This window comes from Pseudomonas abyssi (assembly GCF_002307495.1).
GTDB classification, from domain to species: domain Bacteria; phylum Pseudomonadota; class Gammaproteobacteria; order Pseudomonadales; family Pseudomonadaceae; genus Halopseudomonas; species Halopseudomonas abyssi.
Genome location: NZ_NTMR01000003.1, coordinates 392176 through 473601 on the forward strand (window position 1 = coordinate 392176; position 81426 = coordinate 473601).

Genomic DNA, 81426 nt, shown 5'->3' on the forward strand with positions numbered 1-81426 from the left:
AACAGGCCGGTCGCCAGCAGAATCAGGCCGATAGCGCTGTTGCTGACCGCAACATAGTCGGTGCGCTTGTTGCCGCCGGCCATGTCCAGTACATAGGTCTTGCGGCCCACGCGCACGCCGGCGTGGGCAATCCCCAATACAAAGAAGGCCACCGGGAACAGCCATGCATGCAGGTTGTCGGGCAGTGGCGCCCAGCGGTCAATGGCGATGACCACCGGCCCCAGCAGGCTGGCCAAAAGCGCAGCGCGGATCAGCACCTGACGGCTCGATGCATCCGACATGCGGCCCCAAACGCCCGCACTCAGGCTGCTGGCCAGCCCGTTGGCGACCAGAAAGGCGCCGAGCATGCCGAAGCTGGTTTCCACTTCTTGGGCCATGACCACGTAGTAGGGCGCCGACAGGGCTGAGCACAGCAGCAGTGCGCGGGTCACCACAAAACGACGAAACGGCGCGTCGTCGCGGAGCAGGCTGATGCGGCCAAGAGCGTGGGTCAAAGCGTTGCCGCCGCCCTCGGTGGCGCCGGGCGCCTCGTCGATGCCGCGATACACCAGTGCTGCCGCCACCCATAGCATCGCTGCGCCAATCAGCAGGGCAGCGTAGAACAGCATGTCGTCATCGCTGGGCGGGTAAATCAGGCAATACACCCCGAAGGCCAGTGCCAGCCAGCCCGAGAGGCTGGTCGCCACCCCGTTCAGCCGCCCGCGCCGGGTCTTGGGCACGGTCTTGCCGATCACATCCTTGCTGGCCACCGAGCACAGGCCGCGCGCCAGACTGAAGACAATCAAACAGGCAATGATCAACGCGCCGGCCAGCGTGCCCTCAAAGCACCAGGCCACCGCGCCCATGGCCAGCAGCGCGGCGGCCTGCAACAGGCTGCCGACCATCCACACGCCGCGCCGGTAGGGCATGCGACGAATCCAGGCGGCGATCAGCAGCTGCGGGAGCATGGAGCCGGATTCGCGAATCGGCACCAGCCAGGCAATCAGCGCCACCGGCGCGCCGACCACGCCCATCAGCCAGGCCAGGGTGGTTTTCGGGTTGGTCAGGGTATCGCCGAGGCTGGTCAGCGTATTGGCCAGCACCTGACGGAAGAAGTTCTGCGGTACATCCGAGCACGCGGCGTCGGGAATGTCTTTGCAGACGCGCGCGTCCTCTTCGTTCATCAGCTTGCTGTAAAGGTCGTGTAGGCGTGGTGTCTGGGGCATGGTCGGTTTCCTGCTGAACCTGTGCTGCGGCGCTGGCAAGTGTGCCGCAAGCCAGGGTTTCAGACCAGTCTCACAGGTATTTGCCGGCAACCCTTCTCATACAGGCACCGTCCGGGTAACAATGCGGGTTTGGCCTCAGGCAGCAAGGACAACGCCCCTTTCATGCGACTCAAATGCATCAAGCTGGCCGGCTTCAAATCCTTCGTGGACCCGACTACCGTCTACTTCCCGACCAACATGGGAGCGGTGGTGGGGCCGAACGGCTGTGGCAAGTCCAATATCATCGATGCGGTGCGTTGGGTCATGGGCGAAAGTTCGGCCAAGAACCTGCGCGGCGAGTCGATGACCGATGTCATTTTCAACGGCTCCAACTCGCGCAAGCCCGTGGGCCAGGCGTCCATCGAGCTGGTATTCGACAACAGCGATGGCACCCTGCAGGGCGAATACGCCGGCTACAACGAGATATCCATTCGCCGTAAGGTGACCCGCGAAGCGCAGAATCAGTACTTCCTTAACGGCACCAAGTGCCGTCGTCGTGACATTACCGACATTTTCATGGGCACGGGTCTTGGGCCGCGCAGCTATTCCATCATCGAGCAGGGCATGATTTCGCGCCTGATCGAAGCCAAGCCCGAAGAACTGCGCCTGTTCATTGAAGAAGCCGCCGGTATTTCCCGTTACAAGGACCGCCGCCGCGAAACCGAAAACCGTATTCGTCGCACCCAGGAAAACCTCTCTCGCCTGACCGATCTGCGCGAGGAACTGGAGCGTCAGCTGGCGCACCTGCATCGCCAGGCCCAGGCGGCGGAGAAGTACAAGGAGTTCAAGGCTGAGGAACGTCAGCTCAGGGCTCAGTTGCAGGCGCTGCGCTGGCAGACCCTGAATGAGCAGGCCGGCCAGCGTGAACACCGCGTGCGCGACCTTGAGGTCGCGCTGGAGGCCTTGATTGCCGAGCAGCGCAACGCCGACAGCGAGATTGAAAAGCAGCGCGACCAGCACAGCGACCTTAACGAGTCCTTTAACCGGGTGCAGGCGCAGTACTACAGCCTGGGCGCGGACATCAGCCGCATCGAGCAGATTCTGCAGTTCAACCGTGACCGCCAGCGGCAGCTGCATAGCGACATTGAAGAGACCGAGCTGGCCTGGCAGGAGGCGCAGAGCCATCTGACCCAGGACGAGGCGCTGCTGGCCGATTTGCAGACCGAGCTGGACGGTATCGAGCCCGAACTGGAGATGGCCGGCGCCGCCGAGGAAGACACTGCCATGGCGCTGCAGAGCGCTGAAGACGCCATGCAGACCTGGCAGGGCGCCTGGGACCAGTTCAACCAGCGCGCCGCCGAGCCACGCCAGCAGGCCGAGGTAGAGCAGTCGCGCATCCGTCATATGGAGCAATCGGTCGAGCGTCTGGGCGAGCGCATTCAGCGCTTGGAAGACGAGCGCGCCGGGCTCAGCGCCGGCAGCCTGGACGAGGAACTGGCGGAGCTGTCCGAACAACTGGCCGAGCTTGAACTGCGCAGCGAGAGCGAGCAGCTGCAGCTGGCCGAGGTGGGAGAGTGTCTGCAGCAAGATCGTGACACGTTGTCTGCGCTACAGCAGGAACAGGACATTCTTCGCGGCGAGTTGCAACGCGGTAACGGTCGACTGGCGTCGCTGGAGGCGCTGCAACAGGCGGCTCTGGCGCAAGGCAGCGATGTCGGCGACTGGCTCAGTGGCCAGGGCTTGCAAGGCCGTGGCCTGCTGGCCGAGCAACTGCAGGTCGAAGCCGGCTGGGAAGCGGCTGTTGAGGCGGTGCTGGCTGATGACCTGCAGGCCATTGCGCTGGATGACCTTGGCGCGCTGGAGGCCACCCTGGCCCAGTTCGAGCAGGGCAGTCTGCGATTGCTGCAGCGCGGCGCGCCCGGGCAGGGCAGTCCCGGCAGCTTGCTGGATAAAGTCGATAGCCCGCTCGACCTGCGCCCCTGGCTGGCGGCTATTCGCCCGGTCGACTCGGTTGCCGAGGCGCTGGCGTCGCGCGACAGCCTGGCCCCCCACGAATCGCTGATCACCCGCGAAGGTCACTGGGTTGGCCCCAACTGGCTGCGCTTTCGCCGTGGCGAGGCCAGCGAAGGCGGGGTGCTCGCCAGACAGCAGGAAATGGAGCAACTGCAGGCCAGCCTGGACGAGCAGCAGTCCGCGCTGGACCGTGGCCAGGAACGTATTGATCAACTGCGTGAAGGTATCCGCGCGCTGGAGCTGCAGCGCGATGGCCTGCAGCAGACGCTGGCTGCCAGCGGCCGTCAGCAGGGCGAAATCAAGGCCCAGTGGTCCGCGCGGCAGGTACGGCTTGAGCAAGTTAACGCGCGCCGTCAGCGCATTGGCGAAGATCTGGAAGAACTCAAGCGTCAGCGCGGTGAGGAACTTGAGCAGATTGGCGAGGCACGTCTGATCCTGCAGGACGCATTGGACAGCATGGCGGCCGACACCGGCCAGCGCGAAGAGCTGCTGCGCCAGCGCGATCTGGCGCGCGAAACCCTGGATCTGGCCCGCCAGCAGGCGCGCCAGCACAAGGATCGCGCCCACCAGCTGGCATTGCGCGTCCAGTCGCTGAATGCGCAGCTGAAAAGCACGCGCCAGGGGCTGGAACGTCAGCAGAGCCAGGCCGAACGGCTGTCCGAGCGGCGTGAACAGCTGCGCATGACCCTGGAAGAAAGCCAGGCGCCGGAAGACGACCAACGTATCGAGCTGGAAAGCCTGCTCGAACAGCGGGTTGAGGTGGAGCAGTCGCTCAGTGCCGCCCGCCAGGCACTCGAAGGCGTCGACCAGCAAATGCGTGCGCAGGAGACCCGTCGGGTGCAGGCCGAGCAGCAGGCTCAGGTACTGCGCACCCAGCTCGACGAGCAGCGGCTTGACGCCCGCGACCTGCAGACCCGCCGTCAGGGCTTGCAGGAACAGCTGACCGAGGCCGGTTACGATCTGCATGGTGTGCTGGCCACCTTGCCGCAGGACGCCAACGAGAGCGATTGGGAGCAGCAGCTGGCGCAGCTGGATGCGCGGATTCAGCGCCTGGGCGCGATTAACCTCGCGGCGATTGAAGAATACGAGCAGCAGTCGGAGCGCAAGCGCTATCTGGATGCGCAGAACAGTGATCTGGAAGAAGCCCTGAGCACCCTGGAACAGGTGATTCGCAAGATCGACCGGGAAACACGTGCGCGCTTCAAGGAAACCTTCGACAAGGTTAACCACGGCCTGCAGTCGCTGTTCCCCAAGGTCTTTGGTGGCGGTCACGCCTACCTGGAGCTGACCGGCGATGACCTGCTGGATACCGGCGTGGCCATCATGGCGCGTCCGCCGGGCAAGAAGAACAGCACCATTCACCTGCTGTCCGGTGGTGAAAAGGCGCTGACGGCGATTGCCCTGGTGTTCTCGATCTTCCAGCTCAACCCCGCGCCGTTCTGCATGCTGGATGAGGTGGATGCGCCGCTGGATGACGCCAACGTGGGCCGTTATGCCCGCATGGTGAAAGAGATGTCGGCGCGGGTGCAGTTCATTTATATCACCCACAACAAGATCGCCATGGAAATGGCCGATCAGTTGCTGGGTGTGACCATGCATGAACCTGGCTGTTCGAGGCTGGTCACAGTAGACGTAGAAGAGGCGGCTGCGTTGGCGGCAGTGTAGTTTTGATGGCGGGCATGCTAGCATCCGGCCAGACGAGAGGCGGGTTGCCAGCCGCCCGAACAGCATAGTGAAAACAGGAACGGGTATTCATGGATTTCGGTTTGCGTGAGTGGCTTTTCATCTTCGGCCTGCTGGTCATCGCAGGCATCTTGTTTGATGGCTGGCGGCGCATGGGCGGGCGGTCAAAAATCCGCTTCAAACTCGAACGCAATCTCTCCGATCTGCCCGAGGAGGGCGGTAGCGACGAACTGCTTGGCCCGCCGCGTGTGGTCAACCGCAACGAGCGCGCCGAGCCGTCCTTTGGTGGCGACGCGGCAGACACTCTGGCGGGTGACGATCAGTGGCATGAGCCGGAGCAGGTAGGTCTGGATCTGGACGAGCCGCCAGTGCTGGTAGACCCTGTCGCCGCCGAGCCGCGCAGCAAAAAGTCCGCTGCCGACAAGCCCGCGCGCAAAGCCGACGTCGAGCCCAAGCCCGAACAGCAGTCGCTGCCAGTGGAGCTGGTGCTGGTAATCAACGTGGTTTCGCGTGACGAGCAGGGTTTCTCCGGCTCGGCCCTGCACCAAAGTATTCTGGAAAGCGGCCTGCGCTTTGGCGACATGAACATCTTCCACCGCCATGAGAGCATGAGTGGCAACGGTGACGTGCTGTTCTCCATGGCCAACGCCCTCAAGCCGGGGGTCTTTGATCTGGACGAGCTGGATCAAAGCCACGTGCGTGCCGTCAGTTTCTTCATGGGCCTGCCTGGCCCGCGTCACCCCAAGCAGGCGCTGGACCTGATGATTGCCGCCGCCCGCAAACTCTCCCACGAGTTGGGTGGTGACCTGAAAGACGAACAACGCAGCGTCCTCACCGCCCAGACCATCGAGCACTACCGTCAGCGTATTGCCGAGTACGAGCGGCTGAACTACAGCCAGCGGCGCTAAGCGCGGCGCCCGTAGGGCGCTTCGCTAGCTGCACGCTACAAGCCTCAAGCTGCAAGCTAAGACCAAAAGCGGCCCGTGCCTGAGTTTGCTTGCCGCTTGAGGCTTGCAGCTTGAAGCTTCTGCGGGCGCATCGGTTAGAATAGCCCTCTGACTTCCCTGACCCCGCGGTTCCCCATGCCCCAGCACGTCACCCCTGCCGAGCGCGCCCTTGCCCTGCGTGAAGAAATTGCGCAGCACAATTACCGTTATTACGTGCTCGATGAGCCGGCGGTGCCGGATGCCGAGTACGATCGGCTGTTCAATGAACTCAAGGCCATTGAGGCGGAGCACCCTGACCTGATTACCCCGGATTCACCGACCCAGCGTGTGGGCGGCGCGCCGGCGTCCGGGTTTGGCGAGGTAAAGCACGAAGTGCCGATGCTGAGTCTCGGCAATGCCTTCGCTGAGCAGGACATGCTCGACTTTGATCGGCGTGTGCGCGAGGGATTGGACCTGCCAGTTGGCGACCTGTTTGGCGGCGGCGCTGAGGTGGAATATTGCTGTGAGCCCAAGCTGGATGGCTTGGCGGTCAGTCTGCTGTACGAAAATGGCGTGCTGGTGCGCGGTGCCACCCGGGGGGACGGCGCCACCGGTGAAGATATCTCCACCAATGTACGCACCATTCGCAATATTCCGCTGAAGCTTCGTGGTGAAGGCTGGCCGGCAGTGCTGGAAGTGCGTGGTGAAGTGTTCATGAGTAAGGCCGGCTTTGAGGCGCTGAACGAACGCGCACGTGAAGCCGGTAGCAAGACCTTCGCCAATCCCCGCAACGCCGCCGCCGGTAGCCTGCGCCAGCTTGATCCGACCATTACTGCCAGCCGTCCGCTGGAATTCTGCTGCTATGGCTTCGGCCGTGTCGACGGCGAGCTGCCTGATAATCAGTACGCCATTCTGCAGGCATTCAAGGGCTGGGGTATGCCGATCAGCCGTGAATTGAAACTGATGAAAGGCGTCGACGGCACGCTGGCCTACTACCGCGATATCGGCGAGCGCCGCGCCGCGCTGGAATACGAGATCGACGGCGTAGTGTTCAAGGTCAACCAGCTGAGCTACCAGCGTGAGCTGGGTTTCCGTGCTCGCGAGCCGCGCTGGGCGATTGCCCACAAGTTTCCGGCCATGGAGGAGCTGACCGAGCTGCTGGACGTCGAGTTTCAGGTGGGTCGCACCGGTGCGGTGACGCCAGTGGCACGGCTCAAGCCGGTCCAGGTCGCAGGCGTGACGGTATCCAATGCCACCTTGCACAACATGGACGAAGTCGCGCGGCTGGGCGTGATGATCGGCGATACCGTGATTATCCGCCGCGCCGGGGATGTGATCCCGCAGGTGATGCAGGTGGTTACCGAACGCCGCCCGGCGGATGCGCGGCCGGTGGAGGTGCCGAGCAATTGCCCGGTATGCGGCTCGGCGGTGGAGCGCACGCAACTGGTCAAGCGCGGCAAGTCGGGCTCGACCACCAGCGAAGGCTCGGTCTACCGCTGTGTCGGCCGTCTGACCTGTCAGGCGCAGCTTAAACAGTCGATCATTCACTTCGTCTCGCGTCGGGCCATGGATATTGATGGCCTGGGCGAAAAGAGCGTCGAGCAACTGGTTGATACCGGCCTGGTGGCCTCCCCGGCGGACCTGTATCGCCTGACCTATGAGCAGGTGCTGGCGCTGGACGGCTTTGCCGAGCTGTCGACCAAGAATCTGCTGACGGCCATTCAGGCCAGTAGGTCGCCGACCTTGGCGCGTTTCATCTACGCCTTGGGCATTCCCGATGTGGGAGAGGAAACCGCCAAGCTGCTGGCGCGCGCGCTGGGCACGCTGGAGCGCATCGAGCGTGCCTTGCCCGAGGTGCTGGTGTATCTGCCGGATGTGGGGCTGGAAGTCGCCCACGAGATTCATTCCTTCTTCGCCGACGCGCACAACCGACAGGTCATCGACCAGTTGCTGGAGCGCGGTGTCACCCCCGAGGAGCCGGGCGAGCTGGCGGCTGAATTTGCCGCCTGTGTCTCGCTGGCCGATTTTTTGGCGCGCTTGAATATTACCGGCATTGCCAGCACCGGCGCCGAGCGCCTGGCCAGCACGTTTGGCAGTCTGGATAAAATCCTCAGCGCCGACTGGCTGGACCTGAAGCAGGTTGAGCGTCTGAATGACAAGGCGATCAAGGCGCTGCGCGAGTTCGCCGAGAATCCAGGGCAGCGCGCCCACGCCGAGGCGGTTGAGCAGCAGTTGCGGGATTTCGGCATGCACTGGGACAGCCCCCGTGCAGAAGCCGCTGGTGGCCTGTCACTGGCCGGGCAGACCTGGGTACTGACCGGCACCCTGGAAGCCATGTCCCGTGATGTTGCAAAAGGGTATCTGGAAAGCCTGGGTGCCAAGGTGGCAGGTAGTGTGTCGGCCAAAACTCACTGCGTGGTGGCAGGCCCGGGTGCGGGCAGCAAGCTGGCCAAGGCCGAGCAACTGGGCGTAACCGTCTGGACCGAGCAGCAGCTGCTCGACATGCTGGCGGAGCAGGGCATCAGTGCATGAGCAGCCCTGAGCGTGTGAGCAGCCCTGAGCGCATCAGCGGCCCGGTCGTGCTGGCCCCCATGGAGGGGCTGGCCGACGCGCCCATGCGCGACGTGCTGACCCGCATCGGCGGTATCGACTGGTGTGTCAGCGAGTTTATCCGCGTGACCGAGGGCCTGCTCAACGTCGCCACCATTCGCCGCAGCGTGCCGGAAAGTGAACATAGCTGGCGGACCCGCGCCGGTGTGCCGGTGCGCCCGCAGCTGCTCGGCTCCGACGTGCGCTGGATGGGCGAGAACGCGGCGCTGCTGGCGTCGATGGATGCGCCGGCAATTGATATCAACTTCGGCTGCCCGGCCAAGACGGTCAACCGTCATCGCGGCGGCGCGGCGCTGCTGACCGAACCGGAGCTGTTGCGCGAGATTGTCGCCAGCGTCCGTGCGGCGACGCCTTTACAGATTCCGGTGACCGCCAAGATGCGCTTGGGGCTGACCGATACCAGCCAGACGCTGGAATGCGCGCAGGCGCTGGCCGACGGCGGCGCCTGCGAGATTACCGTGCATGCCCGCACCAAGGTCGAAGGCTACAAGCCGCCGGCCCATTGGGAGTGGCTGGCGCGTATTCGCGAGGCGGTAGCGGTGCCGGTGATCGCCAACGGCGAGGTGTGGACCACAGAGGATTATCGTCGTATTCGTGAGGTCAGTGGCTGTGATGCGGTGATGATCGGTCGCGGCCTGGTGCGCTGCCCGGATCTGGGGCTGCGCATTCTGCAGGATAGCGATGAGGCCGTGCTTGGCTGGGATGAGCTGTGGCCCTGGCTCGGTGACTTCTTCCGTCAGACCCGGTTGCGGGTGGTAGATCGTCACTCGCCGGGGCGGTTAAAGCAGTGGTTGGCCATGCTCGGTCAGCATTACCCGCAGGCGCGGGAGCTGTTTGACAACCTGCGCCGGGAAACCAGTGCGGACGCTGTGACCCGTCGGTTGGAAGGGCCGTTTGAGTCGGCTGCCTGATTTTGGTGTTTCGGTGTTCTGGCTTAACGCTGGCTCGTGTGCGGCGCGGGTTATGGTGGATACGCTGCGCTTAATCCACCCTGCGGTCGGGCATGAACTTCCGTAGGGTGGTGAATGCCGCAGGCCTCACCACCACCGGCCTATTGCTCCGGCTTATACCCCAACCGTAGTCCGCCCCAGTGCTCGCCGTTTACCATGATCGGCACCGACAAATCATGCATCACTTCACCGGTATCGCGTTTGTAGGTTTGCAGCAGCAGGGTTTGTTCGTGGCTGCCGCAGCGCCGTCCGGTGGGGTCGTCGAACAAGCGCTTGCTGCGGCAATGCAGGGTGTCGTGCTGCACATCGCCGGTGGGCTGCTTGCTGAACCGCTGGTTGTGGGTCGGCACATAGCCTGAGGGAATGGCGGCAATCGCGTACACCAGCTCCGGGTGCTGCTGCAGCAGGGGCTCCTGCAGGGCCGGCAGCACCTGATCGGTATAGCTGTCAAAGGCGCTGTGATAGCGCGCCGGGTTGCTGCCGGTGATCGGCGTAAGGTTGCGGTCGAACAGCGCCGAGCGCTGAATCTTGCCGCTGGCCAAGTCTGCCTCGAAGCGCGCTGCGATGGCGGCGGCGGTTTGCTGGGCGGCGTCGAAGAAGCGCTGGTGATATTCATCCAGCGCCACGTCGGCCAGCATTTCGCTGACCTGTTCGGCCAGTGACACCAGATTGACGGCTTCGCCGCCCAAGCGCTGGGTCTGCTCGTCACTCTGTTCAATATCGCTGCGTACCTGCTCCAGAGCGGTACTCAGGCTGGACAGTTGATCGCGGTTGGTCAGGCAGCTGTCGGCAATCTGCTCGGTGACGGTTTTCACTTCGCCGCCCTGGGCGCTGATCTCTTCCAGCTGGCCGGCGGCATCCTCAATCAGACAGACACCGCCGCGCACCTGCTCTACCAGTGTGGCGAAATCGGCGTTCACCCGCTGGCTTTGCTGATGCATGCGCTCGATGATCTCGCCCACCTCGGAGGTCGAGGTCGCCGTACGACCGGCCAGGGCACGCACCTCGTCAGCCACCACGGCAAAGCCTCGTCCCATCTCGCCGGCACGGGCCGCTTCGATGGCCGCATTGAGGGCCAGCAGGTTGGTCTGACTGGCGATGGCTTCGATCACACCCGTGACCTGCACGATCTTTTCAGTCTGCGCGTTCAGCTCGGCCAATACCGCATTGGACTCATCCGCCTGAGCGGCTAGCCGATGCATGACCCGCGTGGCTTCCTCCAGCGCTTGCCGCCCTTCCTGACTACGACTGCGTGCCTGCTCAGCGGCGTTGTCTGCGCGCTCGGCGTAGCGGGTGGTGGCGTCCACTTCGAGCGCAATCTGTTGCGCGCTGTCGGTTACCTGACGAATGGCCTGCAACTGCGACTGCTGGCGTTGGCGCAGTTGGTCTACCGAATGCGCCACCTCGGCCGCTGCAATGGCGTTCTGGCTGGTGGCGCGTGACAGACGGGCACTGAGGTCGGCGTTATCGGTCGTGCTGGCGGTTTCTTGCGCCGGGCGAGGGTGGTCGGCAGGAGGGTAGAACCAGGGTAGTCCGAGCCAGGGTAACAGGCAGAGAATGAGCGCAGGGCCGAGTGCCTCGACGCCCGCGGCGTGGTAAAGCCAGCCGAGAGTCGCCAACTGCAGCAGGAGCAGAATTGTCTTGCCGAGAAATCCGGTGCGCATACGGGTGTCCATTCCGGGCTCGCAGGCCTCTTTGTTTTAATTTGCCTACTATTTAGCCACCTGTATCAACGCTAGACAATCGATCTTTGGTCGGGGGTCGAAAGACTAGCTCACCTGCAGGCTGCGCATGAAGCCGGAGTCGAGATGGTCCTTGAGTCGTCGTGCTGCTCGACTGCGCAGCGCGAGGGGGCCGTAGCAGGCCAGCGCCTGGGCATCGGCGGTGGCCAGCAGAGCGAGCGCCCGGGGCTGTGGCTGGAAGTGATGGAGCGCCGGGCTGCCGGTCAACAGGGCGCGCAGGTTATGCCCCAGTACTGCGCCCTGGCGTACGGCGTAGACACCTGAGTGTGGACAGCCGGCGAGTGTCGCGCAGTCGCCGCTGGCCAGGATGTGCGGATGAGACTGGCTTTGCAGGGTGTCCGTGATACGGATAAAACCGGCCCCATCGGTTGCCAGGGCGCTGGCCTCTTGCCAAGGTGCCGCCGCCGTGCCGGTCGCCAGAACCACTGCGTCGGTGCGCACCGCGCGACCGTCGCCGGTAAGCAGGGAGCCTCCTTGGATCCGATTGATCTCATGCTGCTCATACAAGGGGATGCCCCGTTTGGTCAGCAGGGTTCTGGTGATGCGTGCTGCGCGGTGCGGCTGGGCGCCGAGTAACTGTCCTGCGCAGATCAGCGTGAGCTGGCAGCTGGGCAGGGCTCGCTGCAACGCCAGCACCAGCTCCACGGCAGCCGGGCCGCCGCCCAGCACGGCGATGCGTGCCGGCGTGGCGGCGTGACGCCATTGCCGCCAGCGGCGGTATAGCGTCCCGAAAGGCTTCGCGCCGATCAGCTCTACGCTGCCGTCGCTGTTTGCAGGGGCTGGATTGCCGGCGCCGCAATCCAAGGAAATCACCTGACCCGTGAGCTGGGCTCCGCTGGCCAGTTGCAGCGTGCTGCGCTCGGCATCCAGTGTGCTCAGACGATCAAGCTGCAACGAGATACCGGCGGCCCGGCACAGCGGTGCCAGCGCGGCGCGGCATTGCTCGGCCTGCCAGCGGCCGGCCAGCAGCCCGGGCATCATGCCTGAGTACCAGGCGTCAGGCTCCGGCGTGACCAGCAGACTGCCGGCGGGGGCGCGGTAGCCCTGCTTTATCCAGTCGCGCAAGGTGACCAGATGCGCATGGCCGGCACCGACCATAATCAGTGGCGCGGCCATCATTCAGGCCTTCTGGCTGGCGGGTTGTGGAAAGAGGTTGAGCGGTTCATAGCCCTCGGTGATAGGTACGCATTGAAGTGACTGATCAGTTTATTTCGAAATCGACTTTCGCTGTGCGAACCTGATAGTCTCAAACAGCTGATAATTTTAACTACAAAAAATGGAGCATAGCGTGGACGAGAATAATAGCTATCCGTCGCCCAAGCGGGCTTGGCTGACTGTCGGTATTCTGCTGATTGCCTATGTTCTGTCTTTTGTCGACAGACAGATTCTGAACCTGCTGGTGGAGCCGATTCGCCGCGACCTGCAGATCAGTGACACCGAGATGAGCCTGTTGATGGGGTTGTCGTTCGCGATCTTTTACACCGTCGCCGGGATTCCGCTGGGCCGGATCGCCGACTCCAAGAGCCGTCGCGGCCTGATTGCCGGGGGCGTTGCGGTATGGAGTCTGATGACCGCTTTCTGCGGCCTGGCGCAGCAGTACTGGCATTTTATTATCGGCCGCATTGGTGTGGGTGCCGGTGAGGCGGCACTGTCGCCGGCGGCCTATTCATTGATCGCAGACAGCTTTGCACCCAACCGTCGGGCCACCGCGATCAGCGTGTACGCGATGGGCATTTATCTGGGGGCCGGTGCCGCGTTTCTGCTGGGCGGTATCGTTGTTACCTGGGCAAATGCGCGTGGTGCCATGGTGTTGCCGGTCTTTGGTGAGGTGCGCCCCTGGCAGTTGATCTTCCTGGTGCTGGGCGCGGCTGGCCTGATGTTCTGCCTGGTGCTGCTGGCGATCAAGGAGCCGACGCGCAAAGGTATTGGTGCAGGTGTTGCCGTGCCGCTCAAAGATGTCGCGAAATACCTGGTGGGCATCCGCAAGGCGGTGCTGTGTCACAACTTCGGCTTTGCCTGCCTGTCGTTTGCGTCTTATGGGGCGTCGGCGTGGATTCCGACCTTCTTCATCCGCAACCACGGGCTGACAGCGGGTGAAGTGGGCATTTATTACGGCTCGCTGGTGATGGTGGCCGGCTCGCTGGGGATCGTATTTGGCGGGCGCCTGGCGGATTATCTGGCGCATCGTGGCTGTCTGGATGCCAACATGCGGGTCGGCCTGCTGTCGGCTATCCTGACCCTGCTGTGCAACGTGGTGTACCTGGTCGACAACATGCCGCTGCTGTGGACCATCATGTTCTTTAACGTCTTTACCGTGGCAATGCCCTTTGGCGTTGCTCCGGCGGCCATTCAGGAGATCATGCCCAACGCCATGCGCGGACAGGCATCGGCGATCTACCTGTTCACCATCACCCTGATTGGCCTGGGTATCGGCCCGACCGCCGTTGCCCTGTTTACCGACTATGTGTTCCAGGACGACATGGCGGTGCGGTATTCCATATTCATCGTTGCCAGCGTGATAACCGTGGGCTCTATCATCCTTCTCGCCATGGGCCTCAAACCCTACCGAGAGGCACGGGACACGCTGACACGCTGGGGTGAACAGCAGGGCCAGCCGGGCTGAGGACAACCTTGGCTGCAGGCTGATGACTTGAATTACAACAGGAGCAAAACACATGACAGACGCAGTTATCGTATCTACGGCCCGTACCGGCCTGGGTAAATCCTATCGCGGCGCACTGAACAACACCCACAGTGTTGACATGGCCGGCTTCGTCATCGAAGAAGCGGTCAAGCGCGCAGGTATCGACCCGGCGCTGGTTGAAGACGTGATCCTCGGCGCAACCTTCCACGAAGGTGCCCAGGGCAAGAACATGGCGCGTCTGGCTGCTATCCGTGGCGGTCTGCCGGTTACCACCGCGGGCATGTCGCTGAACCGTTTCTGCAGCTCCGGCCTGCAGTCCATCGCCATCGCTGCTCAGCGCGTTGTTAGCGAAAAGATTCCGGCTATCGTTGCCGGTGGCGTTGAGTCCATCAGCCTGTGCCAGAACGACAAGATCAACATGTTCCACGGCACCAACGAGTGGATCATGAAGAACAAGCCGGAGCTGTACCTGTCCATGATCGAAACCGCCGACATCGTAGCCCAGCGCTACAACGTCAGCCGTGAAGCGCAGGACGAGTACTCCCTGCTGAGCCAGCAGCGCGTTGCTGCCGGTCAGCAGAGCGGCAAGTTCGCCGACGAAATCGTTCCGTTCAAGACCATCATGAAGGTCCAGAACAAGGAAACCGGCGAAGTATCCGATCAGGAAGTGGTGCTGGATCGCGACGAGTGCAACCGTCCGAGCACCACTCTGGAAGCACTGTCCGCCCTGCAGGCGGTGCGTGGTCCGGGTAACTTCGTGACCGCGGGCAACGCCAGTCAGCTGTCTGACGGCGCATCCGTTTGCACCGTGATGAACAGCAAGGTGGCCGAGCAGCTGAACGTTGAGCCGATGGGTATCTTCCGTGGCTTTGCCGTTGCCGGTTGCGAGCCCGACGAAATGGGCATCGGTCCGGTCTTCGCCATCCCGCGTCTGCTGGAGCGTAACGGCCTGAAGATGGACGACATCGGCCTGTGGGAACTGAACGAAGCCTTTGCTTCCCAGGTTGTCTACTGCCGTGACAAGCTGGGCATCCCGGCCGAGAACCTGAACGTCAACGGCGGCTCCATCGCCATCGGCCACCCCTACGGTGTAACCGGTTCCCGTCTGACTGGTCACGCGCTGATCGAAGGCAAGCGCCGCGGCGTCAAGTACGTGGTTGTCACCATGTGCATCGGCGGTGGCCAGGGCGCAGCCGGTCTGTTCGAGATCGTCTGATCCCTGCCGCAAGCTGCAAGCCGTAAGCTGCAAGCAAACCCGGGCCATGCTCGGGTTTCGCTTTTCGGGCTTGGCTTGTTGCTTGAGGCTTGGCGCTTGTAGCTAGAAATTCCAGAGGAATTTTCCGTGTCCCAAAAAATCATCAATACCGACGATCTCGCGTTTCTGCTCTATGAAATGCTGGATATCGAGCGTTTTACCCAATTTCCGCGTTACGAAGACCACAGCCGCGATACCTTTGACGCTGCCATCGAGCTGGCGCTGAAGGTCGCGAGCGAAACCTTCGCACCGCACAACCGCCTGTGCGATGAAGACGAGCCGCGCTTCGAGAACGGCAAGGTCGTGATTCGTCCGGAAGTCTCCGAGGCGCTGGCCGTGCTGCGTGATACCGGCCTGATGGCTGCCTCGCAGGATTACGAGCGTGGCGGCATGCAGCTGCCGGCAGCCGTTGCCCAGACCTGTATCGGCCTGATCAAGGGCGCCAACGTCAGCACCCAGGCCTACGCCGGTCTGACCATCGCCGCCTGCAACCTGATCATGGCCCACGGCACCGACGAGCAGAAACAGCGTTACGCCGAGCCGATGATGGCCGGCCGCTTCTTCGGCACCATGTGCCTGACCGAGCCGCACGCCGGCTCCTCGCTGGGCGACATCAAGTCCCGCGCGATTCCGCAGGACGACGGCACCTACCGCATCAGTGGCAACAAGATCTTTATCTCCGCCGGTGACCACGAGCTGAGCGAGAACATCGTGCACCTGGTGCTGGCCAAGCTGCCCGATGCACCGCCCGGCGCCAAGGGCATCTCGCTGTTTATCGTGCCCAAGTTCCTGGTCAACGACGACGGCAGCCTCGGCGAGCGCAACGACGTTCAGCTGGCGGGTCTGATTCACAAGATGGGTTACCGCGGCACTACCTCCACCATGCTCAACTTCGGTGAGAAGGGCGGGGCGGTCGGCTATCTGGTCGGCGAGCCGCACAATGGTCTGGCCGGTATGTTCCACATGATGAACGAGGCGCGCATCGGCGTGGGTCTGGGTTCGGTCATGCTGGGTTACACCGGTTACCTGCACGCGCTGGAATACGCCCGCGAGCGTACTCAGGGTCGTGGTCTGGCCGAGCGTGATCCGGCAACCCCGATGATTCCGCTGGTTCAGCACGCCGACATTCGTCGCCTGCTGCTGGCGCAGAAAGCCTTCGTTGAGGGTGGTCTGTCGCTGTGCCTGTTCTCCTCGACCCTGGTTGACGAGAAGAAGCACGCACCGGATGCGGCCGCGCGCGAAGAAGCTGCTGGTTTGCTCGACCTGCTCACACCGATCGTCAAATCCTGGCCGTCGCAATTCTGCCTGGAAGCCAACAGCCTGGCGATTCAGGTGCACGGTGGCTACGGCTACACCCGCGAATACCCGGTCGAGCAGTTCTACCGCGACAATCGCCTGAACCCGATCCACGAAGGTACCCACGGTATTCAGGGGCAGGATCTGCTGGGCCGCAAGGTGAGTATGGCCGGTGGTCGTTTCTACCAAAGCCTGCTGACCCGCATCCGCGCCACGCTGGCCGAGTGCGCCAACGTCGCCGAGCTGAAAGCCAACGCCGAGCTGCTGAGCACCGCGCTCAACACCGTCGAAGGCATCACCGATGCGCTGCAGGCGATGAAGAAGAGCGACCCGGATCGCGCCCTCGCCAACGCCTACCTGTACATGGAGTGCTTCGGTCATCTGGTTGTCGGCTGGCTCTGGCTGCGCCAGGCCCAGGCTGCCCTGCGTGGCCTGCAGAACGGCGGCGAGCGCCCGGCGAGCTTCTACCAGGGCAAGCTCAACGCCTGCGACTACTTCCTGCGCTACGAACTGCCCAAGCCGCTGGCGCTGGCAGAGGTGCTGCGCAGTGCTGATCGCACCACGCTGGACATGCCGCTGGATTGTTTCTGATCCCGCAGGTGTGACGAAAAGCCGGGCCTGGTGCCCGGTTTTTTTGTGGGCGCAGGAGCACCTTTCCAGTTTAAGTCAGCATTAAAGTGCTGATTTTAGTGGTTTTACGCATTTTATAAGACTTATATTGCTGGTTTTCTGGTTATGGCATAGTCTTTCAGCATCTTATTTCCGATTGTGGTTGCCGTAATGTACCCAGCCCTGACGATACAAACCCATGCCAACGGCCAATGGCACGATGCCTTGGAATTGAGCCTGTCTAATCCGGGTTCTGTTGCGGATGCACGCATGACCGCCTCCTACAAAACTACCTATTTGGGAGAATTTGTTGAGACGATCGATAGCATCTTTGAATATGCCGTTAGCGTTAACTTGCCTGTCAGCTGGAGTCCGGTGGACAGCAAAGGCTTCCCTGCGTTTGTTTACGACATCATTCCGGCTGGCCACGCTAGAAGGTCTTTGCTCAAGCGTTTTCATGATGAAAAGCCCGACGGCGTCGATACTGATTGGTTTCTACTTGGTCGGTGTACGCCCTCGGCTATCGGAAACCTGAGGGTAAAGGAGTCTGCTGAGGCATTGGAGGATACGGGCGCTGAGGCCTTTGCTCGTCAGCATATTGTTGAGCGTACCAACGACTTTCTCGAGTATGCCTACGAAGCGGGCGCAGCGTTGGGCGGGGCGACCGGAGCGCAGGGTGAAGCGCCCAAGTTATTGCTGGCAGAGAGCCGTGACGGCCAGTTTTACGCCGACGCGATGCTGGATGACAGACTCGTGCAGGCACATTGGCTGGTCAAGTTTGCGCGCAACAATGTGACAGAGAACGACAAGAATATTCTTCGCGCCGAATACCATTACTACAAAGCCCTAGCAGATCTGGGTTTGAACACCGTCCCTACGGCCGGTCTTAGCTTGGAAGAGGCGGACAAGCCGAGCCTCTGGATGCCGCGTTTTGACCGCGTTGTGCAGGGTGAGGGCGTAGAGCGCATCGCGGTGGAATCGGTCTACTCGTTGTTGGGCAACACCGAACCGGGTTCCAGACTAAAGCACGAGGCTGTGCTGGCGCGGCTGATTGAGCTTTGGTGTATCAGTGGGCAAGAGGCTGAGGTGCCGGATCTGATCTTTGAGTACATCCGCCGTGACTTGCTTAACCGGATATTGGGCAACAGCGACAACCACGGTCGCAATATCGCGGTATTTCGTCACAGCGAAAGATTTGAGCTGGCTCCCATCTATGACCTGGCGCCAATGATCCTGGACGCAGAGGGCGTAACCCGGGCGACAAAATGGGAGGCCGAAAGCAAAGGCGCTCCTGACTGGCGTAAAAGCTGCGCCTGCTTCCAGCAATGGTATGCCCCCGAGGACCTTTATCAGCGTGTACGTGACGCAGCTAAGGAGTTCAAAGCGCTACCTGACTTACTCGTAAACATGCCGCTGGATATCCGCCAGAACGCAGCGTTGCCAGTGAATGATCTGGACAAGCATCTGCGGCAATGGGAGCTGATATGAATACCTCGACGGGAGAGCAGCGCAAGCAACTGATTGAAGAAATCATGCAGCAGCACGCTGATGGCGTCATTACCCTTGGGGTAGCGATCCGCAGGCTGCGCCTGGAGATTACAGGTTTTGATCAGGAAACTTTCGCCAAGATGTGCGGCATGTCTACTCGAGCCTTGTACCAGTTGGAAACAGATAAGGGTAATCCGACCCTCGGCACCCTAGACTCTGTCCTGCGCAAATTTGGTCTGCGTTTGGGCCTGATGAAAGCGGCAGCGCCCGGACAGACCAGCATGGCATTGATGCGGCAACCGCATCTGGCAGAGCCACCCCCCAACCACAAAGCAAGCGACAAAGCTTCTGGGGTTGTCACCCGGGGTAGCAAACCCAATCGAGCGACGCGCGGCAAGCCATCAACAGGCAGGGGGCGGTAGGGCAGAGCAAGCAGCAGGCCTGTCCACGCCAGTTGTGCATGCATGTTTGTTGCCAGGCACTGACTAGGCTGCTGCTGCCGGGTTATTCTTGCGCGATGTACAGCCTTGCCCATGCCGTCACCAGTTCGCTGGAAATCCGCAAAAGCCGTTTCCTTGCCTGCGTTGAGCCCATCGCCGACCGTGCTGCAGCGCAGGCGCGGGTAGATGCCCTGCGTGCCGAACACCCCGGCTGCGCGCATGTGTGCTGGGCGCTATTGGCGGGTGGTCATAGCGCCGCAGTGGACGACGGCGAGCCGTCAGGAACGGCCGGGCGCCCCATGCTGGACGTATTGCGCCATCAGCAGCTCGACGGCGTGCTGGCAACGGTGGTGCGCTACTTCGGCGGCGTAAAGCTTGGCGCCGGCGGGCTGGTGCGCGCCTACACCGATGCTGTCGCCCAGGCGCTGCTGCAAGCCGAGAAGATTGAACACATCCCCAGCCAGACGCTGAACTGCGAACTGGCCTACGCCCACGAAGGCGTCGCCCGTAAGCTGATCGCCGAGATGGGAGGCGAGTTATTGGCGGTTACGCATGGTCAAACTGTGAAACTGGAGGTACGCCTGCCCTTGACTGCCGTCGAGAGTTTGCAGGAACAGCTGTTATCTATCACCCGAGGCGAGTTGGATTGGGCGGTAGTTGCTCCATCTGGTGGTTGATCCATCATCAGAAAGATTATGTCGTTCAGGCCGACTGGGAGTGCGTAGCCTTTGCGGCTAAGGCTATCGTTAATCAGGCCTGACCCGGTGCGTAGAGTGTGTGAGGGGGCTGTGTGTGTCAGCCCCGTTTTCGGTCTGAATCATCCGGCCTTAGCCAGACGCGCTGTTGAGACGATCTGCTCTGCCAAGTATTCGGCATCTCTTGCTATGCCGCTGAAGCGTCCAGACCCCCAAGTGTGCAGCCAGGGTAGGCCGAGGAAATACAGGCCGGGCTGGGCGGTGACGCCGCGGTGGTGTACCGGGTGGCCATGGCCGTCGAATACGCTGGCCTCCACGTAGCGAAAATCAGGCGCGAAGCCGATGCACCAGATAATGCTGGTGATACCTGCGGTTCTCAGGTCCAGCTGCTCCCGCTCTGCCTCTGGCTTCCAGACCGGCTGGTAGTGCTTGCCGGAGGGCGCGTCGATTGCATTTTCCTCGATGTAGTTGTCGATGCTGCGATTGATGCGTTCGTACACCGCATCGGCCGCTTCCAGTTTGCTGGCCAAGTCGGGCGCGAACTGCAGGTTGCTGCCCTCCAGCCCAGTCAGCAAACCAAACAGCTCCATGCCTTCGGTAGCGAAACGGCGCAGGTCGATATCGCGCCCGCCGTCGCGACCTGTCAGGTAATGGTTGGTGTTGTCGCGTACACCCTCACGCAGCGGATGCTTGTCTACGCTGATGTCGTAGTACTTCATTTCGTCTAGCCAATCGACCACATCTCTGCCCCGGTAGAAGCGGGCGCAGCGCGGCGCATCGCCGACGGCCAGGAACACCTTGCGACCGGCAAGGTGCAGGTCTTCAGCTATTTGTGCACCTGATTGCCCCGACCCCACCACCAGCACGTTGCCTTCGGGTAGCAGATCCGCGTTGCGGTACTGTTCGGAGTGGATCTGTTTAATCTCCGTCGGCACGCGCTCGGCCAGACGCGGGATGATCGGTACCTGATAGCCACCCGAAGCAACGATCACCTGATCGGCTGTGAACTCGCCATCGCTGGTCCTCACCAGATAACCACCCTGGGCGCGTGGCTTGACCTGTTGCACGGTGACCCCGGTTCGGCAGGGCGCGTTGACCATCTCGATAAAACCATCAAGGTAGGCAATGATTTCGTCTTTTTTCATAAAGCCGTGCGGGTCGTCGCCTGCGTACGGATAGCCAGGCAGCTGGCATTGCCAGTTGGGAGTCACCAGGCAGAAAGCATCCCAGCGTTGGGTCCGCCAGGCGTTGGTGAGGGCGCTCTTTTCCAGCAGCAGATGGTCAACACCCTGTTGCTGCAGGTAGTAGCTGGCCGACAGGCCAGCCTGACCGCCACCAATGATGATGACGCTGTGGTGTGGGGTTTTGTTTGCTGAAGTCATGTTGGGATCCTGTGAATTGGGGTTTGGCTCAGAGCGTTTGCGTGAAGCAGACGTGCACTTCACCTTGGCTGAATGATCTGGACGCGTGGCGCAGCTGGCTGAGCGTGTCCATCGCCGCGCTGCAATAGAAGCCCTTGAGCTCGCGCACGCGCTCGGATGCCGCATCCAGCGCAGTTTCGGCTCGTTGCAGGAACTCCTCCATTGGGTAGTAGGTGTTGTGCTCAAGGTGCTGATGAATCACCGTTGAAGGTGAGTAGGCAACGGTCTCCTGGCCATCAGGCCAGCGAACTGTGAAGGTGACGGCGGGCATATCAGGGCTCCTGTGTTGGATAGGTAAAACCGGTAAAAGGTGTGCTGGCCAGATCCCAGAAGGTCGAAACATGATCGGCCTGGCATACATCCAGTCGGGCGCTGGCATTGATGCTGCCGATGCGCGCACAGCTAATACCCTCTGCGGTAAAAGCGACCTGTACCGAGTCCCAGTCTTCGGCGTTCAGACTGAGCAGAAAGCCGAAGCTGGGAAACGCCTGCAGCCAGCGCAGCAGGTCGCCGTCAGCCGGACGGGGTAGCTGATCAAGATCGATCTCTGCGCCGCAGCCGGTTGGTTCCAGGAGCATCAGCAGCGTACCGAGCAGGCCAGCATTGCTGATGTCCTTGGCCGCTTGCAGCAGGCCCGCTTCAGCCAGTGTTGGTAGCACCTCCAGCTTGCGGCGCAGGAGTTCGGCAGGCACCTGCTCGAAGGCTTTCCAGTAGGGCGTATCGGCATGCCATTGGCCATTCAGGTCGACCGCCAGTGCCAGAACCTGTCCGGGTGCTACATGCAATGTGGATAACAGGTGGGTAGCCATGCCGGTAATGGCTACGGCCAGCGCGGCTGGGTTGCCGGTTGCCTGGCTGGTATGACCGCCGGCCAGTATCAGGCCGTAAGCCCGGCAGGCATCGCGAATACCAGCAAGGACCTGGTCTGCGCAGGCGGGGTCGTGATGCCAGTAAGCGTTGACCACGGCGGTGGCGCGTCCGCCCATGGCGGCGATATCGCTGACATTGGCCATCACCGCCGACCAGCCAGCGAACCAGGGGGCCTGCTCGACAAAGCGCGGAATCATTCCTTCAATTGCCAGCAACTGGTAGTGGTCGCCGCAGCGGATGGCGGCGGTATCATCCCCCGGCAGGGCGTAGAGAGTATCCCGATCCTGTTGCCGGGATTGTCTCAGCGCCGTGGCCGGCCCCTGAATGGAAGCCTTCGAGTGCATGGCCGGGGTGTCGCGCAGTGCATCGAGCAGGGCATCCAGGCTGTGCTTGGCGGGGATCAGCAGCGGCTTACCCATGGCGGCGCGCTCGCAGAGGCAGTAGCGAGATTTCTCGCGGCATGAAAGGGTAGTGCTGCAATTCAACCTGCATTACCGCATGCGGTTGGCCATGCAGTTCGATGTGCTCAAGCGTGCGCCAATGCAGGCGCTGAAAATAGTCTTCATTGGACTGCTGAACGGTGGCTAGGAAGCGCTCACAGCCGATGTCCCGGGCGCGCGATACCGCCTCGTTGATCAAGGCTGTGCCAATCATGCTGTGGCGTCGGTAGTCAGCGGCGACAGAGAGCCGGCCGCCATACCAGAGACCCGGTTGTGACTGGTAGATGCGCACGGCGCCGACTACGGCGTTGGGCATGCCGCACTGGCAAGCCAATGCGACGATGGGGATGGCCTGAAAGTCGTGCTCGTCCTTGTCCTGATGCAGTAATTGCTGCTCCTCGGAAAACACGCGGCGGCGCAGCGCAAAGTATTCGGCTTTTTCCCAAGCCTCACTGGCAGGCTTGACCAGTACATCGTCGGCGCGAAAATCCGGGAAGCTGTCGTCGGTCAATGCAAAGAGATGCTCGGCCATGCGCGAATCCTCACTCGTGTCGTTTCAGTGCCGAGCACGCGCCACACTTGGCGCAGCCGGCCTTGGTGTCATCTGAATGCAAGCCGTGACGCTGCAGGCTTGCGCCAATCTGCGGGTATAAGCGCTGCATCATGGCGTTGTCGGGTTTCGGATGGCTGGCCAGGGGCGTGCCGTCAATCGGTACGAACGGCACCACGAAGGGATACACGCCCATGGCCGCGAGTAACTCGCTCATCTCGACGATGGCCTCTTCCGAATCACCTAGCCCGGCTAGGATGTAGGTGCTCACCTGGCCACGGCCAAACACCTCGACGGCAGCCTTGAAGGCAGAGAAGTAGCGCGTGAGCGGAACCTCGGCCTTGCCCGGCATGATTCGTGCGCGCACCGGGTCGCTTACCGCTTCCAGGTGCATTCCCAGCGATACCACGCCGCTGTCCTTCAGGCGCTGGAACCAGCGGTCGTCATCCGGCGGCTCGCATTGGGCCTGAATCGGCAGGTCGACCGCTGCGGTCACGGCGGCCGCCGACTCACAGAGGATGGCTGCGCCGCGATCGGAGGTTTGCGGGGTGCCGGTGGTCATCACCATATGTTTGACCCCGTCCAGCTCAACGGCGGCTTTGGCGACTTCAGCCAGTTGCGCCGGGCGTTTTCGGGCGATGGTTCTGTCGTTTTTTAGCGACTGGTTGATGGCGCAGAACTGGCAGGCGCTGGCGGCGTCGTTCATGCGGATGCAGTGCTGCAAGATGGTGGTCGCCAGTACATCCTTGCTGTGCAGGGTGGCGATCTTCCAGTACGGCGTGCCATCGGCAGTGGACAGCGCATAGAAGTTGGGCACACCGGGGATGCTGACCTGGCCGACCACGCGGCCATCGCGCAGGATCTCTGCCTCGCCGCCGTTGGCTGATGGCCGGGCCAGATAGGGGGAATCCAGCGAAGCTCGATTGAGAATCGGGATCATCGAGGTGTGTTCGCCGACGCTCAGCGCCTTGTGATCCGACGGCCCGGCACCACCTTGACGCGACAGCCCGGTGGCGTCCTGCCAGCGCACGCCGTGGCACTGCAGCTCACTGAGCAGATCGGTCACGATCAGCTGATTGGAGGCAAGTTCAGAGGCTTGCATAGTCAGCCTCCTCAGTCATGATCGAGCTGCTGTTCTGGGTGTCGGCATCGCGCTCGTGCAGGTGTGGGGCGGGCCGCCGGTCGATCAGCAGGCTGAGCAACTCAGGACGGCTGTAGTGCCCAACCGAATCCATCATGCGTTTGCGCTTGTCGATCAGTGTCAGGTCCAGATCAGCGATAATGGCACCTTCTCCGCTGCGCAGCGGCTCACCGAGCAATTTGCCTTCGGGACTAACAATGGCGCTGAAGCAGCCATGACTGATCTGCGCAACATCACAGCTGGTGTCGGCAACGATCTGTTGCTGCTGCTCTGGGTCCAGCCAGGCAGTGGCGTTGACCACAAAACAGCCGGATTCCAGCGCGTGGTGGCGTATCGTCACTTCCATCTGCTCGGCGAAAATGGGGCCGACCAGCGAGCCGGGAAACATCGCGGCATGAATCTGTTCGCCATCGGCCATCAGGGCATAACGCGCCAGTGGGTTGTAATGCTCCCAGCAGGCCAGTGAGCCGATACGACCAACCTGGCTGTCTACTGCCCGCAGCCCTGAGCCGTCGCCTTGGCCCCAGATCATCCGCTCATGGTAGGTAGGGGTTATCTTGCGCCGATGTTGCAGCAGGGTGCCGTCGGCATCGAACAGCAATTGGGTGTTATAGATGGTGCCGCCGTCACGTTCATTGACGCCGATACTCACCACCATGCCTGCGCGGCGGCAGGCTTCACCGATCGCTGCCGTGGTTGCCGAAGGCACCACGACGGATTCGTCAAGCAGCTTTAGGTGCTCCTTGCCCATCTTGAAGGGCGGCTGCACATAGGAAAAATAGGGGTAGTAGGGCACTACTGTCTCGGGAAAGACCGCAAACTGAACCCCTTGTTGGCCCAGCTCGGCGATGGTCCGGCAGACCTTGTCCACGGTGCCGTCACGGCTGTAGAGCACAGGGCTGAGCTGGACGGCAGCGGCTTTGATGATTGTCATACCGGATCCTCCAGTGGAAAACGGAAACAATGAAGCTCCCTCCCGATGGCGGGAGGGATTGGGTTCAGGCGGTCCAGGTATCGATGATCAATGCGCCTTCGCGACGCATCAGCAGGCGCAGGTCCATAACGTCCAATGGGTTGATCGGACGGATACCTTCGATCAGGGCTTTTTCGGTCTGGCCATACAGGGCTTGCAAGGCAAAGCGGCAGGCATAGACTTCGCCGCCTTCCTCCATGAATGCCTTGATCTGGCTATTAACCGCCAGATGCCCCGGGAAGGCCTCGGCACCCAGAGTCGGGAAGCCGCGTTGCACACCCAGCTGCACGCCAGGGCCATACAAAAGGACTTTGGTTTCGAAGCCTTTGCGCAACAAGCGCTTGGCCTGCAGCATATTGACCAGGCCGATGGAGCCTTCAAAGGCAATGGTGTGGAAGGTCAACAAGGCTTTTTCGCCGGGCTCGGCTTTGACGTCCTCAAAAACTTTTTCTTCGTAATTGACGAGAAAGTCACCGTCTTTGTAGTGGGGCGTTTCGACTGTAGGCATTCTGATTCTCCAGTTGGGTTAACGACGCAGTGAATGACTGCGGTTAATCTGACTAGAGCAACGGCTGTGCCAGAGCTGCATATTGTTTTGCAAGTCTTTGACTTAAAAGGAGTTATTGATCTGACACTGTTTTTAATGGCGAAACTGAGCCTGTTGCTGGCCTACGACATGTCGTATAACTACGAAATCGCGTAGCAATAACCACGAAAGGTCGTAGCCATGAGTTTGGAAGATGTCGATTATTTATCCGGCTGGTCTGGCATGGCCTATCCGTCGCGGCATCTGGTGTTTGAGCATTGCAATGCAGGCATCGTGCAGTTTGATCCTGTAGGTAACTGCTTTGTCGACATCAATATTGCCGCCTGCAAGTTGCTGGGCTATCCACGACATGAAATTCTCGAGCTAACCGTTACCAAGCTGTTTGGCCATGCACTGCCAGAGCTTATTGTCTTCACCCAAGCAGTACTGGAAGAAGGCACGGGCTGGACCGACTCCCTTACCTGCGCGCGTCGCGACGGTGAGCGGATTGAGCTTGAGATGTCGGCCTCAACACTCAAGCTCAAGGGCGTGGTCTACCTGATACTGGTTCTGCGCGAGCGGGATGAAGAACGTTACCGCCAGAACCAGGCCAATGTTGAACGTACTATGCGCGGCGGGCTGATCGAGTGGCAGAACATATTGTCGCTGTTTGAGGAGAGCGAACGAGAGAACCAGCTATTGCTGAGCGCGGTGGGTGACGGTATTTACAGTATCGACAGTGAAGGCTTGGCAACCTACGTAAACCCGGCAGCGGCCCGAATGCTTGGTTGGGAAGTCGATCAAATGATCGGCAAGAACATCCATCGAATTCATCACCACAGTCATGCCGATGGCAGCCATTACCCGGTGGAGGATTGCCCCATCTACAAGGCGGTGCATGACGGCCTGGTACATGAAGGGCAGCAGGAAGTGTTCTGGCGCCGTGATGGGAGCATGTTTCCGGTGGAGTTCACCAGTACGCCGGTGATTTCGGGTGGCTCCATCATCGGGTCGGTGGTGGTGTTCCGTGACATTACCGAAAGACAAATGACCCAGCAGCGCCTGCAGAGCGCCATGGACGAGTTGCGTGAACTGAAACAGAGGCTCGAACAACAGAATGCCTACCTGCAGGAAGAGATTCTGATCGAGCATCATTACCGCGAGATCGTCGGGCAAAGCGACCCGATACTGACCATCGTCAAACAGATTGATGTGGTCGGCCCCACCGATGCCAGTGTGCTGATCCACGGCGAATCGGGTACCGGAAAGGAGTTGATCGCTCGCGCCATCCATCAGTCCAGCCGCCGCAGTGACAACCCGCTGATCCGGGTCAACTGTGCTGCCATCCCTGCCGAGTTGTTTGAAAGCGAATTCTTTGGGCACGTCAAAGGTGCGTTTACTGGCGCTATGCGCGACCGTGTTGGCCGCTTTGAGCTGGCCGATGGCGGCACCTTGTTTCTCGACGAAATCGGGGAGATTCCCCTTGAGTTGCAAAGCAAGTTGCTGCGGGTGCTCCAGGAGGGGCAGTTCGAGCGGGTTGGTGAAGAGCGTACACGTAGGGTGGATGTGCGGATCATCACCGCCACCAATCGCGACCTACTGGCCGAGGTGAAGGCCAAGCGCTTCCGCGAAGATCTGTACTTTCGACTCAATGTCTTTCCGATCCTGTCACCCGCATTGCGCGAGCGTCCGGAAGATATCCCGCTGCTGGCCAGTCACTTCGTTAAACAGATCTGCTCGCGCCTTGGCCGACCGCCGGCACGGTTACGCAAGGCCGACGTCGAACGCATGCAAAGCTACAGTTGGCCGGGCAATATCCGCGAGCTGCAGAACATCATCGAGCGCGCATTGATCACCAGCAAGGGGCCGGATTTGCTGATCGATATGCCGGTTGGCCAGTCTGACGCCGTGCGGCCCGCGGAAGCAGGTTCGCCGCAGGTCAGTGGCATTCTTACCGAGGAGCAACTGCGCGCGCTGGAAAAAGACAACCTCAACGCCGCATTGGCGGCCTGTGGGGGCAAGATCTTTGGTGCGGATGGCACTGCAGCGCTGCTGGGCATCAAGCCAACCACCCTAGCATCGCGGCTGAAGCGCTTTGGTATCGCCACCTAGAGAGCTGGGCGGCACCTCGGCGTCAGCAGTCCATCTTGAACAAGACGCTCTCAGTGCAAGCCCGGTATGGCATGTAATGCTGTTCACTTAAGCTGAGAAATCCAAGGCCATCGGATTACCCGCTACCGCGCGCTGTAGCAGGGACCTTGCGGACACGGCATGCCGTGTCCCTACTACGGAGCTGTGGTTATGGCATTCGTAGGGACGCGACACGTCGCGTCCGCGAGGCTCCGGGAGATGCAACATGCCCAAGCCTTTCCCTGCAGCGGTAGTGTTCGCACGAGCACGACATGCCGTATCCGTCCAGCAGAACGCCTCCCTCAAGGCCGGTACAGCTCATGAAAAAGTCTAACTGAACAGCATTACGGTATGGCATGGGCTTTTTTATTCGCGCCTTGGGTTCTCTTGATGGCCCGTTCCGGCCGATTCTGTTGAAAAAGTCCCGTGGAAATTTTCGGTCAAGAAACATGGCGCTCTACGTTGAAATCTGTCCAACTTTTACGTCGTAGCAGTTCTGGATTTTGCGTAGCGGCGCCGAAATTGGTTGCGTTTTGAGCAATCTAGATCGGTCGCTATTGTAGGCCGACTTTTTCAACAGGATCGGCCGAATGCAGGCATTCAGTACTCAATTAACTAGCCCTTCAGCGCACTTTCCTGAACGTAAGGTTGTACCTCATCAGGCCTGTTGCTGGATGACTGGCCTTTTTACCCAGCGGCGCAACGCCGTGGAAAAACAGCCGACTTATTCCTCCCCAGACCACCACATCGCCGTGCTCGAGCAGCCAACGGCTGGTTGGGTCGCTGCGGTTGGGGCCGCCAAACAGAAAGGTGATGGGCGCGCCGAGGGAGATGGAGACGATGGGCGCGCTGAGGTCCTGCTCGTCCTTGTCCTGATGCAGGCCCATGCGCGCGCCGGTGGTGTAGCGGTTGATCAGGCAGGCTTCCGGCTCAAAATGGGCAAAGCCTGCGCTGCGGGCAGCGCGTTCGGCCAGCTCGCTAAACAGTGTGGGCATGGCGGGCCAGGGCAGGTTGCTTTGTGGGTCTTGCGGGCTGTAGCGGTAGCCGTGCCGATCCGTGACCCAGCCGTAGGCGCCGCAGCTGCTCATGGCCGCGGACATGGTGTAGCCGCCCGGGGTGACCTGATGGCGAAAGGGCGCTTGCGTCGCGATCTGCTCGATGGCGGCGAGCAGGGCGTCGGCATCTCTCAGAGCAAAGCCTTTCAGCAGCCAGGCATCAGACCCGATCTGCTCCGGTGTCTGCGCGTCAGGCGCGCCCAGGTCAAGCAGGCCTTGCATCGCTGGCTTTCGAGTTGTGTTGGTGTTCCAGCTGCAGTAACTGCTTTTTGCGCTCTACGCCCCAGCGATAACCGGAGATGCCGCCATCGCTGCGCAGCACGCGGTGGCAGGGGACGGCCATAGCTAACGGGTTGGCGGCGCAGGCGCTGGCAACGGCGCGAACGGCACGGGGTTTGTCGAGGCGTTTGGCCAGTTCGCTGTAGGTGATGGTGTCGCCGCTGCGGACCTTGCTTAGCGCCTGCCAGACGCTGCGCTGAAAAGCGGTGCCGTGGGGGGCGGCCGTTTTTCTCAGCGGGAACTCGCCCTTGGGTTGGTCAACCCAATCGAGCATCGCCTGCAGACGCTGTTTCTGGCCCTCGTCTGCCCTGACCAGCTTGGCGTCGGGGAAGCGTTGTTGCAGGTCATCGCGCATGGCGTCGTCGTTGTCGCCAAGCAAGATGGCCTGGGTGTGATCGGCGGTTTCGGCCAGCAGCAGGCCGCCAAGGGCGCAGTGGCCGGTGCAGTAGCTGAGGGTGTCTGGGAGTGAAGACATAGCTGGCTCCTGGAGGCTGATTGGCCATGATGCGACAGGAGTTGGGCCGGCTCAAGGGGCTTTCAGTAGCGCCGGATCGCCTGTTATCAGACTAAGGCCGTCACGGGCGGGAGCGGCGCAGGGGGCTGCGCCGTAGCACTGGGCAACGTCCTGGAGGCCTGGTGAAAAGTACAGCACCAGGCGGCAATGCAGCTCACCGGACTCCAGCCGTTGCAATACGGCTTCACCGCAAGGCACTGCGGGCAATGTCGCCCGCAGTGCATCCAGCGTCGGGTCGGCCAGCATTGGATCTCCGACCACCCAACGCGACCAGCCGCTCATCAGAACTTCATGCCCGGCAGGTTGAGCGAGGCGGTGTTGCCGCCGTCTACTGCCAGGGCTTGTCCTGTGACGTAGCTGGCGTCGTCGCTGGCGAGGAAGGCGATGGCGCCGGCGATTTCCTCCGGGCGGCCGTAGCGGCGCAACTCGCAGCGGGTGCCGAGCTTCTCTTCCTTGTTGTTCTCGCGGGCGTATTTGAATACCGGGGCGGTCATGCCGGTTTCGATCAGGCCGGGGCACACGGCGTTGACGCGAATATTGAACTGGCCGAGGTCGCAGGCGGCGGTCATGGTGAAGTTGATCACGCCAGCCTTGGAGGCGCTGTAGGCGTTGCCGCCGGCACCGGAGCGAATGCCGGCAACCGAGGCGGTGTTGACGATGGCGCCGCCGTTCTGCTCGCGCATCTGACGCGAGGCGTACTTGGTAAACAGCATCACGCCAAACAGATTGACGTTGATGATCTTCTGCCAGGTTTCCAGACTCTGATCGGTGGCGATGCTGTAGTCACCACCGGCGATACCGGCGTTGTTGCAGAGCACGTCCAGGCGGCCGTAATGGGCCACGGTGTCGGCGACGCACTGTTCAACGGCGGCTTCATCGCTGACGTCCAGCGCACGGTGCAGCACCTCGGCACCAGCGGGCAGTTCGCTGAGGGTCTGCTCCAGACCCTCGGCGTTGCGGTCAACCAGCATCAGGCGAGCGCCTTCAGCGGCCAGACGCTTGGCAGTGGCACGGCCAATGCCGCTGCCGGCACCGGTGATCAGGGCGGTTCTGTTCTCGAAGCGTTGCATTTCAAACTCCTTTGGGGCGAAAGCGGCAAGCCACAAGCGGCAAGCTGCAAGCAAAGCTGGCGCGGTGTTGACCTGCGCGGGTTGTCTCAAAGTCCAACAGGCGCGTTATAGGCGGTGAAAACAATTGACTGGCCTGTCGCACAGCGCACCCTGTTGCAGCTTGCAGGGGGCGGCCATCCGCCTTGCAGCTGGGTTAATGACTAATACTCGGATCATCCGCTACAGCGGTGTTGTCGCCGTTCTGATCGATACCCAGCTGGTCGGCCATATTGCCGGTGTCGACTTGCCAGCTGCTGGCGATGTCGCGTTCGAAGCGCACCGGGGACAGGGCGATCAGGCCGTCGCGCAGGGCGCCGACGTCGGTCTGGCGGCCGGTGATGCGGTCGGTCTGGCGCTGGAAACCGAGCCAGTAGTAGGGCACGCCGCGGGTGTCTTCCCGGCGTTCGATGTTCACGCCGCCAATGCTGCCGCGTTGCGGGCGGCAGATGGCGATGCCGCGCACATCTTCCGGCGGGCGGGCCGGGAAGTTGATGTTCATCGCGCAGTCTTCCGGCCAGCCGGCGTCCAGCAGTTGGTGAACCAGCTTGGCGCCGTACTGGCGGGAGGTGTCCCAATGCACGTCGTTGCCGGGGATATAGGCCTGGCTCAGGGCGATGGACGGGATGCCCAGCAGGGTGCCGGTCAGCGCGCCGCCGATGGTGCCGGAGTAGGCGACCGAGTCGCTGATGTTGGCGCCGTTGTTGACGCCGGACAGCACCAGATCGGGTTTGACCGGCAGCAGTTCGGCCACGCCGAGCAGGACGCAGTCACTGGGAGTGCCACTGACGCTGAACCGGCGTTCTTCAAACTGGTGAACGCGTAGCGGGTGGTGGACGGAGATGGACATGGACACGCCGCTTTGGTCCAGATCGGGCGAGACGATCCACACTTCCTCGGCGATCTCGTTGGCAATCTCTTCGAGCACTTGCAGGCCCGGGCCGCGCCAGCCGTCGTCGTTGGTCAGCAGTACGCGCTTGACGGGTTTGCTCATTGGCAATCCTCATTGTTGGAAACGGGTGGGGCTTGAATGTGCAACGGGGCAGCTGACGCTGCCCCGCTTGGCCTTACTTCTGGGCAATTTCCCAGCCGCGCTCAGCCAGCAGGCTGGCGCGTTTGCCGACTTCCAGGGCGTCGGCGTTGCTGGCGTTGCCTTGCAGTGCGCGGTGGTAAACACCTTGCACAATGGCGGCCAGACGGAACAGCGAGAAGGCGATGTAGTAGTTCCAGTTCGGCACACCGCTGCGGCCGGTGTATTCACAGTACCAGTCCAGCAGTTGCTGCTCTTCCGGCAGGCCGAGGGATTTCAGGTCGGCGCCGACCATGCCCTTGGCGCCGTCGACGTTGACCGGCATGTGGTACGGCAGACAGCAGTAGGCCAGATCCGACAGCGGGTGGCCGAGGGTTGCCAGCTCCCAGTCGAGGATCGACACGACCTTGGACTCGGTCGGGTGCAGCATCAGGTTGCCGATGCGGAAGTCGCCGTGGGCGATGGTAGTGCTTTCGTCGGCCGGGATGTTCTCCGGCAGCCACTTCATCAGGGCGTCCATCGCCGGCATGTCGTGGGTGCGGCTGGCTTCGAACTGGCCGCCCCAGCGTTTGACCTGACGGGCGATGTAGTTGTCGGGCTTGCCATAGCCTTCCAGGCCGATGGCCTTCCAGTCGGCGTTGTGCATCTTGGCCATGGTTTCGATCATCGACTGGTAGATCGGCATGCGCTCTTCCTGCGCTACCTCGCTCAGCAGCGGCTGGGAGTAGACGCGGCCTTCGACGTAATCCATGACGTAGAACGCGGTGCCGATGATCTCGGGGTCTTCACACAGCAGGCGTGCGGTCGGTACCGGCACGTCGGTCTTGCCCAGGGCGTTGATGACCTGGAACTCGCGCTCGACCATGTGGGCCGAGGGCAGCAGTTTTCCCGGCGGCTTCTTGCGCAGTACGTAACGCTTGCCGGCGATTTCCAGCAGGAATGTCGGGTTGGACTGGCCACCCTGGAACTGCTGAACCTTGATGCCCTGGTTGGCTCCCGGAAGGTAGTCCTGCAGGTAGTTGGCGAGCTTTGCCTCGTCGAACTTGTGGGCAGGCAATACGTCAATCAGGGTCGCTCCGCTCATCTTTGAAGATCCTGTTGTTGATGGGTCAAGTCGGCAAAAATAACACGCCAGGGCGAGCCCTGGCGCGTTGAACAGCGAGGTGAATCAGACGTTATCAGGCAATGGTATCGCCGCCATCGGCGACGATGGTCTGCCCGGTAACGTACGCCGAGGCGCTGGAGGCCAGAAACAGCGCGACCCCGGCGATATCCACCGGCTCGCCTACGCGGCGCAGCGGCAGCTTCTCTTCCACCTTGCGCAGGCGGTCCGGATCTTCCAGCAGGGCCTGGGCAAAATCGGTACGGATCAGGCCAGGGGCGATGCTGTTGACGCGGATACCCTGCGGGCCCCACTCCAGCGACAGGTTGCGGGCCAGGCCTGCTTCCGCCGCCTTGGACATGCCGTAGACGCCGATATTGGCGCTGGCACGCAGCCCCGCAATGCTCGACAGCAGGACGATGGAACCGCCGCCTTGCTCGACCATGTGCGGGATGACCATGTTGCACAGCCAGAAGGTGCCTTTGACGTTGGTGCCCATGATCTTGTCGAAGGCCTCGTCACTGACTGTGTGGGTCGGGCCATAGACCGGGTTGGTGGCCGCGTTGCAGACCAGTACGTCGATGCGGCCAAAGGCCTCCAGGGTGCGATCAACCAGATTCTGCAGCTGGGCCTTGTCGCCCACATGACAGGCAACCGGCAGAGCGTCGAAGCCCTGACTGCGGAGCTCGTCTGCCACCTGCTGACAGGCGTCAGCCTTGCGGCTGGAAATCACCACCTTGGCGCCGGCCTTGGCGTATTCCTCGGCAATCGACTTACCGATGCCCTTGGTCGAACCGGTGATGATGGCGACTTTACCGGTTAGGTCGAACAATGTGCTCATAAAACCTCGCTTCGCTCGAGCCACAAGCTTCAAGCCTCAAGATAAAACCAGTGCACGGTCAGCTTGAGGCTTGCAGCTTGCGGCCTGACGCTGCCCTTACAGATATTGGCTCATCTCCATCTTCGCAATGGCATTCAGATGCACTTCGTCCGGGCCGTCGGCCAGGCGCAGGGTGCGGGCTTTGGCGTAGGCGGAGGCGAGGAAGGTGTCCTGGCACACGCCCTTGGCGCCGAAGATCTGAATGGCGCGGTCGATCACGTTGCAGGCCATGGTCGGGGCAACGGCCTTGATCATGGCGATCTGCTGACGGGCGACCTTGTTGCCGAATTTGTCCATGCTGCGTGCGGCGTGCAGGGTCAGCAGGCGGGCCTGGTCGATCTCGCAACGGGAGCGGGCGATCATTTCCGGCACGCTGCCCAGCTTGTACATCGGCTTGCCGAAGGCAACGCGCTCGCTGGCGCGGCGGCACATGGCTTCCAGTGCGCGTTCGGCGATGCCGATGCTGCGCATGCAGTGGTGAATGCGGCCCGGGCCAAGGCGACCCTGAGCGATTTCGAAGCCGCGACCTTCACCCAGCAGGATGTTGGAAACCGGGACGCGCACGTTTTTGTATTCGATTTCGGCGTGGCCGTGCGGGGCGTGGTCGTAGCCGAATACGTGCAGGTCGCGAACGATCTTCACACCGGGGGTGTCCAGCGGCACCAGAATCATGCTCTGTTGCAGGTGCCTCGGCGCGTTCGGGTCGGTCTTGCCCATGACGATGGCGATCTTGCAGTGCTCGTTCATCGCTCCGGAGGACCACCACTTGGTGCCGTTGATGACGTACTCGTCACCTTCGCGGCGGATTTCGCACTCGATATTGGTGGCATCGGAGGAGGCGACGTCAGGCTCGGTCATGGAGAAGCAGGAGCGGATCTCGCCCGCCAGCAGCGGCTTGAGCCATTGCTCTTTCTGCTCTTCATTGCCGTAGCGCTCGATGGTTTCCATGTTGCCGGTATCTGGCGCGTTGCAGTTGAAGACTTCACCGGCGAAGGAAACGCGGCCCATGATTTCACACAGATGGGCGTACTCTTCGTTGGTCAGGCCAGCGCCACGCTCGGATTCGGGCAGGAACAGGTTCCACAGACCCTGGTTGCGGGCTTCTGCTTTCAGTTCTTCCAGGATTGCCGGATGGCCCCATTTGTTCTGTTTTACTTGCTCGTAGAACAGAGCTTCATTGGGGTAAATGTGCTCATCCATAAAGCCTTCGAGCTTGTTTTTAAGGTCTTCTACGCGCGGGCTGAGGTCAAACATGGCTAATCCTTCGATTGGTTGCGGACTGCGGCGGGCGGCGCCTTGTGAGCACTTCGCCGGATAGCGGTGACCATATAGTCATGCCGGGTAAAGGAGAACAATGTGCTACTGCCGGCAATAAGCCTGCATAAGTCGGGTTGATTCTGGTGGGTGGGTATTATTCGTCAGCGCGAGACGCGGCCGGTGCGCAAGGCGCGGGCCAGAGCTGGTGGCAGGCGCGGCAGGTCGGCTGGCTCATCCAGATCCCAGAGCGGCTCACCCTCCCACAGGCTGAGCCCGGCGCGGTGCAGACGCTGGCGGGTGTCGGCCATGACCTTGGCGTGGCTCCACTGCATCTGCTCAAAGGGCGCAGGGTGTGGCTGGCGCTGGCCAATCAGTACGTAACCGCCGTCGTCGCTGGGGATAATGGCGGTGTCGTGGCTTTGCAGGGCAGCAGCGGCCCGGGCGATGGCTTGAGTGTCTAATGCCGGGCAGTCGCTGCCGATCAGCAGTGCACCACCGGGAAAGTCTGCCATGGCGCTCATCATGCGCTCACCCAGGTCACCCTCTACTTGCCGGCGCACCGGCAAGCCGTGTTCGGCGGCCAATGCTCTCAGCTCGGGGTGAGCGGGCTGATCCACATACAAAAATCGCTCTGACGGCCAGTCAGCCGTCTGCTGCAGGCAGTGCTCCAGCAGCCGCTGATATAACGAACACGCGCCCTCTGCACCCAGCGCCGGAATCAACCGAGTCTTCACCTTGCCGGGCACCGGGGCTTTGGCAAAGATCAGAAGAGGGCGTCGGCTGGGCATAGGGTCACTGGCAATCATGGGCTCTAGTGGGTTGTTTACAAGAAGCTAGAAGCTGGAAGCTTAAAGTAGTGTGGCGGGGCGCAGGTATACGAAATGCTACTGTGGTCAGTTGCCTTGCGCCGATGCCTGCTCCATTGCACCATGCTTGGCTTCCAGCTTCCAGCTTCCAGCTTCCAGCTTCCAGCTTCCAGCTTCCAGCTTCCAGCTTCCAGCTAGTAGCGCCGCGCGAGTTCCTCCACCGGCGCGCCGCGCCAGTAGCGCCAGCGCAGCCACCACATGAGCCCGATGGTGCGCAGGGTGCCGTTCTGCTGCCAGCGCCTGCTGGAGGTGGTCAGCCGCTCGTGCAGGCACAGCGGTCTGCCGTGGCGTCTTAGGCGCTTGCTCAGTTCGATGTCTTCCATCAGCGGTATTGGCGCGTAGCCACCGACTTGCTCGAACAGTGCGCGGCGCACAAAGATCGCCTGGTCCCCGGTGCATACACCGGTCAGACGCGAGCGCCAGTTCATCATCCAGGCGACTACGCGCAACATGGGCGATGAGGGAGACAGGCGCACGTCGAATCGCCCCCATTGGCTTGCTGCGTCCGCCGCTGGCAGCAGCTCAAGAAAGTTGGTTGGCAGTTGCGTGTCGGCATGCAGAAACAGCAGCCATTCGCCCTGCGCAATGGCGGCTCCTGCATTCATCTGGGTGGCCCGGCCCGGCGCAGACTGGATCAGTTGATCCACCAGCGGCGCAGCGAGGGCGACGGTATCGTCGCTGCTGCCGCCATCGACCAGAATGAGTTCCAGCTCGCCGCGCAGCGGTTGCAGCGGCGTAAGGGCATCGACGATGCCGGCAGCTTCGTTGCGCACCGGCATGATGATCGACAGCTTCAACCGCGCCTCCAGGCGTGAAAGCGGGCGACCCACTGCAGCAGGCGTTCCGGCTGATGGGCACGTTTCCATTGGCCGGCGGCGTACTTGTTGGCTTCGCTCAGGGTCGGGTAGCTGTGCACGGTGCCGAGGATCTTGTTCAGGCCGAGGTTGTGCTTCATCGCCAGCACGTATTCGGCGATCAGCTCACCGGCGTGGGCGCCGACGATGGTGACGCCGAGAATGCGGTCGCGGCCGGGCTCGGTCAGCACCTTGACGAAGCCTTCGGCGGCTTCGTCGGCGATGGCGCGATCCAGGTCGTCGATGCCGTAGCGGGTCACCTCGTATTCCACCCCTTGCGCCTGCGCTTCGGTTTCCGACAGCCCCACGCGGGCGACCTCCGGGTCGGTAAAGGTGCAGTGCGGCAGTACTCGGTAATCCACTTTGAAGCGGCGGAAGCTGCCGAACAGCGCGTTGACGGCGGCGTACCAGGCCTGATGCGATGCTGCGTGGGTAAACTGGTACGGGCCGGTGACATCCCCCACGGCAAAAACGTTGGGGAAGCGGGTGGCGAGATACTCGTTGGTATCCAGGGTGCCGTTGTCGCGCACCGCGAGGTTCAGCGTTTCGATGCCGTAGCCGCTGGTGTTGGCGACCCGGCCGAGGGCGACCAGCACGCAGTCAAACTCGATTTCTACTGACTGGTCGCTGTCCTGCGAGCGGCAGAGAACGGTCGGTGTGCCGTTGCGCAGTTCAAAGCGCTCGGCCTGATGGTTCAGGCGCAGATCGACCCCTGCGCTGCCGAGACTGACCGTCACCAGTTCGCTGGCGTCGGCGTCTTCACGGGGCAGCAGGCGGTTGCCGCGCTCAATCTGGATGACCTGTGAGCCGAGCTGCTGGAAGGCCAGTGCCAGCTCGCAGCCGATCGGGCCGCCGCCGAGTACCAGCAGTCGGCGCGGTTGCTCGCGCAGGTTCCAGACGGTGTCCGAGGTGACCATCGGTACGCTGTCGAGCCCCGGCAGGTCCGGTACGAGGGGACGTGCACCGGCCGCGATGATGATATTGCGCGTGCTGATGCTGCGCCCGTTTACCTCGACGTGCCAGGGTGAGGCGATGCGCGCCTCACCGGTGATCACGTCGACGCCGAGGTCGGTATAGCGCTCGACCGAGTCGTGCGGCTCGATCTGCTTGATTACCCGCTGGACGCGTTCCATCACCGCGGCAAAGTCGACGGTTGCCTCGGCGTGGCTGTAGCCCAGCGCGGGCGCCTTGCGGACTTCTGCGGCCAGTTTGGCCGAGCGAATCAACGCCTTGGACGGCACGCAGCCGGTGTTGAGGCAATCGCCGCCCATGGCGTGTTTCTCGATCAGGCTGACGTCGGCCTTGACCGCTGCGGCAATGTAGGCGCTGACCAGTCCGCCGCTGCCAGCACCAATTACCACCAGATTGCGGTCGAACTGTTTGGGCTTTTGCCAGCCTTTGTAGACCCGGCGCGCCTTGATCACGTCCAGCAGGCGTCGGGCGATCAACGGGAACAGGCCCAGCAGCACGAAGGCGCCGAGCAGCCCCGGCGAGAGGATGCCGGCCAGTGAGTCCAGCTGGCCCAGTTCTCGGCCGGCGTTCACGTAAACCAGGGTGCCGGGCAACATGCCGAGCTGGCTGACCCACCAGAAGGTGCGGGCGGGCAGGCGGGTGAGGCCCATCGCCAGATTGATCAGAAAGAACGGAAACGCTGGCACCAGCCGCAGGGCAAACAGGTAGAACGCGCCTTCGCGGTCGATGCCCTGATTGATGCGTTCCAGTCGTGAGCCAAAGCGCTGCTGAACCCAATCCTGCAGCAGAAAGCGGCTGATCAGCATCGCCAATGTTGCGCCGGCGGTGGAAGCAAAGGACACCAGCAGCAGACCCCAGCCAAGGCCAAACAGGGCGCCGCCGATCAGGGACAGCAGCGCGGCGCCGGGCAGCGACAGCGCCGTCACCAGCACATAGAGCCCTACATACAGGGCGCTGGCGAGAATTGGCTGGTTGGTTACCTGCTGGTCAAGGACCTGCTGCTGTGCTTTCAGCGCGTCCAGACTCAGGTGCTGCTGCAGACCCGAGGCAAAGAAGCCTGCGACCAGCGCCGCGACCACGGCGAGCAGCAACAGACGACGCAGGTTCATGACAGCATCTCCAGCGCACAGAGCGTGTTGGCGAGGGTAAAGCCCTTGATGCAGGCCTGTTCGGGCGTCATGTCGGTTCCTTGGTTGATGCGCTGCCAATACGACAGCGCTGCGGGTGAGTCGTCAGGCCACTGGCGTTTGAACTCAGCGGCAAAGGCGTGCTGGTCATAGGTGACGGGCAACGCTTCGATGATCAACGGGCCGACTTGCGCGCGGTAGATTGCGGCGGCGGAAGCAGTGCGCGCGATGCGGGTGATCAGCCCATAGCGGCCGTTGTTGAAGTTGGGCATGCCAGCGGCACCGTTGTTGATCACCGCCCACTCGCCGTTGCTCAGCGCGGCCGGGCTGCAGGTGTGGCTGCAGGCCAGCACACGGATGCGGTTTTCTGCGAACCATTGGTCCAGTTGCTGCTGGCGTTCGGGGCTTTGCAGTCGGGCATGATCGCACTGCCAGCCGGCCAGTGACTGCTCATCGCCGTGGGTGATGGCGATGCGCTCGCCGGCGACCTCGACAACTAGCGAGGCTGGACGGCGACCGAGTTGCTCGGCCATGCCGGGCAGGCCGCCTACGGTCTGTTGCAGCTGCTGGTGAATGCGGTTGGAACGCTCGACCGTGACGGCGTCGGTCTGCTCCGGATAGGCGCAGCCGCAACCAAAGTCGTCGCCCGCGCGGGCCAGTTCGGTTTCTACATTGCCGCGCAGCGGGTAGTGACGTTGCAGGCGTTGCTCGATGTTGCTGAACACCGCCGGGTCGCGGTCGAACCAGTGGGCGTCACCGTTGAACACGGCTGTTGCGCCGGGTTCGCCAGCGACGCGCCGCTCGATGGCGTCCAGCGCCTGACGGTTGCCGTACAGTCCGCCGACGATATACAGCACATCACACTGCAGGGTGGCAGGCGTGCTGAAGGCGTCAGCAGGCAGGCGATAGTCTGCCGGGCAACTGCGGCCCTTGCTCATGCGGCTCTCCGGGTCAGCATGCCGGGCAACAGGTAGCCGGCGGTACACAGAATCAGCCCGTACAGGTTGGTGCCGAGCAGCAGCGCGTAGCGACCGTCACCAATAGCCCAGCTCTGCGGAATCCAGCCGAGGGTGAGGGCAACGCCCAGCCCGATGCCGGTCCAGAAACTCAGGTGAAAGCCGAGACGGGTGGGCCGCACGAAGCCGTGCAACAGGAACACCGGGGCCAACCCGATGACCATGGTGCCGCTGATGGTGGTGGCCTTGAGAATGTCGGTGCCAGCGAGCATCGGCAGATTGCCGAGCAGGGCGAACACCAGCATGGTCGCCATGCCGACACCAATCGCCTTCTGGCCCAGATCCCGCTGCAGCAGGGCGGGCAACTCGCGGCCGCTGAGGCGGGCGAGGCTGGAGAAGGTCGAGTCCAGGGTGGAGCCGGCGGCGGAAATCATTACCAGCGTCATCACGATCAGCGCGCCAACGCCGAGACTTTTCGCCAACGCCGCGGGTACGTTGCCGCCAGCCTCGATACCGCCGAGGGTAGCGTGCACGCCGATCAGGCTGAAGGCCAGAATGGCAACGAAGCCCAGCACGCCAGCCAGGGTGAAGGCGCGCAGCATGGATTTCTCTTCACTGATGAAGCCGCGGTCGGTCAGCACCGGGTCGTGAAAGGGGTAGCTTAGCAGCTGCAGGCAGGCGACCAGAAACAGATCCACACCGGCGTTGAGCGCCCAGTGGCTGGTGCTGGTCAGTTCGGCGGTGCTGTGATTCGGTAATACCAACCCCAGCACCCAAACCAGTGCGATGACGAAGATCGCGGCTTGCGCCGCGTCGGTCAGGATTGAGCTGCGCAGCCCGCCGCGCAGGCTGTAGGCCAGCGTCACAGCGGTAAACAGCAGTGCTGCGCCGATAAACGCCGGGCTGCCGCTGTCGCCGTAGTAGCCGCCGACTACGGCGGTGTTGCTCCAGACCTCGTTGAACAGGCGAATCAGAATCGCCGCCGAGAACGCCAGCGCGGCGCCGCGGCCGTAGTTGCTGGTCAGAAAGCTGACCAGGCTGGTTGCCTGAAAACGTCGGCGCAGGCGGTAGATCACCAGCCCGCAGAGCGGGATAGACAGCCAGTAGGTGGCGTAGGCCAGGCCGCCGACCAGACCAAACTCGGCACCGAGATTGGCGGCATTGGTGACCGACTTGGCGAAGATCCAACTGATGAAGATGCTGGTGGTCAGCAGCAGTGGCGAGGCCTGGCGACCCTGGCTGTCTTCGCCATTGAAAAAGCCGCCAATGGTTACAGTGCGCGGCGAGAGCCAGTACATCAGCGCGCCGTAGGCCAGCAGGAAACCCCAAAAAAAGACGCCGGTCATCATGGTGTGTATGGTCCTTCCCTGTTCAGTTAAGCGTACCGCCGCAGCTGGAGCCTTGGCCTGCAGTGCAGGCGAAGCAATGATCCCGCGTGGCAATAGGGTGTTGGTTCAGCGGCTGCTCGAGCAGCTCGCGCAGGTGCGGGCGGTCGGACGCGAGGATGGGCATGGGCAGGTCGAGCATCTGGTTGAAGTCGCAGTCGTAAAGGTAGCCGCGCCAGTCGACGCTGACGGTGCCCCGGCACATCACGCCGGCGAGGTTGTCTGCACTGAAGTTGTCGCGCAGCAGCTGCATGTAGTTGTCAAACTGCCCACGGCTGACCAGGGTGCTGCCAAAACGCGCAATCGGCTGATTGGTGATGGTGTGCAGGTGGTTGAACTGGATGCCGAAGTCTTCCTGCAGGTGCTGCTTATAGTCCGCTTCCAGCGCCTGCTGCGGTGGCGGCAGGCTCGGGCCCTGAGGGTTGTAGACCAGATTCAGCTCAAGGTTGCTGTCAGGCTGCCCGTAGCCCAGCGCATTAAGTTTGCGCAGGCCTTCGATGCTGCGCTCGAAGACGCCGTCGCCGCGCTGGCTGTCGACATTGTCGCGCGAATAGCAGGGCAGGGAGGCTGATACGGCTACCTGCTCGGCGGCGAGAAAGTTCGCCAGGTCCTCATGGCGCGGCTCGGAGAGAATGGTCAGGTTGCAGCGGTCGATGACCTTGAGACCTGCTGCTCTGGCGCGCCTGACCAGCGTGCGGAATTGCGGGTGCATTTCCGGTGCGCCGCCGGTCAGGTCCAGCGTGTCGACCGGGTGGGCGTCAATGACGTCGCACAGCAGCTCGACCAGTTCGGGCGACATGCTCTCGGTGCGGGTTGGGCCGGCGTTGACATGACAATGCAGGCAACGTTGGTTGCAGCGGTAGGTGAGGTTGACCTGCAACGTGTCCAGCGCGCCACGGCGTAGCGGCGGAAAGTCCAGGGTGTTGAGCAGGGGCAGGGTGTCGCGCACGGTATCTCCTCGTTTGTCGTGTAACAGACCCCGGTAAAGCGCATCTGTTACATAACTGAACCAAGCCAGCTGATTTCAGTCTGGTAGTTTCAGGACTAGAACGCACGCCTTCATAGAGAGAAAACCATGCGAAAACTAGCTTATGCCCTGCTGCTCTGCGCGGCTACCGTTCAGGCGCAAGAGCCCGCAGCGGTTACCCCGCCCCAGCTCGACGAGGCTCAGGTGGCCGCTATTCGCGCCGCCGTGGGCAACAGCGGTCGCACCATCACCAATGTCACCCGCGACGCTTACCGCAATCCCGAGCAGACGCTGACCTTCTTTGGCGTGACGCCCGAGCAGACGGTGGTGGAAGTCTGGCCAGGCGGTGGCTGGTATACCGAGGTGCTGGCGCCGCTGTTGCGCGACCAGGGCACACTGATTGCCGCGCACTTTGATCCGGATAGCGAGGTCGGCTTTTTCAAGCGCTCGCGCGCGCAGTTTGAGGAAAAGCTGGCAGAGCACCCGGAGCGTTACGATCAGGTGCAACTGACGACGCTCAACTATGACGTCGACACACCGATCACCGAGCCTGGTACGGCCGACCGGGTGCTGACCTTCCGCAATGTGCACAACTGGCTGGCGGCGGGTGACGGCAAGGCTGAGGTGATGTTCGACAAGTTTTATGCAGCGCTCAAGCCGGGCGGCATGCTAGGCGTGGTCGAGCACCGGGCCAAGGCGGGCACCTCGCTGGAGCAGATGATCGACTCGGGGTATGTCACGGAGGAGAAGGTGCGCGAGCTGGCCAGCAACGCCGGCTTTGAATTGCTATCGGTCAGCCCGGCCAACCAGAATCCGCGCGACACCACCGAGCATCCGGAGGGCGTCTGGACGCTGCCACCCACGCTGCGTCTGGGTGATGAGCAACGTGCGCACTATCTGGCCATTGGTGAAAGTGACCGGATGACGCTGTTGTTTATCAAGCCAGAGCAGCAGTAAGTCTGCTAACGATCTGAAGGAGGCCTCTGTCTTCTTCAGATCGCTCGTTTATATCCTTTCTTGCTCTCTGCGTAGGCCGCACTAGTCCCCTTTGCTGCGACTCAGCTCGCGCCGATACGCCGTCGGGCTCATATTGGTCCAGCGGCGGAAGGCGCGGGTGAAGCTGCTCGGGTCTAGAAAGCCCAGCTCGTAGGCAATGCTGGTCAGGGACATCTGGCCGTCCACAATCAGCCTTATTGCGGCTTCCCGTCGCACTTCATCGGCCAGCTGTTCGTAGCTGGTCCCTTCCTGGCTCAACTTGCGGCGCAGGTGGCGCGGACTGATGTTCAGCGGCTCCGCTACCCGTTCGGCGCTGATATCACCTGACCCCAACAGCAGATGAATGCGGCGCCTGACCTGCTCGGTCAGGGCGTGGCTGGGCAGGGCAGCCTGCATGGTTTCAAGCGCGGCGACCAGTTTGGGCAGGATAAAGGGGCTGGCGCTTGGCAGGGGGTGCCTGACCAAGGCTTGATCCAACACCAGCGTGTGTGGTCCGCCAAAGACGACCTCATTTCGGTGGAACAGCTGGCGGGCGATGTGTTCATCGGCGCAGCCCGGTATCTGCAGCTGCTGCAACAAGCCCTGGCTGCCGACGTCCAGGCGGTTGAAGAAGCGGCTGAGGTAGCCCAGCACGGCATCGGTGTGCTGGTAGTGCGGATTACCCACCGGCTGCAGCGTGAGGTGCAATTTGCCCTCGGCCGCGCGGGAGACCAGCTTCAGTTGAGTGCTGAAAATACTGAAAAAGCGTTCCAGCAGGGCGACGGCATCTTCCATGCGGGGGCTGGCTGCTGCAGCCAGCGCCAGTGCTGCATAGGCCGTGGGCGCAAATACCCGGTGAATGCGCAGGCCAAACAGGGGGTCTTCGGAGATGCGTACAGCCTCGTCCCAGGCGTGGGAGCACAGGCGCTGATCGATAAAACAGGGGGCGCTGCTTTGGCTGTCCAGCAGGTGCGATAGATGCGCAGAGCTGGCGAGGGTCAGCTCGTACTGGCGCAGGGCCTGCTCGATGGTGGTGACCCAGAAGGCGCTTTCACGGACGTGAGCAAAGGAATCTGAGCTGGAGTTTTCGAGCATCGACTGCATCCTGCCTGACCATTGTTGTGACAAAAGTGAAATTTGTCTTTTATAGCCGCGCAGTATAACGAGAATCTGGCATTGCAAAAGCCCGGTACAGGGTTCCGCACTGCAGAATTATGTTGCAATCATTGTATTGGCTTTGTAACCGGTGACCGCTCGGGTCGGGTGTACGTTGGGGGTGAGTCCGACGGGAATGCCTGCGCAGCGCGCACCTTTTGGGTGCGCTCTTGATATCCTGCCAGTTGGCTCTAGACCGCTATTTTTGTGCTCTATGGGGCGAGAGATGGCATTTTTAGGGCGATATTGTGAAGCGCTCCCCAGTCTGTACTTATAGTGTCAATTCATTTGCTGAATGTCCTTTCGGGGTAAATATGTTGGCCGGATCGGACAAGTTATCGATGCTGGCCTCATGACAGACTGCCATGGTCTTGAACGCGCACCCTTCGCGCGAGTTCATGTCACCCAAACGGAGCAGCACAATGACAAAAAAAATGCATGGCTGGTCTCTTGCCGCATTGCCTCTGGCGATTGGCATGGCCACTTTCTCTGGCGCTGCAAACGCAGTCGCTTTCAATATCGGTGAAGTCGAAGCTCAGCTGGATTCTCAGTTGTCCGTAGGCGTCAGCATGTCCACCCAAGGTGCCGACAAGCGCTTTATTTCTGTGAACAACGGCGGTGAAGCGGCCGCTCGTACATCCGATGACGGTCGTCAGAACTATGACGCTGGCGATGTCTTCTCCAAGATTTTCCGTGGTGTGCACGACCTGGAGCTGCGTTACGGTGATTCCGGCGCCTTCTTCCGTGGCAAGTACTGGTACGACTTTGAAACCAAAGACGGCAGTCAGCGCTTCTATGATATTGATGATTCCAGCCGTGATCCGCTGCAAAAGGCTTCCGGTGTAGCGCTGCTGGACGCTTTCGTCTATCACAACTACTTCATCGGCAACAATCCGGGTAACGTCCGTCTTGGTCGTCAGGTTGTCAGCTGGGGTGAGTCTACCTTTATCCAGAACTCCATCAACTCCATCAACCCGATTGACGTGGCCGCTCTGCGCCGCCCGGGTGCCGAGCTGAAGGAGGGTCTGCTGCCGGTCGAGATGTTGTACCTCTCTCAGGGCCTGACTGAAAACCTGAGCATGGAAGCCTTCTACCAGCTCAAGTGGGCGCCGACTGTTCTGGATAACTGCGGTACTTTCTTTGGTTCCGATACCTTGGCCAAAGGCTGTAATGATCGCTTGGTCTTCAATGGCACTGATTTCCCTCAGGGTCAGCAACCGAACTTTACCTACATCGCTCGTAGCGAAAAAGATCGCGAAGCGAAAGACGAGGGGCAGTTTGGTGTGGCATTCCGTTGGTTCGTTCCGGAGCTGAATGATTCGGAATTTGGCTTCTACGCCATGAACTATCACAGCCGAACCCCCATTTACTCCAACATCGCTGGTGACCTGGCTGGTCCGTTCAACAACGGCATTCCGACTCCTGGCTTGGACGGTACACTGGGTGGTGCGGGTTACTTCTTTGAATACCCTGAAGATATTCGCCTGTACGGTGTGAGTTTCCAGACCAGTGTTGCTGGCGCGTCGGTTGGCGGTGAAATCAGCTATCGCCCGAACATGCCGATGCAGATCAACACCGGCGACATGAGCCGTACCGCTCTGCAGCTGGGTGCCGATAACACGCACCGCGATTATGCCGATGTTGCCCCGGGCACCTACATTCCGGGTTATCAGCGTAAGGAATTCTGGCAAGCGCAGGTCAGCGTAATTCAGTTCTTCGATCGAGTGCTTGGCGCGAGCCGTTTGTCACTGGTTGGTGAAGCTGGCGTTAACTACATCTCCGGTCTGGGTGATGTGAAGTTTGGTCGTGACTCTCTGTTTGGTCAGAGCCCGTTCGTTGACGGCGATACCGGCCTCGGTGCCTTGCCGGCTGGACAGTGTTCCTCCAACGAGGGTACTGCTGCACCGGGTCGATCCCCGAATGCGGCAAGCTGGTGTGAGAACGATGGTTTCTACACCTCCTGGTCCTCTGGTTACCGCATCCGCGCGTCGCTGGATTACAGCAACGTCATCGCCGGTATCAACCTGAGCCCGAACCTGTCCTGGTCGCACGACGTTGAAGGTTACGGCCCCAACTTCACCGAAGACGCCAAGGCGATCAGTGTTGGTCTGAACGCTGACTACGGCAACAAGTACAACGCCTCCATCAGCTACACCGACTTCTTCGACGGCAAGTACAACACCGCCGTTGACCGCGACTTCGCTTCCGTCAGCTTCAGCGTAAGCTTCTAAGACTGACCACAGGAGAACAACAATATGCGTATGCAAACAACTCTCATCGGCGCCGGTGGTCTGGCGTTCAGCCTGCTTGCAACAGGCGTCATGGCTCAGAGCCTGACCCAGGCTGAAATCGATTCTCTGGGTACCACTCTGACGCCCATCGGCGCACAGAAAGAAGGCAACGCGGCTGGCACCATTCCGGAGTGGACTGGCGGCCTGCCGACTGACGCGGGTCAGTCGCTGCCGAACAACTTCCTGGAAAGCCCCTACAAGGACGATCAGCCCGAGTTCGTGATTACTGCTCAGAACTATCAGCAGTACAAGGACAACCTGACGCCTGGTCAGGTCGCGCTGTTCGAGCGCTATCCTGAGACTTTCCGCATGCCGATCTACAAGACCCAGCGTTCTGTTGGCTTCCCGCAGTCGGTCTATGATCAGGTCAAGGCAACGGCCGGTCAGGCCAAGCTGGTCAATGGCGGTGATGGTATTTCCAACTTCGCCCATGGCTCGTTTGCCTTCCCGATTCCGAAGTCGGGTGCCGAGGTGGTCTGGAACCACAACACCCGCTACCGCCTGAACGTGCACCGCTGGTACATGCAGGCCATGCCGCAAACCAACGGCTCGTTCACTCTGATCAAGATGGAAGAAGAGGTCGGTTACCCGGAGCAGATGTCTGACGTGGACGCATCGACCATGCCGAACACGCTGCTGTTCTTCAAGCAGCGTGTGAACGCACCGGCGCGTCTGGCAGGTAACGTACTGCTGGTACACGACAGCCTGGATCAGCTGAAAGAGCCGCGCATGGCGTGGGTATACAACGCCGGTCAGCGCCGCGTACGTCGTGCTCCGCAGGTTGCCTACGATGGCCCGGGTACCGCGTCTGACGGTATGCGTACGTCTGACAACTTCTCCATGTACAACGGTGCGCCGGACCGTTACGACTGGACGCTGGTTGGCAAGAAGGAAATCTACATCCCGTACAACAGCGGCAAGCTGACCGAGCCTGGCGTTCAGTATGATGACGTACTGCAAGCCGGCCACATCAACCCGGAGTTCACGCGCTTCGAGCTGCACCGCGTCTGGGAAGTGCAGGGTAACGTCAAGGATGGTCAACGCCACATCTACGCACAGCGTAACTTCTTTGTGGACGAAGACTCCTGGATGATCTCGCTGGCGGACCACTACGATGGTCGCGGCACTCTGTGGCGTGTAGGTGAAGGCCACCTTGGCTTCAACTACCAGCAGAAGATCCCGGGCTACTCCATCGAAACCCTGTATGACCTGCTGGCCGGCCGCTACATCGCACTGGGTATGTACAGCGAAGAAAACTCTGCGCCGCAGTATGACTTCGACCCCAGCTACAGCCAGTTCACCCCGGCCGCGCTGCGTGCCTCGGGCGTTCGCTGAGTTAGGCTGATAGCAGGAACGCAGGGCGTCGTAAGGCGCTCTGTCGGCAAGACCCCAAAACCCCGCTCGAGGGATCGAGCGGGGTTTTGTTTTGTTGGTTGCTCGCGGTCAACCGGTTTGCGCTTGCCTGCGCCGCAGGCAGCTAACCTCGGTTGATCTATTGCGCGGCATGCGACGCTGCGCCTGATGATTACAGTACCTGCTTCCTTGGCCAGCCTCAGCTGACCAGATTCCCGCTGACCCTCTCGATCACCTGCATAACCTGTTGGCGCGAGGGTATATCGCGGATTGACTTTGGCCTTTTTTATCGCCAGTGCACCCACCGGCAGCTCTGAGGGCTACTGGGGTAGGCGATGTATCGGTGAAGGGGGGGCGTGCGCCAGGTACTGTGCCGAGACCGGTACACAATTTGAGGCACCTGATGGTGCCTCTTCTTTACCTTGGTTAGACGCCGGGAACCGCTGGTTGCTTCTGCTGGCTGCGGAAGCTGGTCGGGCTCATGCCGGTCCAACGGCGGAACGCACGGGTAAAACTGCTGGGGTCCAGAAAGCCCAATTCAAAGGCGATACGCCCCAGGTTCAGTTTGCCCTCGCGAATCAGCCGCATGGCCAGCTCCATGCGCACCTCATCCAGCAGCTTTTCATAGGTGGTTTGCACTTCGCTAAGCTTGCGGCGCAAGTGACGCGGGCTCATGTTGAACGGGGTGGCAACCAGCTCTTCGGATACTTCGCGCTCGGAAACCAGCACTCTGATTCGCTGTTTGACCTGCTCGGCAAAATCCACATTGGGCAGCTCGCTGAGCATGTCTTCCAGGGAGCTGTCGAGGCGCTTGCGCAAAAAAGCATCGGCGTTGGGGAGCGCCGTGCGCAGCAGTTGCCGGGTAATGCGGAAAGACAGGCGCTTGGCGCCGAGGCGCACGCGGTTGCCCAGCAAGGTTTCACATTGGTCCCGGTTGCGATCGTGCTCGCCGGTCAGGCGCGCTTCGAGCATCAGCGAGGCCCTGCCGATGCCCAAGGCTTCCCAGATCTTGTTGCACTGGCTCATCACCGCTTCCATGTGCTGCGGGTGCGGATTGCCACGTGGTTGAAAATACAGGGTGAGGTATTGGTCATCCTCCACCGAATACAGCTGCACCTGGCTGCTGAACACCGGCATAAAGCGGATCACGCGTTGAATCGCATCGCCCAGGGTTTCGCTGGATGCGGCGGCCAGGGCAAGCAGGGACAGTGTATTGGATTGGTGGTGATGGCCGACGCGCAAGCCGAAGCACTCGTCCTGTGACAGTCGGGCTGCAGCTGTCCAGAGGCGATTGATGTCAGTCTGGCTGATGTGGTTCTGGCTCAGATCCGCCGCCTTGCAGTGCTGGCGCAGATCGCTTGGCAGATCCCGCAGGGATTTGCCGTAGAGTTCCAGCCCCTGGGCAATGCTCTGGGCCCAAAAGCAGCGTTCGTTTACACGCTCTGACGAGAGAGCTTGAATCTGGGGAGTCATGGGCACTGTGGGCCTCGGTTTTATTATTGTTTGTTGACCGCTTAGGACCTAAACAATAAAGCAGCGACAGCCATTGTGCAAAATTTTGCAACGGATAATTGCGCGTGTTGGATCAAGGGTATTCAGAGCATGAATGTCCTGAGCGGACAAAAAACTCGTCCTAATCGGTCAAATAAGGTTCCAATCTCATGACAGACTTGTCCCCGGTGCTAGACGGCTTGCGTCGTCTTGAACCCATGATTCAAATCTAACGGAGCAGCACAATGACAAAAAAAATGCATGCTTGGTCTCTGGCCGCATTGCCGCTGGCAATCGGCTTGGCCAGTTTCTCTGGATCGGCTGGGGCCGTCACTTTCAATATCGGTGAAGTTCAAGGTCAGCTGGACTCGCAGCTCTCTGTTGGCATGAGTGTATCGACCGCTGATGCCGACAAGAGATTTATCCACGTTGATACCGTTCGTAATGGCAAGGACATGGGTGGCCAAGCCGTGGCGCGGACTTCTGACGATGGTCGCCTCAACTATGACAAAGGCGATATCTTTTCCAAGATCTTCCGTGGCGTGCATGATCTGGAGCTGCGGTATGGTGATTCCGGTGCTTTTATTCGTGGCAAGTACTGGTATGACTTTGAAACCAAGGATGGCAGTCAGCGCTTCTACGACATCAGTGATGATGGACGTAATCCTCTGGTGAAATCGTCCGGTGTTGCCCTCCTGGATGCCTTCGTTTATCACAACTATTTCATTGGCAATAATCCGGGTAACGTCCGCTTGGGGCGTCAGGTTGTGAGCTGGGGCGAGTCTACTTTCATCCAGAACTCCATCAACTCAATCAACCCAATTGATGTCGCTGCCTTGCGTCGTCCAGGTGCCGAGTTGAAAGAAGGCCTGCTCCCGGTTGAGATGCTGTACCTCTCTCAAGGTCTGACCGAGAACCTGAGCATGGAAGCTTTCTACCAGCTCAAGTGGGCTCCGTATGCGCTTGACAATTGCGGTACCTTCTTCGGCGCTGATACCTTGGCAGAGGGCTGTGTGGATCGCTTGGTGTATGCCTTGGATGATCGCCCGCAGGGTGAACAGCCCGCTGGAACCTATATCGTGCGTGCTCGCCACAACAAGGAAGCCTCAGATGACGGACAATTTGGCGTCGCTTTTCGCTGGTTCGTACCTGAGCTGAATGATTCTGAGTTTGGCTTCTATGCTATGAATTATCATAGCCGCGCCCCGATTTACTCCAATATTACCGGCGTCACTACAGGCATTGACGGCGCCACCGCTGGTGCGGGCTACTTCTTTGAGTACCCTGAAGACATTCGTCTGTATGGCGTTAGCTTCCAGACTAATGTGGGCGGCGTGTCACTGGGTGGGGAGTTGAGCTATCGCCCGAACATGCCCATGCAGATCAATACCGGCGACATGAGCCGTGCTGCGCTGACGACTGGCGCAGCATTTGAGGACAACACGCACCGCAACCTTGACGGTCTGCCGGCCGGTTCATACCTGCCAGGTTATGATCGCAAGGAGTTCTTCCAGGCCCAGGTAACCGCTATCAAGTTCATCGAGCGCGTAATGGGGGCAAGCCGTCTGTCGCTGGTTGGTGAGGTTGGTGTAAACCACATTGGTGGTTTGGGCGACACCACTAAGTATGGCCGAGATTCTTTGTTCGGCCAGAGCCCTTGGCTGGCATCGGATGCGCCTAACACTGGTGTGCCGGGAACCTGCTCATCTCAGGCAGGTAACACCTCCACCTATCGCAATAGCTGGTGTGAAAACGATGGTTTCTACACAGGCTGGTCTTGGGGATACCGAATCCGCAGCAAGCTGGATTACAGCAACGTAATCGCCGGTATCAACTTGAGCCCCACTTTGGCTTGGTCGCACGATGTTGAGGGCTACGGCCCGAACTTCACCGAAGATGCTAAGTCTGTGAGCATCGGTTTGGACGCGGATTACGCCAACAAGTACAACGCCAGCCTGAGCTATACCAACTTCTTTGATGGCAAGTATAACAACCAGGTCGACCGCGACTTCGCGTCCGTCAGCTTCAGCGTAAGCTTCTGATCTGGCTGACCATAAGGAGAAATAACAATATGCGTATGCAACAAACTCTACTGGGTGTCGGTGGTCTGGCTCTGAGCCTGATGGCATCCTCCGTTATGGCGCAGACCCTGACCCAGGCTGAAATTGATCAGCTGGGCACCAGCCTGACCCCGATTGGGGCAGAAAAGGCCGGTAATGCTGCAGGCACCATTCCCGAGTGGACTGGTGGCCTGTCCCCTAACGCGGGTCAAGCGCTGGGCGACAACTTCTACGAAGATCCCTACGCTGATCAGCAGCCGGAATTCGTAATCACCGCGCAGAACTACCAGCAGTACAAGGACAACCTGACCCCGGGTCAGATTGCGTTGTTCGAGCGCTATCCGGAAACCTTCAAAATGCCGGTCTACAAGACTGAGCGTAGTGTTGGTTACCCGCAGGAAGTCTATGATCAGGTCAAGGCCACTGCTGGTCAGGCCAAGCTGGTCAACGGTGGTGACGGTATCTCCGATTTCTCGCACGGCACCTTTGCCTTCCCGATTCCCAAATCGGGCGCAGAGATCATCTGGAACCACAACACCCGCTATCGCCTGAACGTGCATCGCTGGTACATGCAGGCCATGCCGCAAACCAACGGCTCGTTCACGCTGATCAAGCTGGAAGAGGAAGTCGGTTATCCGCAGCAGATGAGCGATGTTGACGAATCGACCATGCCCAACACCCTGCTGTTCTTCAAGCAGCGCGTAAACGCGCCGGCTCGTCTGGCGGGTAACGTACTGCTGGTACACGACAGCCTGGATCAGCTGAAAGAGCCGCGCATGGCGTGGGTATACAACGCCGGTCAGCGCCGCGTACGTCGCGCTCCGCAGGTTGCCTACGACGGCCCGGGTACCGCGTCTGACGGGATGCGTACTTCTGACAACTTCGCTATGTATAACGGTGCTCCGGACCGTTACAACTGGCAGCTGGTTGGCAAGAAAGAAGTCTACATCCCCTACAACAGCGGCAAGCTGACCCGTCGTGGCACCGAGTACGGCGATGTGCTGCAGGCTGGCCACATCAACCCCGACTTCACCCGTTTCGAACTGCACCGTGTGTGGGAAGTTCAGGGTAACGTCAAGGAAGGTCAACGCCACATCTACGCACAGCGTAACTTCTTTGTGGATGAAGACTCCTGGATGATTGCGCTGGCGGACCACTACGATGGTCGTGGCACGCTCTGGCGTGTAGGTGAAGGCCACATCGGCTTCAACTACGCCAACCAGATCCCGGGCTACTCCATCGAGACCCTGTATGACCTGCTGGCCGGCCGTTACATTGCTCTTGGCATGTACACCGAAGAAGTGTCCGGTCCGGACTTCGACTTCGAGCCGAACTACAATCAGTTCACTCCGGCTGCCCTGCGTGCTTCGGGTATCCGCTAAGTTCTGATGCTGCTTTGATGTTTGGGTTTTAGGGGGTATCTTCGGATACCCCCTTTTTTCGTTATTATCCTGCCTGCTTTCCCTGAGTCCGGCCGGCCAGTCTGCTAAACTGCGTGCTTGTCCCGAGCAGATCAACCGACCGAGTAACTCTTTTGTTCAGTGAACTCCCATTGCACGAGCGCTTGCTGAAAGCGCTTGCCGAACTGTCCTTCCAGCAGCCAACAGAGGTGCAGCAACAGGCCATTCCTGCTGCCATCGAAGGGCGCGATCTTTACGTCATCGCACAAACCGGTAGCGGCAAGACCGCCGCCTATGTGCTGCCCATCCTGCAACGTCTGATGCAGGGCGACAGCAAGCCCCTGGCCCCGCGCGGGCTGATTCTGGTACCGACGCGCGAGCTGGCAAGGCAGGTGCTCAAGGACATTGCCGCTCTGGCGCAGTTCACCTTTCTCAAGGCGGAGCAGGTCACCGGGGGCGAGGACTTCAAGGTGCAGGCCGCGCGGCTGCGCAAGAATCCGGATATTGTGGTTGCCACGCCAGGGCGTGCGCTGGAGCAGTTGACCGCTGGCAATCTGGAGTTGACGGCGGTGCAGACCCTGGTGCTGGATGAAGCCGATCGCATGCTGGACATGGGCTTTTCCGAGGACGTGGGCAAGTTGGCAGAGGCCTGTCCCGAGCAGCGTCAAACCATGCTGTTTTCAGCGACCAAGGGTAACCGCGGTTTGCAACGCATGATTGATACCGTGCTGACCGAGCCGCAGATTCTTGAGCTGAACTCGGTACGTGATGACACCCCAAGCATTACCCAGCAGGTTATCCCGGCGGATGACAATGCGCACAAGGAAGCCATGCTCAAGTGGCTGATGCTGAACCAGGGCGAAGGCAAGACCATTGTCTTTACCAACACTCGGGTAATGGCTGATCGCATCAACGGCGTGCTGCGCGCCCTCGACCTGCGCGTGTATGTGCTGCACGGCGAGAAGGACCAGAAAGACCGCTACATGGCGGTTGAGCGCTTCAAGCAGGGCGCCAACGGCATTCTGGTGGCGACCGATGTTGCTGCCCGTGGTCTGGATATCGTCGAGCTGGATCGGGTGGTCAACTTTGACATGCCGCGCAGCGGCGACGACTACCTGCATCGCGTTGGCCGTACCGGCCGTGCCGGCGCTGAAGGCCTGGCGATCTCGCTGGTCAGTCCGCATGAGTGGAACCTGATGTCGAGCATTGAGCGCTATCTGCGTCGTCAGTTCGAGCGTCGCTTGCTGGCGGAGGTGCCGGGCAGCTTCAAGGGTCCGAAGAAGGTCAAGTCATCGGGCAAGCCGGTGGGGGCCAAAAAGAAGAAAGACGGCAAGAAGGTCGCCAAGCCGAAGAAGCCCAAAGCAGGCAAGCGTCCGTCCCGTCCACCGGTAGGACAGGTGGTGACGTCATCTGACGGTCTGGCGCCGCCCAAACGCCGCTGACGCTGCGCCAGGGGTTGCGCACTCCCTGGCCGATCCGTTAGAGTCGAGTCATCATTCAAAGGTAACCATGCCATGACGCTTCGCACCGCACAGATCAACACCGCCAGCACCCTGCGTGCTGTCGCTGCTGCGCGCGCGTCAATCGGTTGCTTTTATTTTGGGTATTGGTTTAGCCAAAGGCGCGCCTGATACCCCACAGGCGCCCTGAATTGACGGGTCGCCACCAGAGAATCAAGAAACCCCGGTCGGCCTCCCGACCGGGGTTTTTTATTTGGCTTTGATTTTTACTGACTTTGAGGATTGACCATGTACGTACCACGCACTTTTTACCCCCGTTCTTACCGCAGCTGGCGATTTTGCACTGGCACTCTGACCACACGACATTCTCTCGATCGAACACCTGGATAGCGCTGCGGCGGCAAGACCGCCCAGCCAAGGAAGCAAAACATGACCGCCACTGTAACCGCACTTGCCAGCGCAGCGCCGACCACGCAAAGCGCCGCCCGCCGTACCCACACTTTGCCGACGCCAGCCCAGCTGCGCGAGCGCCTGCCCTTGAGCCAGGCTCAGGCTGACGCCATTGAGGCGCACCGCCAGGCTATCCGAGACATTCTTGCTGGCCGGGATGACCGCCTGCTGGTCATTACCGGCCCCTGTTCGCTGCACGACGCCGACGCTGCCGTCGAGTACGCGGAACGTCTGGCTGCGCTGCAGGCCCGCGTGGCTGATCGCTTGCTGCTGGTGATGCGCGCCTACGTCGAGAAGCCGCGTACCACGGTAGGCTGGAAGGGCATGCTCTACGACCCGCAGCTGGACGGTAGCGGCGATATGGCGGCGGGTCTGGCGCTGTCCCGTCGTACCATGTTGGCGATTACTGAACTGGGGCTGCCCATTGCGACCGAGCTGCTGCAGCCGCTGGCGGCCAGCTACCTGGATGACTTGCTGAGCTGGGGCTGTATCGGCGCACGCACCAGTGAGTCGCAGATTCATCGCGAGCTGGTCAGTGGCCTGCACCTGCCTGTCGGCTTCAAGAACGGAACCGACGGCAGTCTGACTGTCGCCTGTGATGCGATGCGCTCGGCACGGCATCCGCACCAGCATTTCGGCGTAGACATGCATGGGCGTCCGGCGCTGATTGAAACCGCCGGCAACCCGGATACCCATATCGTACTGCGCGGTGGTCACAGTGGTCCGAACTACCAGGCCGATGCCGTCGCCAAGGTGCGTGCGGATCTGGAGCGTCTGGGCATGCCGGTCGCAATGGTGGTGGACTGCAGTCACGCCAACAGTGGCAAGGATCCGTTGCGGCAGCCCGAGGTGTTGGCCGACGTTGTGGCCCAGCGGGCAGCGGGCGAGACTGGTCTGCGCGGCGTCATGCTCGAAAGCCACCTGTTTGATGGTTGTCAGGCATTGTCGGGTGAGCTGCGTTACGGCGTATCCATCACGGACGGATGCCTGGGCTGGGAGGCGACCGAGCGCTCGCTGATCGACGCTGCCGACCAGTTGCGCTGCTGATACTCATGTTGCCGCCGCCCAGTTGGTCGGCGGCTCGCCTGTTTCGGCCACCAGTCGGTCAACGTCGGCGGTCACCGCCTCAAGCGTGATGGCCGCCCATCGCTGCTTTCTGTTGCAGGCCGGGTGCTCGCTCGTCGATGCCCAGCGATGACTGTCAGGCGGGCTGTGGAGCGGTGTTTGCCTGATGCAGGAAAAATCCCGTCAGCGAGCACAGCGCGGCGCCACTGAGCAGCAGGCCCAAGGTCAACGCAGGTGGCAGAGCGACGGCGCTGATCAACCCGCTACCGATGGCGGCAATCGTCATCTGGAGAAAGCCCAACAGGGATGACGCCAGTCCCGCCTGTTGAGCGAAAGGTTGCAGGGTGGCCGCGGTGCCCAATGGGTTGATGACGCCCATGCCCGCCAGGAACAGGCAGATTGCCAGGGTGAATTGCGCAAGGCTCTGGCCTTCATGCATGAGCACCTGAAGCACGCCGCCGGACAGGGCGAGCAGGCTGCCGACAATGATGACCTGAGTGGCGCCCCAGCGCTGGGCCAGGCGCGGGGCAAGAATGCCTGCGCTGAACACCACCAGGACCGTCGCGGCGAAGAACAACCCGAGCTGCAGGCTGCTGTATCCCATATCACGCATCATGATGATTGGCGCGGAGGCGAAGAAGGCGTACAGCCCGCCAATGACCGTGCTGACGGCCAGTGCTGGCAGGGCAAAGCGGCGGTCGCTGGCGAGGTGCAGATAGGCCCGCGCGATGTTGGCTGCCGTCATGCTGAACCGTGCCGAAGGTTCGTGGCTCTCTCCCATGAACAAACTGTGGCTGATGATCAGCACGACCCCCGCCAGGGCCACCAGTACAAAGCTGGTGCGCCAGCCAAACTGACTGTCGATCAGGCTGCCGAGCAGGGGAGAGAAGCCGGGCGCGGCAGCCATGGCGACCATGATGAAAGCCAGTGCCTTGGCCAGCAGCGGGCCGTCATACAGGTCACGAGCCACCGCACGCGCCAGGACTGATGCAGCGCACACGCCCGCGGCCTGCGTCACTCTGGCTGCAATCATGGTGTTGAGGTCGCTCGCCCAGGCGCCGAGCAGACTGCCGAGCACAAAGAGGGTCAGGCCACCGAGAATCAGCGGTCGACGACCATAGCGATCAGACAGTGGCCCGACCAGCAATTGTCCCAGGGCAAACACGATGAAGAAGCTGCTGAGCGTCAGTGCCATCTCGTCGGCACTGGCATTCAGCGCCGTGGCCATTGCGGGGAAGGACGGCAGAATGATGGTGGTCGACAGGGTGCCTATGGCGGCCAGGCCGGAGAGCAGCACCAGATTGCCGGTTGAGGTACTCATGCGCGGGCACCGGCTGTTAGGGCGCTGATGAGCAGCGCGCAGCAGCGGTCGATCACTTGCGGGTCGGTGAGGATGCGTCTGTGGCCCAGCCCCTCCAGTTCGACCAGCTCGGCGGCAGACCAGTGTTTGTGCAGGTCTTTCGAGGCGGCGAAGGGTACGACGCGGTCTGCCGGGTCATGCAGAATCAGCCCCGGATGCTGCAAGCCGTGCTTCAGGGCGTCGATGTCTGCAGCGCTGGTCTCGCAGCCGATGTGCTGTTCCACCCAGGCATGAAATTGCTGTTGCTCCTCGGCATCCAATCGGTATCCCAAGGCCTGCAGTTTGACCACCGGTGTGAGCGAGGAGGGGCCGCAGAGGTGGGCGCTGGCCTTGACCTGAAGGCCGTTGGCGAAGGCCATCAACGAGGCGGCCGAGCCAAGCGAGTGGGCGATGATACCGTGGATGGGACCAAGACTCTCTGCCACGGCGGAGAGTGCGCGGCCTGCGTGTACCGGGCTGCTCAGCTCGCCGCCTGAGTCGCCATGGGCCGGGAGGTCAAACAGCGTGACCGCGAAACCGGCGCGTACCAATGGTTCGACATAGCCAGCCAGGTGCGAGCCGCGGCTGTCCCAGCCATGTACCAGCAACACCTGGGGGCCAAGTCCAAAGCGCCACAGGGCGATATCGCCGTCCTCGAAGGGCAGCACGCTGTGCTGAGCCTGAGCCAGCAAACTGCGCTCCAGACTGCTGGCCTGAATACGTTGCGGCACGCTGAAAGCGCGGCAGGCGCTGTCGAGTGCGGATGAAGGGGCGACGCTGGCGTGCTGGCTGGTCATGGCGGTGCTCCAAATTTATATGATGGTGTTAATGTAATTTAAATGTCGCTCATCATTCTAAGGCGGTCAAGGCTTTTTTCAGGAACTCTGCTGTCTGGCCCTGTGTGCGGGCAGCTGGGGGTGTGGGTGTTGCGAGTTAGGCGGAACGGACTAGGGAAGCACTGATTAACGCTGCACGCTTGAGCACTCGTAGAGAGCGTGTGGAATTAATCGGTGCTTCCTAAGTCGGCTGCGGCAAGGTTGGTGATGCCGATCAGCGGCCTTGCTGCAGATCAGCTGGCGGACGTGTCGCCAGCCAGGGCATCAAGGAAACTCTCCAGCACCAGGTGCGGGCGCCGACCTTTGCGTGTCACCGCGGACAGCACCAGATCGTAGTAATAGCGAGCGGGATCAAGCGCGCGCATGCGGCCACTGGTAACCCACTGGGCGGCGTAGTGGTCTGGCAGGTAGCCGATGTAGTGACCGGTCAGCAACAGAAAGGCAATACCCTCGCGGTCGGATGCCGTGGCGGTGCAGCGCAACTGCTGAAACTGCTCCTGCACCTCGGCGGGTACGCGAAAGCTGGGGGAGATGGCATCGTGGCGCTGCAGCTCTTGTCGAGTAAGCTGGCTGTCTTCCAGCTCAAACAGGGGGTGGCCAGCGGCGCAGTACAGTTCGGCGCGTTCGCTGTATAGCGGTTGGTACTCCAGGCCGGAGAGAGCGCCTACCTGTGGAATTACGCCGACATGCAGGCGGCCATCGAGTACGCCCTGTTCAACCTGTCCCGGCGCCGACATGCTGATCTGGATGCGCACGTCCGGGCCGCGTGTTTTCAGACCTGCCAGCGCGTGGGTAACGCGCATGTGGGGCATGGTGACCAGGTTGTCGGTCAGTCCGATGTTGAGTTCACCGCGCAGGTGCTGGTGCAGCCCGTTGACCTCGGTGCGGAAGTTTTCCAGCGCGGAGAACAATTGCAGCGCCGCCTGATACACCTCGCGTCCATCCTCGGTCATGGCAAAGCCGGCGCGGCCACGCTGGCACAGGCGCAAGCCCAGGCGCTGCTCCAGGTCGCTCATTTGTTGGCTAATGGCCGAGCGGCCGATGCCCAGCACGCTTTCAGCCACGGAAAAGCCGCCGCATTCAACCACTGTGCGGAACACGCGCAGCAGGCGCAGATCAATATCTGACAACTGGGCCAGAGGCGTAGAGCGACGGTTTTTCATAGTTTAGTAGTTGCCAAACTGAAGGTATAAAAAGTCATGTTTTATCATAACTTTTGCTGTGGCAACGTATGTGCATTGAAAACACTGGCGTAGACGCGCCTTTTGCCGACTTATAGTGAGGCACCACCATGCAAGACCACAGCACCGAACAGCTCGCCAGCCAGCTCAAACTGGATGCGCACTGGATGCCGTTTTCCGCCAACCGCAACTTTCATCGTGATCCGCGCCTGATTGTCGCCGCCGAGGGTAGTTGGCTGACTGACGCTGATGGCCGTCGCATTTACGACAGTCTGTCTGGCCTTTGGACCTGCGGGGCAGGGCACTCGCGCAGCGAGATCCAGCAGGCGGTGGCGAAACAGCTCGGCACGCTGGATTACTCGCCCGGTTTTCAGTTTGGTCATCCGTTGTCGTTTCAGCTGGCCGAGCAGGTGGCGGCCAAATTGCCGGGTGACTTGAATCACCTGTTCTTTACCAACTCCGGTTCCGAGTGTGCTGATACGGCGGTGAAGATGGCGCGGGCCTACTGGCGCCTCAAGGGCCAGCCAAACAAGGCGCGGATGATCGGCCGTGCCCGTGGTTATCACGGTGTGAACATCGCGGGCACCAGCCTGGGTGGGATCGGTGGCAACCGCAAAATGTTTGGTCAGCTGATGGAGGCCGATCACCTGCCGCACACGCTGCAGCCGGGCATGGCCTTTACCCGCGGTATGGCCGAGACCGGTGGTGTCGAGCTGGCCAACGAGATGCTCAAGCTGATCGAGCTGCATGATGCATCGAACATTGCTGCGGTAATCGTTGAGCCGATGTCTGGCTCGGCCGGTGCCATTGTGCCGCCGCAGGGTTACTTGCAGCGCCTGCGCGAGATTTGCGATCAGCACGATATTCTGCTGATCTTTGACGAGGTGATTACCGGCTTGGGGCGACTTGGGCGCTGGACGGGGGCCGAGTATTTTGGCGTTACCCCGGACATCATGAACCTGGCCAAGCAGATCACCAATGGCGCCATTCCCATGGGGGCGGTGGCGGTTACTGGGGAGATTTATCAAGCTTTCATGCAGCAGAACACGCCGGAGCACGCAGTCGAGTTCGGCCACGGCTATACCTATTCGGCGCACCCGGTGGCCTGCGCCGCCGGACTGGCGACCATGAAGCTGCTGGAGGATGACGCCCTGATTCAGCAGGCAGCCGACCTGGCGCCGCAGTTTGAGTCCATGCTGCATGGCCTGAAGGGAGCAAAGCACATCGTGGATATCCGCAATTGTGGTCTGGCTGGCGCCATTCAGCTGGCCCCGCGCGGCGGCGATCCGACCATCCGGCCCTTTGAAGCCGGCATGGCCTTGTGGAAAGCCGGTTTTTACGTGCGCTTTGGCGGTGACGCTCTGCAGTTCGGGCCCATGTTCAATGCCCGCCCCGAAGACCTGGACCGCGTATTCGATGCGGTTGGCAGCGTACTGAACACATTGGATTGAGCTTCAACCGGGGTGCCCGATGGCACCGCGTGACCCATTCAGGAGTTATGTGATGAGCAATATTACCCATCTGATCGACGGCCATCCGGTGGCCGGTACCGGCCGTAGCGCTGACGTATTCAACCCGTCCACCGGCACCGTCAGTGGTCAGGTGCCGCTGGCTGACGACGCCGTCATCCAGCAGGCCATTGACTCGGCCAAGGCCGCATTCCCGGCCTGGCGCCGCACGCCGGCCGCCAAGCGCGCGCAGATCATGTTCCGCTTCAAGCAACTGCTGGAAGAGAACGAAAACACCATTGCCGAAATGATCAGCGCCGAGCATGGCAAGACCATTGAAGATGCGGTTGGTGAACTCAAGCGCGGTATCGAGAATGTTGAGTACGCCTGCGCAGCACCGGAAATCCTGAAGGGGGAATACAGCCGCAACGTTGGCCCGGATATCGACGCCTGGAGCGACTTTCAGCCAGTTGGTGTGGTGGCCGGCATTACCCCGTTCAACTTCCCGGCCATGGTGCCGCTGTGGATGTATCCGCTGGCCATCGTTTGCGGTAACTGCTTCATCCTCAAGCCCTCCGAGCGTGACCCGAGTTCAACGCTGTTTATTGCCGAGCTGCTGCATCAGGCCGGTCTGCCCAATGGGGTGCTGAACGTTGTGCACGGTGACAAGCAGGCGGTAGACGCGCTGATCGCAGCCCCGGAGGTCAAGGCGCTGAGTTTTGTCGGTTCTACCCCGATCGCTGAATACATCTACGCCGAAGGCACCAAGCGCGGCAAGCGGGTGCAGGCGCTGGGCGGCGCCAAGAACCACGCGGTACTGATGCCCGATGCGGATCTGGATAACGCCGTCAGCGCGTTGATGGGCGCAGCCTACGGCTCCTGCGGCGAGCGTTGCATGGCCATTTCGGTGGCTGTCTGTGTGGGTGATCAGGTGGCGGATGCGCTGGTCGAGAAACTGGTGCCGCAGATCAAGGCGCTGAAAGTTGGCCCAGGCACTACCTGTGGCCTGGATATGGGCCCGCTGGTGACCGGTCAGCATCTGGACAAGGTGACCGGGTATGTTGAGGACGGTGTGAGCGCCGGTGCCGAGCTGGTGGTCGATGGCCGTGGCTTGAGCATTGATGGTCACGAAGAGGGCTTCTTCCTCGGCGGTTGCCTGTTTGATCGTGTTACCCCAGAGATGCGCATCTATCAGGAAGAGATTTTTGGCCCGGTATTGTGCGTTGTGCGGGTCAACAGCCTGGAAGAGGCCATGCAGCTGATCAATGATCACGAGTACGGCAACGGCACCTGCATCTTCACCCGTGACGGGGAGTCGGCGCGTCTGTTCTGCGATGAGATTGAAGTGGGTATGGTGGGTGTCAACGTGCCGCTGCCGGTACCGGTGGCCTACCACAGCTTTGGCGGCTGGAAGCGCTCGCTGTTTGGTGACCTGCATGCCTACGGTCCGGACGGGGTGCGTTTCTATACCCGCCGCAAGGCGATCACTCAACGTTGGCCCAAGCGCGCCAGCCATGAGGCCGCGCAGTTCGCCTTCCCCAGCAACGGCTGATCCATCGTTATCCCAGGCCGCCGCCAGGCGGCCTTTTTTGTTGGCGGAAATAATATCTAATCTATTGTCTGGTGCGGCCGATAAAGCTCCCTAATTGCAATATGATGGCGCAAAACCGGCTTGGCCTTGGCGAACCGCCAGCCTACACTGGTCATCTTTCCGACGTAGTGCTACGGGTTCAGGAGCGAACGATCAGGCATGCCAGATAACAATAAGGCGAACATTCACCGTAGCGAGCAGCGGCCGGAGTTCTGGGATCTGTCCATGCGCTGCTGCCAGTTGGCGGCAACGGTCGATATCTGTTTTTTTGCCATTTTCCTTTGGCTGGGATCACCGGTTCTGGCCTGGATCAACGTCATCAGTGTCGGCATGTACGCCTACGCCTACCGCGCCTTTCGCCAACGGCGCAACTATCTGGCGGTGATGCTGATTCGCATCGAAGTGCTGGTGCACGCCGCGCTTGGTGTGGTGTTGATCGGCTGGGACAGTGGATTCCACTATTTCCTGCTGATGTTCATTCCCGCGTTGTTCGCCAGCATGCACCTGCGCAGTGCCTGGATTCTGGCCATCTGCCTGTGGGCCTATTACGTTGGACTCTATGTGCTGATGAGCTTGATTGAGCCGTTGCAACCGGTGTCCGATCGAGCGCTGCTGTACGTCAACATCTTCAACTTCACCGTTGTCTTTCTGATGTTTGCCTACCTGACCATGTATTACGTGATCACGGTCACTCGCGCCCATCGCCGGCTGGCGCGCATGGCAACCACCGATCCCTTGACCGGGCTGTTCAATCGTCGGCATATGGTCGCCTTGACTGAAAAGCTGCGGGCCCGCGAGCAGCGTCAACCACGCAACCTGACGCTGATGCTGATGGATCTGGATCATTTCAAGGAAATCAACGACCAGTGCGGACATGAGCTGGGTGACCGGGTGCTTGAGCGTGTCGCCGCCTTGCTGCGTGAGCAGGGCCGCGAGCAGGATTTTGTTGGCCGTTGGGGCGGCGAAGAGTTTCTGGTCGTCATGCCGGAGACGGATCCGACTCAAGCGCGGATAGCGGCTGAGCGTATACGGGCCGCCGTCGCTGCGCTCGATTGGAGCGATCTGCAGCCGGGGTTGCGTCAGGTGACCCTGTGCGCGGGTATCAGCCAGATGGAGGAACCGGAAAGTTTCAGCAGCGCGATTGCCCGCGCGGATCGCGCACTGTATCGCGGCAAGGCCCTTGGCCGTAACCGTGTCGAGGAGGCCGAGCCCAGCGACCACCCCGGTGCGGCGGTGGAGCTGTCGCTGTAAGGCGCTATTGCGCGTCCAGTGACGGGCCGATCATCGCGGCAACCTGATCGTAGACGCCGGGGCAGGCCACCAGATACGGGTTGCCCGAGAGCAGCCCGTCGCCGCGCAGAAAGTCATTGCTGCGCCCGCCGGACTCGGCCAGCAGCGCCAGCCCGGCGACGCAATCCCAGCTCTTCAGACGGGTCTCGTAGTAGCCGAGCAAGCGCCCGGCTGCGACATACGCGGTCATCAGCGCGCCTGAGCCGTTGCGCAGGAACATCCCGCCGGCATCGAGCAACTTGCCCAGAAAGGGCATGAAGTGCTGTTTGCCTTCGGCATAAAAGGTGCCCACACCCAGCAGGCCGGCGCGCAGATCCTGTGCCTCACTCACACGCAGCGGCTGATCGTTGACCCAGGCGCCAATGCCGCGACCACCGTGGAAGAGTTCATCGTGGTTCGGGTCTGCGACGGCGCCGATGGCAGGAACACCATCAACCAACAGGCCAACCGACACACACCAGTTGTGCAGCCCGTGCAGGAAGCAGGCGGTGCCGTCGATCGGATCAATCACCCAGACACAACGCGCATCCAGGCGCTCGGCGCCGGTTTCTTCACCGACAAAGCCGTCTGCCGGGAACTGCCTCATCAGCTCGGCCCTGATGAACTCCTCCAGTTCTCGATCGGCGGCGCTGACCACATCCTGGCTGAACCCGTCCTTGTGCTCGACGGCCAGCTGTTCGCGTTGGCGGTAGAGCTGCAGTCCCCGCTGCGCCGCTTCACGCGCCAGTTGGCAGGCGAGGCGATAGCGGCTGTCGAGGTCAAGTGGGTCGGTGGCATGCATGGTGTGGATCCGGCTGAGAGAAAGCGCAGAGCCTACTCAATTCTGCCCGTTCTGGTAAGGGCAGATTAGCCTCGCTTGCGCAGCAGCGGTTGTTTGAGGGCGCGTTCCAGTGCTGCCCGATCCTGACCGATGTCAGCCAACAGGCGGTCGTCCAGGCGTAGCAGTCGGCGGCAGGTCTGCCTGCGCCGCAGGCCAGTGCGTAGCTGGGTGAGCCAGTGTGTCGTCATGTTCCATCCTCTAGCGATGCTTGACGCCACTGTAAGGAAGGCGCTGAATTTGATACAGATTCAGGTTTTCTGTTTTTTATTGATACAGATGGCGGAAAATGGCGGCTGTATTCCGCCTGTGGGCGTTATCTGTACTGGTTTTTTGGCGTGTGTTGAGGGGCTGTAATGAAACGCTATGAGCGGGTGGCTGCTGCGCTGCAGCAGCGTATGGATCATGGCCTGTACCGGACGGGCGACCGTCTGCCCTCGATCCGCGAGTTGTGCGCCGAGTTTGCGGTAAGCGTCTCCACGGTGCAGACGGCCTATGCTGAACTCGAGTCGACAGGTCTGGTCGAGGCCAGGCCCAAGTCCGGCTATTTTATGCAGGCGCGCCGGCGTCACGGGTTGCTGCCAGCGCCAAGTCGGCCGGCGCAACGCCCGCTGGATGTGTCGCAGTGGGACGAGGTGTTGGCCTTGGTCAATCAGGCTGAGCACGAGGCCGGCCTGCGCTTGGGGAGCGGTTCACCGGATCTGACAGCGGTTACGCTGAAGCCGCTGCGCCGAGAGCTGTCGGCGCTGTATCGGCGCAACGAGCCGGCGTTGGACAACTACGACACCCTGGCCGGCAGTCTCGCCCTGAGACGGCAGCTGGCGCGGCTGGCCGGGGCGGCCGGTACGTCGCTGCATGAGGACGACATTGTCATCACCTCAGGCTGCCAGGAGTCGCTCTCCATCGCGATCCGCACCCTGACGACTCCGGGCGATGTGGTGGCGGTGGATTCGCCCAGCTTTTACGGCAGTATGCAGACGCTTAAGGCCCACGGGCTCAAGGCGCTTGAGTTGCCTACCGATCCCCGCAGCGGTATCAGCCTGCAAGCCTTGGAGCTGGCCCTTGAGCAGTGGCCGATCAAGGCTATCCAGCTGACTGCGACCAACAACAACCCGCTTGGCTTCACCATGCCCGATGAGCGCAAGCAGGCGCTGGTCCGTCTGGCGCAGCGTTTTGACGTAGCGATCATCGAAGATGATGTCTATGGCGACCTGGCATATACCGGGCCGCGGCCGCGAACCATCAAGTCGTGGGACGAGGACGGTAGGGTGCTGCTGTGCAGCGGTTTTTCCAAGACGTTGATGCCTTCATTGCGTTTGGGCTGGATTGCCCCCGGACGCTATCGTGAACAGGCCTTGCACATGAAGTTTGTGTCGACCGGTGCTACTGCAACCGTGCCGCAGCTGGCGGTGGCACGCTTCATTGAGAGGGGAGGCTACGAGCGTCACCTGCGTCAGGCGGTACGCCTTTATCAGCGTAACCTGGCGGTGATCCTGGGCTGGATTCAATCGCTGTTTCCCGCAGATATCGCCGTCAGCTGCCCGCAGGGCGGCTTTGTGTTGTGGGTCGAGTTGCAGGGAGTGGACTGCGTCAAGCTCAACGCCCGTCTTCAGCGCCATGGTATTCAGATCGCGCCGGGGGTGGTGTTCTCGGCGTCTGGCAAGTATCGGGATTGTTTGCGGATCAACCTGGTCAGGGCCGATGCTGAGGTAAAAGCGGCGTTGCAGCGCATGGCGCAGGAAGTAGACCAGCTACGCAGCCGGTGATGCGGGCGGGCGGACCTCGGCCGAGGTCCGCCCTGGGCCGTGATCAGGCGTTGTCTGTGCCGCAGTCCGGCTCGGCCGTGTAGGTGAGGTTGGAGTCGACATTGCCGAGATTGTCCAATGTGCGACGTCCCAGCAGCACCGGGTAGTGCATATTGCTGCGGTCTCGCAGGGAGAACTCTTCGTTGAGACGCTCGCCGGCAATGCACACGTCCATGCGCACAACCGGACGCTCTTCCGAGCCGCCGGCGCCGCGCACGCGCAGATCGCGCTCAAGCGGCCGCTCAAAGGTCTCGCTGATAATGCTCTCGGACTTCAAGTCTTCCAGTGCCACCTTGAAGCGCACCCAAGGCTGACCGTCGCGTTCAAAGCGCTCAATGTCTTCGGCGTGCATGGAGGAGGTCAGCGCGCCGGTATCCAGCTTGAATTTGACGGTCATGTCTGCGGGTTCGATAACGCCCTGTTCAATCCAGCCGAGGTTGCGCGATGTATCGGCATTGGCGGACAGCGGCAATGCGGCGGCGAGGGCAAGAGCGGTTGGAATAAACAGCGTTTTCAAGGTTGCAGGCATGGGTAGTCTCCTGAGGCTGCCAGTTCAATATGCATAAATGGACTAGCCGCACCTGGAATTGTTCCGCGTGCGTTATCAGCAGCGGGTCGGTAATACGCTGCTATCGGGCTGTCACGGGGGCAGAGGATGCAGTCTCGAAGCACAAGGTATCCTTGCCCCTGTGCACGCTCAACCCGTCCACCAACTGTCTGCAACCCCTGTATTGACGCGGTCTTGCTGAGAGGCTGTGTTGTCGCAAGTAGCGTCTTGCGGGTAGCGGTTTACCGCGTCGAGGGCACTGATCGAGGCAGTGGGAGGGCGTCACCGGCCCGCTTGCCATACATATCGAGACACACTTAGCGCGTCGGTCGGTGCATGGCTCGGGCAACAGCGCCCCCGGAAACGGGGGCGCTGTGCGTTTGGCTTGAGTGATTGTTGCTGATGCGGCCTTGGTCCGTCCTCTTGCGGTCCATACTCGCCATCTCGGCGCGCTGGTTGTCAGTTCGGAGCAAGGCGATACAGGCCATTGTCGATATCGGAAGGGAAGAAGATCTGACCCTGCGCATCGATAGCCAGGCCCGTCGGCAGGCCGGTGGGCGGCATGCCGGGGCCGGGTTTCAGGCCGATGGGCAGGTTGTCGGCGGCGACTTCGGTCGCGCCGCTTTGCGGGTCGATGATCAGCAGTCGTTGTGCGCTGGGCTCGGCGACCAGCAGCCGGCCGTCCGGCAGTTCGGCCAGCCCCTCCGGCAGCTGCAGGCCGTTGGCCAGGGTATTGAGCGCACCGCTCTCGGGGTCGAAGCGGGTCAGCTCGCCGTTCATTTGGGTCAGGTAGACCATGCCGTCGCGGCCCCGAATCATCTGTACCGGCCCCTGCAGGCCGTTCGCTGCGTCGCTGCGCTGCGCCAGTTCCGGCCCGGACAGGCGCAGCAACTTGCCGCTGCCCATTTCGCTGACCAGCACACTGCCGTCTTCCAGCTCTACCGCCGCGGAGGGCGCGTTCAAATGGTGGACCATGGCCAGGGTGCTGTTGTCGCTGCGGCTGATCAGTTGCAAGGTGCCGGTCGAGAAGCTGGTCACCAGCAGACGCTCGCGGCCCAGGCTGACATTGATCGGGTATTCGGCATCCGAGCCATGGGCGCGGCGCAGGTCGGTCACCTTGCCGCTGTCGGTATCGACCGCGCGCAGGGCAAAGACATCGGCCACATAGAGCGTTTTGCCATCTTCGCTGAGGGCCAGCCCGGCGGGCACCGCCAGGTCGCCGCCGACGATCTGCCGGGTATCGCCAGTCTGCGGGTTGACCTGGGTGATGCGGTTGTTGGCCATGTTGGAGACGTAGATGCGATCCTGGGCGTCCAGTGCCAGGTTGTCCAGTGAGCTGTAGAGTTGGGCAACGAGGCGGGTTTGCCCATTGTTTTGATCGACTTGTTTGAGCTGTCCGTGGAAAGTGTCGATGGCGTAGAGGTTGCCTTTGGAGTCGAAATTGGCGGCGGCCGGGATCGTGAAGTCGCTGGAAATGACCTTGATGTCGCCGTCAGCCGGGTTGATTCGCACGATCTGACCTTTGAACCAGAGCGGTCCGTACAGCCAGCCATCGCTGCCGACCTCAAACCCGTTGAAGCCGCCGATGTCCTTGGCGATCTGCCTTGGTGGCTGCTGTCCCGTGCGGTCGATCTCCCAGACCGCGTCACCGAGGAACACCTGACTGGCGTACAGCGCTCCGGTCTCGTCGTTGAAGTCCAGCGAGTTGATGCCGGGCAGGTCGGTTGCCAGCACCTGGATGGGGGCGTCGTCGTTCTCTCGATACAGCAGGCGGCCGGAGTAGAACCCGGTCCAGGCCATTTCGCCGTTGGGGCCGATGGCGATGTCGTCAGCCTGGCCATCGTCCGGGTCTATCAAGGTGCTCACTTCGCCGCTGTCGATGTCGACCTGATAGATGCTGTTGCCGACCACGCTGCCGGCGAGCAGACGGCCCTGCTTGTCGATGGCCAGGCCGTGAACGCCCTTGAAAGGAGAGGGGGCGACAATCTGTTCGGGTGCGGAGTAGTTGGTGGCTAACGCCAGAGGGGCAAGGCTGAATAGTCCGGCGAGCGTAAGGGTGCGAAGGCGCAACGTCATCTTGGAGCTTCCTTGTTGTTGTTTTGCTCCGATTCTAGTCTTGGTTGACGGCGTTTGTGGGTGCAATCAGGCGGGGTTATGTCGGGGGATAAATGGTCTCTGTCATTCACGTGCTACGCGCTTCCCGAGGTACTCCACGCAATGCCGCAGGTAACAAAGTGCGATCGCTGTTGAAGAATGCACGGTGCCACTCCCCGTTTACGCGGGCGAGTAGCGCAGGGCTGACGGGAAAAAGAGTCATAGGATGTCTGAGGAGCGCAGCGACGAGTTTTATGACTCCCCGTTAGCCCGAGCAACGCAGTGAACCCGAAGGGCCGCGTAGTCGGGTGCCGGGGGGATTCCGGGAAGCGCTAACCCATTTCACATGCCCTCTGGCGCGCAGGCCGGTCCGCAATCAAGGCGTGGTTTCGAAGGTATGTCGGGACCTGTCGAGAAACTACAACGCAGAGTGCGAACCGGCCTGAGCGCCCCGCAGGGCGAGCGCTCAAGCGCGCATCTGACTGCGTTGCGCTGTTTGCCAATAGAACCACTATTGGCTGCACATCGCGCCTTGCATCTGCATGCTTGAGCGCTCGCAGAGGGCATATGAAATGGGTTAGCGCTTCCCTTTGGGGGGCCGGGCAAGCGGCCCCCTTTGGCTCGCCGGCGAAGGCGAAAAGCGAATCGGGAAGCTCCACCGACAAACAGCTGAAAACGGGGGGGCGAGAATATCCACTTGCGACAAATGCCCCCGCCACCTCACGCCGGCTGCCCAGCCTCCTCCAGCTCCTCACCAATAAAGCCACCGGACTGACGCGCCCAGAGGCGAGCATAGACGCCGTTTTGCTCGATCAGCTCGGCGTGGGAGCCTTGCTCGATGATATTGCCGTGTTCCAGTACCACCAGGCGGTCCATCTGCGCGATGGTGGACAGGCGGTGGGCGATGGCGATAACGGTTTTGCCGTCCATCAGCCGGTTCAGGTTCTCCTGAATCGCTGCTTCCACGTCCGAGTCGAGCGCCGAGGTGGCTTCGTCGAGAATCAGAATGGGCGCGTCCTTGAGCATCACCCGCGCAATGGCAATCCGTTGGCGCTGGCCGCCGGACAGCTTCACGCCGCGCTCGCCCACGTGGGCATCAAAGCCGCGGCGGCCCTTGGCGTCTTCCAGCTCGGTAATGAACTGATCGGCCTCGGCGTTGCGCGCGGCCTGGTGCATCATCGGTTCATCGGCATCCGGGCGGCCGTAGAGGATGTTGTCACGTACCGAGCGGTGCAGCAGCGAGGTGTCCTGGGTGACCATGCCAATGTGCTCGCGCAGACTGTCCTGCTGCACGTCGGCGATGTTCTGGCCGTCGATTACCACGCGACCGCCCTCGACGTCATAGAAACGCAGCAGCAGGTTGACCAGCGTGGATTTGCCGGCGCCTGAGCGGCCGACCAGACCGATCTTTTCACCTGGGCGAATGTGCAGGTTGAGCTGTTCCATCACACCGCTGCCCTTGCCGTAGTGGAAGCTGACATTCTCGAACCGAATGTCGCCCTGGCTCACGACTAGCGGCGCTGCGTTCGGGCGGTCAAGTACCAGTTGCGGACGGGAGATAGAGTTGACGCCGTCCTGCACCGTGCCGATGTTTTCGAACAGGGCGGACAGCTCCCACATGATCCACTGCGACATGCCCCACAGGCGCAGCACTAGCGCGACCGCCACGGCCACCGCACCGACGCTGATCGAATCCTGCACCCACAGCCACAGCGCGAGGCCGGCAACGCCAAGCAACAGCAGGGCGTTGAGCACGTAGAGCAGGCTGTACAGGGTGGTGACCAGCCGCATCTGCTTGTATACGGTGACCATGAACTGGTCCATGCCCTCGCGCGCATAGGCCGATTCGCGGCGGGCGTGGGAGAACAGCTTGACCGTCTGGATGTTGGTATAGCTGTCGACGATGCGGCCCGTCATGACCGACCGGGCATCGGCCTGTACCTTGGCGACCTGGCCCAGCACCGGAATGAAATAGCGCATCAGCAGGATATAGCCGACCAGCCAGCCGAGCATCGGCAAGGTCAGGCGCCAGTCGGCAAAACCGACCAGGATCAGGGTGCCGATGAAATACACACAGATGTAGTTGAGTACGTCGATCAGCTTGATCACGCACTCGCGTACCGCCAACGCCGTCTGCATCAGCTTGGTGGCAATGCGTCCGGCAAACTCGTCCTGATAGAAGGCCATCGACTGCTTCAGCAGATAGCGGTGCACCAGCCAGCGGATGCGCATGGGGTAGTTGCCCATCAGCGTCTGATGGGTCATCAGGCTGTTGATGAAGATCAACGTTGGCAGGGCAACCAGCACCACAAAGGCCATGCCGGCCAGTTTCCATGCTTCTGTCTGCAGGAAGGTCTCGCGATTCTGCTCCGACAGCCAGTCGACAATGCTGCCGAGAAAGCCAAATAGCCAGACCTCCGCGATGGCGATCCCGGCCATCAGCAGCGAGGCCATGATGATGTAGGGCCATGCGCCCTTGGTGAAGTGCAGGCAGAAGGGCAGCAGCTTGCGTGGCGGCTCGCTGAGCTCTTCAACGGGAAACGGATCAAGACGGTTTTCAAACCAGCGGAACATGCGGCGGCCTGCGGAATAACGAGGGGGGAAGGCCGTGCATTATGAGCGCCAAGGAGGCGGGGCTCAAGCGGACACGGCAAGCCGTGTCCCTACGTTTGAGAGGAGAGCCCGGCACCCCGGCCCTTCCGCAACATCAATCCAGCGCTTGCAGGATCTTGTCAGCCAGTACACGGGAGCCGGCGGCGGTCGGGTGGATACCGTCGCTGATGATGTACTGAGCCTCCTTGCCGGCAAATGCGGCACGCACATCAACAAACTTCACACCCATGCCCGGATAGGCCGCGGCCTTGTAGTTCATGCTGTAGTTGTTGATGTCGTGCAGATCGATGGCGCTGCCAACGGCGTTGTAGTAGCCGAGGAAGATGATCTCTTCGATGCCGTCGTTGCGCATCTTCTGCACCAGCGCGGCGATGCGGTTTTCCAGGTCGTTGAGTAGTGGCATGCAGGCGCTCAGCGACGGACGGCAGCTGTTGAGCTGAATGTCGTTGCCGCCGCCGTTGAAAATCACCGTGCGGATGCCGCTCTTATCGGCGCGGGCGTACTGGTTTTCGACCGAGTACAGACGTGAACAGAGAATGTTACCGCCGGTCAGCTGGCAGCCCGAGCGGGCGTAGGTGTCGATGTTTTCATCCAGGTCCGCTTCCAGGTTTTCGTGGATATCGCCGGACAGGGCGAAGATCGAGTCGCCGAGGATCATGGTGTCGGGGGAGCTGATCGGGTTGGTTGCCAGCGCTGGCAGGCTGAACACTGCGCTGAGGGTCAGGGCGGCGAGGCCGCGTTTGAACAACGTGTGCATGGATATTCCTTCTTTTTGTTGTGCTGGCCGGTCCCCCAATAAGGCTGAATCTGGTATTGAAACAAAAGGAGACATTTTTGCGTTGTGCGTCGCGCATCTTAGGCACAGAGGCGGGTTAAACAAGCACCCAAACGGGCGAGCACGGCGGGGAGCTGCGTGCACCATTGCGGACGCGGCGCGGGCTTGATGCACTGCGCTGGTTCGCGGGCGGGCGTTCCGCAGGGCTGCTTTCGAATCAGTTTGTTTTTATTAAGTCATTATTTATCAATGTCTTATATTCGGTTATGGGGTTTTATTAAAAGCTGGCACGGCTGTTGCTGAACAGATTCGCAGGGCCGCTAGCGAGTCAGGCCCCTTGCTCAGGCAGCCGGCGCACAGCGCCCCAGCCGAGCAGCACAATTCGAGAATCCAAGGCAAAGGCGCCTGCAACTGGAGACAGTTGCAGGCGCCTTTTTTGTTGTCTGCCGAAAAAGGCAGACCCGTGATAGAGGACTGGCCATGAATGCGTTCGTCGCCCCGATCAAGAAAGAAACGCTGATCATTATCGGCAATGGCATGGTGGGTCACCATTGCATCGAGCAGCTCGTCGAACAGGGTGCACTTGCCCATTATCAGGTGCACGTGTTTGGCGAAGAGCGCCAGCGGGCTTACGACCGTGTCCACCTGTCGGAGTACTTCGGTGGGCGTGATGCCGAGTCGCTGGCGCTCTGCGCTGCGGACTATTACAGCGAGCACGGCGTGCAGGCGCATTTGCATGAAGCGGTGCTCGAGATCGACCGCGCGCAGCAGGAGGTGGTGACCGCCAACGGCCGCCTCGCCTACGACAAGCTGATTCTGGCCACCGGCTCCTATCCCTTTGTGCCGCCGATTCCGGGCGCTGAGGGTAACTCACGACTGGTTTACCGCACGTTGGATGATCTGGATGCGATTCGTGCGGCGGCGAGCGGTGCGCGCCGGGGCGTTGTGGTCGGTGGCGGCCTGCTCGGGCTGGAAGCGGCTAACGCGCTGAAATCACTGGGACTGGAGGCGCACGTCGTCGAGTTCGCCCCGCGGCTGATGCCGGTGCAGCTGGACGAAGACGGTGGCGCGGCGCTCAAGGCGCGGATCGAAGCGCTCGGTGTTGGCGTACACCTGTCCCGCGCGACCAGCGAGATCGTTGCCGGTGAGGATTACGCCTATCGCATGAACTTCGCCGACGGCGAATCACTGGAAACCGACCTGATCGTCTTTTCCGCTGGCATCCGCCCGCAGGACACCCTGGCGCGCTCTGCCGGGCTGGCCGTTGCCGAGCGCGGCGGGGTGGTGATCGACGACGGTTTCTGCACTAATGCCCCGGCCATCTTCGCCATCGGCGAGTGCGCCTCCTGGCAGGGCCGGGTCTTCGGTCTGGTCGCCCCTGGGTACAGCATGGCGCGCAACCTGGCCGCGTTGCTGGTTGGGCGCCCGCATGAGGCGTTTTCCGGCGCCGACATGTCGACCAAGCTGAAACTGCTGGGCGTCGACGTCGGCTCCATCGGCGACGCCCACGGCGCCACCGAAGGGTCGCGCAGCTACCGCTATATCGACGATGTGACCAACAGCTACCGTCGGCTGGTGGTCTCGGCCGATGGCAAGCGGGTGATTGGCGCCGTGCTGGTCGGCGATAACAGCTACTACGACACCCTGCTGCAATACGCCCTGAACGGCATCAAGCTGCCGGCCGATCCGGCCAGCCTGATTCTGCCGGTCGGTGAGGGCGCGCCGACGCTGGGCGCCGATGCGCTGCCGGATACCGCGACCATCTGCTCCTGCCATAACGTCAGCAAGGGGGCGATCTGCTGTCAGGTCGATGCCGGCTGTACCGATCTGGGCGAACTCAAGGCCAGCACTAAGGCGGCGACCGGTTGTGGCGGTTGTGCGGCGCTGCTCAAGCAGGTGTTTGAGCACGAACTGTCGGCCCGCGGCGTCGAGGTCGACAAGAGCCTGTGTGAGCACTTCGCGCACACCCGTCAGGAGCTCTACGGCATCGTTCGCGTCGAGGGCATCGAGAGTTTCGAAGAGCTGCTGGCCAAGCACGGTCGTGGTCATCACGGCTGCGACATCTGCAAGCCGGCGGTCGGTTCGATTCTCGCCTCCTGCTGGAACCAGCCGATCACCGACCCGTGGCTGATTCCGTTGCAGGACACCAACGATACCTTTATGGCCAACATGCAGAAGAATGGCACCTACTCGATTGTGCCGCGCATCGCCGGGGGTGAGATCACGCCGGAGAAGTTGATCGTGCTCGGCCAGGTTGCCAAGAAATACGACCTCTACACCAAGATTACCGGTGGCCAGCGCATCGACCTGTTTGGCGCGGAACTGCACGAGCTGCCCGATATCTGGGCCGAGCTGATCGAGGCGGGTTTCGAGACCGGCCACGCCTACGGCAAGTCGCTGCGTACCGTGAAATCCTGCGTCGGCAGCACCTGGTGCCGCTACGGCGTGCAGGACAGCGTCGGCATGGCGCTGACCCTGGAGGATCGCTACAAGGGCCTGCGCTCACCACACAAGATCAAGTTCGCCGTGTCCGGTTGCACCCGCGAATGCGCCGAGGCGCAGAGCAAGGATGTCGGCGTGATCGCCACCGAGAAGGGTTGGAACCTCTACGTGGCCGGCAACGGCGGCATGCGCCCGCGTCACGCCGAGCTGTTCGCCACCGACCTTGATGACGCAACGCTGATCAAGTACATCGACCGCTTCCTGATGTTCTACGTGCGCACCGCCGATCGCCTGCAACGTACCTCGGTCTGGCGCGAGAGCCTGGAAGGCGGGCTGGAATACCTGCAGGACGTGATCATCAACGACAGTCTGGGCCTGGGCGCCGAGCTGGAAAGCCAGATGCAGCTGGTGATCGACCGCTATGAGTGCGAGTGGGCCAACGCCATCAGCGACCCGGAAAAACTCAAGCGCTTCCGCACCTTCGTCAATGACGAGCGCAAGGACCCGGATATTCACTTCGTCAGGGAGCGCGGCCAGCGTCGGCCGGTCAAGGCTTCCGAACTGCACCTGATTCCCGTCGCCGAGGAGGCCGCCCAATGACCCGTTCCAGCACATCTCCGCAAACCGCTACCCAATGGCGCGCGCTCTGCGCCCGTGCCGATCTGGTTGCCAACTCCGGTGTGGTGGCCTGGCTCGACGGTGAGCAGGTCGCCCTGTTCCACCTGCCCAGCGAAGAGCAACTGTTTGCCATTGCCAACCGTGACCCCCAATCCGGCGCTAACGTGATTGGTCGCGGCATTATCGGCCAACTCAAGGGCGAGCTGGTGATAGCCTCGCCGCTGTACAAACAGCACTTTCGTCTGCGCGATGGTCAGTGCGTCGAATACCCCGATCAGCAGTTGCAGGTGTGGCCTGTCCGCCTGCAGGGCGATCAGGTCGAGATCGGATTGGCGGTCTGAAGCCGCCAGCCACACCGCGTTTCACTATCTGGAGAGTTGAATCATGTCTTACCTGATCCCTACCGAGTTTGTGACCAAGATGGTCGACTCCGGTGAGTCGAAAATCTTTATGTCGACCCGCGACACTCTGATCCGCGCCTACATGGCCGGGGCGATTCTGGCGCTGGCGGCGGTATTCGCCATCACCATCACAGTGCAGACTGGCTCGCCGCTGGTCGGTGCGGCCTTCTTTCCGGTCGGCTTTATCATGCTGTATCTGATGGGGTTTGACCTGCTTACCGGGGTCTTTGTGCTCTGTCCGCTGGCGCTGCTGGACCGTCGCCCGGGAGTGACCGTACAAGGCGTGCTGCGGAACTGGGGGCTGGTGTTTGTCGGCAACTTTGCCGGGGCCCTGACAGTGGCGGTGATGATGGCCTTTGTCTTCACATACGGGTTTTCTGCAGCGGCAGGTGAGGTGGGCGAGAAGATCTCCCACATCGGTGAGAGCCGCACCCTGGGCTACGCCGAGTACGGTCTGGCCGGCTGGCTGACGATCTTTCTGCGCGGCATGCTGTGCAACTGGATGGTCTCGATGGGCGTGGTTGGCGCAATGATCTCCACCACGGTGGGCGGCAAGGCCATCGCCATGTGGATGCCCATCATGCTGTTCTTTTATATGGGCTTTGAGCACTCGGTGGTGAACATGTTTCTGTTCCCCTTCGGCATGATCATGGGCGGTGACTTCTCCGTCATGGATTACATGATCTGGAACGAAATCCCGACTGCGCTGGGTAACCTGGTTGGCGGTCTGGCGTTTACCGGTCTGACCCTCTACACCACCCATGTCCGCACTGCACCCAGTCGCGCGCTCTGAGAGCGCGTTGGCGATGGCGATCTTGCAGCTGTCGCTGGGGCAGTGCTCCAGCGCCGGCCGCAAGGCGTTGAACCAGGATCACTGCACGGCGCAGATTCCTGACGGGCCGCTACTGACAGCCAAGGGCGCGGTGCTGGCGCTGGCCGATGGCATCAGCTCCAGCGTGGTCAGTCAGGAGGCCGCGCAGGCGGCAGTAAACGGCTTTGTGCAGGATTACTATTGCACGGCTGATCCCTGGTCGGTGAAGCAGGCGGGGGAGCGGGTGATCAGCGCGCTCAACTCCTGGCTTTACGCCCAAAGCAGACGCAGTCAGTATCGCTACGACCGTGATCGTGGTTACGTCTGTACCTTCAGCGCGCTGGTGGTCAAATCCACCACGGCGCACCTCTTTCACGTTGGCGACGCGCGGGTCTATCGCGTTCACCGACGCAGGCTTGAGCAGCTCACTGTCGATCACCGGGCCTGGCTCGGTGAGCAGAGCCAGCTGACTCGGGCTCTCGGCGTTAATGAGCGGCTGGATATCGACTATCAGTCGCTGGCGCTGGAGGTGGGTGAGGTGTTCCTGCTGGCAACCGACGGGGTTTACGAGTTCATTGACCCGGCACGCGTCGGTGAGTTGATCGACGCCCATGACGGCGACCTGCAACGCGCTGCCGATGCGCTGGTGGCCGAAGCGCTGGCCAATGGCAGTGACGACAACCTGACCGCGCAGTTGCTGCGTATCGACAGTCTGCCTAATGGGCAGGCGGCGGAACTGCACCGCCAGTTTGCCGATCTGCCGCTGCCACCGGTGCTGGAACCGGGCAAGGTGATCGATGGCCTGCGGGTGATTCGTCAGTTGCACGTCAGCCCCCGCAGTCATGTGTATCTGGTGGAGGATCAGACGAGCGGCGCGCAGCTGGTGCTTAAGGCACCGTCGGTTGAGCAACAGTACGACCGGGTGCAGTTGGAGCGCCTACTAACCGAAGAGTGGGTCGCCCGCCGCATTGATAACCCTCACGTGATGAAGGCCGCGTCGGCAGGGCGGCCGCGCAGCTATCTCTATTGCCTGTGTGAGTACATCGAAGGCCAGACCCTGGCCCAATGGATGTGCGACAACCCGCAACCCTCGCTGGAGCGGGTGCGCGATATCGTCGAACAGATTGCCCGCGGCCTGCGGGCCTTCCACCGGCTGGAAATGCTGCATCAGGATCTGCGCCCGGCCAACATCATGCTCGATGCCGATGGTTGCGTGCGGCTGATTGACTTTGGTGCTGTGCAGGTGGCTGGTCTGCTGGAGGCCGGTGTGCAGCAGCCGAGCGCGCGTCTTGGTACCGCTCAGTACAGCGCGCCGGAGTACTTTGTCGGTGAGCAGGGCACCGCGCGCTCGGATCAGTTTGCGTTGGCTGCGATCACCTATCAGATGCTCAGTGGCGAGCTGCCCTATGGCGCTGAGCTGGCCCGAGCGCAGAGCCGCGCAGCCCAGCACCGGCTGCGTTATCGCTCGGTGCTGGATCCGCAGCGCAGCCTGCCGGCCTGGCTGGACCCGGTATTGCGCCGGGCCCTGAATCTGGACCCGTATAAGCGGTTTGAGGACTTGTCAGAATTCGTCTTCGAACTGCGTCAGCCAAGCGCCGCGATGCTCGCACAGGGTCGTGCGCCCTTGCTGCAGCGCAACCCGGTGCTGTTCTGGCAGCTCACCTCATTGGGGTTGGGGGTGGCACTGCTGGTCAGCCTGTTGCGCTGAATCGGCTCGCTTGAGCTGATGATCCCACGCCAGCACCGCGAGCGCGGCCAGTCCAAACCCGACGCCGACGGCACAGGTGCCGGTCCAGCCAGCATGACTCCAGGCACTGACGCCCAGTGCCGAGCCACTGGAGGCACCAGTGAAGTAGCACGTCATATAGACGGCATTGACCCGCGCGCGGGCCTGCGGCGCCAGTTGGTAAATCACGCTCTGGTTGCTGATATGCACGGCGGGGAGGGCGACATCCAGTACCAGCAGCGCGAGCAGGAAGCTCAACAGGTGCTCGCTGCCCAGATACAGCCCGGCCCAGCCGAGCAGTAACAGGCCGATAGCGGTCAGCGAGACGGATTGGCCCAGGCCGCGATCAGACAGTCGTCCGGCCAGACTGGCGGTGATCACCCCGGCCACGCCGATCAGCCCGATCAGGCCGATCTGGCTGTCACTCAACCCGAACGGTGGTGCCGACAGCAGCAATGCCATGGTCGAGAACAGCGCGCTGACCGAGCCGAACACCAGACCACCCAGCAATGAACGTGAGCGCAGGCGAGGGTGTTCGGCGGCCAGTTTCAGCAACGAGCGCAGTGTTGCTGCATAGCTCTTGGGAGCCGGGTTCCGCGCCTGCGGCAGCGCGTGCAGCAAGATGGCGGCCAGCAGCACCATCAGCACCGCGCTGACCTGGTACACCGTCTCCCAGCCGCCGAGCTCCGAGAGCAAGCCGGCCGCCGTGCGGGCCAGCAGAATCCCGGCCAGCAGGCCGCTCATCACCAGCCCGACGGCGCGCCCGCTGCGCAGTGGGTCAGACAGGTTGGCGGCCATCGGCACCAGTGTTTGCGCGGCAACCGAGAACACGCCGGTGATCAATGTGCCGACAATCAACAGCGAAAAACTGCCGCCCCAGCCGCTGATCGCCAGCCCGGCTGCGGCCAACAGCATCAGGCCGACCGCCAGGCCGCGTTGCTCCAGCTTGTCGCCCAGCGGGACCAGAAACAGCAGGCCGAATGCGTAAGCCACTTGCGAGAGGGTAACGGTGGAGGCGGCCAGCCCTTCGCTGATATTCAGGGCACTGGCCATTGAGGACAGCAATGGCTGATTGAAATAGTTGGCGCCGGCGCATAGGCCGGTCGCGGTGGCCATTATGAGCAGCGTCGCGGTGGACAGATAGCTGTCGTGCTTCTCGCTCATGCCCTGTGCTCCTCGCTGGCGGGCAGGCAGGCAACCGCGTCGATCTCGATCAGCATGCCATCCAGTGCCAGACGCGGTACCGGGATCAGCGTGCAGGCTGGCGCCGGGTTGTCTCCAGCAGCTTTGGCCAGTGCGGCGCTGATCAGCGCCAGCCGGGCTTCGCTGTGATCAACCACCAGAACGGTCAGCTTGACCACCTGGCTGAAGTGCGCGCCACCTGCGGCCAGGGCGTATTGCAGGTTGCTGAGGCAGTGCGTGAGTTGATCGGCAAAGTCGTCAGGCAGTCTGCCGCTGACGTCTTCCGCCCCCTGACCGGCAACGAACAGCCAGCGCACGTTGGTCGGTGTGAGCATGAGGTGGGAGTAGCCGTTGGGCGTTGGATCGTACAGGCCGGGTGGGTTGATTGCTTGCAGGGGCTGCGTGGGGCGCTGATCGGGCATGGCATCGAGTCCTTGGGTTGCGGTTGGGTGCGAGACCTGCGCACTCTAAAACCTGAGGTTAACTTGAGGTCAAGCGGGGACGGTGTGAAATATGCACCAAGTTGGCGCGTCAGCAAGAGCCGACTACACTCGCTGGATACCTACAAGAACAGTGATGCTCGCAGCGCGGTGTGCTGCGGGGCAAGGAACGCCATGGCTCAAGACCTTTTTCTGTATGAAACCCTGTGCGAACAGCTGGCGGTGCGGATTCGCGGCGGCGGCTTTGCCCCGGGCGAGCGCCTGCCTTCGGTGCGGGCATTGAGCAAAGCCTTTGGGGTGAGCATCAACACCACGGTTCAGTCGCTGCGCAAGCTCGAACTGGACGGCTATATCGAGGTGCGCGAGCGCTCAGGAGCCTACGTGCGCGAGCGTCTGCCAGCGAACGAGAGCACCGGTGTCGTCAGCCACTTTCCGTTGTTGCCGGTTGAGATTTCGCTCAGCGAAGACATTTTGCGCTACATGGAGCCGCATACGTCCGAGCAGACGCTGCATCTGGGGATCGCCTTGCCCGATGCCAGCCTGATGCCCGTCGACCGCCTGATGCGGTTGTGGCGCGACAGCAGTCGGCGGCAGGCCCGTGTGCTCTGGGACTACAGCCACCCAAACGGTCTGCCCAGGCTGACGCGCCAGTTGTCCCAGCGCAGTATCGGTTACCCCTCAGCGATTCAGGAGCAGGATATTCTGGTCACCAATGGCTGCATGGAGGCCATGGAGCTGGCGCTGCGCGCGGTCAGTCGGCCGGGCGATGTGGTGGCTGTCGAGTCGCCAACCTACTATGGCACCCTGCTGGCGCTGGGGGTGTTGAACCGCCGGGTGCTGGAAATATCCACCCATCATCGTGACGGCATTTGTCTGTATACCCTGGAGCAGGCGTTTCGGCGTGGGCAGGTCAAGGCCTGCATTGTGTCGTGCAATGCGCAGAATCCGCTGGGCTTTGTCATGTCGCCCGAACGCAAGCAGCGCCTGGTCGAGCTGGCGGTCCGCTATCAGGTGCCGCTGATCGAGAACGACATCTGGGGCGATACGGCCTATGCCGGAGAGGCGTTGCCGGCCAAGGCCTTTGATCAGCAGGGCATGGTCATCTATTGCACGTCCTTTTCGAAAACACTCATGCCCGGGCTGCGTCTTGGGTGGGTGGCCGGTGGGCGGTTTCATGATCGTCTGCGCGAGCTGAAGCAGATCAGCAGTATCACCACTGCGGCCGCGCCGCAGTTGGTCATGGCGCGGTTTCTGGAAAGCGGTGCTTACGCCCAGCACCTGATTCAGTTGCGTGGCCAGCTGCAGCAACAGGCGCTGGATGCGCTGGCGCTAGTGCGGCAGTCATTTCCGTCCGGTACCTGGGTGCAGCCGCCTGAGGGTGGTTGTGTGCTGTGGCTCAGGTTGCCGGAGCGGCGTGATTCCCGGGATCTGTTTCAGCAGGCCCTGAACGATGGCATCCATATCTTTCCGGGCAGTGTGTTTTCCGTTGGGCCTCGGCATTTCGATTTCCTGCGCATCAATGTGGGTAGTCCGCTGACCCTGCAGGTACGGGAGAAGCTGTTACGTCTGGGTGAGTTGGCGACCGGGCTTGGGTAGAGGTGGGTATCTGTGCCAGTCAGATGCACCAATCTGTACCTGTTTTCGATCACGCGGGCCGCACTAGCATGGGGCGTTGCACTTAAGGAAGCACTGATTAATTCAACATGCCCTGTTGCGTTCAGGCTGGGCCGCATCCGGCTGCACATCGCGCCTTGCATCTGCACGCTTGAGCACTCGCAGAAGGCGTGTGGAATTGATCAGCGCTTGCTTGGAAGAACAAAAAGCCCACTGCCAA

The 81426-nt window shown here is 61.4% G+C and carries 65 protein-coding genes (1 of these 65 only partly in view); 28 read left to right on the plus strand and 37 right to left on the minus strand.

From position 1 onward, the window contains the following. A protein-coding gene (locus CNQ84_RS04340; protein ID WP_096003674.1) for an MFS transporter crosses the window boundary here: on the minus strand, positions 1-1205 show its 5' portion. It extends 112 nt beyond the left edge of the window; only the first 1205 of its 1317 coding nucleotides appear in the window; its start codon is at positions 1203-1205; its stop codon lies beyond the left edge, outside the window. A 162-nt stretch (positions 1206-1367) separates the two neighbouring features. Between CNQ84_RS04340 and smc the strand changes: the two genes are divergently transcribed. From smc to CNQ84_RS04360, 4 genes are all read left to right on the plus strand, one after another. Continuing rightward, positions 1368-4862: a chromosome segregation protein SMC gene (gene smc, locus CNQ84_RS04345; RefSeq protein ID WP_096003675.1), complete on the plus strand. Its 3495-nt coding sequence runs from the start codon at positions 1368-1370 to the stop codon at positions 4860-4862. 89 nt (positions 4863-4951) lie between these two features. Next, a complete protein-coding gene (zipA, locus tag CNQ84_RS04350; RefSeq protein ID WP_096003676.1) occupies positions 4952-5788 on the plus strand; it encodes a cell division protein ZipA in 837 nt (278 codons plus the stop codon). A 174-nt stretch (positions 5789-5962) separates the two neighbouring features. Then, positions 5963-8338, plus strand: a complete 2376-nt coding sequence (ligA, locus tag CNQ84_RS04355; RefSeq protein ID WP_096003677.1) for an NAD-dependent DNA ligase LigA — start codon at positions 5963-5965, stop codon at positions 8336-8338. Beyond that, positions 8335-9327, plus strand: coding sequence for a tRNA dihydrouridine synthase (locus tag CNQ84_RS04360; protein ID WP_096003678.1), 993 nt, complete (start codon positions 8335-8337; stop codon positions 9325-9327). Before ligA ends, CNQ84_RS04360 begins: the two co-directional genes overlap by 4 nt. A gap of 140 nt (positions 9328-9467) precedes the next feature. Here the strand turns inward: CNQ84_RS04360 and CNQ84_RS04365 are convergent, their stop codons facing one another. Then, positions 9468-11042, minus strand: a complete 1575-nt coding sequence (locus tag CNQ84_RS04365; RefSeq protein WP_096003679.1) for a methyl-accepting chemotaxis protein — start codon at positions 11040-11042, stop codon at positions 9468-9470. Positions 11043-11135: 93 nt separating this feature from the next. Then, positions 11136-12227, minus strand: a complete 1092-nt coding sequence (locus tag CNQ84_RS04370; RefSeq protein WP_096003680.1) for an FAD-dependent oxidoreductase — start codon at positions 12225-12227, stop codon at positions 11136-11138. 169 nt (positions 12228-12396) lie between these two features. Between CNQ84_RS04370 and CNQ84_RS04375 the strand changes: the two genes are divergently transcribed. The 6 genes from CNQ84_RS04375 (at position 12397) to CNQ84_RS04400 (ending at position 19517) form a co-directional block, all read left to right on the plus strand. After that, positions 12397-13731: a spinster family MFS transporter gene (locus tag CNQ84_RS04375; protein WP_235827203.1), complete on the plus strand. Its 1335-nt coding sequence runs from the start codon at positions 12397-12399 to the stop codon at positions 13729-13731. A gap of 52 nt (positions 13732-13783) precedes the next feature. Next, positions 13784-14968, plus strand: coding sequence for an acetyl-CoA C-acyltransferase (locus tag CNQ84_RS04380; RefSeq protein ID WP_096003682.1), 1185 nt, complete (start codon positions 13784-13786; stop codon positions 14966-14968). Between the two features lie 126 nt (positions 14969-15094). Next, positions 15095-16894: an acyl-CoA dehydrogenase gene (locus CNQ84_RS04385; protein ID WP_096003683.1), complete on the plus strand. Its 1800-nt coding sequence runs from the start codon at positions 15095-15097 to the stop codon at positions 16892-16894. A 189-nt stretch (positions 16895-17083) separates the two neighbouring features. Further along, positions 17084-18400, plus strand: a complete 1317-nt coding sequence (locus tag CNQ84_RS04390; RefSeq protein WP_096003684.1) for a type II toxin-antitoxin system HipA family toxin — start codon at positions 17084-17086, stop codon at positions 18398-18400. Continuing rightward, a complete protein-coding gene (locus CNQ84_RS04395) occupies positions 18397-18822 on the plus strand; it encodes a helix-turn-helix domain-containing protein (protein ID WP_245841238.1) in 426 nt (141 codons plus the stop codon). Before CNQ84_RS04390 ends, CNQ84_RS04395 begins: the two co-directional genes overlap by 4 nt. Before the next feature lie 95 nt (positions 18823-18917). Then, on the plus strand, positions 18918-19517 hold the full coding sequence (locus CNQ84_RS04400; RefSeq protein ID WP_096003686.1) for an IMPACT family protein: 600 nt from the start codon (positions 18918-18920) through the stop codon (positions 19515-19517). A 140-nt stretch (positions 19518-19657) separates the two neighbouring features. On the opposite strand, the gene CNQ84_RS04405 is transcribed toward CNQ84_RS04400, so the two are convergent. The 7 genes from CNQ84_RS04405 to CNQ84_RS04435 all read right to left on the minus strand — a co-directional run bounded on the left by CNQ84_RS04405 (position 19658) and on the right by CNQ84_RS04435 (position 25438). Beyond that, a complete protein-coding gene (locus CNQ84_RS04405; RefSeq protein ID WP_096003687.1) occupies positions 19658-20917 on the minus strand; it encodes an MSMEG_0569 family flavin-dependent oxidoreductase in 1260 nt (419 codons plus the stop codon). Positions 20918-20945: 28 nt separating this feature from the next. Continuing rightward, positions 20946-21227 (minus strand): MSMEG_0570 family nitrogen starvation response protein, encoded by a 282-nt coding sequence (locus CNQ84_RS04410; protein ID WP_096003688.1) that lies wholly within the window; start codon positions 21225-21227, stop codon positions 20946-20948. Position 21228: 1 nt separating this feature from the next. Continuing rightward, positions 21229-22245, minus strand: a complete 1017-nt coding sequence (locus tag CNQ84_RS04415) for a sll0787 family AIR synthase-like protein (protein WP_096003689.1) — start codon at positions 22243-22245, stop codon at positions 21229-21231. Further along, positions 22238-22798, minus strand: a complete 561-nt coding sequence (locus CNQ84_RS04420) for an MSMEG_0567/Sll0786 family nitrogen starvation N-acetyltransferase (protein ID WP_096003690.1) — start codon at positions 22796-22798, stop codon at positions 22238-22240. The genes CNQ84_RS04415 and CNQ84_RS04420 overlap by 8 nt, the downstream gene beginning before the upstream one ends. A gap of 10 nt (positions 22799-22808) precedes the next feature. Beyond that, positions 22809-23918 carry an MSMEG_0568 family radical SAM protein gene (locus tag CNQ84_RS04425; protein WP_165771221.1) on the minus strand — a complete coding sequence of 370 codons (1110 nt, stop codon included), beginning with the start codon at positions 23916-23918 and terminating at the stop codon, positions 22809-22811. After that, positions 23905-24891 (minus strand): Nit6803 family nitrilase, encoded by a 987-nt coding sequence (locus tag CNQ84_RS04430; RefSeq protein WP_096003691.1) that lies wholly within the window; start codon positions 24889-24891, stop codon positions 23905-23907. Before CNQ84_RS04430 ends, CNQ84_RS04425 begins: the two co-directional genes overlap by 14 nt. A 64-nt stretch (positions 24892-24955) precedes the next feature. Next, complete coding sequence (locus tag CNQ84_RS04435; protein ID WP_096003692.1) at positions 24956-25438, minus strand: MSMEG_0572/Sll0783 family nitrogen starvation response protein; 483 nt, start codon at positions 25436-25438, stop codon at positions 24956-24958. A 33-nt stretch (positions 25439-25471) separates the two neighbouring features. Between CNQ84_RS04435 and CNQ84_RS20470 the strand changes: the two genes are divergently transcribed. Both CNQ84_RS20470 and CNQ84_RS04440 read left to right on the plus strand, forming a co-directional pair. Further along, positions 25472-25633 (plus strand): hypothetical protein, encoded by a 162-nt coding sequence (locus CNQ84_RS20470; protein ID WP_165771222.1) that lies wholly within the window; start codon positions 25472-25474, stop codon positions 25631-25633. A gap of 24 nt (positions 25634-25657) precedes the next feature. Further along, positions 25658-27568 (plus strand): sigma 54-interacting transcriptional regulator, encoded by a 1911-nt coding sequence (locus CNQ84_RS04440; RefSeq protein WP_096003693.1) that lies wholly within the window; start codon positions 25658-25660, stop codon positions 27566-27568. 641 nt (positions 27569-28209) lie between these two features. Here the strand turns inward: CNQ84_RS04440 and alkB are convergent. The 14 genes from alkB to arsS all read right to left on the minus strand — a co-directional run bounded on the left by alkB (position 28210) and on the right by arsS (position 41918). Then, positions 28210-28863 (minus strand): DNA oxidative demethylase AlkB, encoded by a 654-nt coding sequence (gene alkB, locus CNQ84_RS04445; RefSeq protein ID WP_096003694.1) that lies wholly within the window; start codon positions 28861-28863, stop codon positions 28210-28212. Further along, positions 28847-29395 carry a methylated-DNA--[protein]-cysteine S-methyltransferase gene (locus CNQ84_RS04450; protein WP_096003695.1) on the minus strand — a complete coding sequence of 183 codons (549 nt, stop codon included), beginning with the start codon at positions 29393-29395 and terminating at the stop codon, positions 28847-28849. Before CNQ84_RS04450 ends, alkB begins: the two co-directional genes overlap by 17 nt. 51 nt (positions 29396-29446) lie before the next feature. Next, positions 29447-29716 (minus strand): hypothetical protein, encoded by a 270-nt coding sequence (locus tag CNQ84_RS04455; protein WP_096003696.1) that lies wholly within the window; start codon positions 29714-29716, stop codon positions 29447-29449. Next, a complete protein-coding gene (locus CNQ84_RS04460) occupies positions 29716-30504 on the minus strand; it encodes an SDR family NAD(P)-dependent oxidoreductase (protein ID WP_096003697.1) in 789 nt (262 codons plus the stop codon). Before CNQ84_RS04460 ends, CNQ84_RS04455 begins: the two co-directional genes overlap by 1 nt. Positions 30505-30697: 193 nt before the next feature. Beyond that, positions 30698-31534: a 5'/3'-nucleotidase SurE gene (surE, locus tag CNQ84_RS04465; RefSeq protein WP_096003698.1), complete on the minus strand. Its 837-nt coding sequence runs from the start codon at positions 31532-31534 to the stop codon at positions 30698-30700. 73 nt (positions 31535-31607) lie between these two features. After that, positions 31608-32654 (minus strand): phosphotransferase, encoded by a 1047-nt coding sequence (locus CNQ84_RS04470; RefSeq protein WP_088273703.1) that lies wholly within the window; start codon positions 32652-32654, stop codon positions 31608-31610. 94 nt (positions 32655-32748) lie between these two features. Then, on the minus strand, positions 32749-33513 hold the full coding sequence (locus CNQ84_RS04475) for an SDR family NAD(P)-dependent oxidoreductase (protein WP_096003699.1): 765 nt from the start codon (positions 33511-33513) through the stop codon (positions 32749-32751). 96 nt (positions 33514-33609) lie between these two features. After that, on the minus strand, positions 33610-34806 hold the full coding sequence (locus CNQ84_RS04480; protein WP_096003700.1) for an acyl-CoA dehydrogenase family protein: 1197 nt from the start codon (positions 34804-34806) through the stop codon (positions 33610-33612). Positions 34807-34970: 164 nt separating this feature from the next. Further along, positions 34971-35597, minus strand: coding sequence for a TIGR04282 family arsenosugar biosynthesis glycosyltransferase (locus CNQ84_RS04485; RefSeq protein WP_245841240.1), 627 nt, complete (start codon positions 35595-35597; stop codon positions 34971-34973). A 212-nt stretch (positions 35598-35809) separates the two neighbouring features. Further along, positions 35810-36472, minus strand: a complete 663-nt coding sequence (locus tag CNQ84_RS04490) for a TIGR04283 family arsenosugar biosynthesis glycosyltransferase (protein ID WP_342745743.1) — start codon at positions 36470-36472, stop codon at positions 35810-35812. Further along, positions 36469-38610, minus strand: a complete 2142-nt coding sequence (locus CNQ84_RS04495) for an FAD-dependent oxidoreductase (protein ID WP_096003702.1) — start codon at positions 38608-38610, stop codon at positions 36469-36471. Before CNQ84_RS04495 ends, CNQ84_RS04490 begins: the two co-directional genes overlap by 4 nt. Continuing rightward, entirely contained in the window at positions 38607-39566 is a 960-nt protein-coding gene (locus CNQ84_RS04500; protein WP_096003703.1) for a hypothetical protein, read from the minus strand. The genes CNQ84_RS04495 and CNQ84_RS04500 overlap by 4 nt, the downstream gene beginning before the upstream one ends. Then, positions 39563-40933 (minus strand): SLC5/6 family protein, encoded by a 1371-nt coding sequence (locus CNQ84_RS04505; protein WP_096003704.1) that lies wholly within the window; start codon positions 40931-40933, stop codon positions 39563-39565. The genes CNQ84_RS04500 and CNQ84_RS04505 overlap by 4 nt, the downstream gene beginning before the upstream one ends. Positions 40934-40955: 22 nt before the next feature. Next, positions 40956-41918, minus strand: coding sequence for an arsenosugar biosynthesis radical SAM (seleno)protein ArsS (arsS, locus tag CNQ84_RS04510; protein WP_096003705.1), 963 nt, complete (start codon positions 41916-41918; stop codon positions 40956-40958). 126 nt (positions 41919-42044) lie between these two features. Between arsS and CNQ84_RS04515 the strand changes: the two genes are divergently transcribed. Then, positions 42045-42893, plus strand: coding sequence for a class I SAM-dependent methyltransferase (locus tag CNQ84_RS04515; protein ID WP_096003706.1), 849 nt, complete (start codon positions 42045-42047; stop codon positions 42891-42893). A gap of 81 nt (positions 42894-42974) precedes the next feature. Here CNQ84_RS04515 and CNQ84_RS04520 read toward each other — a convergent pair whose 3' ends face one another. Beyond that, positions 42975-44006, minus strand: coding sequence for an AraC family transcriptional regulator (locus CNQ84_RS04520; protein ID WP_165771223.1), 1032 nt, complete (start codon positions 44004-44006; stop codon positions 42975-42977). A 482-nt stretch (positions 44007-44488) separates the two neighbouring features. Between CNQ84_RS04520 and CNQ84_RS04525 the strand changes: the two genes are divergently transcribed. Continuing rightward, positions 44489-46297, plus strand: a complete 1809-nt coding sequence (locus CNQ84_RS04525; protein ID WP_096003708.1) for a DUF1302 domain-containing protein — start codon at positions 44489-44491, stop codon at positions 46295-46297. A gap of 24 nt (positions 46298-46321) precedes the next feature. Next, positions 46322-47692 carry a DUF1329 domain-containing protein gene (locus CNQ84_RS04530; RefSeq protein ID WP_425439944.1) on the plus strand — a complete coding sequence of 457 codons (1371 nt, stop codon included), beginning with the start codon at positions 46322-46324 and terminating at the stop codon, positions 47690-47692. Between the two features lie 444 nt (positions 47693-48136). Here the strand turns inward: CNQ84_RS04530 and CNQ84_RS04535 are convergent, their stop codons facing one another. After that, on the minus strand, positions 48137-49183 hold the full coding sequence (locus CNQ84_RS04535; RefSeq protein WP_096003709.1) for a helix-turn-helix transcriptional regulator: 1047 nt from the start codon (positions 49181-49183) through the stop codon (positions 48137-48139). A gap of 263 nt (positions 49184-49446) precedes the next feature. On the opposite strand from CNQ84_RS04535, the gene CNQ84_RS04540 reads away from it, so the two are divergent. The 4 genes from CNQ84_RS04540 (at position 49447) to CNQ84_RS04555 (ending at position 55618) form a co-directional block, all read left to right on the plus strand. Further along, complete coding sequence (locus CNQ84_RS04540) at positions 49447-51243, plus strand: DUF1302 domain-containing protein (protein WP_096003710.1); 1797 nt, start codon at positions 49447-49449, stop codon at positions 51241-51243. A 35-nt stretch (positions 51244-51278) separates the two neighbouring features. Then, the gene (locus CNQ84_RS04545; RefSeq protein WP_096003758.1) at positions 51279-52643 is read left to right on the plus strand and encodes a DUF1329 domain-containing protein; all 1365 of its coding nucleotides are present in this window, start codon (positions 51279-51281) and stop codon (positions 52641-52643) included. 152 nt (positions 52644-52795) lie between these two features. Continuing rightward, a complete protein-coding gene (locus CNQ84_RS04550; protein ID WP_096003711.1) occupies positions 52796-54103 on the plus strand; it encodes a DEAD/DEAH box helicase in 1308 nt (435 codons plus the stop codon). Positions 54104-54550: 447 nt separating this feature from the next. Further along, positions 54551-55618, plus strand: a complete 1068-nt coding sequence (locus tag CNQ84_RS04555) for a 3-deoxy-7-phosphoheptulonate synthase (RefSeq protein WP_096003712.1) — start codon at positions 54551-54553, stop codon at positions 55616-55618. Between the two features lie 154 nt (positions 55619-55772). Here the strand turns inward: CNQ84_RS04555 and CNQ84_RS04560 are convergent, their stop codons facing one another. The 3 genes from CNQ84_RS04560 to CNQ84_RS04570 all read right to left on the minus strand — a co-directional run bounded on the left by CNQ84_RS04560 (position 55773) and on the right by CNQ84_RS04570 (position 58974). Then, positions 55773-56957: a multidrug effflux MFS transporter gene (locus CNQ84_RS04560; protein ID WP_096003713.1), complete on the minus strand. Its 1185-nt coding sequence runs from the start codon at positions 56955-56957 to the stop codon at positions 55773-55775. Next, the gene (locus tag CNQ84_RS04565) at positions 56954-57772 is read right to left on the minus strand and encodes an alpha/beta hydrolase (protein ID WP_096003714.1); all 819 of its coding nucleotides are present in this window, start codon (positions 57770-57772) and stop codon (positions 56954-56956) included. The genes CNQ84_RS04560 and CNQ84_RS04565 overlap by 4 nt, the downstream gene beginning before the upstream one ends. Before the next feature lie 272 nt (positions 57773-58044). Continuing rightward, entirely contained in the window at positions 58045-58974 is a 930-nt protein-coding gene (locus tag CNQ84_RS04570) for a LysR family transcriptional regulator (RefSeq protein ID WP_096003715.1), read from the minus strand. Between the two features lie 128 nt (positions 58975-59102). Between CNQ84_RS04570 and aptA the strand changes: the two genes are divergently transcribed. The 3 genes from aptA to CNQ84_RS04585 all read left to right on the plus strand — a co-directional run bounded on the left by aptA (position 59103) and on the right by CNQ84_RS04585 (position 63282). Next, positions 59103-60443 (plus strand): omega-aminotransferase AptA, encoded by a 1341-nt coding sequence (gene aptA / locus CNQ84_RS04575; protein ID WP_096003716.1) that lies wholly within the window; start codon positions 59103-59105, stop codon positions 60441-60443. Between the two features lie 52 nt (positions 60444-60495). After that, positions 60496-61992 carry a CoA-acylating methylmalonate-semialdehyde dehydrogenase gene (locus CNQ84_RS04580; RefSeq protein WP_096003717.1) on the plus strand — a complete coding sequence of 499 codons (1497 nt, stop codon included), beginning with the start codon at positions 60496-60498 and terminating at the stop codon, positions 61990-61992. A 198-nt stretch (positions 61993-62190) separates the two neighbouring features. Further along, complete coding sequence (locus CNQ84_RS04585) at positions 62191-63282, plus strand: GGDEF domain-containing protein (protein ID WP_096003718.1); 1092 nt, start codon at positions 62191-62193, stop codon at positions 63280-63282. Positions 63283-63286: 4 nt separating this feature from the next. Here the strand turns inward: CNQ84_RS04585 and CNQ84_RS04590 are convergent, their stop codons facing one another. Next, positions 63287-64102, minus strand: a complete 816-nt coding sequence (locus CNQ84_RS04590; RefSeq protein WP_096003719.1) for an inositol monophosphatase family protein — start codon at positions 64100-64102, stop codon at positions 63287-63289. Positions 64103-64167: 65 nt separating this feature from the next. After that, on the minus strand, positions 64168-64329 hold the full coding sequence (locus CNQ84_RS04595) for a YjiS-like domain-containing protein (protein ID WP_096003720.1): 162 nt from the start codon (positions 64327-64329) through the stop codon (positions 64168-64170). A 165-nt stretch (positions 64330-64494) separates the two neighbouring features. On the opposite strand from CNQ84_RS04595, the gene CNQ84_RS04600 reads away from it, so the two are divergent. Beyond that, positions 64495-65904 carry an aminotransferase-like domain-containing protein gene (locus tag CNQ84_RS04600; RefSeq protein ID WP_096003721.1) on the plus strand — a complete coding sequence of 470 codons (1410 nt, stop codon included), beginning with the start codon at positions 64495-64497 and terminating at the stop codon, positions 65902-65904. A 43-nt stretch (positions 65905-65947) separates the two neighbouring features. Here CNQ84_RS04600 and rloA3 read toward each other — a convergent pair whose 3' ends face one another. The 4 genes from rloA3 to CNQ84_RS04620 all read right to left on the minus strand — a co-directional run bounded on the left by rloA3 (position 65948) and on the right by CNQ84_RS04620 (position 71954). Beyond that, entirely contained in the window at positions 65948-66472 is a 525-nt protein-coding gene (gene rloA3, locus CNQ84_RS04605; RefSeq protein WP_096003722.1) for a retropepsin-like aspartic peptidase RloA3, read from the minus strand. Between the two features lie 477 nt (positions 66473-66949). After that, on the minus strand, positions 66950-68566 hold the full coding sequence (locus tag CNQ84_RS04610; protein WP_096003723.1) for an SMP-30/gluconolactonase/LRE family protein: 1617 nt from the start codon (positions 68564-68566) through the stop codon (positions 66950-66952). A 738-nt stretch (positions 68567-69304) separates the two neighbouring features. After that, positions 69305-71158, minus strand: coding sequence for an ABC transporter ATP-binding protein (locus tag CNQ84_RS04615; RefSeq protein ID WP_096003724.1), 1854 nt, complete (start codon positions 71156-71158; stop codon positions 69305-69307). 133 nt (positions 71159-71291) lie between these two features. Next, positions 71292-71954 carry an SGNH/GDSL hydrolase family protein gene (locus CNQ84_RS04620; protein ID WP_165771224.1) on the minus strand — a complete coding sequence of 221 codons (663 nt, stop codon included), beginning with the start codon at positions 71952-71954 and terminating at the stop codon, positions 71292-71294. 498 nt (positions 71955-72452) lie between these two features. Between CNQ84_RS04620 and nirB the strand changes: the two genes are divergently transcribed. From nirB to CNQ84_RS04640, 4 genes are read left to right on the plus strand one after another with little or no spacing between them, the layout of a single operon-like run. Further along, on the plus strand, positions 72453-75014 hold the full coding sequence (gene nirB / locus CNQ84_RS04625; protein WP_096003726.1) for a nitrite reductase large subunit NirB: 2562 nt from the start codon (positions 72453-72455) through the stop codon (positions 75012-75014). Then, entirely contained in the window at positions 75011-75373 is a 363-nt protein-coding gene (gene nirD, locus CNQ84_RS04630) for a nitrite reductase small subunit NirD (protein ID WP_096003727.1), read from the plus strand. The genes nirB and nirD overlap by 4 nt, the downstream gene beginning before the upstream one ends. Positions 75374-75416: 43 nt before the next feature. Then, entirely contained in the window at positions 75417-76226 is an 810-nt protein-coding gene (locus CNQ84_RS04635) for a formate/nitrite transporter family protein (RefSeq protein ID WP_096003728.1), read from the plus strand. Between the two features lie 13 nt (positions 76227-76239). Continuing rightward, a complete protein-coding gene (locus CNQ84_RS04640; RefSeq protein WP_096003759.1) occupies positions 76240-77952 on the plus strand; it encodes a bifunctional protein-serine/threonine kinase/phosphatase in 1713 nt (570 codons plus the stop codon). On the opposite strand, the gene CNQ84_RS04645 is transcribed toward CNQ84_RS04640, so the two are convergent. Together CNQ84_RS04645 and CNQ84_RS04650 are read right to left on the minus strand one after the other, a co-directional pair. Further along, positions 77908-79134: an MFS transporter gene (locus CNQ84_RS04645; RefSeq protein WP_096003729.1), complete on the minus strand. Its 1227-nt coding sequence runs from the start codon at positions 79132-79134 to the stop codon at positions 77908-77910. The two genes, CNQ84_RS04640 and CNQ84_RS04645, sit on opposite strands and share 45 nt — an antisense overlap. Further along, positions 79131-79574 (minus strand): RidA family protein, encoded by a 444-nt coding sequence (locus tag CNQ84_RS04650; protein WP_096003730.1) that lies wholly within the window; start codon positions 79572-79574, stop codon positions 79131-79133. The genes CNQ84_RS04645 and CNQ84_RS04650 overlap by 4 nt, the downstream gene beginning before the upstream one ends. Before the next feature lie 192 nt (positions 79575-79766). Between CNQ84_RS04650 and CNQ84_RS04655 the strand changes: the two genes are divergently transcribed. Beyond that, on the plus strand, positions 79767-81188 hold the full coding sequence (locus tag CNQ84_RS04655) for an aminotransferase-like domain-containing protein (RefSeq protein ID WP_096003731.1): 1422 nt from the start codon (positions 79767-79769) through the stop codon (positions 81186-81188). The last annotated feature ends 238 nt before the right edge of the window (positions 81189-81426 follow it).

Bases quoted from the DNA above. Each gene is read 5' to 3' on its own strand.
- CNQ84_RS04530 (WP_425439944.1), top strand. From the start codon at position 46,322: ATGCGTATGCAAACAACTCTCATCGGCGCCGGTGGTCTGGCGTTCAGC.
- CNQ84_RS04380 (WP_096003682.1), top strand. From the start codon at position 13,784: ATGACAGACGCAGTTATCGTATCTACGGCCCGTACCGGCCTGGGTAAA.
- CNQ84_RS04640 (WP_096003759.1), top strand. From the start codon at position 76,240: ATGGCGATCTTGCAGCTGTCGCTGGGGCAGTGCTCCAGCGCCGGCCGC.
- CNQ84_RS04365 (WP_096003679.1), bottom strand. From the start codon at position 11,042: ATGGACACCCGTATGCGCACCGGATTTCTCGGCAAGACAATTCTGCTC.
- CNQ84_RS04645 (WP_096003729.1), bottom strand. From the start codon at position 79,134: ATGAGCGAGAAGCACGACAGCTATCTGTCCACCGCGACGCTGCTCATA.
- CNQ84_RS04565 (WP_096003714.1), bottom strand. From the start codon at position 57,772: ATGACCAGCCAGCACGCCAGCGTCGCCCCTTCATCCGCACTCGACAGC.
- CNQ84_RS04580 (WP_096003717.1), top strand. From the start codon at position 60,496: ATGAGCAATATTACCCATCTGATCGACGGCCATCCGGTGGCCGGTACC.
- CNQ84_RS04360 (WP_096003678.1), top strand. From the start codon at position 8,335: ATGAGCAGCCCTGAGCGTGTGAGCAGCCCTGAGCGCATCAGCGGCCCG.
- CNQ84_RS04555 (WP_096003712.1), top strand. From the start codon at position 54,551: ATGACCGCCACTGTAACCGCACTTGCCAGCGCAGCGCCGACCACGCAA.
- CNQ84_RS04650 (WP_096003730.1), bottom strand. From the start codon at position 79,574: ATGCCCGATCAGCGCCCCACGCAGCCCCTGCAAGCAATCAACCCACCC.
- CNQ84_RS04525 (WP_096003708.1), top strand. From the start codon at position 44,489: ATGACAAAAAAAATGCATGGCTGGTCTCTTGCCGCATTGCCTCTGGCG.
- smc (WP_096003675.1), top strand. From the start codon at position 1,368: ATGCGACTCAAATGCATCAAGCTGGCCGGCTTCAAATCCTTCGTGGAC.
- CNQ84_RS04520 (WP_165771223.1), bottom strand. From the start codon at position 44,006: ATGCTCGAAAACTCCAGCTCAGATTCCTTTGCTCACGTCCGTGAAAGC.
- CNQ84_RS04405 (WP_096003687.1), bottom strand. From the start codon at position 20,917: ATGACTTCAGCAAACAAAACCCCACACCACAGCGTCATCATCATTGGT.
- CNQ84_RS04585 (WP_096003718.1), top strand. From the start codon at position 62,191: ATGCCAGATAACAATAAGGCGAACATTCACCGTAGCGAGCAGCGGCCG.
- CNQ84_RS04615 (WP_096003724.1), bottom strand. From the start codon at position 71,158: ATGTTCCGCTGGTTTGAAAACCGTCTTGATCCGTTTCCCGTTGAAGAG.
- nirD (WP_096003727.1), top strand. From the start codon at position 75,011: ATGACCCGTTCCAGCACATCTCCGCAAACCGCTACCCAATGGCGCGCG.
- CNQ84_RS04470 (WP_088273703.1), bottom strand. From the start codon at position 32,654: ATGAGCGGAGCGACCCTGATTGACGTATTGCCTGCCCACAAGTTCGAC.
- CNQ84_RS04435 (WP_096003692.1), bottom strand. From the start codon at position 25,438: ATGCCTACAGTCGAAACGCCCCACTACAAAGACGGTGACTTTCTCGTC.
- CNQ84_RS04505 (WP_096003704.1), bottom strand. From the start codon at position 40,933: ATGATGACCGGCGTCTTTTTTTGGGGTTTCCTGCTGGCCTACGGCGCG.
- CNQ84_RS04610 (WP_096003723.1), bottom strand. From the start codon at position 68,566: ATGACGTTGCGCCTTCGCACCCTTACGCTCGCCGGACTATTCAGCCTT.
- CNQ84_RS04590 (WP_096003719.1), bottom strand. From the start codon at position 64,102: ATGCATGCCACCGACCCACTTGACCTCGACAGCCGCTATCGCCTCGCC.
- CNQ84_RS04485 (WP_245841240.1), bottom strand. From the start codon at position 35,597: ATGCCCAGCCGACGCCCTCTTCTGATCTTTGCCAAAGCCCCGGTGCCC.
- CNQ84_RS04600 (WP_096003721.1), top strand. From the start codon at position 64,495: ATGAAACGCTATGAGCGGGTGGCTGCTGCGCTGCAGCAGCGTATGGAT.
- CNQ84_RS04400 (WP_096003686.1), top strand. From the start codon at position 18,918: ATGTACAGCCTTGCCCATGCCGTCACCAGTTCGCTGGAAATCCGCAAA.
- surE (WP_096003698.1), bottom strand. From the start codon at position 31,534: ATGAGCAAACCCGTCAAGCGCGTACTGCTGACCAACGACGACGGCTGG.
- CNQ84_RS04560 (WP_096003713.1), bottom strand. From the start codon at position 56,957: ATGAGTACCTCAACCGGCAATCTGGTGCTGCTCTCCGGCCTGGCCGCC.
- CNQ84_RS04515 (WP_096003706.1), top strand. From the start codon at position 42,045: ATGCGAAAACTAGCTTATGCCCTGCTGCTCTGCGCGGCTACCGTTCAG.
- CNQ84_RS04425 (WP_165771221.1), bottom strand. From the start codon at position 23,918: ATGCAAGCCTCTGAACTTGCCTCCAATCAGCTGATCGTGACCGATCTG.
- CNQ84_RS04620 (WP_165771224.1), bottom strand. From the start codon at position 71,954: ATGCACACGTTGTTCAAACGCGGCCTCGCCGCCCTGACCCTCAGCGCA.
- CNQ84_RS04395 (WP_245841238.1), top strand. From the start codon at position 18,397: ATGAATACCTCGACGGGAGAGCAGCGCAAGCAACTGATTGAAGAAATC.
- CNQ84_RS04420 (WP_096003690.1), bottom strand. From the start codon at position 22,798: ATGGCCGAGCATCTCTTTGCATTGACCGACGACAGCTTCCCGGATTTT.
- aptA (WP_096003716.1), top strand. From the start codon at position 59,103: ATGCAAGACCACAGCACCGAACAGCTCGCCAGCCAGCTCAAACTGGAT.
- alkB (WP_096003694.1), bottom strand. From the start codon at position 28,863: ATGCAAGGCCTGCTTGACCTGGGCGCGCCTGACGCGCAGACACCGGAG.
- CNQ84_RS04545 (WP_096003758.1), top strand. From the start codon at position 51,279: ATGCAACAAACTCTACTGGGTGTCGGTGGTCTGGCTCTGAGCCTGATG.
- CNQ84_RS04410 (WP_096003688.1), bottom strand. From the start codon at position 21,227: ATGCCCGCCGTCACCTTCACAGTTCGCTGGCCTGATGGCCAGGAGACC.
- CNQ84_RS04455 (WP_096003696.1), bottom strand. From the start codon at position 29,716: ATGAGCGGCTGGTCGCGTTGGGTGGTCGGAGATCCAATGCTGGCCGAC.
- CNQ84_RS04390 (WP_096003684.1), top strand. From the start codon at position 17,084: ATGTACCCAGCCCTGACGATACAAACCCATGCCAACGGCCAATGGCAC.
- CNQ84_RS04635 (WP_096003728.1), top strand. From the start codon at position 75,417: ATGTCTTACCTGATCCCTACCGAGTTTGTGACCAAGATGGTCGACTCC.
- zipA (WP_096003676.1), top strand. From the start codon at position 4,952: ATGGATTTCGGTTTGCGTGAGTGGCTTTTCATCTTCGGCCTGCTGGTC.
- CNQ84_RS04430 (WP_096003691.1), bottom strand. From the start codon at position 24,891: ATGACAATCATCAAAGCCGCTGCCGTCCAGCTCAGCCCTGTGCTCTAC.
- nirB (WP_096003726.1), top strand. From the start codon at position 72,453: ATGAATGCGTTCGTCGCCCCGATCAAGAAAGAAACGCTGATCATTATC.
- CNQ84_RS04415 (WP_096003689.1), bottom strand. From the start codon at position 22,245: ATGGGTAAGCCGCTGCTGATCCCCGCCAAGCACAGCCTGGATGCCCTG.
- CNQ84_RS20470 (WP_165771222.1), top strand. From the start codon at position 25,472: ATGACTGCGGTTAATCTGACTAGAGCAACGGCTGTGCCAGAGCTGCAT.
- rloA3 (WP_096003722.1), bottom strand. From the start codon at position 66,472: ATGCCTGCAACCTTGAAAACGCTGTTTATTCCAACCGCTCTTGCCCTC.
- CNQ84_RS04440 (WP_096003693.1), top strand. From the start codon at position 25,658: ATGAGTTTGGAAGATGTCGATTATTTATCCGGCTGGTCTGGCATGGCC.
- CNQ84_RS04475 (WP_096003699.1), bottom strand. From the start codon at position 33,513: ATGAGCACATTGTTCGACCTAACCGGTAAAGTCGCCATCATCACCGGT.
- CNQ84_RS04450 (WP_096003695.1), bottom strand. From the start codon at position 29,395: ATGTCTTCACTCCCAGACACCCTCAGCTACTGCACCGGCCACTGCGCC.
- CNQ84_RS04480 (WP_096003700.1), bottom strand. From the start codon at position 34,806: ATGTTTGACCTCAGCCCGCGCGTAGAAGACCTTAAAAACAAGCTCGAA.
- CNQ84_RS04495 (WP_096003702.1), bottom strand. From the start codon at position 38,610: ATGAACCTGCGTCGTCTGTTGCTGCTCGCCGTGGTCGCGGCGCTGGTC.
- CNQ84_RS04540 (WP_096003710.1), top strand. From the start codon at position 49,447: ATGACAAAAAAAATGCATGCTTGGTCTCTGGCCGCATTGCCGCTGGCA.
- CNQ84_RS04500 (WP_096003703.1), bottom strand. From the start codon at position 39,566: ATGAGCAAGGGCCGCAGTTGCCCGGCAGACTATCGCCTGCCTGCTGAC.
- CNQ84_RS04570 (WP_096003715.1), bottom strand. From the start codon at position 58,974: ATGAAAAACCGTCGCTCTACGCCTCTGGCCCAGTTGTCAGATATTGAT.
- CNQ84_RS04595 (WP_096003720.1), bottom strand. From the start codon at position 64,329: ATGACGACACACTGGCTCACCCAGCTACGCACTGGCCTGCGGCGCAGG.
- CNQ84_RS04370 (WP_096003680.1), bottom strand. From the start codon at position 12,227: ATGATGGCCGCGCCACTGATTATGGTCGGTGCCGGCCATGCGCATCTG.
- CNQ84_RS04460 (WP_096003697.1), bottom strand. From the start codon at position 30,504: ATGCAACGCTTCGAGAACAGAACCGCCCTGATCACCGGTGCCGGCAGC.
- ligA (WP_096003677.1), top strand. From the start codon at position 5,963: ATGCCCCAGCACGTCACCCCTGCCGAGCGCGCCCTTGCCCTGCGTGAA.
- CNQ84_RS04535 (WP_096003709.1), bottom strand. From the start codon at position 49,183: ATGACTCCCCAGATTCAAGCTCTCTCGTCAGAGCGTGTAAACGAACGC.
- CNQ84_RS04655 (WP_096003731.1), top strand. From the start codon at position 79,767: ATGGCTCAAGACCTTTTTCTGTATGAAACCCTGTGCGAACAGCTGGCG.